This window comes from Marinobacter albus (genome assembly GCF_030238305.1).
GTDB classification, from domain to species: domain Bacteria; phylum Pseudomonadota; class Gammaproteobacteria; order Pseudomonadales; family Oleiphilaceae; genus Marinobacter; species Marinobacter albus.
Map to the genome: position 1 here is coordinate 2,286,220 of NZ_JASSQD010000001.1, position 115,343 is coordinate 2,401,562.

Annotated in this window: 98 protein-coding genes and 3 tRNA genes (2 of these 101 only partly in view); 26 read left to right on the forward strand and 75 right to left on the reverse strand. The window is 57.2% G+C overall.

Translation table 11 applies throughout. From position 1 onward, the window contains the following. The 5 genes from QQF73_RS10640 to QQF73_RS10660 form a co-directional block, all read right to left on the reverse strand. Positions 1–2,335: the 5' portion of a hypothetical protein gene (locus tag QQF73_RS10640; RefSeq protein WP_285368191.1), read on the reverse strand. The gene continues 383 nt to the left of window position 1, outside the view; 2,335 of the gene's 2,718 nt are visible here — the first part of the coding sequence; its start codon is at positions 2,333–2,335; its stop codon lies beyond the left edge, outside the window. A gap of 191 nt (positions 2,336–2,526) precedes the next feature. Then, on the reverse strand, positions 2,527–4,560 hold the full coding sequence (ligA, locus tag QQF73_RS10645; protein ID WP_219865490.1) for an NAD-dependent DNA ligase LigA: 2,034 nt from the start codon (positions 4,558–4,560) through the stop codon (positions 2,527–2,529). A 74-nt stretch (positions 4,561–4,634) separates the two neighbouring features. Further along, a complete protein-coding gene (zipA, locus tag QQF73_RS10650) occupies positions 4,635–5,714 on the reverse strand; it encodes a cell division protein ZipA (protein WP_285368192.1) in 1,080 nt (359 codons plus the stop codon). 129 nt (positions 5,715–5,843) lie between these two features. Continuing rightward, entirely contained in the window at positions 5,844–9,344 is a 3,501-nt protein-coding gene (smc, locus tag QQF73_RS10655; RefSeq protein ID WP_219865488.1) for a chromosome segregation protein SMC, read from the reverse strand. A 1-nt stretch (position 9,345) separates the two neighbouring features. Next, the gene (locus QQF73_RS10660) at positions 9,346–10,029 is read right to left on the reverse strand and encodes a GntR family transcriptional regulator (RefSeq protein ID WP_219865487.1); all 684 of its coding nucleotides are present in this window, start codon (positions 10,027–10,029) and stop codon (positions 9,346–9,348) included. Between the two features lie 295 nt (positions 10,030–10,324). Between QQF73_RS10660 and QQF73_RS10665 the strand changes: the two genes are divergently transcribed. Further along, positions 10,325–11,251, forward strand: coding sequence for a GGDEF domain-containing protein (locus QQF73_RS10665; RefSeq protein WP_285368193.1), 927 nt, complete (start codon positions 10,325–10,327; stop codon positions 11,249–11,251). A 3-nt stretch (positions 11,252–11,254) separates the two neighbouring features. Here the strand turns inward: QQF73_RS10665 and rluB are convergent, their stop codons facing one another. From rluB to sdhC, 13 genes are all read right to left on the reverse strand, one after another. Next, complete coding sequence (gene rluB / locus QQF73_RS10670; protein WP_219865485.1) at positions 11,255–12,226, reverse strand: 23S rRNA pseudouridine(2605) synthase RluB; 972 nt, start codon at positions 12,224–12,226, stop codon at positions 11,255–11,257. Between the two features lie 38 nt (positions 12,227–12,264). After that, positions 12,265–12,894 (reverse strand): SMC-Scp complex subunit ScpB, encoded by a 630-nt coding sequence (gene scpB / locus QQF73_RS10675; protein WP_219865484.1) that lies wholly within the window; start codon positions 12,892–12,894, stop codon positions 12,265–12,267. Positions 12,895–12,944: 50 nt separating this feature from the next. Continuing rightward, positions 12,945–13,778: a segregation and condensation protein A gene (locus QQF73_RS10680; protein WP_285368194.1), complete on the reverse strand. Its 834-nt coding sequence runs from the start codon at positions 13,776–13,778 to the stop codon at positions 12,945–12,947. A 55-nt stretch (positions 13,779–13,833) separates the two neighbouring features. Then, on the reverse strand, positions 13,834–15,048 hold the full coding sequence (locus QQF73_RS10685; protein ID WP_219865482.1) for a tryptophan--tRNA ligase: 1,215 nt from the start codon (positions 15,046–15,048) through the stop codon (positions 13,834–13,836). Positions 15,049–15,166: 118 nt separating this feature from the next. Then, complete coding sequence (gene sucD, locus QQF73_RS10690) at positions 15,167–16,039, reverse strand: succinate--CoA ligase subunit alpha (protein ID WP_219865481.1); 873 nt, start codon at positions 16,037–16,039, stop codon at positions 15,167–15,169. Further along, positions 16,039–17,205, reverse strand: a complete 1,167-nt coding sequence (sucC, locus tag QQF73_RS10695) for an ADP-forming succinate--CoA ligase subunit beta (RefSeq protein WP_219865480.1) — start codon at positions 17,203–17,205, stop codon at positions 16,039–16,041. Before sucC ends, sucD begins: the two co-directional genes overlap by 1 nt. A gap of 194 nt (positions 17,206–17,399) precedes the next feature. Beyond that, entirely contained in the window at positions 17,400–18,842 is a 1,443-nt protein-coding gene (gene lpdA / locus QQF73_RS10700) for a dihydrolipoyl dehydrogenase (RefSeq protein WP_219865479.1), read from the reverse strand. Positions 18,843–18,877: 35 nt separating this feature from the next. Then, entirely contained in the window at positions 18,878–20,098 is a 1,221-nt protein-coding gene (odhB, locus tag QQF73_RS10705) for a 2-oxoglutarate dehydrogenase complex dihydrolipoyllysine-residue succinyltransferase (protein WP_219865478.1), read from the reverse strand. 25 nt (positions 20,099–20,123) lie between these two features. Beyond that, a complete protein-coding gene (locus QQF73_RS10710; protein WP_219865477.1) occupies positions 20,124–22,961 on the reverse strand; it encodes a 2-oxoglutarate dehydrogenase E1 component in 2,838 nt (945 codons plus the stop codon). 312 nt (positions 22,962–23,273) lie between these two features. After that, positions 23,274–23,978: a succinate dehydrogenase iron-sulfur subunit gene (locus QQF73_RS10715; protein WP_219865476.1), complete on the reverse strand. Its 705-nt coding sequence runs from the start codon at positions 23,976–23,978 to the stop codon at positions 23,274–23,276. A 14-nt stretch (positions 23,979–23,992) separates the two neighbouring features. Beyond that, positions 23,993–25,765, reverse strand: coding sequence for a succinate dehydrogenase flavoprotein subunit (gene sdhA / locus QQF73_RS10720; RefSeq protein WP_219865475.1), 1,773 nt, complete (start codon positions 25,763–25,765; stop codon positions 23,993–23,995). Positions 25,766–25,768: 3 nt separating this feature from the next. Then, positions 25,769–26,119 (reverse strand): succinate dehydrogenase, hydrophobic membrane anchor protein, encoded by a 351-nt coding sequence (gene sdhD / locus QQF73_RS10725; protein WP_219865474.1) that lies wholly within the window; start codon positions 26,117–26,119, stop codon positions 25,769–25,771. Beyond that, positions 26,107–26,487, reverse strand: a complete 381-nt coding sequence (sdhC, locus tag QQF73_RS10730) for a succinate dehydrogenase, cytochrome b556 subunit (RefSeq protein ID WP_219865473.1) — start codon at positions 26,485–26,487, stop codon at positions 26,107–26,109. The genes sdhD and sdhC overlap by 13 nt, the downstream gene beginning before the upstream one ends. 477 nt (positions 26,488–26,964) lie before the next feature. Between sdhC and gltA the strand changes: the two genes are divergently transcribed. After that, entirely contained in the window at positions 26,965–28,239 is a 1,275-nt protein-coding gene (gene gltA / locus QQF73_RS10735) for a citrate synthase (protein ID WP_219865472.1), read from the forward strand. Positions 28,240–28,395: 156 nt separating this feature from the next. After that, on the forward strand, positions 28,396–29,271 hold the full coding sequence (locus QQF73_RS10740; RefSeq protein ID WP_285368195.1) for an NAD(P)-dependent oxidoreductase: 876 nt from the start codon (positions 28,396–28,398) through the stop codon (positions 29,269–29,271). A 48-nt stretch (positions 29,272–29,319) separates the two neighbouring features. On the opposite strand, the gene topA is transcribed toward QQF73_RS10740, so the two are convergent. The 3 genes from topA to fadB form a co-directional block, all read right to left on the reverse strand. Continuing rightward, positions 29,320–31,956 (reverse strand): type I DNA topoisomerase, encoded by a 2,637-nt coding sequence (gene topA, locus QQF73_RS10745; RefSeq protein ID WP_285368196.1) that lies wholly within the window; start codon positions 31,954–31,956, stop codon positions 29,320–29,322. A gap of 269 nt (positions 31,957–32,225) precedes the next feature. Further along, positions 32,226–33,401 (reverse strand): acetyl-CoA C-acyltransferase FadA, encoded by a 1,176-nt coding sequence (gene fadA, locus QQF73_RS10750; RefSeq protein WP_219865469.1) that lies wholly within the window; start codon positions 33,399–33,401, stop codon positions 32,226–32,228. A 33-nt stretch (positions 33,402–33,434) separates the two neighbouring features. After that, the gene (gene fadB / locus QQF73_RS10755; protein WP_285368197.1) at positions 33,435–35,582 is read right to left on the reverse strand and encodes a fatty acid oxidation complex subunit alpha FadB; all 2,148 of its coding nucleotides are present in this window, start codon (positions 35,580–35,582) and stop codon (positions 33,435–33,437) included. Between the two features lie 439 nt (positions 35,583–36,021). Here fadB and QQF73_RS10760 point away from each other — a divergent pair, with 439 nt between their 5' ends. After that, complete coding sequence (locus QQF73_RS10760; RefSeq protein WP_219865467.1) at positions 36,022–36,840, forward strand: hypothetical protein; 819 nt, start codon at positions 36,022–36,024, stop codon at positions 36,838–36,840. Between the two features lie 156 nt (positions 36,841–36,996). Then, entirely contained in the window at positions 36,997–37,428 is a 432-nt protein-coding gene (locus QQF73_RS10765; RefSeq protein WP_285368198.1) for a universal stress protein, read from the forward strand. Between the two features lie 64 nt (positions 37,429–37,492). Here QQF73_RS10765 and QQF73_RS10770 read toward each other — a convergent pair whose 3' ends face one another. The 7 genes from QQF73_RS10770 to QQF73_RS10800 form a co-directional block, all read right to left on the reverse strand. Then, entirely contained in the window at positions 37,493–38,161 is a 669-nt protein-coding gene (locus tag QQF73_RS10770) for a DUF6901 family protein (protein WP_219865465.1), read from the reverse strand. Next, positions 38,158–40,089 (reverse strand): ATP-binding cassette domain-containing protein, encoded by a 1,932-nt coding sequence (locus tag QQF73_RS10775; protein ID WP_285368199.1) that lies wholly within the window; start codon positions 40,087–40,089, stop codon positions 38,158–38,160. The genes QQF73_RS10770 and QQF73_RS10775 overlap by 4 nt, the downstream gene beginning before the upstream one ends. A gap of 8 nt (positions 40,090–40,097) precedes the next feature. Continuing rightward, entirely contained in the window at positions 40,098–40,892 is a 795-nt protein-coding gene (locus QQF73_RS10780; RefSeq protein ID WP_219865464.1) for an MOSC domain-containing protein, read from the reverse strand. 134 nt (positions 40,893–41,026) lie between these two features. Then, a tRNA-Gly gene (locus QQF73_RS10785) sits at positions 41,027–41,102 on the reverse strand. A gap of 223 nt (positions 41,103–41,325) precedes the next feature. Beyond that, on the reverse strand, positions 41,326–41,517 hold the full coding sequence (locus tag QQF73_RS10790; protein ID WP_228743153.1) for a murein L,D-transpeptidase catalytic domain-containing protein: 192 nt from the start codon (positions 41,515–41,517) through the stop codon (positions 41,326–41,328). Positions 41,518–41,746: 229 nt separating this feature from the next. Continuing rightward, positions 41,747–42,490: a TetR/AcrR family transcriptional regulator gene (locus QQF73_RS10795; RefSeq protein ID WP_228743151.1), complete on the reverse strand. Its 744-nt coding sequence runs from the start codon at positions 42,488–42,490 to the stop codon at positions 41,747–41,749. Between the two features lie 94 nt (positions 42,491–42,584). Further along, positions 42,585–43,187: a DUF924 family protein gene (locus tag QQF73_RS10800; RefSeq protein WP_219865462.1), complete on the reverse strand. Its 603-nt coding sequence runs from the start codon at positions 43,185–43,187 to the stop codon at positions 42,585–42,587. A 101-nt stretch (positions 43,188–43,288) separates the two neighbouring features. Here QQF73_RS10800 and QQF73_RS10805 point away from each other — a divergent pair, with 101 nt between their 5' ends. The 3 genes from QQF73_RS10805 (at position 43,289) to QQF73_RS10815 (ending at position 44,813) form a co-directional block, all read left to right on the forward strand. Continuing rightward, positions 43,289–43,660 carry a sirohydrochlorin chelatase gene (locus QQF73_RS10805; RefSeq protein ID WP_219865461.1) on the forward strand — a complete coding sequence of 124 codons (372 nt, stop codon included), beginning with the start codon at positions 43,289–43,291 and terminating at the stop codon, positions 43,658–43,660. A 63-nt stretch (positions 43,661–43,723) separates the two neighbouring features. Next, on the forward strand, positions 43,724–44,626 hold the full coding sequence (locus tag QQF73_RS10810; protein WP_285368200.1) for a TIGR01777 family oxidoreductase: 903 nt from the start codon (positions 43,724–43,726) through the stop codon (positions 44,624–44,626). Positions 44,627–44,737: 111 nt separating this feature from the next. Continuing rightward, a tRNA-Glu gene (locus QQF73_RS10815) sits at positions 44,738–44,813 on the forward strand. Between the two features lie 37 nt (positions 44,814–44,850). On the opposite strand, the gene ccoM is transcribed toward QQF73_RS10815, so the two are convergent. Next, entirely contained in the window at positions 44,851–45,003 is a 153-nt protein-coding gene (gene ccoM, locus QQF73_RS10820; protein ID WP_285368201.1) for a cytochrome c oxidase subunit CcoM, read from the reverse strand. A gap of 241 nt (positions 45,004–45,244) precedes the next feature. Here ccoM and QQF73_RS10825 point away from each other — a divergent pair, with 241 nt between their 5' ends. From QQF73_RS10825 to pta, 3 genes are read left to right on the forward strand one after another with little or no spacing between them, the layout of a single operon-like run. Beyond that, positions 45,245–47,662, forward strand: a complete 2,418-nt coding sequence (locus QQF73_RS10825) for a bifunctional diguanylate cyclase/phosphodiesterase (protein ID WP_285368202.1) — start codon at positions 45,245–45,247, stop codon at positions 47,660–47,662. Between the two features lie 20 nt (positions 47,663–47,682). Continuing rightward, a complete protein-coding gene (locus QQF73_RS10830; RefSeq protein ID WP_285368203.1) occupies positions 47,683–48,879 on the forward strand; it encodes an acetate/propionate family kinase in 1,197 nt (398 codons plus the stop codon). Positions 48,880–48,903: 24 nt separating this feature from the next. Continuing rightward, positions 48,904–51,057 carry a phosphate acetyltransferase gene (gene pta, locus QQF73_RS10835; protein WP_285368204.1) on the forward strand — a complete coding sequence of 718 codons (2,154 nt, stop codon included), beginning with the start codon at positions 48,904–48,906 and terminating at the stop codon, positions 51,055–51,057. Positions 51,058–51,083: 26 nt separating this feature from the next. Here pta and der read toward each other — a convergent pair whose 3' ends face one another. The 13 genes from der to trmJ all read right to left on the reverse strand — a co-directional run bounded on the left by der (position 51,084) and on the right by trmJ (position 63,841). Continuing rightward, the gene (gene der, locus QQF73_RS10840; protein ID WP_219865455.1) at positions 51,084–52,505 is read right to left on the reverse strand and encodes a ribosome biogenesis GTPase Der; all 1,422 of its coding nucleotides are present in this window, start codon (positions 52,503–52,505) and stop codon (positions 51,084–51,086) included. Positions 52,506–52,563: 58 nt separating this feature from the next. Beyond that, a complete protein-coding gene (gene bamB / locus QQF73_RS10845; protein WP_285368205.1) occupies positions 52,564–53,736 on the reverse strand; it encodes an outer membrane protein assembly factor BamB in 1,173 nt (390 codons plus the stop codon). After that, a complete protein-coding gene (locus QQF73_RS10850) occupies positions 53,736–54,389 on the reverse strand; it encodes a YfgM family protein (protein ID WP_219865453.1) in 654 nt (217 codons plus the stop codon). Before QQF73_RS10850 ends, bamB begins: the two co-directional genes overlap by 1 nt. 44 nt (positions 54,390–54,433) lie before the next feature. Then, the gene (gene hisS, locus QQF73_RS10855) at positions 54,434–55,714 is read right to left on the reverse strand and encodes a histidine--tRNA ligase (RefSeq protein WP_285368206.1); all 1,281 of its coding nucleotides are present in this window, start codon (positions 55,712–55,714) and stop codon (positions 54,434–54,436) included. Between the two features lie 52 nt (positions 55,715–55,766). Next, positions 55,767–56,885, reverse strand: a complete 1,119-nt coding sequence (gene ispG, locus QQF73_RS10860; RefSeq protein ID WP_285368207.1) for a flavodoxin-dependent (E)-4-hydroxy-3-methylbut-2-enyl-diphosphate synthase — start codon at positions 56,883–56,885, stop codon at positions 55,767–55,769. A gap of 33 nt (positions 56,886–56,918) precedes the next feature. Then, positions 56,919–57,950 carry a RodZ domain-containing protein gene (locus QQF73_RS10865; RefSeq protein WP_285368208.1) on the reverse strand — a complete coding sequence of 344 codons (1,032 nt, stop codon included), beginning with the start codon at positions 57,948–57,950 and terminating at the stop codon, positions 56,919–56,921. Beyond that, positions 57,943–58,701: a type IV pilus biogenesis/stability protein PilW gene (gene pilW / locus QQF73_RS10870; protein ID WP_219865930.1), complete on the reverse strand. Its 759-nt coding sequence runs from the start codon at positions 58,699–58,701 to the stop codon at positions 57,943–57,945. Before pilW ends, QQF73_RS10865 begins: the two co-directional genes overlap by 8 nt. 85 nt (positions 58,702–58,786) lie before the next feature. After that, positions 58,787–59,899 carry a dual-specificity RNA methyltransferase RlmN gene (gene rlmN, locus QQF73_RS10875; protein WP_219865449.1) on the reverse strand — a complete coding sequence of 371 codons (1,113 nt, stop codon included), beginning with the start codon at positions 59,897–59,899 and terminating at the stop codon, positions 58,787–58,789. Between the two features lie 66 nt (positions 59,900–59,965). Continuing rightward, positions 59,966–60,394: a nucleoside-diphosphate kinase gene (ndk, locus tag QQF73_RS10880; RefSeq protein WP_219865448.1), complete on the reverse strand. Its 429-nt coding sequence runs from the start codon at positions 60,392–60,394 to the stop codon at positions 59,966–59,968. A gap of 68 nt (positions 60,395–60,462) precedes the next feature. Next, entirely contained in the window at positions 60,463–61,611 is a 1,149-nt protein-coding gene (locus QQF73_RS10885; protein WP_285368209.1) for an IscS subfamily cysteine desulfurase, read from the reverse strand. Positions 61,612–61,630: 19 nt separating this feature from the next. Continuing rightward, positions 61,631–62,128 (reverse strand): Fe-S cluster assembly transcriptional regulator IscR, encoded by a 498-nt coding sequence (iscR, locus tag QQF73_RS10890; protein ID WP_219865446.1) that lies wholly within the window; start codon positions 62,126–62,128, stop codon positions 61,631–61,633. 77 nt (positions 62,129–62,205) lie between these two features. Further along, a complete protein-coding gene (cysE, locus tag QQF73_RS10895; RefSeq protein ID WP_219865445.1) occupies positions 62,206–62,985 on the reverse strand; it encodes a serine O-acetyltransferase in 780 nt (259 codons plus the stop codon). Beyond that, positions 62,978–63,841 carry a tRNA (cytosine(32)/uridine(32)-2'-O)-methyltransferase TrmJ gene (trmJ, locus tag QQF73_RS10900; protein WP_285368210.1) on the reverse strand — a complete coding sequence of 288 codons (864 nt, stop codon included), beginning with the start codon at positions 63,839–63,841 and terminating at the stop codon, positions 62,978–62,980. The genes cysE and trmJ overlap by 8 nt, the downstream gene beginning before the upstream one ends. Positions 63,842–64,025: 184 nt before the next feature. Between trmJ and QQF73_RS10905 the strand changes: the two genes are divergently transcribed. Further along, positions 64,026–64,826, forward strand: a complete 801-nt coding sequence (locus QQF73_RS10905) for an inositol monophosphatase family protein (RefSeq protein ID WP_219865443.1) — start codon at positions 64,026–64,028, stop codon at positions 64,824–64,826. 72 nt (positions 64,827–64,898) lie between these two features. Here the strand turns inward: QQF73_RS10905 and secF are convergent, their stop codons facing one another. From secF to QQF73_RS11005, 20 genes are all read right to left on the reverse strand, one after another. Continuing rightward, the gene (secF, locus tag QQF73_RS10910) at positions 64,899–65,852 is read right to left on the reverse strand and encodes a protein translocase subunit SecF (RefSeq protein WP_219865442.1); all 954 of its coding nucleotides are present in this window, start codon (positions 65,850–65,852) and stop codon (positions 64,899–64,901) included. Beyond that, a complete protein-coding gene (gene secD / locus QQF73_RS10915; protein ID WP_219865441.1) occupies positions 65,845–67,719 on the reverse strand; it encodes a protein translocase subunit SecD in 1,875 nt (624 codons plus the stop codon). The genes secF and secD overlap by 8 nt, the downstream gene beginning before the upstream one ends. Positions 67,720–67,799: 80 nt before the next feature. Further along, positions 67,800–68,105, reverse strand: a complete 306-nt coding sequence (gene yajC / locus QQF73_RS10920; protein ID WP_228743231.1) for a preprotein translocase subunit YajC — start codon at positions 68,103–68,105, stop codon at positions 67,800–67,802. A gap of 85 nt (positions 68,106–68,190) precedes the next feature. Beyond that, complete coding sequence (gene tgt, locus QQF73_RS10925; protein WP_285368303.1) at positions 68,191–69,312, reverse strand: tRNA guanosine(34) transglycosylase Tgt; 1,122 nt, start codon at positions 69,310–69,312, stop codon at positions 68,191–68,193. Between the two features lie 14 nt (positions 69,313–69,326). After that, positions 69,327–70,430 carry a tRNA preQ1(34) S-adenosylmethionine ribosyltransferase-isomerase QueA gene (gene queA, locus QQF73_RS10930; protein WP_219865439.1) on the reverse strand — a complete coding sequence of 368 codons (1,104 nt, stop codon included), beginning with the start codon at positions 70,428–70,430 and terminating at the stop codon, positions 69,327–69,329. Positions 70,431–70,517: 87 nt separating this feature from the next. Then, positions 70,518–71,057 (reverse strand): hypothetical protein, encoded by a 540-nt coding sequence (locus tag QQF73_RS10935; protein WP_285368211.1) that lies wholly within the window; start codon positions 71,055–71,057, stop codon positions 70,518–70,520. After that, entirely contained in the window at positions 71,054–71,683 is a 630-nt protein-coding gene (locus tag QQF73_RS10940) for a hypothetical protein (protein ID WP_219865437.1), read from the reverse strand. The genes QQF73_RS10935 and QQF73_RS10940 overlap by 4 nt, the downstream gene beginning before the upstream one ends. Positions 71,684–71,897: 214 nt before the next feature. Beyond that, positions 71,898–71,984, reverse strand: a tRNA-Leu gene (locus tag QQF73_RS10945). Positions 71,985–72,066: 82 nt separating this feature from the next. Further along, on the reverse strand, positions 72,067–73,293 hold the full coding sequence (gene flgL / locus QQF73_RS10950; RefSeq protein WP_285368212.1) for a flagellar hook-associated protein FlgL: 1,227 nt from the start codon (positions 73,291–73,293) through the stop codon (positions 72,067–72,069). Between the two features lie 43 nt (positions 73,294–73,336). After that, on the reverse strand, positions 73,337–75,385 hold the full coding sequence (flgK, locus tag QQF73_RS10955) for a flagellar hook-associated protein FlgK (RefSeq protein ID WP_285368213.1): 2,049 nt from the start codon (positions 75,383–75,385) through the stop codon (positions 73,337–73,339). 5 nt (positions 75,386–75,390) lie between these two features. Continuing rightward, the gene (gene flgJ, locus QQF73_RS10960) at positions 75,391–76,377 is read right to left on the reverse strand and encodes a flagellar assembly peptidoglycan hydrolase FlgJ (protein ID WP_285368214.1); all 987 of its coding nucleotides are present in this window, start codon (positions 76,375–76,377) and stop codon (positions 75,391–75,393) included. Between the two features lie 8 nt (positions 76,378–76,385). Then, entirely contained in the window at positions 76,386–77,483 is a 1,098-nt protein-coding gene (locus QQF73_RS10965) for a flagellar basal body P-ring protein FlgI (protein ID WP_219865433.1), read from the reverse strand. After that, entirely contained in the window at positions 77,480–78,181 is a 702-nt protein-coding gene (gene flgH / locus QQF73_RS10970; RefSeq protein ID WP_219865432.1) for a flagellar basal body L-ring protein FlgH, read from the reverse strand. Before flgH ends, QQF73_RS10965 begins: the two co-directional genes overlap by 4 nt. Before the next feature lie 3 nt (positions 78,182–78,184). Beyond that, positions 78,185–78,973 carry a flagellar basal-body rod protein FlgG gene (flgG, locus tag QQF73_RS10975; RefSeq protein ID WP_219865431.1) on the reverse strand — a complete coding sequence of 263 codons (789 nt, stop codon included), beginning with the start codon at positions 78,971–78,973 and terminating at the stop codon, positions 78,185–78,187. Positions 78,974–79,055: 82 nt separating this feature from the next. After that, complete coding sequence (locus QQF73_RS10980; protein ID WP_285368215.1) at positions 79,056–79,808, reverse strand: flagellar basal body rod protein FlgF; 753 nt, start codon at positions 79,806–79,808, stop codon at positions 79,056–79,058. Positions 79,809–79,883: 75 nt separating this feature from the next. Continuing rightward, positions 79,884–81,767 (reverse strand): flagellar hook protein FlgE, encoded by a 1,884-nt coding sequence (locus tag QQF73_RS10985; RefSeq protein ID WP_285368216.1) that lies wholly within the window; start codon positions 81,765–81,767, stop codon positions 79,884–79,886. A gap of 27 nt (positions 81,768–81,794) precedes the next feature. Then, positions 81,795–82,472, reverse strand: coding sequence for a flagellar hook assembly protein FlgD (locus QQF73_RS10990; RefSeq protein WP_285368217.1), 678 nt, complete (start codon positions 82,470–82,472; stop codon positions 81,795–81,797). Positions 82,473–82,490: 18 nt separating this feature from the next. Continuing rightward, entirely contained in the window at positions 82,491–82,940 is a 450-nt protein-coding gene (gene flgC / locus QQF73_RS10995; protein ID WP_285368218.1) for a flagellar basal body rod protein FlgC, read from the reverse strand. A 34-nt stretch (positions 82,941–82,974) separates the two neighbouring features. Beyond that, entirely contained in the window at positions 82,975–83,373 is a 399-nt protein-coding gene (flgB, locus tag QQF73_RS11000; RefSeq protein WP_285368219.1) for a flagellar basal body rod protein FlgB, read from the reverse strand. 242 nt (positions 83,374–83,615) lie between these two features. Next, positions 83,616–84,170, reverse strand: coding sequence for a nitroreductase family protein (locus tag QQF73_RS11005; protein WP_219865425.1), 555 nt, complete (start codon positions 84,168–84,170; stop codon positions 83,616–83,618). 146 nt (positions 84,171–84,316) lie between these two features. Here QQF73_RS11005 and QQF73_RS11010 point away from each other — a divergent pair, with 146 nt between their 5' ends. Together QQF73_RS11010 and QQF73_RS11015 are read left to right on the forward strand one after the other, a co-directional pair. Beyond that, positions 84,317–84,628 carry an Mpo1-like protein gene (locus tag QQF73_RS11010; RefSeq protein WP_219865424.1) on the forward strand — a complete coding sequence of 104 codons (312 nt, stop codon included), beginning with the start codon at positions 84,317–84,319 and terminating at the stop codon, positions 84,626–84,628. A gap of 1 nt (position 84,629) precedes the next feature. Continuing rightward, on the forward strand, positions 84,630–86,069 hold the full coding sequence (locus tag QQF73_RS11015; protein ID WP_285368220.1) for an adenylate/guanylate cyclase domain-containing protein: 1,440 nt from the start codon (positions 84,630–84,632) through the stop codon (positions 86,067–86,069). A 27-nt stretch (positions 86,070–86,096) separates the two neighbouring features. On the opposite strand, the gene queF is transcribed toward QQF73_RS11015, so the two are convergent. The 3 genes from queF to QQF73_RS11030 are packed head-to-tail and all read right to left on the reverse strand — an operon-like array spanning position 86,097 to position 88,650. Then, entirely contained in the window at positions 86,097–86,915 is an 819-nt protein-coding gene (queF, locus tag QQF73_RS11020) for an NADPH-dependent 7-cyano-7-deazaguanine reductase QueF (RefSeq protein ID WP_285368221.1), read from the reverse strand. A 14-nt stretch (positions 86,916–86,929) separates the two neighbouring features. Continuing rightward, on the reverse strand, positions 86,930–87,703 hold the full coding sequence (locus QQF73_RS11025; RefSeq protein WP_219865421.1) for an ABC transporter permease: 774 nt from the start codon (positions 87,701–87,703) through the stop codon (positions 86,930–86,932). After that, positions 87,700–88,650 carry an ABC transporter ATP-binding protein gene (locus QQF73_RS11030; RefSeq protein ID WP_219865420.1) on the reverse strand — a complete coding sequence of 317 codons (951 nt, stop codon included), beginning with the start codon at positions 88,648–88,650 and terminating at the stop codon, positions 87,700–87,702. Before QQF73_RS11030 ends, QQF73_RS11025 begins: the two co-directional genes overlap by 4 nt. A gap of 261 nt (positions 88,651–88,911) precedes the next feature. On the opposite strand from QQF73_RS11030, the gene QQF73_RS11035 reads away from it, so the two are divergent. Then, entirely contained in the window at positions 88,912–90,030 is a 1,119-nt protein-coding gene (locus QQF73_RS11035) for an organic solvent ABC transporter permease (RefSeq protein ID WP_285368222.1), read from the forward strand. Here the strand turns inward: QQF73_RS11035 and QQF73_RS11040 are convergent. Together QQF73_RS11040 and QQF73_RS11045 are read right to left on the reverse strand one after the other, a co-directional pair. Then, positions 90,020–91,327, reverse strand: a complete 1,308-nt coding sequence (locus QQF73_RS11040) for a cyclic di-GMP phosphodiesterase (protein ID WP_219865418.1) — start codon at positions 91,325–91,327, stop codon at positions 90,020–90,022. The two genes, QQF73_RS11035 and QQF73_RS11040, sit on opposite strands and share 11 nt — an antisense overlap. Before the next feature lie 753 nt (positions 91,328–92,080). Then, entirely contained in the window at positions 92,081–92,359 is a 279-nt protein-coding gene (locus QQF73_RS11045) for a PilZ domain-containing protein (protein WP_219865417.1), read from the reverse strand. 187 nt (positions 92,360–92,546) lie between these two features. On the opposite strand from QQF73_RS11045, the gene QQF73_RS11050 reads away from it, so the two are divergent. After that, a complete protein-coding gene (locus tag QQF73_RS11050; protein WP_285368223.1) occupies positions 92,547–93,563 on the forward strand; it encodes a Fe(3+) ABC transporter substrate-binding protein in 1,017 nt (338 codons plus the stop codon). 144 nt (positions 93,564–93,707) lie between these two features. Then, positions 93,708–95,396 (forward strand): ABC transporter permease, encoded by a 1,689-nt coding sequence (locus tag QQF73_RS11055; protein WP_219865415.1) that lies wholly within the window; start codon positions 93,708–93,710, stop codon positions 95,394–95,396. 19 nt (positions 95,397–95,415) lie between these two features. Here QQF73_RS11055 and QQF73_RS11060 read toward each other — a convergent pair whose 3' ends face one another. After that, positions 95,416–95,901 carry a thioesterase domain-containing protein gene (locus tag QQF73_RS11060; protein ID WP_219865414.1) on the reverse strand — a complete coding sequence of 162 codons (486 nt, stop codon included), beginning with the start codon at positions 95,899–95,901 and terminating at the stop codon, positions 95,416–95,418. 130 nt (positions 95,902–96,031) lie between these two features. After that, positions 96,032–97,699 (reverse strand): AMP-binding protein, encoded by a 1,668-nt coding sequence (locus QQF73_RS11065; RefSeq protein WP_219865413.1) that lies wholly within the window; start codon positions 97,697–97,699, stop codon positions 96,032–96,034. A 254-nt stretch (positions 97,700–97,953) separates the two neighbouring features. Here QQF73_RS11065 and QQF73_RS11070 point away from each other — a divergent pair, with 254 nt between their 5' ends. From QQF73_RS11070 to QQF73_RS11080, 3 genes are all read left to right on the forward strand, one after another. After that, entirely contained in the window at positions 97,954–98,928 is a 975-nt protein-coding gene (locus QQF73_RS11070; protein WP_219865412.1) for an ABC transporter substrate-binding protein, read from the forward strand. Between the two features lie 65 nt (positions 98,929–98,993). Continuing rightward, positions 98,994–99,896, forward strand: a complete 903-nt coding sequence (locus QQF73_RS11075; RefSeq protein ID WP_219865411.1) for an ABC transporter permease — start codon at positions 98,994–98,996, stop codon at positions 99,894–99,896. Positions 99,897–99,905: 9 nt separating this feature from the next. Further along, positions 99,906–100,700, forward strand: a complete 795-nt coding sequence (locus QQF73_RS11080) for an ABC transporter ATP-binding protein (RefSeq protein WP_285368224.1) — start codon at positions 99,906–99,908, stop codon at positions 100,698–100,700. 54 nt (positions 100,701–100,754) lie between these two features. Here the strand turns inward: QQF73_RS11080 and QQF73_RS11085 are convergent, their stop codons facing one another. Next, a complete protein-coding gene (locus tag QQF73_RS11085; RefSeq protein WP_285368225.1) occupies positions 100,755–101,567 on the reverse strand; it encodes a DUF6160 family protein in 813 nt (270 codons plus the stop codon). Positions 101,568–102,152: 585 nt separating this feature from the next. Between QQF73_RS11085 and QQF73_RS11090 the strand changes: the two genes are divergently transcribed. From QQF73_RS11090 to QQF73_RS11110, 5 genes are all read left to right on the forward strand, one after another. Further along, positions 102,153–104,291, forward strand: coding sequence for an adenosylcobalamin-dependent ribonucleoside-diphosphate reductase (locus tag QQF73_RS11090; protein WP_219865408.1), 2,139 nt, complete (start codon positions 102,153–102,155; stop codon positions 104,289–104,291). Positions 104,292–104,319: 28 nt separating this feature from the next. Then, a complete protein-coding gene (locus QQF73_RS11095; protein WP_219865407.1) occupies positions 104,320–105,018 on the forward strand; it encodes a TSCPD domain-containing protein in 699 nt (232 codons plus the stop codon). Positions 105,019–105,234: 216 nt separating this feature from the next. Beyond that, the gene (locus tag QQF73_RS11100; RefSeq protein ID WP_285368227.1) at positions 105,235–105,966 is read left to right on the forward strand and encodes an SDR family oxidoreductase; all 732 of its coding nucleotides are present in this window, start codon (positions 105,235–105,237) and stop codon (positions 105,964–105,966) included. 15 nt (positions 105,967–105,981) lie between these two features. Continuing rightward, the gene (locus tag QQF73_RS11105; RefSeq protein WP_285368228.1) at positions 105,982–106,683 is read left to right on the forward strand and encodes an aspartate/glutamate racemase family protein; all 702 of its coding nucleotides are present in this window, start codon (positions 105,982–105,984) and stop codon (positions 106,681–106,683) included. 87 nt (positions 106,684–106,770) lie between these two features. Next, positions 106,771–108,381: an FAD-binding oxidoreductase gene (locus QQF73_RS11110; RefSeq protein ID WP_219865404.1), complete on the forward strand. Its 1,611-nt coding sequence runs from the start codon at positions 106,771–106,773 to the stop codon at positions 108,379–108,381. On the opposite strand, the gene QQF73_RS11115 is transcribed toward QQF73_RS11110, so the two are convergent. Next, the gene (locus QQF73_RS11115) at positions 108,370–110,436 is read right to left on the reverse strand and encodes a dehydrogenase (protein WP_285368229.1); all 2,067 of its coding nucleotides are present in this window, start codon (positions 110,434–110,436) and stop codon (positions 108,370–108,372) included. The two genes, QQF73_RS11110 and QQF73_RS11115, sit on opposite strands and share 12 nt — an antisense overlap. A gap of 164 nt (positions 110,437–110,600) precedes the next feature. On the opposite strand from QQF73_RS11115, the gene QQF73_RS11120 reads away from it, so the two are divergent. Further along, entirely contained in the window at positions 110,601–111,614 is a 1,014-nt protein-coding gene (locus QQF73_RS11120; protein WP_285368230.1) for a class I fructose-bisphosphate aldolase, read from the forward strand. Here the strand turns inward: QQF73_RS11120 and QQF73_RS11125 are convergent, their stop codons facing one another. The 4 genes from QQF73_RS11125 to htpG form a co-directional block, all read right to left on the reverse strand. Further along, positions 111,615–112,607: an MBL fold metallo-hydrolase gene (locus QQF73_RS11125; RefSeq protein WP_425607954.1), complete on the reverse strand. Its 993-nt coding sequence runs from the start codon at positions 112,605–112,607 to the stop codon at positions 111,615–111,617. It lies immediately after the preceding gene. A gap of 127 nt (positions 112,608–112,734) precedes the next feature. Further along, a complete protein-coding gene (locus tag QQF73_RS11130; protein WP_285368231.1) occupies positions 112,735–113,712 on the reverse strand; it encodes a tRNA dihydrouridine synthase in 978 nt (325 codons plus the stop codon). A 285-nt stretch (positions 113,713–113,997) separates the two neighbouring features. Beyond that, on the reverse strand, positions 113,998–114,216 hold the full coding sequence (locus tag QQF73_RS11135) for a DUF2835 domain-containing protein (protein WP_219865399.1): 219 nt from the start codon (positions 114,214–114,216) through the stop codon (positions 113,998–114,000). Positions 114,217–114,221: 5 nt separating this feature from the next. Then, a protein-coding gene (gene htpG, locus QQF73_RS11140) for a molecular chaperone HtpG (protein WP_285368232.1) crosses the window boundary here: on the reverse strand, positions 114,222–115,343 show its 3' portion. It continues 771 nt past the right edge of the window; the window shows 1,122 of its 1,893 coding nt (coding positions 772–1,893); its start codon lies beyond the right edge, outside the window; the stop codon is at positions 114,222–114,224.

Below are 115,343 nucleotides of genomic sequence, written 5' to 3' on the forward strand. Positions count from 1 at the left end.
AGGCAAAAACGAAGCCGGCCCTGCTGTTCAGCGGGTTTCGAGCGAGAAAGCTATCGCCGTCATCGCCCTCCGTCACCGAGTAAGCCCCGCTGCCGGTTCCCACCAACCAGAGCAGATTGTTCTCGAACAGTCCGTCAGACACGGGCTCGTTCGCCTCGGTTCCTACCTGTTTGACGGACACGGCGCTCTCAGCACCGGACGCGCTGAAGAAGAAAGCGTCAACCCCGCCAATCACTGCCTCACCGTTCACGGCTCCCGCAGCTGAACCAAAAAGCAATGGCGCGATGGAAACCGAGCTTCCGCCGGCCACAGAATCATTGGCGGACGAACCGATCTGTCGAGTCCAGGCCAGTACCGGGATCTCGTCAGCACCGTCCGGTTGGGTATCGATCCGCTGCAGGAAGCTGTCCACTGCCCCCGCCCGGTTCTGATCAGGCCAGGTGCCATCGGTTTCGCCAGCGACCGATACATAGCCACCCTCGGCATTGATGCCAACCGCGCGGACAATGTCATCGCCACTGGTGCCGGTCCTGATGGTCCAGCTGTTAACGTATGCGCCACCGTCGGTCGCCGCATCAAACCAATAGCGCGAGACAACCACATCGTCCCCGCCCTTGGCGTCGGTATTCGCTACATCGGTGCTGTAAGCCACCACAAACTCGAAACGGTCTACCTTGCTGGCTCCTTCGGACACCTTACGCAACGCAGTACCGATCACCGGCTGCGGGGAGTCGAGCACGTCTCCTGCGTCTGAAATACCAATATCCTGCAACAAGTTGCCTTTCTGATCGTAAATCTTCACCAGTACCCGATCGTTATTGAGGCGGTCAAAACCCGTTACAAAAATTCTGCCGGAATGGGCAATGGCAAAGTCTGTTGCTACGAAACCATCAGAGTCGTTCCATACCAGTGCCGACGTCAGCTCGTTGAGACTCACCCTGAGCAGACCCTCATCCACAGCACGAGCGTAGTTTTCACGGCCGGCCTGGTACTTCTCATCAACCCCGAGCAAAATAAATCGATCATTCAGCCCGGTGTTTGAGTAGGTGTCCGTCAAAACCCGAATGCGGAAACGAAGCTCATTCACCGCCTCCGGAAAAACCAGTTCATCGTTTTCAACCCAGACACCCTCTGACTGTTCCTGCTCAATCACGAATTCCGAACCCAGTCGTGCAGTAGAGTCCTTCGTATGCTTGAGTCGGGCGTTAAAGGTCCCTTCACGATCCCCTGACAACACGCCGACATATTCGCGCTCACCGTTGATATTCAGGGCGTCACGAGCGCCTCCAGCAACGGTTTCCAGGGTCAGGACCGGTTCATCATCGTCGATCACCAGGTTGATTTCGGTGCCCTCGTTATTCTCCCCCAGACCGGCCAGTCCGCTGCGCACTTCCGTGAGGGTCAGCCGCGCAACCTCCGAAGGCTCAGGGAAAGTATCGTCGATCACTTCCAGCCGGATATAGCATTCGGTAACGCCGGGGTCGAACGTCAGCAGCCCGCCAAGTCCATCCTCCCGGAATGTCAGATACTCAAGGCCCCCAAGCCTGGAGCTACTATTGCTGCCCAGAGCAACAATATCCTGGCCGACATTGGCATCGCCGACGTTGGCCTCACTGTAATCGCAACGCTGATGGGGATCATCGAAGCCCGAATCACACTTGGTCGGGTCGTATTCAGAGCTCAGTTCGAAAGCCACACTGACCCGTGTCACCGAGGGACGATCGAGTATGACCTTCGCGACCACCGGGCGAGTTGGACTGGTCACTTCAGTGGTACCCGTCACATTCCCGTCTTCATCGTACTGGTTGATGGTGTAGCTATGCTCACCGGAAGGCTCGAGATCAGGCTGAACGCAGCTTTCGCGGGCAGTTTCAGCGATTTCAGGGCTTTCGCCTTCGGTGAACGTCTCCACTTCCAGGGACAAGGGGTTGTACTTCACCTCAATATCGAAGGGCTGGACGCCCGACATCCGGCCGTCCGTTGTGACCAGATTAATGTCCTGCTCCTTGCCGAGGTCCAGATCGCCGCGATTACCACCGGTAAGCCCTGGCACACCACGCATGATAATCCCCTGGCGCGCCTTGTTGCTGGTATCTTCCAGGGCGAGCCAGGAAGGTGCGTTAGTCAGGGAATAATCGAGAATTGTTTCGCCGCCGTAGGCACCGAAATTGTAGTAGTACTCCACCCCCAGATACGCGGTAGATGGAGGAATGCCCAGGATTGTAGGCTGGTCGGCGGGCTTCTCGGTTTTGCACGCGACTAGTCCGAGGGCAATCAGCATCACAAGGCTAAGGCGGTTGGCGGAAACAATGCGTGAGGTAAAATCGGCGCGCATGAAAAAGTCCGTTGAAACGTTGTTGTTATGGCAGTGCCTGGGCTTTCGCACAAAAGCCGGATTACACACCGTTACAGAACAACGCCATGGTAGCCAATTTAGAGTAGCTGCGATCTGCGCGAGTTCTCAGATTCATCTGCCAACGGGAGTCCCTCCCCGCCCGACCACGGAATGAACGTTATCAGGACTGACTAGTTTTCCAGCCCGTGATCCTTAAGGAGAGCCAACAAGCCGGGCTCATCAAGAATCGGGACGTCGAGCTGTTCCGCTTTTGCAAGCTTGGAGCCCGCTGCCTCGCCAGCCACCACGCAGGCTGTCTTTTTGGACACGCTGCCGGCCACCTTGGCACCAAGACTTTCCAGCTTTTCCCTGGCTTCGTCCCTGGTCATTTCCGAGAGAGTCCCGGTCAGCACCCAGGTCTGCCCCTCCAACGGCTTGTCGCCTTCCGTCACCTCTTCCTGCTGCCACACGACCCCTGCGTCCTTCAGCGCGGCCAGCGTCTCCTGATTATGGGGCTGATTGAAGAAACTTCGGATGTGGCCGGCAACAATCGGCCCTACATCTGGCACCTGTTGCAGGGAATCCTCGTCTGCGGCAGCAATGGCCTCCAGACTACCGAAATGGGAGGCCAGGGATTTCGCGGTCGCCTCGCCGACCTCCCGTATACCCAGTGCATAGAGAAAACGCCAGAGCACTGGCGTACGGGACTTATCAATCGCGGCAATCAGGTTACTCGCTGATTTGTCGCCCATTCGCTCGAGACCTGTCAGGTCCTGCTTTTTCAACCGGTACAGGTCCGCGACCGTCTCCACAAGCTCGTGACCAACCAGAATGTCGATCCATTTATCCCCGAGGCCTTCAATGTCCAGCGCCTTTCTGGACGCGTAATGGCGGATCGCCTCCTTTCGCTGAGCCGGGCAGTAAAGTCCCCCGGAGCATCGGGCAACGGCTTCACCGTCAATCTGAATGACATCGGAATTACACACCGGACAGTGTTCCGGCAACTCTACTTCCCGAGCGTCGGCCGGTCGCTTCTCCGGGACCACCTTCACCACCTGGGGAATGACATCGCCTGCCCGACGGATGAATACGGTATCGCCGATACGGGCATCCAGCCGTCGGATTTCATCCATATTGTGCAAGGTGGCATTGCTTACGGTAACCCCACCAACGAAAACCGGCTTCAGACGTGCGACAGGGGTGACCGCCCCGGTCCGCCCGACCTGAAACTCCACGTCCTCAATGACGGTCAGCTCTTCCTGGGCAGGAAACTTATGCGCGATCGCCCAACGGGGTGCCCGCGACACAAACCCCAGCCTGTTCTGCTGTTCCAGGCTATTGACCTTGAAGACAATACCGTCGATTTCGTAGGGCAGAGAGTCCCGTTTTTCCATCAGCTCCCGGTAGGCCGCCAGACACTCCTCAACCCCTGAGGCCATGCGCATTTCCGGATTGATGCGGAATCCCCAGCTTTTGACCTGCTGCAGGCCCGCCCAGTGATTGTCGGGCAACAAGGTTTCGTCCGTCACAGCCACACTGTAGGCGCACATCTCCAGCGGGCGCTTGGCAGTAACCGTGGATTTTTTCTGACGCAGGCTTCCCGCGGCCGCATTTCGAGGATTCACGAACGTTTTTTCGCCCCGCTCGGACAACCGCCGATTAAGCTCCTCGAAACCAGCTTTAGGCATATACACTTCGCCTCTCACTTCAACCAGCTCTGGTATGTCATCGCCACGGAGTTTGAGCGGCACGGAAGGAATGGTCCGGATATTGGCTGTTATATCTTCCCCGGCATAGCCGTCGCCGCGGGTGGCCGCCGTCCGCAGAGCCCCATACTCGTAATGCAGGCTGACCGCCAGTCCATCCAGCTTGGGTTCGCAGACATACTGGATGTCCTCATCGGTTCCCAAGCGTTCGCGAACCCGACGGTCAAAGTCACGCAGCTCCTCTTCACTGAATGCATTATCCAGCGACAGCATCGGAATCCGGTGAACCACTTCGTCGAAACTGGTTTCAACGCTGCTGCCAACCCGCCGGGTTGGTGAGTCGTCGGAGGCCAGTCCCGGATAATTGGTTTCCAGTGCCTGGAGTTCCCGAAACAGCCGGTCATATTCCGCGTCGGGGATACGGGGATCATCGAGCACGTAATAGTGGTAGTTGTGATCCTCAATCAAAGACCGGAGTTCTTCGACACGCTGAACAATCTCGGGCGTGGCTTTGCTCATGGATATGCGCTCTCACCTGTCAAAAAAATGCCCGGAACAATCCGGGCATCGTTCGTCGATTTCTCGCTCTGGCGTCACACCCGCTGCGACCGCTGTTTGCGGTCAAATTCCCGGATACGTTGACGGCAATGCTCAATGGTTTGCGGGGTCATCACACTGCGACGCTCGTCTTTCAGTTCACCCCCCAGGTTTCGTACCACACATTGGGCGGTTTCGAGCATGAACTCAAAGGCCTGAAGCGCATTCGACGGGCCCGGCAGACTCATGAAGAAGCTGATACCCGGCGTCGTCAATCGGGGCATATCTGCCGGCTTGAACGTCCCCGGTTCAACAGCATTGGCAACACTGAACTGAACGGGACTGGTGGTATCTGCCGCTTCATGTCGGTGATAAATATCCATATCACCGTACTGAAGGCCGCAGGCTTCAAACAACTTCTTCAGGGCTACTCCGCTGAAATCCTCACCAGTGCGGGCAAGTACGTTGATCACAACCACTTCTCGAGCCTCCGGCCGGTTCGCGCCGGCAAGTGGCTGCCCCCCCTTAGGTTCGAAAGGATCACGGCGCGCCGTGTCTTCCTCAACTTCAGTGGTTACTGTTGGCGGCACCGCGCTCTCAGCAGGATCATCAGGCACCTCGACCGTGTCCTGATAGGTATCCGGAATATCACTGGCAGAAACCGTCCGGCGCTCTCCAAGAATACCGTCACCGGCCCCCTGATCCTCATCGGACGCCGTCCAGCCGGAGTCGGGCTCAGGGTACGCGTCATCGTGGGCCGAGAAACCCGATTCCCAGGGTGCCTCCTCCGATTCTGGCGCCGGCTCAGCAGGCCCTTCCGGCTGCTTCGGGCTGTGGTTGGCTGCCGTAACCGGGCGCGTCGGCTTGGGTTTCGGCGTTCCGAAACGGTCGGACCTTTCCCGCTTTACGTACCCCCGCTCTACCAGAGTGTCACGGGAGATTGTCCGGGCTCCGCCATTCGGCAGCTCCGGGTTGTAGTGGTCATCCAGTGGCGATTCCTTAAGTTCATCCGCCCCCATACCGGATGAGATAGCCATGGATTCCTTACGGGCACGACGGACACGGCGGATCCCGTCAATGACAATACCAATGATAACGAGGGTACCGATGGCGATTAACCATTCCCTAAGTGACATAGTCCTGCTGTCCTGTTTGCGGATCGGGTAACAGTGTTACTCTAAGAAAAGCCCGTAATGAATACAACGCGCAGCCGGGCCAGATGGCGTTATTGTCATCCTTGATGCTTTTATGCGCAGCACAAATACTCAGGCCTCCGCCAGCGCTGCAGCCTCCTCCACATCTACCGATACGAGGCGGGAACAGCCCGGCTCGTGCATAGTAACCCCCATAAGTTGATCGGCCAATTCCATGGCGATCTTGTTGTGGGTAATGTAGATGAATTGAACCTGTTTCGACATTTCCTTGACCATGTTGGCATAACGCCCAACGTTGGCGTCATCCAGCGGCGCATCTACCTCGTCCAGCATACAGAACGGGGCGGGATTGAGCTGGAAAATGGAAAAGACCAGGGCAATGGCGGTCAACGCCTTCTCTCCACCGGAAAGCAGATGGATCGTGCTGTTTTTCTTGCCCGGCGGACGGGCCATGATCGCAACACCCGTTTCCAGCAAATCCTCTCCGGTCAGCTCAAGGTAAGCATTACCGCCTCCGAATACCTTCGGAAAGAGGGCCTGTAGGCCTCCGTTAACCTGGTCGAAGGTTTCCTTGAAGCGCTGACGGGTTTCCCGGTCAATCTTGCGGATCGCATTGTCCAGGGTCTCCAGCGCTTCCATCAGGTCGTCATTCTGACTGTCCAGGTAAGTTTTTCGTTCACTCTGAACCTGGTATTCCTCAATCGCGGCCAGGTTTATAGCGCCAAGCCTCTGAATCCGGCTGCCTATTTTTTCCAGCTCGTCCGCCCAGTCCTTTTCGTTTGCACCTTCCGGCAACTGCTCCAGGACTTCCTGGAGCTTAACGTCCAGCTCCTGGAGCTGCTCGATGTGATTGCCAGATCGAATTTCCAGCGCCTGGGACTCCATTTTGAGCTTTTCCAGTTTTGACCGTACTTCCTGTATCTCGTGGTCAATCCGGCTGCGGCCCTGCTCTTTCTCCCGCACCTCGCGATCAATCTCTTCGAGCGCGTCCCGGGCCGCGCCGAGCTTGTCCTCCTCCGCCAGGCGCCGGTCCAACAGACCTTCGAGCTGCATCTGGAGGTCTTCGATGGGTTCTTCCGCACTTTCCCGGGATTCCCGCAGAATCTCCAGGCGCTCCTCAATCCTTTCTTTCTGCAACTGCATGCGCTCGATAGTCTGTTTTAGACCATCCCGCTGACTGTTCAAGGACTGCAACTGGAGCTGTAACTGGTGGGCATGATCCCGATCATGGCGGGCATCGTGCCTGAGGCGATCAAGGTTTTCCCGCAGGCCGTCCCGCTGTTCCAGCAGCTGTTCCTTCTCCTCATCGCTGTCTTCGGTGGAGGCCAGCGCCTGCTGCCACTCTTCCCGGGCTTCCCGCAAGCTCTCTTCCTGGCTCTCGAGGTTGAGAGAAACGTCCGACAGATCTTCACGAATACTCTGCAAGCGGGCATTAATCTGTTCCGCCCGCGCCCTGAGCCCGCTGATTCTCGAAGACAACCCGCTCAGCTCCCGCTCGGCATCACTGAGACTTGCCTGAGCATCATCGCGGGCCGACTCGGCCCGTTCAACCCGCTCCTGGAGACCGTCCAGCCGTTCGCTGGCCAGGGCCAGGGACTCTTCAGCCCGGGCAAGCTGCGAGTCCAATTCACTCACCTTTTTCTGGCGTTCGATAACACCAACCTGACCAGCATCGGAATCAGGCATCAGCACCCAGTCACGGGACACCCAGACCCCGTCCGGCGTGATAACGCTTTCGCACTCCTCCAGTTCTGAGCGCATGCCCAGCGCATCCGAGAGAGTCTCAACCGCACGGATACCCGCCATGAGAGCCGCCACGGCCGGAACGCCAGATACCTTGGCTGCCAGGCCACTGCTCGTGGAGACGCTGACCGGTTCACCGCCGGCATCAACCAGGGCCAGACCTTTCGGTGCAGAACCCATGGCCCCTGAAAGATGATCGATTCCCGGCAACGACAGACCGTGTGTGAATCGTCCAATCACCTGCTCCACGGCAAATTCCCAGCCGTTCTCAATGCGTAACTGGCTGGCGACACGAGGTGTATCCGTCAACCCATGTTCGGACAACCAGCTCTGTAGCGCATCGTCCTGACCGCCAAGCTGTTCATCCAGCAGGGCCTGCTGCGACTCCAGTGATGCCCGAAGGCTTTGAACCCGCTGGCGCTCCTCACCTGCAGCCTGTTCCGCCTCACGCTGCTCCTGTCTCGCTTCGTACAAGTCTTCCTGGATGCTCGCAATACGCTCCGACGCTTCCTCCCTCTGCAACTCCAGGGTTTCCTGCTGTTCCTGCAGTTCCTCAAGTTCAGCCCGGTCCATCTGGCCATCCAGCAACGCCTGTTCATCCTCCAGCTTTCGATAGCGGCCCCGAAGCTGTTCGATAGCATCTTCCAGCGACCGGATGCGGGATTGGGACAACTCGGCCTGACGCCGCGCATCCGAAGACCGGCTGCTGAAATCTTCCCATTTCTGCTGCCACTCACTCATGGCCTCTTCCGCCATTTGCAGTTTTTCGCCGGATTCCTCCGATCGCAATGCCAGCGCTTCCTGCTCCGGTTCCATCATGTTGAGCTCTTCCTGGATCCCGGACAGCTTGTCCTCGTCCTGCTCAAGTTCCCGGGCCAGTTCGCGTTGATTGGCCATGGCCTGATCAAGCTCGGCGGCAGTCTGGCGACTTCGCTCGCGCTGGTGCTCCAGGCTCTGTTCTATTCGGGCAATGTCCGCGCCCGCTTCGTAGTAACGGGCCTGGGCCTTATTGAAATGCTCGGTCCGGTCAAGGTGATTCTCTCGCAGGGACTCCAGCGAGGTCTCGAGATTCACCCGCTCGGTCAGCCGTTTTTCAAGCTCCAGCTCTGTGTCCCGGATTCTGGCCCGCCACGTTTGCAGGTCATTATCGAGCGATTGCCAGCGCAGAACCGTGAGTTCCGCTTTCTTCTGACGTTCCTCATGCTTGTACGCCTTATATTTCTCAGCGGCGGCTGCCTGGCGCTCAAGGTGCTGAAGTTGCCGGCCCAGCTCATCGCGAAGGTCCGTAAGGCGTTCGAGGTTCTCCTGGGTACGGCGGATCCGGTTTTCGGTTTCCCGGCGGCGCTCCTTGTACTTTGAAATACCGGCCGCTTCTTCAATGTAAATCCGAAGCTCTTCCGGCTTTGCCTCGATCAGCCGGGAAATCATGCCCTGCTCAATGATGGCGTAGCTGCGGGGCCCGAGACCGGTGCCGAGGAAAAGATCCGTGATATCCCGACGGCGGCACTTGGACCCGTTCAGGAAATACTCCGACTGCCCTTCTCGGGAGACCCTACGGCGCACGGAGATCTCGTTAAAACGAACAAATTCGCCGGGCGCGGATCCGTCGCTGTTATCGAAAACCAGCTCGATCGAGGCCTGACCGACCGGTTTCCGAGCGCTGGACCCGTTGAAAATAACGTCAGTCATGGATTCGCCGCGCAGGTATTTTGCGGAGCTTTCGCCCATAACCCAGCGAACGGCGTCAATGATATTGGATTTGCCACAACCGTTGGGACCGACGACCGCAGTCATGTTGGAAGGGAACGGCACGGTTGTCGGATCAACGAACGATTTGAAACCGGATAATTTGATGGACTTCAGGCGCATATCAGGCGCTCGCCTCCTCCCTGAGAATGGTCAAAACCTGTTGCCGCTGATGCTCGCCAAACGCCTGGATCACCGATTGCAGTCGAGCCGAATCGTCACTGACTGCAGCGTCGGCAAGTTGCCTGAAAAACGTCGCGGTTTCAGCAATTTCATCCCGGAAATTTTCGAGAGCAACGAAATAGGTCCGACTGATGGCCGGCCGGAAATTTTCGAGAGTTTCTTCCAGAAACGGGTTATCGACCAGACCGTAGGCATAGCGCATGACTCCGAAGCCTGCATCAATTACCTTTTCGGCGGCATCTGCGCCGGTGGAATTGAGCGCATCAATGACGGCCTGGAGCTCCTTCACCTGGCCCATGACACCCCCGAGATCGGCACCTGACCATCGCTCAAGGACCTTTCGTCCGAGCATGCATAGCAGATCAATGTAGATGTCGTAGAGGCTGTTGACGCTTTCTGGTGTCAGCTTGGAGACAACAGCGCCGCGCCGGGGAAATATCTCAATCAGGTGCCGCCGCTCAAGAATCAGCAGCGCTTCACGAACAGAGCCACGGCTGACATTGAGCTCGCCGGCCACCTTGAGTTCCTGAATTCGTTCACCAGGCTTCAGATCCCGGGTAACGATCCGCTGGCCAAGGTGCTGGGCAATTTGTTCAGACAGACTTTCCGGGGCCTGAAACCTCATAAATCGGGTCGCTCACTTCTGCAGACGGCGTAGGTACAAGCGCAAGAGTTTACCACAGGCATCCGTCAGCCCAATCCCTTTCCCGACATTTGCGCACGCTATCGCAAGTGGGCGGCAAATGCCTGCCGCTAAATTGACAGAGAGCACGCTCGCCCGGCCTTTGTTTTCACGTTATCTACAGACCAAAACGGGAGGCAATTGTTTTTTTTATATCTTTTTATAGGACGGCACGTTTAGTGCTTAATTGCGTGGGGTGCACGGTAACGCCCTAAATCTTAACGACAGAGTGAGCTTAGTGAAACACATTCCTTCCCTTCAACGACCTGTCTCGCAGGCCCGTATACTTGCCGCGCTACGGCAGGCCCGGGAGGATTGGCACAATCCTTCGGATGTTCTCACAAGACTCGCCCGCCGTCTGTCTACAACACTCTCGCTCGAGACCCAGCTTGGCATTCTGGCAGAGGAACTGGCAGATATCGTGCCTTTCGATTCTCTCCACTACCGGCACCGAATTGCCCGTGAGGACTTCGTCTTCGCCACTGGCCTGGGCGGGCAGCACCGGTGCGAATACCGGCTGAATCTGGAGGGCGTTTCCTACGGCGTGCTCACCCTGTATCGCCGGAAGAAGTTCGCTGACGAGGAACTGGAGGGCGTCGAAACCATTCTGGGCACCGCAATCTGCCCTCTGCGCAATGCCTGCCAGTACATCACCATCGAAAAAGCCTCCCTGACTGACGCGCTGACCGGAATCCCCAATAAGCGGGCGCTGGACGAAGCCCTGCTCCGTTCAAGCCAGCTGTCCGACAGGCACAGTGACGAGTACTCGCTCGTCCTCTGCGATCTGGATCACTTCAAGTCGGTCAACGACAACCATGGCCACGTGGTGGGCGATCACCTGTTGCAGATGGCCGCGGAGTGTCTCGAACGGTCAGTTCGAACCTCTGACAGCGTCTACCGTTTCGGCGGGGAGGAGTTTGCGGTCCTGCTCCCCCATACCGGAGAGCAAGGTGCGAAAGATGTGGCAGAGAGGATCAGGGAAGCAATCACCGGGATTGTTGTTGATTGCGGGGATGCGAAGCTTTCCGTAACTACAAGCTGTGGCGTTGCCATGCACCTCAAGGGGGAAGCGCCCGGGCAATGGCTGGCCCGGGCAGATGACGCGCTCTATCAGGCGAAACGTCAGGGTCGAAATTGCACGCGAGTCTTCGCTGCCATCCGTTAGAAACTACTTTCGCGGCCCTCTCTTCTTGCCAGCGGCATCCTTTCCGGATGCTTTCGGCGGGCCAGAATCGCTGACCTGCCAGCGGCTACCACTGCGTTTCTGGCTCCGGCCGGGGCTTTTCCTGCGCTGACGATCCTGCGCAGCCTTCTCGTTTGGTGTCTTCTGGGGAATCTCGACCGGGGCCAGATCCACAGTCCGGCTGAGGATATCGACAGCTTTCTGGTCAAGCTCTTCCCACTTACCCAGGGTCAACCGACTGGGCAGAAAAATCGGGCCGTAACGCACGCGCTTCAGGCGACTGACCCGCACGCCCTGGGACTCCCAAAGTCGGCGAACCTCCCGATTACGCCCTTCAAGAAGAGTCACGTGAAACCAGCGGTTCATGCCGCTACCACCCGCGGGACTGATGTCCGTGAATTTCGCCATGCCGTCTTCAAGGAGAACACCCTCCATCAGGCGCTCAAGCATGGCGTCATCGACTTCCCCGAAAATACGAACCGCGTACTCCCGGTCGATCTGGCGGGATGGATGCATCAGCCGGTTGGCCAGTTCACCGTCGGTGGTGAACATAACGAGTCCGGTGGTGTTGATATCCAGCCGGCCTATGGAAATCCAGCGATGGTCCTTCAGACGAGGCAGGCGGTCGAAAACCGTTGGCCGACCCTCCGGATCCTTACGCGTCGTCACCTCGCCTTCAGGCTTGTTGTATATCAACACCCGGCGAACAACCTCGGCTGCACCGGAGACATCCAGCCGCTTTCCATCCAGCTCAAACCGGTCTTCAGGCGTCGCCTTTTGTCCAGGCGAGACCGCGTGCCCATTAACCGTAAGGCGCCCCGCTTCCATCCAGCCTTCTATTTCACGCCGGGAACCGGCTCCCACGCGGGCCAGGAGTTTCTGTATGCGCTCCGGACCACCTTCGCTGGCTTTCTCCACGACCGGTCTGGCCGCCTTTTTCGGGCGTTCTGAACCCATTGATAAATCCTTAGTAACTGCCTGAGACCTTGATGGTTTCAGTGAAGTGTCTGCTCATCCGAGTCGCCGGAAGCCGGGGACTCGAATTCAATTTCCGCCTGCATATTCTTTTCAATCTCACGGCCGATCTCTTCCAGATCCCGCACTTCCGACAGTGGCGGCAACTGGTCCAGTCCAACGAGGTTGAAATAGTCCAGAAACTGTTTGGTTGTGGCGTACATGGCCGGGCGGCCCGGCACATCCCGATGCCCCACAACGCGCACCCACTCTCGCTCAAGAAGTGTTCGGATGATATTGCTGCTTACCGTGACACCCCGAATGTCCTCGATCTCGCCGCGCGTGATTGGTTGCCGGTACGCAATGAGCGCCAGGGTCTCTAACAGGGCGCGGGAGTAGCGCTGCGGTTTTTCCTCGAACAGCCGGCCGACCCAGGGGGCGTATTCCTCCCTAACCTGGAGGCGATAGCCACTGGCAACTTTTTTCAGCTCGAAGCCCCTGCCCTCGCAGGCGGACTCGAGAAGCATCATCACATGTTCCATAACCTGCCGGGCCGGACGCTCGTCCTCGGCAAACAGTTCGCGCAGCTGTTCGAGGGAAAGCGGCTTTCCGGCAGTCAGCAGCGCCGCTTCGGTGATGGCCTGAATACGTAAAAGATGCTCTTCATTCATAACGGTTATCCGCTTCCCCCACTGCTGTCGTTACCGGCCGGAGGCCACAATCAACTGACCGCCCGGGCCCGAACATGAATCGGCCCCAGAACTTCCGCCTGCACCACCTCTATCAACTGCTCCTTGACCAGCTCCAGGGCTGCCAGGAAGGTCACCACCACGCCCAGCTTGCCCTCCTCCGGCGTGAACAGACTTTCGAACGATACGAAATGATCGTCCTGAAGCACTGACAGGATGGCCGACATCCGCTCACGGGTGGACAACCTCTCCCGCTCCACGTGGTGGCTCGTGAACAGGTCCGCGCGCTGCAAGACCCCCTGCAGCGCCAGCAGCATCTCCCGGAGATCCACATCCGGGTGTGGCTGACTGGAAGGCAGCTTGGGCAACGCCACGGAGGCCAAAAAGTTGTCCCGCTCCAGGCGGGGAATCTCGTCGATATCTTCGGCAGCTTTCTTGAACCGTTCGTACTGCTGCAACCGGCGAATCAATTCAGCCCGCGGATCAATTTCCTCCTCGTCGTCACTCTCCTGGCGCGGCAACAGCATGCGCGATTTGATCTCGGCCAGCGTCGCTGCCATCACCAGGTATTCAGCGGCGAGTTCAAAGCGCATGGCTTCAACCGCCCCGATGTAATCCATGTACTGACGGGTAATTTCACTGACATCAATGTCCAGAATGTTCATATTCTGGCGGCGGATGAGGTAAAGCAACAGATCCAGGGGCCCCTCGAAGGCTTCGAGGAACACCGCCAGCGCATCGGGTGGGATGTAAAGATCCTTCGGCAGATCAACAACCGGTTTCCCCGAGACGCGGGCGAGGGCCGCCGAGTCTGCGGCTCCCTCCTCTGTACCTGGCACGGCCGTGCCGGTCGACTCATCCGTCATACGCTTCTCCTCGGAAACCGATCGCTGGCCTCACATCCACACTCTCTGAGCCAGACTAGCGGTAATGCAGCCCCATCGCAGCGCGCACTTCCTCCAGGGTATCCCGGGCCGCGTCACGCGCATGTTCCCGCCCTTCCTGCAGGATTGAATGGACCAGGTCGGGATTGCCCTCATACTCACGAGCACGCTCATGCAGGGGCCGCTGTTCCTCGACGATGGCATCAATAAGAGGCTTTTTACAGTCAAGGCAGCCAATCCCGGCACTCCGACAGCCGTGCTGCACCCAATCCTGGGTATCGGCGTCGGAGTAGATCTTGTGCATGTCCCAGACCGGACACTTGTCGGGATCACCGGGATCGGTCCGGCGCACCCGCTGTGGATCCGTCTGCATGGTCCGGATTTTCTGGGCCACGCTGTCCGGTTCTTCACGCAGACCTATGTAGTTGTTGTAGGACTTGGACATCTTCTGGCCATCCAGACCCGGCATCTTGGACTCGGGCGTGAGCAGCGGCTGGGGTTCCGGCAGAATGACCTTACCGCCACCCTCGATGTAACCATACAGGCGCTCGCGGTCACCCAGAGAGATGTTTTGCTGCTCTTTCAGCAGCGCCCGGGCCGTCTCGAGAGCCTCAAGATCGCCCTCCTCCTGATATCGCTTCTTGAGGGTCCGGTAGAGCTTCGCGTTCTTCTTGCCCATCTTCACGATGGCGCCTTCGGCCTGCTCTTCGAAGCCGGGCTCACGACCGTAGAGGTGGTTGAAGCGACGGGCAATTTCCCGAGTGATCTCTACGTGGGACACCTGATCGGCGCCAACCGGCACCTTACCGGCGCGATACACCAGGATATCGGCGCTCTGCAGCAACGGATAACCCAGAAAACCGTAGGTCGCGAGGTCTTTTTCGCGGAGCTTCTCCTGCTGGTCCTTGAAGGTGGGCACCCGCTCCAGCCAGCCCAGCGGCGTAATCATCGACAGCAACAGGTGGAGCTCGGCATGCTCGGGCACCTGGGACTGGATAAACATGGTCGATGACCCGGGATTGACGCCGGCAGCAAGCCAGTCGATCACCATATCCCAGACGCTCTGCTCAATCCCGGAGGGATCGTCGTAATCAGTGGTGAGCGCGTGCCAATCGGCGACGAAGAAAAAGCACTCGAACTCGTGCTGGAGTTTCACCCAGTTTTTCAGCACACCGTGGTAGTGACCAAGGTGAAGCTTGCCGGTCGGACGCATGCCGGACAGAACCCTTTGCTGGGAATCTACAGAACTCAAAGCACGAACTCCTTATTTTGAATGGGAACCGCCATCATAGTTCAGGCGACCCGGCATTATAAATAAAAAACCCCCGCTCTGCAGGGCAGAAACGGGGGTTTCCTGAAAGAAGACCGACTTACCAGCCAGTTGCTTCCTTCAAAGCCTTGCCGATTTCGGCCAGGCTGCGCACGGTTTTAACACCGGCATCGTTCAGGGCGGCAAACTTCTCGTCGGCCGTGCCCTTACCACCAGAGATGATGGCGCCGGCGTGACCCATACGCTTGCCTGGAGGCGCAGTTACACCGGCGATGTAGGAAACCACCGGCTTCGTTACGTTCTCCTTGATGAAAGCGGCCGCTTCCTCTTCCGCGGTACCGCCGATCTCACCGATCATGACGATAGCTTCGGTCTGCGGATCGTCCTGCAACAGCTTCAGGATATCGATGAAGTTGGAGCCCGGGATCGGGTCGCCACCGATACCGATGCAGGTGGACTGACCATAACCGAAGTCTGTGGTCTGCTTGACCGCTTCGTAAGTCAGCGTACCGGAACGGGACACGATGCCCACTTTGCCCGGCTTGTGAATGTGACCGGGCATGATGCCGATCTTGCACTCACCCGGAGTGATCACACCCGGACAGTTCGGACCGATCATACGAACGCCTTTACGATCAACGTATTCTTTGGCGTACAGCATGTCGATGGTCGGGATGCCCTCGGTGATGCAGACAATCAGCTGGATGCCAGCGTCAGCAGCTTCGATGATCGCATCCTTACAGAACGGAGCCGGTACATAGATAACGGTAGCTTCTGCGCCGGTCTTCTCGACCGCCTCACGGACCGTGTTGAACACGGGCAAGCCCAAATGCTCGGTACCGCCCTTGCCCGGGCTTACGCCGCCAACCATCTTGGTGCCGTATTCAATCGCCTGCTCGGAGTGGAAGGTACCCTGTGCGCCGGTAAAGCCCTGGCAGATAACCTTGGTGTCTTTGTTGATCAGGATGCTCATTATTTACCCCCTGCGGCTTTAACGACTTGCTCTGCGGCGTTAGCCAGGCTGGTAGCCGCGATGATGTTCAGGCCACTTTCCTGGAGTACCTGCGTGCCCTTCTCGGCGTTGTTGCCTTCAAGACGAACAACAACCGGCACTTTGACACCCACTTCCTTGACCGCACCGATGATGCCCTCTGCGATCATGTCGCAGCGAACGATGCCGCCGAAGATATTAACCAGAACGGCCTGTACGTTGTCGTCAGACAGGATGATCTTGAACGCTTCGGATACGCGCTCTTTGGTCGCACCGCCGCCAACGTCCAGGAAGTTGGCAGGCTGGCCGCCGGACAGCTTGATGATGTCCATGGTACCCATGGCAAGGCCCGCACCGTTGACCATGCAGCCGATGTTACCTTCCAGTGCCACGTAGTTGAGTTCCCACCTGGCGGCTTCGGCTTCCCGGGAATCTTCCTGGGACGGATCGTGCATTTCATGGATTTTCTTCTGACGGTACAGCGCATTGCCGTCTACGCCGATCTTGGCGTCGAGGCAGTGCAAATCACCGGCCGGGGTGATAACCAGCGGGTTGATCTCGAGCAGAGCCAGGTCGCGCTCCTCGAAAAGCTTCGCCAGACCCAGGAAGATCTTGGTGAACTGACCGATCTGCTTGCCTTCGAGCCCCAGTTTGAATGCCAGCTCACGGCCCTGGTACGGCTGTGCGCCAACCAGCGGATCGATTTCGGCCTTGAGGATCTTTTCCGGCGTTTCTTCGGCAACCTGCTCAATCTCGACCCCACCTTCAGTGGAAGCCATGAACACGATGCGACGGGTGCCACGATCGACAACGGCGCCCAGGTAAAGCTCCTGGTCGATGTCAGTGAGGGATTCAACCAGAATCTTGCTGACCGGCTGGCCGTGCTCGTCGGTCTGGTAGGTTACCAGGTTCTTGCCCAGCCACTTCTCGGCAAACTCACGAATCTCGTCTTTGCTTTTGACCAGCTTTACGCCGCCAGCCTTACCACGTCCACCCGCGTGAACCTGTGCTTTGACTACCCATGCGTCACCGCCGATTTCGGTAGCGGCCGCTACGGCCTCTTGAGGGGTATCACAGGCAACGCCCTCGGATACTGGCAGGCCATACTCAGCGAAAAGCTGTTTGCCCTGATATTCATGCAAATTCATAGTTAATGTCCCGCTTATTGATGGAGGATAACCACATACGGAAATGAACCCGCGCAAGTCCCTGTCGGGAGCTGCTGTTGCGAATTCGATTTGGCGGATCGGGGATCACCTCAACCCGCCTTGAGCGCAACCGGAAACCAGCCGTTTTATGGCAGTGGGGCGCCGTCATTGGCGCCCCTGTTTCCTGGCTTGCGTTACTTCTTTTTGCGGCGGTTGGCGACGTGAATCGCGCCACCGGCAACGGCCAGGGCCGCTTCGTGCACGGACTCGGACAGAGTCGGATGCGCAAAGCAGGTCAAGGCCAGATCTTCGGCGCTGGAGCCAAACTCCATGGCAATCACGCCCTGAGCGACAATCTCTGACGCCTGGGGACCGACCACATGAAAACCGAGAATACGGTCTGTTTTCGCATCAGCGATGATCTTGACCAGTCCAGAAGCCGAGTTGGCAGCCATGGCCCGACCGTTCGCAGCAAACGGGAAGGTGCCGACGTTGTAGTCCTCACCTTCGGCCTTGAGCTGTTCTTCGGTCATGCCTACCCAAGCCACTTCCGGCGCAGTGTAGATGACGTTCGGAATGCAATCGTAATTGACCTGAGGCTTGTGCCCGGCAATACGCTCCGCAACCATCACGCCCTCTTCAGAGGCCTTGTGTGCCAGCATCGGGCCACGAACAACGTCACCGACCGCCCAGACGCCCGGCGCTTCGGTCTTGCAGTTGTCATCGACAAAGATGAAACCACGCTCATCCATCTGAACGCCCGCGTCCTCGGACAGCAGGTTGTCGGTGTAGGGACGACGACCAACCGCGACAATCAACTTGTCAAACTTGGCCTCGTGCTTCCCCTTGGAATCTTCGTAGGTCACGTTTACCAGCTTACGCTTGACCTCGGCACCCGTCATCCGGGCACCCATGACGATGTCCAGCCCCTGCTTCTTGAACTGCTTCATCGCGTCCTTGGCGACCTGCTGATCAACGGCAGGCAGGAAGGTGTCCTGGGCTTCCAGGACCGTTACCTCGGAACCCAGGCGCGCCCAGACACTGCCCAGTTCCAAGCCGATCACGCCAGCACCAATCACACCCAGGCGCTTCGGCACTTCGGTAAATTCCAGCGCGCCCTCGGAGTCGACGATGTACTCGCCGTCGAACGGCGCAGGCGGAATCTGGATCGGCTTGGAGCCGGATGCCAGGATGACGTTCTCAGCCTCATAAGTCGTGGCCTTGCCATCCTTGTCGGTAACCTCAACCTTGCGGTTGGCCAGCAGTTTGCCGTGACCGTGGATGGACGTAACGCCATTGGCCTTGAACAGACCGGCAATACCGCCGGTAAGCTGCTTAACGATGCCGCTCTTGCGCTCCATCATCTTCGCGATGTCCATTTTGACATCCTTGGCGATGATGCCCTGCATCTCGTAATCGTGGGTGGTCTCCTCAAACTTGTGAGAAATCTCCAGCAGCGCCTTCGAGGGAATACAGCCCACGTTCAGACAGGTGCCACCAAGCACCTGGCTCTTGCCATCGGTCGATGTCCATGATTCAACACAAGCTGTTTTCAGGCCCAGCTGAGCGGCCTTGATGGCGGCCACATAACCACCCGGGCCCGCGCCAATGACAATTACGTCGTACTTATCAGACATATTTGATCCCGTTTTCTGATTCGTTAAGTGTCAGCTCAGACGTCCAGCAGAATACGCGCCGGGTCCTCAAGCATTTCCTTAATAGCTACAAGGAACTGCACCGCTTCCTTACCATCGATCATCCGGTGGTCATAGGACAGCGCCAGATACATCATCGGCAAGATTTCCACCTTGCCATTGACCGCCATCGGGCGTTCCTGGATCTTGTGCATGCCCAGAATCGCCGTCTGCGGCGGATTCAGGATAGGCGTTGAAATCAGGGAGCCAAAAATACCGCCATTGGTGATCGTGAAGGTACCGCCGGTCATCTCTTCAATGCCCAGCTTGCCCTCTTTCGCCTTGGTGCCGTACTCAACAATCTTCTTCTCGATATCTGCGAGTCCCATGGCGTCGGAGTCGCGGAGAACCGGAACCACCAGCCCTCGGTCCGTGGATACTGCGACACCGATATCCTGGTATCCGTGGTAGACCATATCGTTGCCGTCGATAGAGGCGTTCACGGCCGGGAAACGCTTAAGAGCCTCGGTTGCGGCCTTGGTAAAGAAGGACATGAAGCCAAGCTTGATGCCATGGCGCTTTTCGAAGCTTTCCTTATACTGCTTGCGCAACTCCATGATCGGCGCCATGTTCACCTCGTTAAAGGTGGTCAGCATGGCAGCGCTTTGCTGGGCATTCACCAGACGCTTGGCAATGCTTGCACGCAGACGAGTCATCGGTACGCGCTTCTCAGGACGCTCACCAGAGGCCACGTTTACTTCGGGCATCTGCGCAGCCGGCTGCGGTGCAGCAGAACCGCCAGACGGCTTGTTGTCGACGTGGTTCTGCACGTCTTCCTTGGTGACCCGACCGTCTTTCCCGGTGCCCTTGATGGCATTGGGATCGATATTGTTTTCCTCAGCCAGCTTGCGTGCCGCGGGGCTCAGGATGGCATCACCGGACGCCGCTGCTTCAGCTTTCGGGGCTTCGGCTGCTGGTGCTTCTTCCTTTTTGGTCTCGGCAGGCTTGGACTCGCCCGCAGCCCCTTCCTTGAATTTGCCGATGACTTCACCGCTCTCGACTGTATCGCCTTCGCCCTTGACGATCTCCTCGATCACGCCGTCTGCCGGGGCAACAACTTCCAGTACAACCTTATCGGTTTCAATATCGACAATCAGTTCATCACGTGAACAGGCTTCGCCCGGCTGCTTGTGCCAGGTCGCAACGGTACCTTCTGCGACCGACTCCGGGAAAACGGGGGCTTTAATCTCAGTTGACATTACGGATCCTTAGTTCGGTAGCTCGTCAGATTTCAAACGCGTCGTTTACCAGCTTCTTCTGCTCTTCGATGTGGACAGACATGTGTCCACAAGCGGGAGCAGCCGAGGCATCGCGACCAGCATACTGGAGGTACAGTTTTGGATTCAGGCGCTGAAGCGCATTTCTCATGTGATGCTGGCTTGGATACCAGGCACCCTGGTTCATGGGCTCTTCCTGGCACCACACCACATTTTTGAGTTTGGTGTACTGGCCGATAAGTGCGTCCAGATCGTCCCCGGGGAACGGATACAGCTGCTCGATGCGCAGAATGGCCACATCCTCTCGCTCATCCGTTTTCTTCTTCTCCAGCAGGTCGAAGTACACCTTGCCACTGCACATGATCAGGCGGGTGACCTTCTTGGGATCGGAAGGTTCCTTCTCCGGCAGTACCGTCTGGAATGTGCCCGAGGTCAGGTCATCAAGATCGGACGTCGCCTCTTTGTGACGCAGCAGACTCTTCGGAGTGATCGCCACCAGTGGCTTGCGCAGCGGGCGCTTCACCTGACGACGCAGCATATGGAAAACCTGGGACGGCGTCGTGGGTACGCACACCTGAATATTGTGCTCGGCGCACAATTGCAGGAAACGCTCCAGACGGGCCGAACTGTGCTCCGGTCCCTGCCCTTCGTAGCCGTGAGGCAGCAGCAGAGTCAGACCACACAGACGACCCCACTTATGTTCGCCACTGGTCAGGAACTGATCGATAACGACCTGGGCACCGTTGGCGAAATCACCGAACTGGGCTTCCCAGACAATGAGGCCGCTCGGAGCCGTGGTGGCATACCCGTACTCGAACGCCATTACCGCTTCTTCGGACAGCAGCGAATCGTAGATTTCAAATTTCGGCTGGTCGTCGGACAGTTCCTCAAGAGCAATGTGCGTCGAGCCGCCCTTCTGGTTATGCAGCACCGCGTGGCGATGGGAGAACGTACCCCGCCCTACGTCCTGTCCGGTAATCCGGATCGGATGGCCTTCGTCCAGCAAAGTGGCGTACGCCATGACTTCACCGTAGCCCCAGTTGATCGGCAGAGCCCCGGCCGTCATCTTCTCTCGATCAGAGACGATCTTGGAAACCTGCCGCTGAATGCTGAACCCTTCCGGAACAGAGGTCAGCTTCTTGCCGAGCCTCTGGATCGTTTTCAGGCTGACGCTGGACTTACACTTGGCTGTCCACTCGTGACCCAGGTACGGCGTCCAGTCAACGTAGAGCTCCTTGTTCGGCTCCTTGACCAGGGATTTGACCACGTGCTCGCCGTCATCCAGCGCGTCACGGTAATCGTTTTCCATCTGCTTGCCTTCTTCCTCGGTGATCACACCGGCGGCAACCAGTTGCTCGGCATACAGGTTTCGGGTGGTCTTGAGCTTGCGGATTTTTTCGTACATCACCGGCTGGGTTGCTGCCGGCTCATCCGCCTCGTTGTGGCCGCGGCGGCGGTAGCACACCAGGTCAATAACCACGTCGTTCTTGAATTCGTTGCGATAGTCCATCGCCATCTGGGTGGCGAACATCACCGCGTCCGGATCGTCGGCGTTAACGTGCAGGATCGGCGCCTGGACCATCTTGGCCACGTCGGTGCAATACTCGGTGGAGCGAGCGTCTTCCTGTTTGCTGGTGGTGAAACCAACCTGGTTATTGATGACGATATGGATGGTGCCGCCTACACCGTAGCCCCGGGTCTGGGACATCTGGAAGGTTTCCATCACCACACCCTGCCCGGCGAACGCTGCGTCACCGTGCATGATGATCGGCACGACTTGGGTACCATCGTTGTCATTCCGGCGGGTCTGACGGGCACGAACCGACCCCTCAACCACCGGCGACACGATTTCGAGGTGCGACGGGTTGAATGCCATGGCCAGGTGCACTTCACCGCCCGGCGTCATCACGTTCGAAGAGAAACCCTGATGATATTTCACGTCACCGGACCCGGAATCGGCCAGCTTCTTGCCTTCAAATTCGTCAAACAGTTCTTTGGGGTTCTTGCCGAGCGTATTCACCAGCACGTTGAGGCGACCACGGTGCGCCATACCCAGAACGATTTCCTTGGCGCCATAATAGCCGGCACGCTGAATCAGCTCATCCAGACAGGGGATCAGACTCTCAGCACCCTCGAGACCAAAACGCTTGACGCCCGGATAGCGCGAACCCAGGTACTTCTCCAGACCTTCTGCAGCAGTCAGACGCTCAAGGATATGCTTGCGGGTTTTCGCCTCATAGTCCGGGCGGGAGCGGACGGGCTCCATACGTTGCTGAAACCACCGCTTGATTCGAGTATCGACGACGTGCATGTACTCAGCACCGATGCTCTCGCAATAGGTGCGGCGCAAACCGTCAACGATGTCTCCGAGCTTCATCGCCTCGGAGCCAAAATTCAGGGACCCGGTCTGGAACTCGAGATCATTGTCTGAATCCGAAAGCTCATGAAACGCGGGATCCAGATCTTCTACCTGTGGACGTTGCCAGACACCAAGCGGATCCAGCTTCGCTTCCTGGTGACCACGGAAACGGTAAGCGTTGATCAACTGAAGAACACGAATCTGCTTCTTGTCGGCGTCAGTCGTCACACTGGCGGGAACCCCACCACTGGCCAGAAAACGCTGATTACGGGAGATATGTTCAAACTGTTGGCGGATGGAAGAATGGTCAACATCACGACCATGATAGCCGTCTACACTGGGAAGCTTGTCGAAATAGCTCCGCCACTCTTCGGGGACGGCATTGGGGTCTGTCAGGTAGGTTTCAAAAAGCTGTTCAACATAGGCAAGATTTCCACCCTGCAGGTGGGAAGTCTGCCATAACTGCTCCATGATGCTTTCGTGCATTTTGAATAGCTCACCTTGGGCTGGTGCGGGGGAGCCCGATATGGTCGGCCAGGGGTAATTCTCAGTCAATACGGGTTTTTACGGGATCGACTATGGCCACCACACCCGACGTGGATGTTTTCCTTTCCCCGGTGGTTGTTTACTCAGCAAACCATGAGACAACCTTCTAAGCTCTCGTCACGGCATGCGTAGTGTGCACCCGGGTAAGACTTTTGAATATAAGCCTTTGGTTGAAGGCCCTGCGCCGTTGCAGGGCCTTCGAGGTGCATAACCTGGTCAGAACAGTATAGCGTTTTCGCTCAAACCTGCTGTTTATGTAGCCCGTTGCAGCAGGAGATTCCGAATGTGGCCGATCGCCCTTGTGGGGTTCAGGCCTTTTGGACAGACGCTTACGCAGTTCATTATACCCCGGCAGCGGAATACGCTGAACGGGTCATCCAGGTTTGCCAGACGCTCGGCCTGGGCGGTATCCCGGCTGTCAGCAAGGAAGCGATAGGCCTGCAGCAGGCCGGCAGGACCGATAAACTTGTCCGGATTCCACCAGAAAGACGGGCAGGACGTCGAACAGCAGGCACAGAGAATACACTCGTACAGGCCATCCAGCTTTTCCCGGTCTTCAGGTGATTGCAGCCGCTCGATCGCCGGTGCGGGCTTGTTGTTCACCAGGTAAGGCATGACTTTCTCATACTGCTGGTAGAACAGACTCAAATCCACAACCAGATCCCGAATAACCGGCAAACCCGGCAGCGGACGCAGGACCAGCTTGTCACCCTTGACCACTTGGGACACCGGCGTAATACAGGCCAGGCCATTTTTGCCGTTCATGTTCATGCCGTCAGAGCCACAAACACCCTCACGGCAGGACCGACGGTAGGCAACGGACGGATCCTTCTCCTTCATCAGGTTCAGGACGTCCAGGACCATCAGATCCTTGCCTTCCGGAAGCTCAACATCAACGTCCTGCATGTAAGGGGCGTTATCGGTTTCCGGGTTATAACGATAAAGGCTTACCAACATTGTCTGCGTCCCCCTTAGTAAGTCCGGATCTTCGGCTGGAAGGTGTCAACGGTCTTGGGCGCGAAGTTTACAGCACGCTTGCCAACACGCTTGTCCAGCGGGAAATAGAGAGAGTGCTTGAGCCAGTTTTCGTCATCACGCTCGGTGAAGTCGTTACGGGCGTGGGCACCGCGGCTTTCCTTGCGCTCATACGCGGAAATCGCGGTAGCCAGAGCAACCTCGTACAGGTTATCCAATTCGAGCGCCTCAATACGTGCGGTGTTGAAGGCGCTGCTGGTGTCGGCCAACTTGGTGTTGCGAACGCGCTCTCCAATGGCCTCCAGCTTCTTGAGACCTTCTTCCATGCTGTCGCCATCCCGGAATACACCGAAGTAGAGCTGCATGCAGCTCTGAAGATCCTTCCGGACCTCGGCCACACTCTCGCCCTCAGAGGCACTGTTCAGACGATCCAGACGCGCCATGGCACGCTTGATATCCTCTTCGCTGGCATCGTCCACTTCGAAACCGCCCCGCAGCTGCTCTTCGATGTGCAGGCCGGCCGCGCGGCCGAAGACAACCAGGTCGAGGAGCGAGTTACCGCCCAGACGGTTGGCACCGTGAACGGACACGCAGGCCGCCTCACCACAGGCAAACAGACCCGGGATCGGCTTGTCATTTCCACTCTCGTCCTGGGTCAGCGCCTGACCACCGACGTTGGTCGGAATCCCGCCCATCATGTAGTGGCAGGTCGGAACCACGGGAATCGGCTCTTTTACCGGATCCACGTGCGCAAAGGTGCGCGACAGCTCACAGATGCCCGGCAGACGCAGGTTCAGAGTTTCTTCGCCAAGGTGATCCAGCTTCAGCAGAACGTGATCCTTGTCGGGACCGCAACCACGACCTTCCAGAATCTCGATAACCATGGAGCGAGCCACAACATCACGGCCGGCGAGATCTTTGGCGTTGGGCGCGTAGCGCTCCATGAAACGCTCGCCCTCGGCGTTGATGAGGTAACCGCCCTCACCCCGACAGCCTTCTGTAACCAGCGTACCAGCGCCGTGGATACCGGTGGGATGGAACTGCCACATTTCCATGTCCTGCATCGGGAACCCGGCACGCAGGGCCATACCGATGCCATCACCGGTGTTGATCAGGGCGTTGGTTGTGGATGAATAAATGCGACCAGCACCTCCAGTGGCGAGGACGGTGGCCTTGCACTTGATATAGGCCACTTCGCCGGTCTCAATTTCGATGGCCACGACGCCAACAACTTCGTCCTTGCTGTTTTTGACCAGATCGACGGCATACCATTCATTCAGGAAGGTGGTACCTCCCTTGAGGTTTGCCTGGTAAAGGGTGTGCAGCAGTGCGTGACCGGTGCGGTCAGCAGCAGCGCAGGTACGGGCCGCCTGCGTCGGATTGTCCGGCCCCTTGGACTGACCACCAAACGGGCGCTGGTAGATGCGGCCCTGCTCGGTGCGGGAGAACGGCAGCCCCATGTGCTCGAGCTCAAACACCGCTTGCGGGCCAACGGAACACATGTACTCGATCGCGTCCTGGTCACCAATGTAGTCAGACCCCTTGACGGTGTCGTACATGTGCCAGCGCCAATCATCGTTCGGATCCGCACTGGCGATCGCACAGGTGATGCCACCCTGCGCAGAGACAGTGTGGGAACGAGTCGGAAAAACTTTCGTGATACAAGCAGTATTGACGCCGGATTCGGTCAACTGCAGGGCGGCACGCATACCGGCACCGCCACCACCGATAACAATCGCGTCATAAGACATGGTCTTGATGTTAGCCATCGATTAAAGCCCCCAAAGAATCTGAATACCCCAGACGACATAGACGAACATGGTCACACCACACGCCGCCTGCACGATAAACCTGGGCCCCATGGCCTTGATGTAGTCAGTGGTCACCGTCCAGAGACCCACCCAGGCGTGCGCACCAATTGAAAGAAGCGCCATCAGGGTGAAAATGCGGAACCAGGTCTGACCAAACAGAGCAGACCAGGTTTCATAGTCGACATCAGTGGTCAACATGAACCCGAGTAGAAATATTGTATACAAAGCAAGTACGTAGGCGGTTACCCGCTGGATCAGCCAGTCAAAAACACCGCTGCGACCCAGATTCGTGACGCTGTTTACGCTGCCCATACCCAGACTCCTGCCAGAACGATGAGAATGACGGAAACCACAATCGTGATCTTTGCGGCGAGGCGGCCGCTTTCCAGCTCTTCACCAATGCCCATATCCATGAGCAGGTGCTTGATACCTGCAACCAGGTGGTACAACAGAGCAGACAAGATGCCCCAGATAATCAGCTTGGCAAAGAAGCTGTCCAGCAGTTCATTCACACGGCTGAAGCCCGCTTCCCCGGACAGGGAAAGCTGAAGTCCGTAAAGCATGAACGCAACACCAACAAAAATGATGATGCCACTGATGCGATGCAGAATGGACGTGATGGCTGGCAGCGGAAAATGAAACTTGCCGAGATCGAGATTTACTGGTCGTTTGCTATTCACAGCGCTCTCACACTCTCTCTTGATTCCGCGATACCGGAACACCGGCTGCGGATAGTTGGTATGTAAGGATCAGCGTGCTGATACGAGACCGGCACACGATTGGCTCAGGAGGAAGGACTATACGCTCGAAACCCTGCACACAGGTGGCACAGGAGAAAGGTATATCCCCGATTCCGGGCTACGGATTATAAGGAGTACCCCCGGCAATTACAAACGCGCAACGTGGCTCGACCCACGGAATTCAGGGGCTTGGGACATCTATAAGGACTATTGACAACAGCTATTCCGGCCTGTCTTCACGGTTATTCGGGATATCACTGATTTACAGAGACCCTCAAAAACTGGGTTTTCCGGACTCTTCCATTGACAAAAAAAGCCAACGCCCTATATTTTGCCGCCAGTTTTGCGATAATACGCGCCTTCTAGCGCATCTATAAATGCAGATAAAGCTGACAAGCTGACATATAGGAGAGCACCATGACCGACAGGAAAGCCACGCTCTCGGTGGGTGATAAGTCCATTGAGTTACCTGTATATTCCGGCACCGTCGGCCCTGACGTTATCGACGTACGAGGCCTGGTCCAGGAAGGCGTTTTTACGTACGACCCAGGGTTCGTATCCACAGCAGCCTGCGAATCGGCCATTACCTACATTGATGGTGCAAACGGCGTTCTCCTGCACCGCGGCTACCCGATTGAACAGCTTGCCGAGCACTCCGACTACCTTGAAGTCTGTTACCTGCTGCTGAAAGGCGAGCTGCCGACTCCCGAAGAAAACAAGCAGTTCCACGACACCATCAAGAACCACACGATGCTGCACGACCAGATGCGGAACTTCTTTCAAGGTTTCCGTCGTGACGCACACCCCATGGCCATAATGTGCGGCGTGGTCGGTGCCCTGTCCGCCTTCTACCACGATCAGATGGACGTCACCAGCGAGCATCAAAGGGACATTACTGCACATCGCCTGATTGCCAAGATGCCGACGATCGCAGCCTGGTGCTACAAGTACAGCATTGGCCAGCCGTTTATGTATCCACGGAATGATCTGTCGTACTCTGAAAACTTCCTTCAGATGATGTTTGGCGTGCCCTGCGAGGAATACAAGCCAAACCCGATCCTGGCCAAGGCCATGGACAAGATCTTCATCCTTCACGCTGACCACGAGCAGAACGCATCGACGTCCACAGTTCGCCTGGCCGGCTCTACCGGCGCCAATCCGTACGCATGCATTGCATCCGGCATTGCCGCACTCTGGGGCCCGGCACACGGCGGTGCAAACGAAGCGGTTCTGGATATGCTCGCGGAGATTGGCGACGAATCCAACATTGAAAAGTTCATTGCCAAGGCCAAGGACAAGGACGATCCGTTCCGCCTGATGGGCTTCGGCCACAGGGTTTACAAGAACTTCGACCCGCGCGCCAAGGTGATGGCCGAGACGGCTCACGAGGTTCTGACCGAGCTAGGCCTGGAAAACGATCCGCTTCTGAGGATCGCCCAGCGTCTTGAGAAGATTGCCCTCGAAGACGAGTACTTCGTGCAGCGCAAACTGTACCCGAACGTGGACTTCTATTCCGGCCTGATTCTTAAAGCCATTGGAATCCCGACCTCCATGTTCACCGTAATCTTCGCCCTGTCTCGCACCATCGGCTGGTTCTCCCACTGGAACGAGATGGTTAGCGGCAATTACCGCATTGGCCGTCCGCGCCAGCTTTACACCGGCTCCGACGCACGGGACTACCCGAAGAAGTAAGCCCGGTGCACGATCGACAGAGCAATCTCAAAAAGGCCGCTGAATTCAGCGGCCTTTTTTCGTGGTACCCCCTACACTAAAGTTCTACCCGAGCAGACAGCGCGGCTGTGATAACTTCGAATCACAATAACCGAATCACGACTTCAGGAGTCCACTATGACAACCACTGCAACTTTTATTGGCCTTGGGGTAATGGGTTACCCGATGGCCGGGCACCTCGCCAGAGCCGGCATCACTGTCAAAGTCTGGAACCGGACACATGCCAAGGCCGAGCAATGGGCACAGGAATACCCCGGTACAGCCTACAAGACAATTGCCGAAGCAGTGGAAGACGCAGATTTTGTCATGACCTGCGTGGGCGCTGACAAGGATCTGATTGAGGTCTTTGAAGGGGATGGGGGCATCATTGCCAACGCGCCGCAGGGTGCCATCCTGGTTGATCACACCACTGCATCGGCCGGCATTGCGGAACGACTGGCGGAGGCTGCCGGACACAGGAAGCAAGGGTTCATTGATGCCCCGGTATCCGGCGGCCAACAGGGTGCGGAGAACGGCAAGCTGACGGTAATGTGCGGTGGCACCGAGACCGATTTCGAAAAGGCCCTGCCGCTGATCGATCATTACGCCCGTGCCGTCAATCTGCTGGGCCCTGCGGGCAGCGGCCAGAAAACCAAGATGGTCAATCAGATTGCTATTGCCGGGCTGGTTCAGGGCCTCTCAGAAGCGCTGCATTTTGCCGAGCAGGCAAAGCTGGATGTCCGCAAAGTGGTGGATGTAATTTCAAAAGGAGCGGCACAATCCTGGCAGATGGAAAACCGCTCAGGCACGATGATCGACGGAGAGTTTAATCATGGCTTTGCGGTCGACTGGATGCGCAAGGATCTCGGCATCTGCCTGGAAGAAGCCCGAAAGGTCAACGCCTCATTGCCCGTCACAGCCCTTGTTGACCAGTTTTACGGCGATGTTCAGGAAATGGGCGGACGCCGCTGGGACACGTCGTCGCTGATTCAAAGACTGCGAAAATTCCGCTAATATCGACAAAAAAGGGGGCAAATGCCCCCTTTTCCCGACAATTGCACCCTATTTCTCTTTGGGCTGCCACTTGCCGTTAACGTACCATGCCGACCACCCTGTCGCCTTGCCATCCTTTTCCGACATGACGTACTGCTCTTTGGTTTTGCGGCTGTAGCGAATAACCGTCGGATTGCCCTCCGGATCCGCCTCCGGCGCATCCATAAGAAAATCATATTTCGGATCGATTTCCTTCCGGTGCGGCTTTATCTCTTTTACCAGCGGCGGGCGAGTCTCCCGGTTCTTCGGGAATTTGCTGGCCGCCAGGAACAGACCGGACGCCCCATCACGCAACACGTACGTGTCGTCGACTTTCTGGCACTGCAACTCAGGCATCGGGACCGGATCCATTTTGGGCGGTGCCGGCTCGCCATTCTTGAGCAACTTGCGGGTATTCTTGCACTCAGTGTTGATGCATCCGAAATACTTGCCGAAACGCCCGGTTTTGAGCTGCATCTCGGAACCGCACTTATCACACTCAAGCGTGGGACCATCATAGCCCTTGATACGGAACGTGCCCTGCTCCACTTCGTAGCCCGAACAGTCCGGATTATTACCGCAGACATGCAGTTTCCGCTTCTCATCAATCAGATAGCTGTCCATTGCCGTCCCACACTTGGGGCAACGACGCTTCTTCCGCAACAGCCGGGTTTCACCCTCGCCTTCGACGTCGTCGTCAGCACTGACGACTTCATCTCCCGAGACCAGATTGATTGTAGTCTTGCATCGCTCCTTCGGCGGCAACGAATACCCCGAGCACCCCAGGAAAACGCCGGTACTGGCCACCCGAATCTGCATGTTTCGACCGCAGCTTGGGCACGGAATGTCCGTTTCCGTTGGCGTATTGGCACGCATGCCATCGCCCTCGGAACCTTCGGCTGTTTCGAGCTGCTGGCGGAATCGACCGTAGAAATCATTGAGGACTTTTTTCCACTCAACATCGCCCTCGGCAATTTCGTCCAGTTCATCTTCCATTCTGGCCGTGAAATCAAAATCCATAAGATTCGGAAACGACTCGGACAAGCGCTCCGTGACGATCTCACCCATTTTCTCGGCGTAGAAACGTCGGTTCTGGAGCCTCACATAGCCACGGTCCTGAATGGTGGAAATGATCGACGCATAGGTCGACGGCCGGCCAATACCCTGTTTTTCAAGCTCCTTGACCAAGCTTGCCTCAGTGTAGCGCGGTGCCGGCTTGGTGAAATGCTGACTGGGATCCAGCTGCTTCATCTCCAGCACTTCGTCGACCTGAATGTCGGGCAAAGCCACGTCTTCGTCTTTCTTGGCCGCCTGCGGGGCTGCCTTCAGGAAACCATCGAACTTGATGATCCGGCCACGCGTGCGCAGCTCGTAATCGCCATTGGCCACCACAATCGAGGTGCTCAGGAACTCTGCATCGGACATCTGGCAGGCAATGAACTGCCGCCATATCAGGTCATAGAGCTTCTCAGCGTCTTTCTCAAGCCCCCCAATGTCAGAGGGGCGGCGACTAACTTCTGTCGGGCGGATGGCCTCGTGGGCCTCCTGAGCGCCCTCCTTGCTGCCATACACCCGTGGCTTCTCGGGCAGATAACGCTCCCCGAACTGCTTTTTGATGTAATCCCGGCAACCGGCAACGGCGTCCTGGCTCAGATTCGTGGAATCCGTACGCATGTAGGTAATGAAACCGGCTTCGTACAGGCGCTGCGCCAGCATCATGGTCTTTTTGACGCTGAACCCCATACGGTTGCTCGCTGCCTGCTGGAGCGTAGAGGTAATAAAGGGTGCGGAAGGCCTTGATTTGGTCGGCTTGTCCTCGCGCTTGGCAACCTTGAAGGTGCCACCTTTGAGGCGCTCAACGTGCTCGTTGCTCTGCTTTTCGTTAACCGGCCGATAGGGTTTGTCGGCATGCCGGGTAACTTCGAACCGTACCGGCTGCTCAGCCTGCTTTGATGCGAGGCTCGCGTGCAGCTGCCAGAATTCTTCCGGTACAAACTTCCGGATCTCGCGTTCCCGCTCAACGATCAGACGCACTGCGACTGACTGAACCCGGCCGGCCGACAGGCCTCGGGCAATTTTGGCCCAGAGCAACGGCGAGACCATATAGCCGACAACGCGATCAAGGAATCGACGCGCCTGCTGAGCATTCACCCGATTGTTATCCAGCGAGCCCGGATCATTGAACGCTTCCTGGATGGCGCGCTTGGTAATCTCGTTGAAGACCACCCGACGGTACTTCTCCGGTTCGCCTCCAATCGTTTGCTGGAGGTGCCAGGCAATCGCCTCCCCTTCGCGGTCCAAATCCGTCGCGAGATAGATGTGATCGGCGGATTTCGCCAAGCGCTTGAGTTCGCTGACGACCTTTTCCTTACCGGGGAGTATCTCGTATCGGGCGTCCCAGTTCTTGTCGGGATCGACCCCCATTCGCGCCACCAGTTGCTCTCTGGCCTTGCGTTTTTTATGGGCGGCTTTTTCTTCCGGATTCATCTTGCGGGTGAGTGCCGCCTGTCTGGCACGTTCTTTGGGATCGGACTGGGACCCGCTGCCACTGACTGGAAGATCACGGATGTGCCCTACACTGGACTTTACGATGAAATCGGAGCCCAGGTATTTGTTGATGGTCTTCGCTTTCGCTGGTGACTCGACAATTACGAGACTTTTACCCATATCGGAGATCTGTATCCTTGGCGATAAATCGGTCAATAAATCAGCAAACCGTAAACTCGCTGTAAAATCAGTCGGCTAGAAAACAAACACATGCCGCCATTTTGTATAGGCTCACTGTTTTACAGGGTCAAGAATAGCAAGACAACCCATTCTTTGGTTTCTGCCCTGCTTTTTTATAAAACCGGAACTGCCGTAAGCCCACCGGAAACAGAAAGGCCCGGCGTGCTGCCGGGCCTTCTGCGAGTGCGTTACCAATCCTCCTCAGAGAATCAGAGACGCTCCCATACGGTCGCAATACCCTGACCAAGACCGATACACATGGTGGAAACACCAAGCTTACCGCCTTTGGCCTGCATTACGTTCAGCAGGGTTGTGGAAATACGTGCGCCAGAACAGCCCAGTGGATGGCCCAGGGCAATAGCGCCGCCGTTCAGGTTCACTTTCTCTTCCATCACACCCAGCAGTTTCAGGTCCTTCAGAACCGGAAGCGACTGGCCAGCGAACGCTTCGTTCAGTTCCCAGAAGTCGATGTCTTCGACTTTCAGGCCTGCGCGCTTCAGCGCCTTCTTCGTCGCCGGTACCGGGCCGTAACCCATGATCGCGGGATCACAACCGGCAACCGCCATGCTGCGAATCTTCGCGATTGGCTTGAGCCCGAGGGCCTCGGCACGCTCTGCCGACATCAGCACCATCGCAGCGGCGCCGTCAGTCAGCTGGGACGAAGTACCCGCAGTTACGGTACCGTTCTTCGGATCGAAGGCCGGACGCAACTGACCCAGGGACTCAACGGTGGTTTCCGGGCGAATGGTTTCGTCCTGTTCGATCAGCACCTTGAAGCCATTTTCGTCGTGGCCCTCGATGGGGACGATTTCGTTCTTGAAGCGGCCTTCAACAGTCGCTTCGTGGGCCAGGCGATGAGAACGGGCGCCAAATTCGTCCTGCTGCTCACGGGTAATGCCATGCATCTTGGCCAGCATTTCTGCAGTCAGGCCCATCATGTTGGATGCCTTGGCAGAGTACTTTGATGCTGCCGGGTTGTGGTCAAAGCCTTCGGTCATAGGTACGTGCCCCATGTGCTCGACGCCACCCACCAGGAACATGTCACCGTTGCCGGTCTGAATTGCCTGGGCCGCGGTATGGATGGCCGACATGGCGGAACCACACAGACGGTTAACGGTCTGGGCTGCAGACTCGTGAGGGATACGGGTCAGCAGGGAAATCTGCCGGGCCACGTTAAAGCCCTGCTCCTTGGTCTGGTTCACACAGCCCCAGATCACATCTTCAACTTCTTTCGGGTCGAGCTTCGGGTTGCGCTCGAACAGTGCTTCAATCAGCGCAGCCGACAGGGTCTCTGCGCGCACGTTCCGGAAGCAACCATTCTTGGCACGACCCATCGGAGTCCGCACGCAATCGACGACGACAACGTCTCTCGGATTAAGGCTCATAGATCTTTCTCCGTTCGGAAATCTCGTTCAGGGTTAGCCAAAGAACTTTTTGCCAGTCTTGGCCATTTCACGCAGCTTGTCGGTCGGGTGGTACAGAGGACCGAGGTCTGCATACTTGTCTGCCAGCTCGACGAACTTGTCTACACCCATGTCGTCGATATAGCGCAGGGCACCACCACGGAACGGCGGGAAGCCGATACCGAAGATCAGGCCCATATCCGCGTCCGCCGGATCCTCAACGATGCCGTCTTCCAGGCAGCGCACGGTTTCCAGGCACAGCGGAATCATCATCCGGGCAATGATGTCTTCCTCATCAAAGTCCTTCTGACCCTGAACCACAGGCTCAATCAGCTTGTAGGTTTCTTCGTCTACAACCTTCTTGGGCTTGCCTTTCTTGTCGGTTTCGTACTTGTAGAAACCCTTGTCGTTCTTCTGGCCATAACGCTCGTTCTCGTACATCACATCAATTGCGGACTTGTTCTCGTCCTTCATGCGATCCGGGAAGCCTTCAGCCATTACTTCGTTAGCATGCTTGGCAGTGTCCATGCCGACCACGTCCAGCAGGTATGCCGGCCCCATCGGCCAGCCAAACTTTTCCATAACCCTGTCGACTTTCTGGAAGTCGGCACCGTCACGAACCAGGCCGGCAAAACCACCGAAGTACGGGAACAGTACACGGTTTACCAGGAAGCCCGGGCAGTCGTTGACGACGATCGGAGTCTTGCCCATGGCCTTGGCATAGGCGACGGTGGTCGCAATGGCACGATCACTGGTCTTCTTGCCGCGAATAACCTCAACCAGCGGCATCATATGCACCGGGTTAAAGAAGTGCATGCCACAGAAGTTTTCCGGACGCTTCAGGTTCTTGGCCAGCAGGTCGATGGAAATGGTGGAGGTGTTGGAGGTCAGGATCGCGTCCTCGCGAACCGCATCTTCGGTCTCGCGCAGAACCGCATCCTTTACCTTCGGGTTCTCGACAACGGCCTCAACCACCAGGTCAACGTTCTTGAAGTCGCCATAGTTCAGAGTTGGCGTGATGCTGTTCAGCACGTCCGCCATCTTGCTGGCATCCATCTTACCCTTGGATACTCGCTTGGCGAGAAGCTTCTTGGCCTCTTCCAGGCCAAGCTTGATGCCGTCCTGGTTGATGTCCTTCATGATGATCGGGGTGCCCTTGAGCGCCGACTGGAAAGCGACGCCGCCGCCCATGATGCCTGCACCCAGTACTGCCGCCAGGTTGACATCATTGGCTTCTTTTTCCCACGCCTTGGCTTTCTTCTTGAGTTCCTGATCATTCAGGAACAGGCCAACCAGGCATGCAGCCACGTTGGTCTTGGCCATCTTGGCAAAGCCTTTGGCTTCGACCTCGATGGCCTTGTCGCGAGTCAGGCCCGCATGCTTCTGCATGACCTTGATGGCCTCAACCGGAGCCGGGTAGTTCTTACCGGCCTTGCCAGCGACAAACGCCTTGGAGATCTCGAACGCCATCATACTTTCCATAGCGTTCAGCTTGATCTTGCCTTTCTTTTCGTCCCGACGGGCCTGGTTGTCGAGCTTGCCTTCGTTGCACTGATTAATGATCGCAACGGCAGCGTCGACCAGCTTGTCGGATTCAACAACCGCGTCAACTGCGCCAACTTTGAGGGCCGCGTCAGCGCGGTTTTCGGTGCCACCGCTGATCCATTCAACCGCATTATCAACGCCAACCAGACGGGACAGACGGACGGTACCACCAAAGCCAGGGAAAATGCCCAGCTTGACTTCCGGCAGTCCAACTTTCGCCTTCTTGTCCATGACGCGGTAATCGGTGGCCAGGCACATTTCAAAACCGCCGCCCAGTGCCATGCCGTTAATGGCCGTCACGGTCGGGAACGGAAGGTCTTCGACCTGATTGAAAACTTCGTTGGCCTTCAGGTTGTTGGCTACCAGATCCTCTTCCGAGCCGGCAAACAGCTCGGTGAATTCGGTAATGTCGGCGCCAACAATAAAGCTGTCCTTAGAGCTGGTGATTACCAGTCCCTTGAGGTTCTTCTGCGCTTTGATTGCGTCAGTAGCGGCACCCAGCTCTTCGATAGTGAGACGGTTGAACTTGTTTACTGACTCGCCCTGCAAGTCAAAGTTCAACTGAGCGATCCCGCCTTCGATCTCTTTAACCGTGATGGCTTTACCTTCGTAAATCATCAACTGATCTCCAGTCTGTGTTTGGAACTGCTTCCAGCCACCCGACCGTCCCTCAACCCGGCGATCGTAATGGCTGTTTGTGCAGCGAGATTTCGGTCACTGCCCGATCATTCGATCCAAAATTCATACAGTCGTTTGAATCGTGAGGGCACACGATGAAAAAAAAACGGACGTTTGTCAATTTGTTTCTTGTTGGAGAGGCAGAAAAGTCTCTGCGACACGGGCAGACCCGGGTACACGCTTACACTTTTCTGTTAGTTTACGCGTGTAGGAAACACGGCCAAGAGGATTCAGGAACCCTATCTATGAAATTTCATACTTGTTTACAGTCGTCGCCCGCAAGGCGGCCAAAACCGCTTGATTGGCCAGCAAACTTACTTTAACTTCGATCTACGACTTTGGTCCACAATAATAAAACAGCATTACGGAGACTCATCCGATGAAAGACTCTCGCCTGCGGGTTCGCTCCCTGGTAACCGCCCTGATTCTGCTCGCAATTACCTCACTGGGAGTCCGCGCCCAGGAAACTGCCGGCGGATTTCTCTCGGACTTGCACGAATTCCGCGTCAACAATTATATGGCCCTTGACGCCTACTACCGGTTCAGCGCAAACGGAGACACCGAGACGTTGAACGAAATCGTTGTCGGCATTAATTCTGCCAACGACGCCATGAACACGATCATCGAGAGTACCACCGGTGTGTTGTCGGCCGAGCAGATCGAAGGGTTGAACCAGGAATTTGACAAGTTCAAGAGCCTGATGCGCAGCAACATCAATGACGTGCGCAAAACCGGATACCCGGACCTCCGACTCGTTTCCGACATGGCCAACCAGGCATTGACCATGAACAACATGGCCACGGACCTCTACCAGGTTGCCCAGGAAAGCGGGCAGACCGAAACCAGTCCACGTATCGAAGCAGCCCGCTCAGCCGCCGTCAAGATGGCCCAGATGATGGCGAAATATTCGGTTCGGACAAACTCGTCGGTATCCCAGACCTTTCAGGGCTCCGCCACCGAAAAGCCGTTGGACGAGCAGGCCCGCGAGTTTGATCAACTGCTTGCGACCGTCATGCGCGGAGATTCAGGGGCGGAACTAAAGGACGTGATGAATGACGTGTCCTCGAAGTGGGAGTTTATTCGCGGGTCCTACATAAACTACAACGAGAAGAACGTCGGGTTCGTAATCGATCGATACTCCAAGGGTATTCTCAAAGGCCTTTCCACCACGATTGAATTGCTGCAAAGCAACGCTTGACCGTAGCCTTTCTGCTCCTCTGGCGGGCGTAATTGCCCGTCAGAATTCAATTTTCTCCCCCATATATTGATGCGCATCAGTTACCCGCTACACTTTTCGGAATAGATTCGACGTACTATTCTGAACTTATGCCCGCGCACGAAAAGGAGTGATGCGATGTCCGCCTACAAGAAAATGCTTGTTGCCATTGATCTGACCGAAGAAGCTCCACAGGTGTTGAACAAAGCCAAGGCCGTATGTGAGGCCCATGGTGCCGAATTGATGCTTATTCACGTGGTGGAGCCGGTCGGTTACGCGTACGGCGGCGACATCCCTATGGATCTGACGGAACTCCAGGACCAGCTTGATAAAGCGGCGCACGAGCAGCTCGCAAGCTATGGCGACCAACATGGCATCCCCAAGAGCAACCAAATCGTCACCGTAGGCCGGCCGGAATCCGAAATTCACCGACTCGCGAAGGAACAACAGGTGGACCTGGTGATTGTTGGGAGTCACGGCCGAAAGGGCTTTCAACTTCTGCTGGGATCGACCGCTAACGGGGTTTTGCACGGCACTGAATGCGACGTTCTTGCGGTACGAATCAACTAATTCCTGCCAGAGCCCGGGAGAAACGTCCCGGGCTCCAGCTCGTTATCGATCAAAGCCGTAATCGCTACTGCACTTCCCCACCCATCTTGGCTTCAAGTTTTCGTAGCTGACTCTCCAGCGAAAAACTCACACTCGACGCCATCGAGAAGAAGTTCAGCAGTGCCTTCAGATTGCTGTCGCCTTTGCAGACCGAGTGAATTCTCTGCCACAAGGCCTGATTGACCAATTGAAGGCGCTGGTTTCGCTCAACCAACCCTTTGAGCTCCCAATCTGGCTCCTGGTGGTTGCGCTTGGCGAAATATTGCTGCAACAGGTAATGGGATACGCTGCGCATGATAAATTCGTCGCTGTTGGCAAACGGCAGGTGGTGGACCGCCATCGGCTTCAGCTCGGCCAGGACCGGGCAGCCACTGGTTGCCATTTTGAGCCCCAGGAGCGATCTGAGTGCCTCCTCCAGAGCGGTCTGTTTTACGTAGCTGCGACGCTCGTCCTCAACGGTTACCTCAACTTTCTGATAGGCATCGTCAGCCTGAAACGCCTCCACAACCGGTAGAATTTCCGTCGCCGCGGGACAATGCTCCGTTTCACTGGCCTTCAAAGGACAGTTAGAACACTGGCAGTGCTCCAGCTTGACCCAAGAGGGCTGCTTTCCCGACGCCGTAGCCGGCTGGTCGGTCACTTTGAATTCAACGTTACGGCCGCCCTGAAACCTGAAACTGTAATTTACATTCATTGACTCGCCTGTTCCTCCAGCTCCATCCACCGCTCAATCACCTGCTCCAGACGGGCTTCCGTGTCCGTCAACTCTTCAAGAGTGGCCGAGACTTCGTTCGGTGGGCCTGAATAAAAGTCCGAATCCGCAATTGTACTCTGCAGCCTGGCAATTTCCTGTTCCAATGCCTCAATTTTTCCAGGCAATTCATCCAGTTCAAGTTTTAGCTTGTAACTGAGTTTTGCCGATTTGGTTTTTGTCGATTGCCCCTCAGGCTTGGCGGTCGACTTCGCGGCCTTACCCCCAGACCCGGACTGTTTATCCTGTTTGTCCGGCCGATTGCCACTGGCCTCGGACGGAAATCGGCCACCCTGTCGGCGCCAGTCACTGTAGCCACCAACGTACTCCCGAACTTGGCCGGTGCCATCCAGAAATACGGTTTCCGTCACCACATTGTCCAGGAATTCGCGGTCATGACTGATGACAATGACCGTTCCCTTGAACTCCGCCAACTGCTCTTCCAGCAACTCCAGGGTTTCCACATCGAGATCGTTGGTCGGCTCATCCAGAACCAGGATGTTCGCGGGCTTGCTGAACAGCTTGGCCAACAGGAGCCGCGCCCTCTCGCCACCGGAGAAAACCCTCACCGGCGAGCGTGCGCGCTCAGGGGTAAACAGGAATTCCTGTAGATAACCCAGAACGTGCTTGCTCTGGCCATTGATCTCTATGAACTCGCGGCCCTCCGACAGATTATCGAGGGCATTTTTAGACAGGTCCAATTCGCCTCGAAGCTGGTCGAAGTATGCCACCTCGAGGTTGGTTCCGAGGCGCACCGAACCTTCCGTTGGCTCCAGATCCCCGAGCAGCAGGCGCACGAGCGTGGTTTTTCCGGTTCCGTTTTCACCAACCAGTCCGATCTTGTCGCCACGGAACACCGTGAGGTTCAGCCCCCGGATAATGTCGGCGCGATCTGCGTAGCCGAACCCTGCATCCCGGGTTTCGACCACCAGCTTGCCTGATCGCGCCGCATCCTCAACAGCGAAGCTGGCTGTACCGCCGCGAACCCTGCGCTGGCGATGCTCCTCACGCATTGCCTTGAGGGCCCGAACACGCCCCATGTTACGGGTCCTCCGGGCCTTGATGCCCTGGCGGATCCAGGCCTCTTCCTGTTTCAGCCGCTTATCGAAGAGAGCATTCTGCCTTTCCTCCTCTTCGAGTGCCTTTTCCTTCAACTGAAGGTACTTGTCGTAGGTTGCCGCAAAGCTGACAAGCCGCCCCCGGTCCAGCTCAACGATGCGGGTAGCCATGCGGCGGATGAATGCCCGGTCGTGGCTGACGAACAGCATGGCGCCTCGAAACTGCCCAAGGGCCTCCTCAAGCCAGGCAATTGCCGGGACATCAAGATGGTTGGTGGGCTCATCCAACAGAAGGATATCGGGATCACCGACCAGCGCCCGAGCCAACAGCACGCGACGTTGCCAGCCGCCGGAGAGCGTATCGAGCCGGCGCTCCGGGTCAATGCCGTACTGAGCCAGAATGGTGGTAACTTTCTGATCCAGGCGCCATCCATCCAGCGACTCCAATCGCTCCTGTACCTTCATCATCCGGTCGAGGCTGGCTTCATCGCCCTGCTGCGACAGACGGTGGAACTCTGCCAGCAGATCCCCGGTTTCAGGGAAGGCACCGGCAACGACGTCATAAGCTGTTCGCGCGTCCTCAGTCGGAAGGTTCTGGGGAAGAACGGCCAGTACCGCTCCGTCCTCCAGGCGCACCACGCCGCCGTCAGGAACAACCTCGCCACTGACGATCTTCAGCAGGGTCGACTTGCCCTCCCCGTTCCGTCCCAGCAGACACACCCGCTCACCGGCTTCAACAACAAGCGATGCCTGATCAAGCAATGGCTGCATGCCATAGGCCAGGGACACTGAATCCAACGTTAACAATGGCACGTTCGGTTTTACTCCGTTTTGGTGATTTTGACCGGATCGCCCACCCTGATGCGGCCTATCGACTCATGAATTGCGTTCATTCCAAAGATGACGCCGTCTTCGGTGCGCCTGTATCTCGACAGGGTTCGTAGCGGCTGAACAGACGCATCCTTGGTGCCCGCATCCGGATCAACGGTCGTCATTACACAGCGTGAACAAGGCTTGACGAGATCGAACGCGTTATCACCCACGTTCAGGGCGCGCCAATGATCTTCAGCCCAGGGCCCGGCACCTTCAACGACAATGTTTGGCCGGAACCGTCGCATCTCAACCGGCTCATCTAGACGGCCGTTCAGTTCTTCTAGGGAGGCGAGATTGGTAATCAACAGCGGAAAGCCGTCGGCGAAACTGACACGACGCAAGTCCTGTAAACGGGCGGCATCGACCCTCCGAAAAGATTCGTCAGGCATGTAAACAAATCTCAGGGATTTGCCACAAAAGCGACTGAGTGCTTCACTGGCTTCTGCCTGTCCGACCAGCGCCTGAGTCCAGTCCCGCCAGACCAGCGCTCTCAGGGTTTCCTCCGAGACCCTCAGCGCATACCTGCCCTGCTCCGGGATCTCCACTTCGACGTTCCCCTGAACAAGGTAGACTCGAATTCGTGCGAGTTCGGGATGATTGCGCTGAGTCACGAAATGCCGATCATCATCGATGATCATCCATCTTCGGTCCCCGACCGGACCAAAATCGTCCAGCGCGAATTCCCCAACTGCAATCCCTGCAAGGGACTTGACCGGATAAATCCACAGCGAATGGACATTCATGTAGGTACGCCTCCGGTTCTGTCGCAGCTCAGAGATAGAGCTGCCGATTATACCTGAGCAGGCCGGGCCACGCCGAGTTTGAGAGTACCAGAAACGAAAAAACCCGGTTTCTTTCGAAACCGGGTTTTGAAATCTGGAGCGGGAAACGAGATTCGAACTCGCGACCCCAACCTTGGCAAGGTTGTGCTCTACCAACTGAGCTATTCCCGCAATGCTGAACGGTTGATACCGACAACGGAGGCGTATTCTACGGATCAGGCGGCGGCCGTCAACCTCTTTTTCCCAACTTTTTTATTGTTCTTTTCGTCTCGCCAACTAACTGTTTATAAGGTAACCAGTATTGCCCTGATGGACCGTTGGGTCAGCCCTGATTTCCGGCATCCTCTGCCTGCCCCGCGACTTTACCATCGGAACAGTTCAGGAATTCAGAGCTTTAAAGCCACACCTTGTCGGGATAGTACTTGAACACCAATTGCCCGCCTTTGAGGCTATCGACTACCCGCTCGATTACCTGATTATCAGCGGCCGGACACCCATGGCTCCGGCCAATTCTGCCGTACCTGCTCAGCCAGGTTTCATTCACGTATTCAGCACCATGGATAATGATAGCCAGTCGATCGGGCATCGCGACGCCTGCCGACACAGCACAACGGGAGGCACTCAAGGCCGTTTGAAGCACTATTCCGTCCAGCATGGGCGCGGCCGCGGCTAAACGTCCCAGAAGACCATGGTCCAGAGAACCGGCATGTGAGGCGAATGAAAGACCGGCGCAAAGTGCCATCGCAAGAACAGGGCGTAGACATCGTCCCAAAAAGAGCAGCAGTTTCCTCAAGTAAGACGCGGGAGCAAAGGCGTCAGACCCCGACACCCAAGGCCAGATCGACGATCCTGTCGACGGCCTTTTGAAGCGAATCCTCTTCACCCTCCGGTAGACCAAGAAGGATGTCGTATCCCATACCCAGGGCTACGTTGACGATCAGGGCGGCATCTCGTTGAGGCAGGGGCGAATCCAGCCGCGCAAGCAGGCGCTCCAGCCCGGCCATCCATGCCTGCCGATAGCTGCGCGCGAGCTTTGCAAGTCGCTCATCCCGAAGGGCCTCAAGCAGAAAAACCTGTTCGGCGAGAATACGCTCACGGCCTTCCGAAAACTGACTTTCAAGGTAGGCCGACGCAATGGCCGAGAGACGCCGAGCAAGGTGCCAGCGATCCGGACTTGTTCGTAACAGCTGCTCGGGCGGCAGGCTATCAAGAACCAGATTGATCGTATCGTAAAAGGCCTGAAGGTCACCGCTGGCCTTTTCCGCAAAGAACAGAAAGGCATCGCTGATGAGCTCACCGATGTCCCGGAAATAATACGTGGTCGCTGCCAGGGGGACATTGGCCTCCTTCGCAACGGAGCGATGCTTGATGCCACGGATACCATCCCGGGCCGCAATCCTCAACGTCGCCTCAAGGATTTCCCGCCTGCGTACTTCGCTTTTTGCCCGGGTAACCCGACGCCCCCGATAGCCCGGAGACTGCTCACTGACATTCTGACCTGACCCGATATCACAAACTCCTGCAAGGCTCGACTGTTCCTCTGCCATTTGCTGTTCCATCAATCCCTTTTCCCGGTTTATCACCAAGTATGACCGAAGCAAAGGGGCCAAACATTGATAGGTTCTGCACTTTTTGATTAGTCGAAGGGCTGGCTCATTGGCCAAATCTGCGCCCGCCAGCAAGATACGCTTCTTCTTCATCCGTGGAGTTTCGGCCCAAGGCCTTATTTCGGTGAGGAAAACGCGCGAAACGCTTGATAATGTCGTGGTGGTCCCGAGCCGACTGTGCAAAGCTTTCCAGGAAATCACCCAGGATGCCCGACTCTGACGCCGCCAGCTGTTCATAGCACTCCACAGACGTCCGCTGATCCTCAAGGCGCTCAGAATGCTGCAGAGGCATGTACAGAAAGGCTCTCTGAACCGGAGCAAGGGCGACATCCTGCCCTTTTCTCATCGCCTGCCTGCACAATTTCCGCGCCTGGACGTCCTGGTCAAACGCCATGGCCGCGCCCCTGAAAATATTCCGGGAGAACTGATCGAGCAGAATTATCTCAGCCAGAATTCCACCCGGTTCACGCCGCCAGTGATCGAGACCCTGCTCCGAGGCAAACAGGACCATGGATAGAAACCGCCTTCGAATTTCCTGGTCGAATCTTCGATCAGACCTGAACCACCGGTTACGATGATCGCGGTCGGGCAGCCCCTCGCCATCAAGTTCTCCAAACCAGAAATCCAGAATCTCTTTCCAATCGAACATTACCCGGTACCCTGCTATTTTAAAGGTCTGTGCACGCCGCTCGCGGGTGAGCGGTGAAGGTGTACGACAGGCCGCTTAACCACGATGACTCAGGAGAGCTGATGAGCAACCGCATTATTCTGTTAGCACACGGAAGCAGTGACAAGCGCTGGTGTGAGACCTTTGAACATCTTGCCACGCCGACCCTGGAAGCGGTATCAGACTCACGCATCGCCTACATGGAACTGGCCGAACCCTCGCTGGATGACATTGTGGCAGAGGGTGTGGCAGAGGGTGCATACCGCTTCACTATCGTGCCGCTCTTTCTCGCGGCCGGCCGGCACCTTCGCAAAGACGTGCCGGCCATGATCAAAACTCTTGAGGAAAGGTATCAGGTCCGTATTGAACTGGCTCCACCGGTTGGTGAGAACCCGCAGCTGGGTGAAGCCATCAAAGGCGTGGTTCTGCACCAGTTGGCCGAAACAGACGAGTGAGGCGGGTGACACCCAGGGAGCGCCCACCAGCACCAGCGGCAACCAGCAAGGAGGACGAGACCGATGAATAAACGCATTCTGATTACCGGAGGCACAGGCTTCATAGGCAGGGTTCTGTGTCAGGAGCTGCTCGGGCGCGGTTACGAACTGACCGTGTTCAGCCGCCAGACCCCGGAAGATGTATTGGCCACCTGCGGTCGCGTTGAAGCAACGCGGGATCTCAATCAGCTCCGGTCGCACCCGGGCTTCGATGCCGTGATCAATCTCGCTGGCGAGGGGATTGCGGATAAGCGATGGTCAGAACAGCGAAAACGGCAATTGAGGGACAGCCGGATTGGCGTTACGGAAGTTCTTGTGGACGTAATCCGCAGCTGGGAAACGCTACCCGATGTCCTGGTCTCGGGTTCGGCTGTGGGTTTTTACGGGGATCAGGGGGCTTCGGTGGTTACCGAAGAAACGTCTCCCCATGACGAATTCACCCATCGGCTGTGTCGGGACTGGGAAAACGCCGCACTGGCCTTGAATGGCCAGAAGGTCCGGATCTGTTTATCCAGAACCGGTGTCGTGGCAGGACCGGGCGGCGGCTTCCTCGCCCGAATGGTTCCGCCTTTCCGGCTTGGCCTTGGTGGCAGGCTGGGAAGCGGGCAACAATTCATGCCCTGGGTACACCGACAGGATGTTGTCGGCGCTTTGATCTGGATGCTTGAAAACGAGGAGGCCGCCGGGCCTTATAATGTTGTCAGTCCGGAGCCGGTTACTAACGCCGAATTTACCCGGTGTCTTGGTAGGGTTCTACATCGACCGACGCTCTTCCCCGCCCCAGCCCCGGTTTTACGCGTGGCTCTGGGCGAAATGGCCCGCCTCTTACTGACAGGCCAACAGGCGATCCCGGCCAAGCTGACCGGACAGGGTTTTCAATTCCGCTACCCGGAACTTGAACCGGCCCTGTCAAATTGCGTGCAATAATCCGGACAGGACATTTCACCTCGAAATTTTCTAAAAAAAGGCGTTGACACTATCGGGAGGCTTACTTAATATACGCGCCACCTCGACGAGGCAAGGTTTTGAAAACGTTGCGTCCCCTTCGTCTAGTGGCCTAGGACTCCGCCCTTTCACGGCGGCAACAGGGGTTCGAACCCCCTAGGGGACGCCATTTCTTCTCCTTGGCAGGAAGGCTTTTCCGTCTACCGTCAGACCGGTTTACCACCCTGCTTTCCCTTTTCTTCTGGCCCTCGGCCATGTGCTTTCTGGTCCTTCATCACGAAGAGCCCAACACCTACGAAAAAACCCAGAACCAGCAGCACCGCAACAATACCCGCGATAACGACAGCATCCATATACATTTTGCGTTCTCCAACTAATCAGTTACTTGACTAGGTTCAGATTACGCCCGCTTGGAATCAGGGGTATTGATCCACATCAACCGAAAGGTTTCGTCGAGCCGTTTTAAAATACTGAACCCGGACACATTTCTCTCGATTTTTCCTGTATTTGCAGAGCAACGGAGAGGAACTGCTGCTATAGTCGGAAAGGTAAACATACCTCCGTTCCCCTAAACCAGACTGGGTGGCAGAAGTTCACGGCATGCCAAAACTGTCGACGCGGCTCCAACGTTTCCGAAAAGGCTCCCCCCTATCCTTCAGGCTGCTAGCGTGGATAATTCTGTTCAGCTCAGTTTTTACCCTGATCGCCTCGGGCATCCAGATATACTCCGACTACCGCAAAGACCTTTCCCAGATCGATAACCGCATGAAGGTTGTTGAGTCAGGCTACGCCTCCAGCCTGGCCAGAAGCCTCTGGGCCCTGGACCAGAAACTGCTGCAAACACAGATGGAAGGAATACTCAGCCTCCCGGACATCGTGCACCTGAGGCTAAAGATAGAACCGGACTCAGAGCTGGTGATGGGCGATATAGACCGTGGTGCGCAAACCAGATCCCACAGCTTCAGCCTGGTCCATCAGGGCGACGAAATGTTCAAGCTGGGCGAGCTCACTGTGACAGCGGACCTCGGTCGGGTCTATGAAGAGATGGAACGGAAGGTCGGCATCATTCTGGCGACCCAGTTTCTGAAGACCTTTTTTGTATCGATCCTGATTATCCTGATTTTCCAGCACTTCGTTACGCGACACTTGTCTTCAATGGCGGATTACGCCCGTGATTTTTCGCTGACCAACCTCTCACGCCCCCTGGTCCTAGATCGCCCGGACACTCCGTCAAACCGGAACGACGAGCTCGGACGGGTAACTGAGGCCATCAATCAGATGCGGGAACGGCTGAATGACGATCTCGAGCGCCAGGAGCGGGACGCCGCTGAGATCCACAAGTTTTCCAAGGCGATTGAACAGAGCCCCTCCTCGGTGCTGATCTGTGATCGCCAGTGGCGAATCGAATTCGCCAACCAGAAATTCACGCAACTGACCGGCTATGACGCCAAGTCGATCCTCGGCAATCACCCCGGGTCACTGGGCGAGGGAAATGTCGAGAACCGCGAGAGTCGGCACCTGTGGCAATCGATCCGGCTCCAGGTGCAGCGCGTCGGCGTTTGGCAGGGGGAAGTAAACAGTGTCAGGAAAAACGGCGAGCGGTTCTGGGAGCAGTTGATTGTCACTCCCATCAAGGATGCCTCCGGCCAGGCCACCGGCTACCTGATTCTGGGTGAGGACATCAGTATCCGTAAACGCTATGAGCAACAACTTTTGCGTCAGGCGAACTACGACATCCTGACGGGCCTCCCCAATCGAATGCTTGCCCTGGACCGACTCAAGCTCGCGTTGGCCCAGGCACGACGTGAGAATACCCTGGTGGGGGTAATGTTCCTGGATCTGGACAATTTCAAGCACATCAACGACACCCTGGGCCACGATGCCGGCGACAATCTGCTGGTTGAGGCCGCGCGCCGGATTTCAAGCTGTCTGCGGGGTACCAGCACGGTTGCCCGGTTGGGTGGCGACGAGTTCCTGGTTATCCTGCCCGGTCTGAACGGGGCTGATGCCTCCTATCAGGTCGCCGATCGAATCCTGAAAACTTTCTCGCCTCCTTACATCCTGAATGGCCAGGAGGTGTTCGTCACCACCAGTATCGGCATCGCCATCTTCCCAACTGACTCCGACAACAGCGGGACCCTCCTCCAGCACGCGGACGCGGCCATGTATCAGGCCAAGCACAAGGGCAAGAGTTCATACGCCCATTTTGCCCCCGAAATGACCGAGGTATCCCACGAACGGCTGCAAATGGAATCTCGCATGAGACGGGCCCTGGAGCTTAACGAGTTCGAACTGAACTTCCAGCCCATTGTCCACACAGATTCCGGTAATTTGTGTTCTGTCGAAGCCCTGCTGCGCTGGAACAATCCAACCATGGGCACGGTCATGCCTGACCGGTTCATTCCATTGGCTGAGGAAACCGGGCTTATCATTCCCATCGGCGAATGGGTTTTGGAAGAGGCGTGTAAAACGGCTGTTTCCTGGAAGGAAATCACAGGCCGGGATGTGGGAATTTCCGTCAACGTTTCGCCCCGCCAATTCCGGGATCCGGGCTTCACCGATATTGTCATGAGGGCCTTGTCCAACAGTGGGCTTGCCGCCAACCAGCTCGAGCTGGAAATAACCGAGCGCCTGATCCTCGACAACTCCATTGAGACCGCTGAAATACTACGCCAGCTTGACCGGGCCGGCATTCGTCTGTCTGTGGATGATTTCGGCACCGGTTATTCGGCGCTCAGTTACCTGAAGAGTTACCCTTTTGACACCCTGAAAATCGACAAATCCTTCGTGCAGGATGTCATGAAGGAACCCGAGGATGCCTCGCTGGTTCGCGCTATTATAAACATGGCCCACAGCCTCGGGCTGCGCGTGATAGCCGAAGGTGTCGAGGAAGAAGCCCAAACGCACTTCCTTAAACAGGAAGGCTGTGACTTTTCCCAAGGCTACTTCTACAGTCGCCCCCTGCCCGCGCGTGACTTTGAAAGCTGGCTCAAAACCAACCAGCGCGTACAGATCTGAACAGCAGGACCACCGGAACCATGGAAGCCAATATACTCGTCGTCAATTGCGGCAGTTCCTCACTGAAGCTTGCGGTGTTCGACCGCCTCCACAACAAGCTGGTTTCAGCTCTGGCCGAACGACTGAACACGGACGATGCCTTCGTAAACATCGCCCATGCCGACGAGCCAATCTCGTTGCCGGCAGGCGCCTCACATGAAACCGCTCTGCGGGCATTGATTGACGCTCTGAGGGATCGAGGAATTCTGGCTCAGGATCCGGCGGCAATTGGTCACCGTGTCGTTCACGGTGGCGAAACCTTTCGAGGAGCGGCACTACTGGATGACGACGCCATTGCGGCCATCGGGGAATGCGCAGGCCTGGCCCCCCTGCACAACCCGGTTAACCTGGCTGGTATCGCAGCGACGCGCACCCTTTATCCGAACGTTCCCCAGGTCGCCGTCTTCGATACCGCGTTTCATCAAACCCTGCCGCCCCGGGCTTTCCTCTATGCTTTGCCGGAAGCCTACTACCGTGACTGGGCGGTTCGCCGATACGGTTTCCATGGCACCAGTCACTATTTTATGTCCCGGGAAGCCGCTCGACTCCTGGGACTTACTCCCGCGACCACATCAATCATCTCTGCACACCTTGGCAATGGCTGCAGTATCAGCGCCATCCGGGACGGCATCAGTGTTGATACCAGTATGGGTCTGACGCCGCTGGAGGGCCTCGTCATGGGCACGCGTAGCGGGGACGTCGATCCCGGATTGTTTGATTACCTGGCAGGAAAAGGCGTCTCTGCGGCCGAACTTCACGAGGTCCTGAATAAACAGAGCGGTCTGCTCGGGTTGTCAGGTCAATCAAACGACATGAGATCCCTTTGCGAACTTGCCGAGCACGGACACAAGCCCTCGGAACTGGCGATCGACGTTTTCTGTTTCCGGCTAGCCAAATACATAGGCGCCATGATGGCCTCATTGACAGCGCTTGATGCCTTGGTATTTACCGGTGGTATTGGCGAAAACAGCTCGCAGGTAAGGCAACAGACGTTGAGCCACCTTCGGCTTCTGGGATTCGAGCTCGACCCGGAACTGAATCAATCCAACGGCCTTTACAGCGACGGTCGGATCGACAGTGCGGATTCCCGCTTCCCGGTACTGGTCATCCCCACCAACGAAGAGTTGGTGATCGCCCGAGAAGCACTTCGCCTCGCTGAAAAGTCTCAACCGGTGTGACGCCCCACCGATCAGGAATCTGATATGGCAAAAAGTCTCTTTATCGCACCAACCACCATGAACTCGGGCCTAACCTCTGTCTGTCTGGGCTTGCTCCGCGCCCTGGAACGGGTCGGCGTCAGTGTTGGTTTTTACAAACCTTTCCATCAATCAGTCCACCACGGGGAATCCATCCATAACGACGGCAAGGACACCTCGGTTGAATTTGTCAGGGCTCGCAGCAATCTCGAACCACCGGAACCCATCAATCTGAAACAGGCCCAGCACCTGATCAACCGGGGCAAATCTGACCAATTGATGGAAACCATCGTGGGTGAATACCAGAAAGTCGCCAGAGACTTTGATGTCGTAGTCATTGAGGGCCTGGTCCCGGACCGCAGCGAAGCCTACATTGCCCGGCTGAACGTCGAGGTTGCACGAAATCTGGGCTCCGAGGTGATCCTGGTGAGCACACCAGAGGATAGCGATGCCGAGGCGCTGGACGAAGAACTCGACTTTTCGGCAAGACTCTTTGCCGCCCCCTCCGACCCAGACGTCATCGCGGTAATCCTCAACAAGGTAGGCGAGCCCGAGCAGTCGGGGCTTTCGCTGCAACGTTCATCCACGCCGACGACCGGGATGGCGGACTACCGTAAGGAGTGCAAGGTGTTCAGTGAGAATCGCTTCCGGCTTCTGGCGGAGATTCCCTGGCAGCCCGAACTGTTGGCGCCCCGGGTATCTGATATAGCGCGCGAACTGGACATCCAGGTCCTCAACGAGGGGCAGATGCAGAGCCGTCGTGTCCAGAACGTCTCGGTCTGCGCCAGGACAATCCGAAACATGACTGAGACACTCAGACCAGGGACACTTCTAGTCACCCCCGGAGACCGCGAGGACATTGTTGTTACCACGGCCGTTGCGGCCCTGAATGGTGTCCCGCTGGCAGGCCTCATGTTGACGGGCGGTCTTATGCCGGACTCGCGAGTTATCGAACTGTGCCGGCGGGCTCTGGACACCGGATTGCCGGTTCTGGGTTCGGTTAACAACACCTATGAAACCGCACATATGCTGGCGAATCTCTCGGCAGCCATCCCGGTCGACGACCCGGACCGCATCGAGAAAGCCATGGAGATGGTCGCCACTCGAATCGATACCGACTGGCTCCAGAATCACCTGAAGGTCCAGCGTCAGAGCCGGCTATCACCCCCGGCATTCCGCCATCATTTGTCCGAACGCGCTCGCGCTGCCAACAAACGAATCGTTCTGCCGGAAGGCAGCGAACCGCGCACCATTCAGGCGGCGATCATATGCCACCAACGCGGGCTGGCCCGTTGCGTCCTGATTGGCGAAGCCTCCGAGATTCGCAACGTCGCAGTGTCCCACGGCTTAACACTGCCAGAGGACATGGAGATCATTGACCCGGCCGAGGTACGCAGTGCGTATGTCGCCCCCATGGTGGAGCTCCGCAAGCATAAGGGACTGGCTCCAGACATGGCCGAAGCCATGCTCGAGGACAACGTGGTGCTCGGTACGATGATGGTGGCCCAGGACGAGGCTGACGGCCTGGTCTCCGGTGCGATCCATACCACCGCCAACACCGTCAGACCTGCCCTGCAGCTGATCAAGACCCATGAACACGCCCGGGTGGTGTCTTCGGTCTTCTTTATGCTGTTGCCGGACCAGGTTGTCGTCTATGGCGACTGCGCCATCAACCCCGATCCCAATGCCGAGGAGCTGGCGGATATTGCCATTCAGAGTGCGGAATCGGCGGAAGCCTTCGGCATCGAACCGGTGGTGGCCATGATCAGCTACAGTACAGGCGAGTCCGGAACCGGACAGGATGTCGACAAGGTACGCGAAGCGACCCGTATTGCCCGGGAGCGCCGCCCGGACCTGCTCATCGACGGGCCACTGCAATACGATGCCGCTGCCATCGAGAGCGTTGCCAAAAGCAAGGCCCCGGACAGCGAGGTGGCGGGAAAAGCGACGGTCTTTGTATTTCCGGACCTGAATACTGGCAACACGACTTACAAAGCGGTTCAGCGCAGCGCCAATGTCGTCAGCATTGGCCCCATGCTTCAGGGCCTCAGGAAACCCGTTAACGATTTGTCCCGCGGTGCCCTGGTGGAGGATATCGTATTCACCATCGCACTGACCGCAGTCCAGGCACAGCAGGTCGCCGCTGTGAAATCGAAATGAACAGGGCCGGGTAATCCGGCCCTGAATTACCGCTTGAGGCTCTTCTGGCGGGTTTTCTTGATCCGCCGCCCCTTCTTGAGGTCGTTATCTTTCTTGACCTTCTGCCGGGGCGTAAGCCTGTCGACCTTGCCCGCGAACGGGTTCTCGCCCGATTTGAACTCGAACCGGATGGGGGAGCCCGTTACGTTGAGAACCTTGCGAAAGGTATTTTCCAGATAGCGTTTGTAAGCCCCTGGCAGGGCATCAACCTGGTTACCATGCACAACGATGACCGGCGGATTTGAGCCGCCCTGGTGCGCAAAACGAAGCTTGATTCTGCGCCCGTGAACCATGGGTGGTTGATGCTGGGCCACGGCGTCCTGAAGAATTGCCGTCAGTCGGTTGGTCGGCCATTTGGCCATGGCGGACTCGAAACAGGCCTGCACAGAGTCGTACATAACCCCGACCCCGGAGCCATGAAGCGCTGAAATGTAGTGTTTGTCGGCGTAATCCAGAAAGTCCAGGCGGCGCTGGACCTGCTCCTTGACCCGGGCACGGTCTTCCGGATCCATCCCATCCCATTTATTGACAGCGATGACCAGCGAGCGGCCGGCGTCCAGAACAAAACCGATGAGGTGAAGGTCCTGGTCCACCAACCCTTCCCGGGCATCTATGACCAGGATAACAACATGCGCATCGTCTATGGCCTGCAGGGTTTTGATGATCGAAAATTTCTCGACCGTTTCCCGAACATTTTTCCGCCTACGGACGCCGGCGGTGTCAATCAGGGTATATTCGTGCCCCTGTCGCTCATAGGGAATGTAGACGCTGTCCCGGGTAGTACCCGGCATGTCATACACCACGACCCGGTCCTCGCCCAGCATGCGATTGACCAGGGTCGATTTACCCACATTAGGACGACCTACGACGCCAATCCGGATGCCGGGGTACCGATCCGCCCGATCCGCCTCCTCTCGCTCTTCCTCTGACGGCAGCAGCAGTTCGAGCATGGAACGGATCCCCCGATTGTGGGAGGCCGCAATCAGAAAGGTGGAGTCGAAGCCAAGGCTGTAGAAATCCGCTGCCGCGATGTCGGGGTCCTGGCCGTCTGTTTTGTTAACCACCAGGTGAGCCTGTTTGCCCGAGCGCCGGAGGTGATTCGCTATGGATTCATCACCCGCCGTCAGGCCGGAGCGGCCATCCACCAGGAACAGCACAATGTCGGCTTCTTCCACCGCCTGCAGAGACTGTCTGGCCATCTCTGCATCCAGCCCCTGTTCGTCGCCGGTCAAACCACCGGTATCGATAACAATAAACCGCTGGCCCTCGTAGTTGCCCTCGCCATACTTCCGGTCACGGGTCAGTCCCGGAAAATCCGCGACCAGGGCGTCCCGGGACCGGGTCATCTGGTTAAACAGGGTTGACTTGCCAACATTCGGGCGGCCGACAAGGGCAATTACTGGGGTCATAATAAATCGCTATGCAAAAAGGAAAACAGCCCGGCATCTGTACCGGGCTGAAAGGTATTCATTCGATGGGCCGGATCCTGAGAACCGCCATGTCTCCGCTGTTACCGAAGACGAGCAGGTTACCATTGCTCAGCCGCTGTGCCGGTACGCGTATACCCTCATCATCGAATTCGAACTGCCCCTGGAAGCTGCCATCTTCCCGGGAGAGGATGTGCAGGTAACCCTCGAAATCGGCAGTAACAAGGTAATCTTCCACCACCATGGGCTGGGTCAGCTGCCGCCAGGATAACCGATCCTGAACCCAGAGTTCCCTGCGGTCAGAGCCTCGCAACGCCACGATATCGCCGTTGGCGGATGCCAGATAGATTTCACCATCGCCAATCATCGGCGAATACAGGCTGGACGCCTTGCGGCTCCAGATCTCCTGCCCGGTGCGGATGTCCACCAGCGCCAGCTTGCCCTGGTAACCCACAACCAGCACTGCAGAATCGAGGACCAGAGGCTGGCCGGTAATATCGACCAGACGCTCCAGTTCCGTTCGTCCCTGGGGCTGCCCTACTTCGTATTGCCACAGCGGCTGGCCGGCCTCTGCACTCAGCGCAATGAGCTTACCATTGGCGAAGGATGCAAGGACCACGTCTCCCCCCACCAGAGGCGCAGCCGCAGCGCGAATCGAGAGGACCGGAACGACGCCGTCGTATTGCCAGAGTTTCTCACCGCTCTCGGCGTCAAATCCCAGCACCCGCCCATCGGTGGTCTGCGCAACCACCAGTTGGCCATTGGACTGGGGGGCAGCCAGGACTTCAGTTGGCAAGGCCGCACGCCACAGTTCTGTGCCGTCTTCCCGCGACAGTGCCAACAAATCGGCCTCTCGTGTCGCAAGGTAAAGCCGTTGACCGTCTCCGCCGACGCCGGCGAAGATCCGATCACTGAGTTCGGTCTGCCAGATCACCTTGCCATTTTCAGACTGGACCGCATAAACCTCACCATCCGCGGAGGCCGCATAGAGAAGATCACCGGCATTCAGAGGCGCGAGGTAGAGGAAGTCTTCGTCATGACCGTCTCCCACAGACATGCTCCAGACCTGCTTGAACTCTACCGAGCTTTCAATTTCCGGCAACGGAGCGGGTTGTTCAAAGGTGTCAGTGGAACTGCAACCGGCGAGCCCCATGACCGCGAGCAAGCCGCTCACAAGTCCGGCACGCACAAATCTGTTGCGATGGCGTCGCATCAGGCGTCCTCCCCGACACCGAGATCAGACAACTTGAGCTGCAAGACGCCGCTTCGACCCTGCTGACTTTGCTCTCGCGCTGTCAGATAAGCTTCACGTGCGCCCTCTTTATCGCCCTGGGCCAACAGGATATCTCCCCGAAGCTCCGAAAGAATTGCATCGAAAGCATCCGAATTTGATGCAGAGTCGATGGTGGCGAGCGCGTCCTCGTATTTTTTGGCATCGAACTGAGCGCGCGCCAGGCGGCTTCGAACGACCAGCGCCAAAGCCTCGTGCTCCCCGCTCTGCTCCAGCGCCCAAGAGAGGGAGTCAATCGCCGCCGCCGCATCGTCATCCATTAACTGCTGCTTGGCCAGGATCAGGTTACCGTACACTGCGTAGGCACTGCCGGCATAATCTTCCCGCAGTGTTTTCGCCACAAAGGCAACGGTGTCTCCGCTGTTTTCATCTGCCTGTTCACTGAAGGCATTCAGGAGGTTGGCGAACTGGTTCGCGGCTTCGGTGCGCTGCTGCGCTTGGTGGTTTTGCCAGGCCTGCCAGCCAAAAACGATGGCCAGGGCAGCACCGATACCGATTAGCAGAGAGCTGCCATTTTTCTTCCACCAGTCCTTAATCGCCTGGACCTGTTCTTCCTCGGTGCGCAGTTCAGCCATGTTGACTCCTGTAGTCGGATGCTTTGCTTTTGTTAAAGTTAGATTCAGTTCTTAAGCGCTTCAGCCAGTGCCGGTGCAAGCTCCTTCCAGGTGAGCTCTCGCTGAGGCTCATCTGAGCGCAGGGGTTTGAGGCCGGCGGTGCCGTTTGCCACCTCATTCTCACCGAGAATAACGGCGTAGCGGGCTCCGCTCTTATCGGCCTTTTTCATCTGGCTTTTAAAACTGCCGCCGCCGCAATGGGACACCACCACGGCTTCCGGCAACGCGACACGCAGCTCCTCCGCCAGAGCCAATGCGGGTGCCATGGCGCCCTCACCCATCGCCGTTACGTAGACGTCAGCATCGCTGTTTACATGCGCCGGAACGAGATCCAGGGTCTCGAGCAGCAGAATAAGCCGCTCCAGCCCCATGGCAAAGCCAACGGCCCGGGTTGGCTTGCCGCCGAGCTGCTCCACCAGTCCATCGTAACGCCCGCCGGCACAGACAGTACCCTGGGCGCCCAGGCTGTCGGTGATCCACTCGAACACGGTTTTGCCATAGTAATCAAGGCCGCGTACCAGCGCCGGGTTCACCGTATAGGCAATACCAGCGGCATCCAGCAGTTTACGCAACCTGTCGAAGTGAGCGCGGGATTCCTCGTCCAGATAGCTGTCAAGTTTCGGGGCGCCAGCCAGAATCTCCCGGGTCGACGGATCCTTGCTATCGAGGATGCGCAGCGGATTGCTCTGCAACCGGCGCTGGCTGTCCGCATCCAGATCAGACTTGTACTGATTAAGGTACTCAACCAGAGCCTGACGGTAGACCTTGCGGGCTTCCGACGTGCCAATGGAATTGATCTCCAGACGGGTATGCCCGGCAAGGCCCAGCTCTTTCCAGAGCCGGGCGGTAAGGACCAGCAGCTCCGCATCAATATCCGGCCCCGCCATGCCAAAACATTCCACGCCTATCTGGTGAAACTGGCGATAACGGCCCTTCTGCGGACGCTCATGGCGAAACATCGGGCCGGTGTACCATAAACGGCGGGTCTGATTGAACAGCAGACCGTGCTCTTCTGCAGCACGAACACATCCGGCCGTCCCCTCGGGTCTCAGGGTCAGGCTGTCGCCGTTACGGTCGTCGAAGGTATACATTTCCTTTTCGACGATGTCCGTAACCTCGCCGATGGAGCGCTTGAACAGTTCGGTCTGCTCGACGATAGGCATCCGGATTTCCTGGTACCCGTATTGGGAGAGCACCTTTCGTACGGTGTCTTCAACAAACTGCCAGACGGGCGTCTGTTCGGGCAGGATATCGTTCATCCCGCGAATTGCCTGAATCTTAGCCAAGTTAAACCCTTAAACGTATTTCGGAGTAATGATGTCGGAAAATCAGACGGGATCAGCTGCCCGAGCGGGCGATGATGGCGTCTTCCTCTTCCTTGCGCCGAGCAACTTCATCGCGAATCAGGCGTTCGAGGTCGTCGGTCAGCGTCGCGTTATCAAGCTTCTGGTTCGGTTTCCCTGCCATATAGAACAGGTTCTTCGGGCTTCCACCGGTCAGACCAATATCCGCTTCTTTGGCCTCACCCGGCCCGTTCACTATGCAACCAATGATGGCAACATCCATCGCCGTATTCACATCTTCCAGGCGAGCCTCGAGGTCATTCATGGTCTGGATGACATCGAAGTTCTGGCGGGAGCAGCTCGGACACGCGATGAAGTTAATGCCGCGGCTGCGCAGGCGAAGACTTTTCAGGATGTCATAACCAACCTTGATTTCCTGGACCGGGTCAGCCGCCAGGGAAACACGAATGGTGTCGCCGATACCGTCCATGAGCAGCATCCCCAGACCAATGGACGACTTCACGGTTCCGGAACGGAAGCCGCCGGCCTCAGTGATGCCCAGATGTAATGGCTGCTCAATCTGGGCCGCTATCTTACGGTAGGCCGCAACGGTCATGAACACTTCCGAAGCCTTCAGGCTTACCTTGAAGTCCTGGAAATCATGGCGGTCAAGAATGTCGATGTGACGCATCGCGGACTCGACCAGCGCATCCGGTGTTGGCTCTCCGTATTTCCGCTGGAGTTCCTTTTCCAGGGAACCGGCATTCACACCAATCCGGATCGGAATATTCCGGTCGCGGGCGGCACTGATGACCGCACTGACCCGATCTTCCCGGCCAATATTCCCGGGATTGATCCGAAGGCAGTCAACCCCGAGTTCTGCCACTCGTAGCGCAATTTTGTGGTCGAAATGAATATCCGCGACCAGGGGAACGGAAACCTGATCCCGGATTTTTCCGAAGGCTTCCGCGGCATCCATGCTCGGGACCGACACTCGAACGATATCGGCGCCAGCGTCCTGGAGCGCCCGAATCTGTCCGACGGTGGCATCCACATCACAGGTGTTGGTGTTGGTCATGCTTTGAACCGCAATCGGCGCATCGCCACCAACAGGTACGTTGCCCACCATGATCTGGCGGGATTTGCGTCTAACGATTGGGGACTCGTGTTTCATGCGTTACTGACCGATTTCAATTGGTTTCAAGTTTCAGATCGTCAGGGTAAATTCTGACCGATTATTTACGACAGGATAACCGCCCATGTCCACCGGCTCGCCCTGGAAACTGATCGAGCCAACGGCATCGACTGCGCCGATTACGACCCTGAGCGGCACCTCACCGGACACATCAATCTGGTCGCCACTCCGCTGCAATGAATTGACCAGGCGATTTCCGGCAGCATCGCTGACCTGTACCCAGCAATCACCGGTGAAGGTAATCTGCAACCTTCCGGTATCGGTCACTACCACCGGCTCAGCCGGATCCTCCAGTAGGGGGTCCGTCGTTTGGGTGACCACGGGGGCGGACTCAATCGGGTCCACCGTCCGGTCACTGGTCACTGAATCCTCGGCCATTGGCTCGAGCGGTTCGGTGGCCTGGGTCCCAGCCACCTCGTCCGTAACCTGCGCCGCGCCGTTCGAATCATCCGTCGCATTCTCCGGCTCGGGCTCGGAAGCAGGCTCTGCCGTCTCCTCTGTCTCCATGCCGGCGGCACCATCAATCTCGGGAGCAGCTGACTCCGTCCCGTTCCCGGATCCATTGTCTGCAGGCTCTTCCTGACCGGCCTTTTCCGCTACTCCGGATGGTGACACGGTTTCAGGCTGCGGCAATACGAAGGCGAAAACCAGATAGCCGGCAAGCCCCGCAACACACAACAACAGAGCCAGTTTGGCAACTCGACGTTTTCTCCGGCGCCGCCGCTCAATATCGACCAGTGGATGGGCCTCGAACTCCTGCTCACGCTCCTGGCGCATTGGCTCGAGTTCCCGGTCAAGATCGGCTATTACGTCGCTGGCTTCCAGCCCGACTTGCTTGGCATAAGCCCTGACGTACCCTTTCAGGAAGAGTTCACTGTCAATCTTCTTGTAGTCCCCTGCCTCGATTGCCTGAATAACAGCCGGCCTCAGATGCTGGGCCTTGGCAACGTCGTCGGCACTCAGGCCTCTCTGTTCACGTGCACGCTGCAGTTGCTGCCCTACAGGATCACTGCTCGTTGGCTGGGAGGTTTCTTCACTAGTCATTAGAAATCAGCACCTTATATTGTTGGTATTCGACTGACTCCGGGAAATTATTCTTAAGCTGCAGTGCCAGGCTGGCTTCCTGGTTGCGGTTATCCAGATGACGGGCGATCCGGATGCCCGTCAACAAACTTTCAGGTGAGTGACGAAGACGGTCGTTTCTCTGCATCATTGAGGCAAGTCGGGTATAATAGCGCGCGGCTGCATCGTAATCTCCCTGATCTGCCAACACGCGCGATAGCGCTAGCAAGGAGCGGGCGTCGCCCCTGGACAACTCCACAGCGCGGCGATATGAGTTCGCTGCATTATCGAGTTCGTCCAGGCGTTCCTGGGTCATCCCCAGGTTGAAAAAGACTGAGCCCCTCTCCTTGTATTCGGTGTCCCGTGACGCTGCCCGAAACTGGTCCCGTGCCTCCTCGATACGACCCTGTCCGTAAAGAAACGCGCCATAGTAAACGCGGGCACGGGTGTACCCCTGATCTGTCGCGATGGCCTGTTTAAAACTGGACTCGGCAAGCTCGGCTTCGCCCTCGGCGTTGTATACGAGGCCCATTGCGGCCTTCGCTGCAGGGCTGTCGGCGTCCAGATCGAGTGCACGGTCAAGATGATGACGGGCGCGGTCGAGGTTACCCTGACCAATATAGGCAGTGGCCAGCTGAACGTAATCCTCCACCGCTTCCTGGCGGTCCGCCTCACGGGAGAAGCGACTGTCGGTGGTCGTGACGCAACCTGTGACAAACAACGCGGCTAACATCAGCGCCGCGACAGAAAAACGCCAGCTCGTCGATCTATAGGTCACAGTTTCGCATTCCTCGCTTCAACTCGTTGTCGGTGCCTTATCAGGGATTAACCTGCTGGACCTCGATGTATCGTTTGCTTCGACGGGTACGATCCTCAACCCTGCCCACCAACTGGCCGCATGCCGCATCGATGTCATCGCCACGGGTCGTTCTGATGGTAGCTATGTATCCGGCTTCATTAAGAACCGCCTGGAACCGGCGGGTTGCATTCATGCTCGGCCGACGGAAATCGCTTTCCGGAAAAGGATTGAAGGGTATCAGATTGATCTTGCAGGGAAGATCCCGAAGCAGCACCGCAAGTTCACGGGCGTGTTCCGGTTGATCGTTCATTCCCTCAATCACGGTGTATTCGATGGTGGCCTTGCGCTTGTCTGGTAACCGGGCGAAGTATCGCTTGGTGGCCGCAAGCAGCTCCGAAATCGGATACTTTTTATTGAGCGGTACCAACTTGTTACGGAGTTCATCATTCGGGGCATGCAGGGAAATAGCCAGTGAAACATCGGTAACTTCCGCCAGACGATCAAGTGCCGGAACGACCCCGGATGTGCTCAGGGTGACCCTGCGCTTCGAGATGCCGTAAGCCAGATCCTCCATCATGAGATTCATGGCATCGACAACGTTGTCAAAATTCAGGAGGGGCTCACCCATCCCCATCATGACCACATTGGTAATGGGACGATCCGGGCCCGGCTCAAATGGCATGAAGGCCTTGCGCGCAACCCACACCTGGCCGATTACCTCGGCTGCGGTCAGATTACGGTTGAAGCCCCGTTTACCGGTCGAGCAGAACGTACAGTCCAGGCTGCACCCGATCTGCGAGGAGACACAGAGCGTTCCACGCTCGCCATCGGGAATCAGTACTGTCTCAACACTGTTGCCGTTGTCCATGCGCATTACCCACTTGCGGGTACCGTCCTTGGACGTCTCGTCATAGACCACTTCAGGGCCACGAATTTCAGCAACCTGCTTGAGTTTTTCCCGGAGCGCCTTGCTCATATTGGTCATTTGATCGAAGTCATCAGCCCCACGCTGATGAATCCACTGCAAAACCTGAGTGGCACGAAAACGCTTTTCCCCCAGGGTCTCGAAGAAAGCCTCAAGCTTGGCTTTCGGCATCCCCAGAAGATTGGTTTTTTCAGCGGCCGCTGTCATTTTATAACCTCGATCAGATAACCAATTCGGGGGCAGGCCAACAACGACCGCCCCCGATCAACAGGATCAACCGCGCGGGCAGATCTCGTTGTCATTGAAAAAGTACGCGATTTCACGCTCAGCTGACGCCGCAGAGTCAGAGCCGTGAACGGCATTTGCGTCGATAGAGGAGGCAAAGTCCGCGCGAATGGTGCCCGCGTCTGCTTCCTTCGGGTTAGTTGCACCCATCAGATCACGGTTCTTGAGGATTGCGCCCTCGCCTTCCAATACCTGAACAACCACGGGACCGGAAGTCATGAACGCCACCAGGTCATTGAAGAAGGGGCGTTCTTTGTGTTCGGCATAAAAACCTTCAGCCTGTTGCTGGGTCAGGTGCATCATCTTGGCAGCGACGATGTTCAATCCAGCCTTTTCAAAACGGCTGTAAATTTCGCCGATCACGTTCTTGGCAACTGCGTCGGGCTTGATAATTGAGAGCGTGCGCTCATTCGCCATGGTGTTTCTCCACTAGGGTTCAGGTTAAAATTCCGGCCTGCGATTATACGCAGTCCAAGGGCAACTGCCTACCGCACTGCACGCAGTCGGCTAACAACATCAACTATTTGCGAACTGGCAAAAGCCACTTCCTCGGCCGTGGTAAACCGGCCGAAAGAAAAACGCAGCGCCCTGTGGGCCTGCTCGTCGCTCAAACCAATTCCACGCAGGACAAACGATGGTTCGATCGTGGCCGAAGCACAGGCTGATCCCGACGAGACGGCCAGATCCCTTAGACCCAGCATCAGGGACTCCGCCTCGACTCCGTCAAAGGAAAGATTCACGATGCCTGGCACGCGAAACTCGGCGCTACCGTTCAGACTGACACCATCCAGACCTTCGAGGCCGCCAAGGAAAGAGGTCCGCAGGCGTTCCAGCTCTTCCACATCCGACTCAAGGTACTCCTGGGCAATGGAGAATGCCTTACCCATGCCCACTATCTGATGCGTCGGCAAAGTCCCGGAGCGCATGCCTCGCTCGTGTCCACCGCCATGAATCTGAGCTTCGATACGCACATCCGGTGAACGTCTCACATAAAGCGCCCCGACACCCTTTGGACCGTAGACTTTGTGCCCGGACAACGACATCAGATCGACCGGCATTGCCGTAACATCGACTGGCATTTTGCCGACTGCCTGGGCTGCATCGACGTGAAAGAGCACACCTCGCTCACGAAGTTCGCGACCAATGGCGGCAACATCGGTCACACATCCCAGCTCGTTGTTGACCAGCATGAGACTGACCAGAACCGTATTGTCCCGTAAGGCATCGGTCACCTGATCCGGATGAATTCGACCATCCCGGTCCGGTGTCAGCCAGGTCACGTCCGCGCCATGCTGTTCAAGCCATTTACAGGTATCCAGCACGGCTTTGTGCTCGATGGATGAGGTCACGATGTGGACGTCAGTTCGTCCGGCAACCGCACCCTTGATGGCAAGATTGTCCGACTCAGTGGCGCCGGAGGTCCAGACAATCTCTCTGGGATCAGCGTGGATCAGTTGGGCAACTTCACGACGCGCCGCCTCAACGGCAGCCTCCGCCCTCCAGCCAAAGGCGTGTGATCGTGATGCCGGGTTCCCAAAGATCCCATCGGGCGTCAGGTATTTAACCATTTCTTCGGCGACAGACGGATCAACGGGCGTCGTCGCCGCATAATCCAGATATACGGGCTTTTTCATGGTATCAAGGAGTATTATTTCAGGCCGGCGCCTGGTCAGACAGGCGTTCGGTATTAATCGTTTCAGAGCCGTTGTCAGACTGACGGCGGTTCTGCCGGTCCGCAACCTGGCGGATTTCATGCTTCTTCATCAGGTCGCCGAGGCTGATTTCACTCAGGAACTGATGAATCTGGTCACTCAGATCAGACCAAAGGTGGTGGGTCAGACACTTCTCGCCTTTCTGACAGTCCCCTTTGTTGCCACATCTCGTGGTGTCCAGAGACTCGCTAACGGCATCCACAACTTCCGCTATGAACACCTGCCCGGCCTCGCGGCTCAGACGATAACCACCGCCGGGACCACGAATACTGACCACCAGATTCTGTCGGCGCAGACGGGAGAAGAGCTGTTCCAGGTAGGAAAGTGAGATTTCCTGACGGGCTGAAATATCGGCAAGACTCACCGGCCCCTGGTCTCCGTGCAGAGCCAGGTCCAGCATTGCCGTGACGGCATAGCGGCCTTTGGTGGTCAGCTTCATGGCATCAGCCCCGTGATGGGATTGAATCTCGAAATACAGCAGCGAGTATGAATTGACCCACTAATTCAGTCAAGTATTCACCCCCGGGGCTCCTCGCTCTCATCACGAACGCAATCAAAATCTTCTTCCTGCAGCGGCGGCAATTCACCGTTCTGGTATTCGATGTTTACCTTGCGCAGGGCCTTGCACATGTTCTCAATGCGGTCGTCCACTGCGTGCATGTGGTCCAGGAGGGAGCGCACGGCGCGCGCAACGGGATCGGGCATCTCTTCCGTAACACCATAGGCATCGAAGCCCATGCGCTCTTCCATTTCCTTGCGGCGCACATCATCATCTTCACTCGGGCGCTTGACGATGATTCGCCCGGGAATGCCGACAACAGTGGCCCCGGCCGGTACCGCCTTGGTTACCACCGAATTGGAACCGACCTTGGCGCCCGCTCCCACTTCAAATGGTCCGAGAATCTTGGCGCCGGCACCCACGACCACTCCGTCGCAAATGGTCGGGTGCCGTTTACCCTTATTCCAGCTCGTGCCACCCAGAGTAACCCCCTGGTACAGGGTCACATCGTCTCCGATAACGGTCGTCTCACCAATAACGACCCCCATGCCGTGATCAATAAAGAACCTTCTGCCAATGGTCGCCCCCGGATGGATTTCGACTCCGGTCAGCCAGCGGGCGATCGTGGAAATTGTGCGGGCAATCCACTTGAGACCGAATCGCCAGAGTCTGTGAGCAAGCCGGTGAAACAGGAGGGCATGAAGGCCTGGATAGTTGGTCAGCACCTCGAAAGTGTTCCGGGCCGCCGGGTCCCGATGAAAAACGCTGTTGATGTCTTCCCTTAAACGCTCAAACATGGCCATTATCCTGCCCCGTCGCCTTCGAATCGGCCTCGGTTATTTTACTGTCAGCCTTGGCGCCAGCAGCTTTCTGCACTGACGTCAGTATGCCTCTGAGTATATTGATTTCCATCTGGTCCAGTCTCGCGCGCTGGAACAGTCGCCGCAAGCGCGTCATAAGCTGGCGTGGATTTTCCCTTCGGTGAAAATCCACATCCACCAGTACCTGCTCAAGATGGCCAAAAAAGCCTTCCACGTCGTTGACGGGTGCGGGAGGAACATCCCATCCCGGATCGCCAGGCGCCGTCATGGGTTTTAAGTATGGGCTTCCCTCACCACCTTCAAGGCTACGCAGAAAATGCATCCTTAATTCGTAGCACATGACCTGGACGGCCATCGCCAGATTCAGAGAGCTGTAATCCGGATTGGACGGTATATGAATGTGGTAATGACAGCGTTGCAGTTCCTCGTTACTCAGGCCATGATTCTCCCGACCAAATACCAGCGCGACTGGGCCGTTGGTCGCATTTTCCGAGGCCGCCACAGCTGCTTCCGGAGGCGCAATAACCGGCCAGGGCACTTTCCGCCCCCGGGCACTGGTTCCCATTACCAGAACGCAGTCCGCAAGCGCCTCGTCCAGGGACGAAACAACGTTTGCCCGATCCAGCACATCAGAAGCGCCCGAGGAACGGGCGTAAGACGCCTCGTCCGGGAAAGAGTTCGGGTTGACCAGCCACAGATTCCCGAGGCCCATATTTTTCATGGCACGAGCCACCGCACCAATGTTGCCTGAGTGAGAGGTCTCGACCAGAACGATTCGGATCTGATCCTGAAATGAGTCAGTGCCCTCCAGGGGAAGTGCCGGCTTGTGCATTGAGTATGGGTCCAGACTGATTTAATTGAGGCGGGCATGATAGCAGAAAACCAACGCGTCCCGCCCGTCCGGAGATGCCGTAATCCTTTGGTATCCGTGCTATTGCTAAGTCAAAAAACATACAAGCGCCCTGATCTTTTGCTATGATACCCGGCCTTCACACACCCGGATAATGAACACTCAGATGCAACCAGCTATTAAAATGGCCCTGCGCGTCGCGCGTCAGGGGTCCGATTATCTGAAAGCCCATTTCGAGCGCCAGGAGCCCGCCGGTAAGGACGACGAAGAACGCCGCCGTCAGCTGGATCGGGTCGAGGAGTCAATTTACGACAACTTTGCGGAGCAACTCGAAAAGGCCTACAAGGACCATAGCATCGCCCCTCTGAACGAAGCGAATGCAGGAACCAGCGAGAGAAGCTGGCACGTTTTCCCGGTTCTTGGTCGCGAAAACTTCCTGAGGGGCATCCCGGAGTTTGCCCTCGCCCTGGCCCAGAAAAAGAACAACCGCACCGAAAACCTTCTGGTGATCAACCCGGTAACCGGCGAAGAATACTCCGCCAGCCGCGGACACGGGGCGGCACTGAATAGCCGTCGGGTTCGGACGTCCGACATCAAGCACGCCAACAAGGCTGCAATTGCCACTAACCTGCTGGATCAGGCGCGCAGAAGCGAAGACACTCAACTGTGGGGCGAAATGGCCTCCGTCCTTGCCCGTGAATCTGCGATGTTCCGCACTTCTGGCTGTGTGGTTCTGGATATTGCCCGCGTATCTGCCGGCAACCTGGACGCAGCCGTCATCTTCCGCCCGGAGATGGTAGATCTGGATCTAGGCGTAACGATGGCCATGGAATCAGGCGCCCTGACCGGCGACTTCTCCGGCAACCCCTCAACTGGCAGTGCCCGCCAATTGGTAGTGGCCAATCCCAAGCTGTTCCGGGAAGTCCTGAAATCACTTCACCCGTTCCGGGGGCGTCTGCCCCGCTGATCGACCAGCAAGCAGCCATAAAAAAACCGCCTTCCCAAGGGAATGGCGGTTTTTTTGTTTCCGGTGATCCAGTTACATCCGGTTCAGCCACTCTGGGGGTTGTTCCTCTTCTTCTGCATCAGCGGCTCCCTCTTTCGCCGGGAGCATCAGGTCTTCCCGTGATACACCAAACGCAATCAGCAGGTTCGCAGACACATAAATGGAGGAGTAGGTACCAACAATCACACCGATAATCAACGCCAGCGCGAAGTTATTGATGGCCTCACCGCCAAACAGGTACAACGCAAACAGAACGACGAGAGTCGTACCGGAGGTATTGATTGTTCTGCTGATGGTCTGGTGGATCGAGGTATTGATCACGTGCCAGGAATCACCCACCCGCATTTTTCGGAAGTTTTCCCGAATCCTGTCGGCCACAACAATGGTGTCGTTCAGGGAGTAACCGATCACCGCCAGCAACGCCGCCAGTACCGTCAGATCGAAGGTCCACTGGAACAGGGCAAACACACCCAGAACAATGATCACGTCGTGCGCCAGTGGCAGGACAGAGGCAATACCGAACTTGAACTGGAAGCGCATACCGACGTAGATCAGCACTACCGCCAGCGCAAGCAGAAGCCCGAGACCACTGTCTTCCCTCAACTCCTCGCCAACCTGAGAGCCGATGAACTCGGAGCTGATAAGCTCGAGATTTGCGCCTCCAGCGGTCAGCGCGTCAGTCACCTCGCCCCCCAGTTCGTCATTACCAGCCTCGGCGAGTCGAACCAGAACCGTAGTGTCGGCACCAAAGTTCTGTACTACGAACTGCTCGTAGCCTGCCTCATTCAGCGTGGAACGAATTTCATCCAGTTGCGGCGCCTCGGCATACTCGAATTCCACTGACGTGCCGCCGGTGAAATCCATACCCAGGTTCAGGCCCCGAACTGCCAGCAACACGACGGAGGCAACCAGCAGCGTGATCGAGAGAACGGAAGCGAGCTTCCGGAACCCCATGAAATCAAATGGTTTATTCTCTTGCTCAGACATTTGCCAGCTTTCCTCCGATCGACAACTTCTCGATCTTTCGACCGCCATATACAAAATTCACGATGCTGCGACTGACCATAAGGCCGGAGAACATCGAGGTCAGGATACCCAGACACAGGGTAACGGCGAACCCTTTTACCGGGCCGGAACCCATGGCAAACAGGATTACCGCGACGAGCAGGGTCGTAATATTGGCATCGAAAATGGACACGAAGGCCCGGGAATACCCGGCACTGATGGCCGACTGGGGCGGAACCCCTGCCTTGAGCTCCTCCCGTATGCGTTCAAATATCAGGACGTTGGCATCGACCGCCATACCCACCGTGAGTACGATACCAGCGATGCCCGGAAGCGTGAGCGTTGCCGACAGGATGGACATGCAGGCAATGAGCAGCATCAGGTTGAGGGTGAGCGCCACGTTGGCGACCAGACCGAACCCCCGGTAGTAAACCAGCATGTATAGGAGCACCAGCCCGAAGCCGAGTGCTACGGACATCACGCCGGCATCAATGTTTTTCTGGCCGAGGCTCGGCCCAATTGTGCGTTCCTGCACAAAATACATCGGTGCGGCCAGCGCGCCTGCGCGCAGCAATAGGGCCAGCTCTGCGGCTTCCGGAATGGAATCCAGGCCGGTGATACGGAAACTGCTTCCGAGTGCTGACTGGATCGTGGCCAGGCTGATGATGCCCTTCTCCACAACCCGTTTGTCGACAGACGTCATTTCACCGTCGACCATCCGGTTTTCCGTTTCCGTGCGGAATTCAATGAATAGCACAGCCATGCGGCGCCCGATCGCGTTCCGGGTCGCACGGTTCATCTGGTCTCCACCGACAGAATCCATCGTGATGTTGACCTGAGGCTGACCATTCTCGTCAAACGCCTGCTGGGCGTTCGCGACATTATTACCGGTTGTGATGACGTCACGCTCAAGACGCGCGGTGCGCCGGGGGTTGTCGCGGAAGCCAAATTCCTCGACCTCACTGGCCGATGCGTCCTGACGCGCCTCCAGGCGAAACTCGAGATTTGCAGTCGCGCCCAACACTCGCTTGGCCTGGGCTGTATCCTGAACCCCTGGCAACTCAACGATAATCCGGTCGGCGCCCTGGCGCTGAACAAGCGGCTCGGCAACGCCAAGCTCATTGACGCGGTTGCGGATCGTGGTGAGGTTCTGCTCGAGGGCATATTCCTGGATGGATTTCACCTCGGCCTCTGACAGCGACAATACGATCTGACGCTCGCCGTCCACGGTTCTCTCATCCATCAGAAACTGGTTGTACTGGTCACGGATCAGGTCAAATGCCTCGGCACGGGGTTGTTCGTCGCGGAAGGTAAGAACGATCTGCCGCTGACCCTCTACGTCACCGCCGCGATAGCGGATCCGCTCTTCCCGAAGATCACCCTTGATCTGGCTGGAAAGGGCTTCCAATCGCGTGTTCAAAGCCGTTTCCATATCCACCTCCAGCAGGAAGTGGACGCCACCGCGCAAATCGAGGCCCAGTTTCATCGGACCGGCGCCAAGACTTTTCAGCCACTCCGGGGTCGAAGGTGCCATGTTCAGTGCAACCAGATAGTCGTTGCTCAGTGCCGACTGAACAATCGGACGGGCCTGAAGCTGATCCTCGCCACTGGTAAGACGAATCAATGCATCCCGGTCCTGAAGCGTACTGCTTTTTACCTCAATGCCCTCCGATTCCAGCGCTTTGACCGCGCGATCGAGAACGGTTGAGTTGACCTCGGTACTGCTGCGAGCACCGGTGATCTGGATGGCGTAATCGTCAGGAAAAAGGTTGGGCAAGGCGTAGATAAATCCGATCACGAGCGCGACCAGGATGACCAGGTTTTTCCAAAGCGGATACTTGTTCAGCATGGGATCCCTTTTAGCCGACCCGAAGGTCGGCATGGTGTTTCAGCCAGAAAAAATCAGTCCGTCAGGTTACGGACTCCGGCTCAGATGTCCTTCAAGGTGCCTTTCGGCAGAGCAGCGGCAACGGCTACTTTCTGCACCTTGATTTCTACGTTGTCGGCGATCTCTACCACGATGAAATCGTCGGTTACCTTGGTGATTTTGCCGGCAACACCACCGGACGTAACAATTTCATCACCCTTGTTCAGGCCGGACATCAGTGCCTTGTGCTCTTTGGCACGCTTTGACTGCGGACGCCAGATCAGGAAATAGAAAATCAGGATGAAGCCGGCGAAGAAAATCACCTGACCCATGACACCCATACCCTGCGCTCCCGGGTCCTGGGCCATGGCCAGTGCAGGCATAAGTGCCAGAAGGCCGGCTACGAGCAATTTGATTGATTTCATTGAGTATCTCCGTTGGTTTTTAAGAAATTCAGTCGGCACCGAGCGGCGGCACTGTTTCGCCGCGCAGTGCATAGAAGTCGGTTACAAAGTCGGACAATGTACCTGCTTCAATGGCCCCACGCAATCCAGCCATGAGGTTCTGATAGAACCTCAGGTTATGAATCGTATTCAACTGCGATCCGAGCATTTCTCCACACTTATCCAAATGATAGAGATAACTCCTCGAAAAGTTCTTACAGGTATAGCAGTCACAGCGCTCGTCCAACGGGGCCGTGTCGTGACGATGCCGGGCATTGCGGATCTTGACGATCCCAGTGGAGGTGAACAGGTAACCGTTCCGGGCGTTCCGGGTCGGCATGACGCAATCGAACATGTCCACGCCCCGACGAACCGCTTCGACCAGGTCTTCCGGCCGTCCAACACCCATCAGGTAGCGAGGTTTGTCCTCTGGCATTTTCGGCGGAAGATGATCCAGAATCCGGATCATGTCTTCTTTCGGCTCCCCGACAGACAGACCACCAATGGCATAACCGTCAAAGCCGATATTGGTCAACCCCTCCAGGGACTGGTCGCGCAGGCCCTCGTACATGCCACCCTGGACAATACCAAACAACGCCGCCGGGTTCCCCTCATGGGCCAGCTTGCTGCGCTCGGCCCAGCGCAGGGAAAGCTCCATCGAGTCCTTGGCCTGGCGTTCGGTCGCCGGGTAAGGCGTGCATTCGTCGAAGATCATCACGATGTCGGAGCCAAGGTCACGCTGGACCTGAATGGCAATTTCCGGTGACAGCTTTACCGGCGAACCATCAACCGGTGACCGGAAAGTCACCCCTTCTTCCGTAATTTTCCGCATGTCGCCAAGACTGAACACCTGGAAACCACCGGAATCGGTGAGGATGGGACCGTTCCATTGGGTAAAATCGTGAAGGTCACCGTGGGCCTTGATTACCTCTGTCCCGGGACGCAGCATCAGGTGAAACGTGTTACCGAGAATGATTTCGGCGCCGATTTCGTGGATGTCCCGGGGCAGCATGCCCTTCACCGTGCCATAGGTGCCTACCGGCATAAACGCTGGAGTCTCGACCGTGCCACGGGGAAAAGTAAGCCGGCCACGACGCGCCCGGCCATCTTCTCCAAGCTTTTCAAAGGACATGAAACAGGACTGGCTCAAAGTGACTCCCCGGTGTTATCTGAGGTTGAATTGTAGGTGGTGTCGGAAGCACCGAGCAGCATACCCCGGCTTGGCTCCTGACAGGTGATAAACATGGCATCGCCATAGCTGAAGAAACGGTACCGCTCCCCGACAGCCTCTGCATAGGCATCCATAACATTACGGAAACCGGCAAAGGCACTGACCAGCATGATCAGGGTCGATTCGGGCAAATGGAAATTGGTCACGAGGACATCCACGGTCTGGAACCGGTAACCCGGACTGATGAAGATATCGGTTTCACCCTGGAACGCCCGCAGACGACCTCCCCGGCTGGCCGACTCAAGGGAGCGGACGGACGTTGTTCCCACCGCAACGACCCGGCCACCCCGGGCCCTCGTCCGCTCTACAGCGTTCACAGTTGCCTGGGGAACCTGGACCACTTCGCTGTGCATCACATGATCATCAATCCGGTCCACACGCACGGGCTGAAAGGTACCTGCACCCACATGCAGCGTGACAAACGCAGTCTCAATCCCCTTGGCGCGAATCGTTTCAAGCAGCGCGTCATCGAAATGCAGGCCGGCCGTGGGTGCCGCAACGGCGCCTGCCTCCCGGGCATAGACGGTCTGGTAGCGTTCACGATCCGTGGATTCGTCCGGACGATCGACGTACGGCGGCAGCGGCATGTGACCGATGCGTTCGAGGACCTCAAGCACGGACTCCGACGTCTCGCAGACGAGCTGGAACAGTGCCTCGTTACGACCGACCATACGCATGAAGGTGCCGTCCTCAAGGATCACCGCCTGGCCTTCCTTCAGCGCCTTGGAAGCGCGCACATGCGCAATGATCTCGTGGTCGCCGGTGACCCGTTCGACGAGTATTTCGACCTGCCCGCCGGTTTCTTTCTTTCCGAACAGGCGCGCCGGGATCACCCGGGTGTCGTTGAACACCAGCAGGTCACCCGGTTGAAGCAGCTCGGGCAGGTCGGTGAACTGCCTGTGTGCAGTCTCACCGGACAATCCGTCCAAGCATAACAGGCGTGACGCAGTGCGCTCCCTGAGCGGATACCGGGCGATCAGCTCGTCCGGCAAATCAAAGTGGAAATCAGAGACGTTCATAGAAAGGAATGTCGAGGCGCGACAGCAGTTGTGAAAAAGAATGCGGAATTTACCACGGAATGCGTCTCGCCTGAACAACCAGAACGTTTATTCTGGTTTCGGACTGCGTCCCGCGGTGCCGATATACAGGTAATTGCTGCGCAAATTCCGGTACGAGCCCGGCGGCGTGATGTTCTGCACGGAGATCACCAACCCGGGCTTGCTGGCGGAAGTGAACCGGGTTGCCAGCCCGAGGTAGTTACCATCTCGTTCCCGGGTAACGGTTTCCTTCTGCCAGTCACTTCCCACACATTCCTCAACAAAAGCCAGGCTGTTCTGATACCTTTGCTCGGCAACCTCCTCCACGGGCGTATTGGCGGAACAGACGTACGCACTGTCGCCACCCGCCCACAACCAGACCTCGCAATGCCCTTTCACCAACTCCTCCCTGGCCCTGAACAGCGTGAACGAGTCAAAATCATTGCGCGCCCCCCGATAACTCGCAAAGCCGTTATCAAAATCCGCAATGATTGATTGCAGGCTTTCACACGGATCGGAAACCCCCAGAGATAAACGCGAATCGCTTGCACAACCGGTCATACCCAATGACACGGCAACGTATAGCCATCTTGGGAGAATCGCGTTCATTTTTGCTCCGCCGCATGGGGCAGGGTTTTCCTCAGCGCTTTCACGACAACCTTGCCAAAATCCCTGGCCGCCGCATCGAGGGAATCGGGATTAACCGTGTTTGAATAAAGCTGCCAGACGGGATTGCCGGAAACCGAATCGAAGAGCGTGGATTTCAGTACGTAGTTTGTGGTTTCTTCAAAGGACGGTGGCACCACCGTGGTGTCCATGTAAGTGGTGGATGCCAGCGGACCGATTGAAGTGACGATCGGCTGATAAACCACCTGCTCAGGCACGTAACGGGATTCACGGTTCTTCCGGATCAGCGAAACCACCAGAACACCGTCGTACCCACCCTCTCTCGCATCCTCCGCGACCAGTTTCTGAAGTTCGCTGGGGTTCTCCCAGGGGACGGCGGCATTCGGCTCCTGGAACCGGCTGGCCTCAAACTCACTCTTATTCATCTCTGCCACCAACTCGGACTCGACCGCGGCTCGAACCCGCTCCTTTTGGGTGACCGCAAACACAAGAATCCGCTTGTAGGTCTTATCGACTTCGGGGACGGCTTCTATGCGCTGAACCTCGGTGATTGAACCGGCGCACCCCGCCAAAAGCGCGACAATAAAAAGGTAGGCAATTTTCAACATGTCGGTCCCTCTCAAGTGTTCGCTGCTTTCCCTACAACACACGTCTGTTAAAGATAGATCAATTCAAAAGCTACGCAATTGATTTTACGATCCAAAACCGACGACGAGAGTGCTGACAGAGGAAAAATCGGGGCAGAGGCAACCCATTCGAAGAGCACAACAATACTGGGACTGGAGCACAACAGGCTCGAGAGGTCCGGGGGTTCCCGGAGAATGGTAGCGGCGGGCGGACTCGAACCGCCACGGGTTTTACCCCAACGGATTTTGAATCCGTCGTGTCTACCAATTTCACCACGCCGCCATCAAAGAGAGAGGCGATTATACTGAGCTCGCTCGCGAAATCAATAACGCCAGCGGACAGATCCGCCCACTGGTTCAATTATTTACAGTCTGTCGAACAGGGACAGCCGGGAAACCTGAGCGAAGGACTGCTGGGCCGCTTGCAGGACAAAGCTCTGGAAGCTCAGGTTGCTGATGGCCTCAGCGTAGTCCACATCCTGCAGCTCTGACCGGATCTGGTTGGTGTACACCGACGAATCCTCAAGAAAATTCTTGGTCGACTCCACCGCATTCATCCGCCCACCGAGTTCCGTTTGCTTGAGGACGATACTTTCCTGCGCGTTATCAAGATTGTTCAGGGAATCGGCAATTAATGTATCAAACTGGGCGGCGCTCTTGGCCGTGTCCTTGCCCAGCGAGTCCAGGCCGGCAATCAGGTTCTCAATGGTCTTGAAGACCGATTGTTTGTCACTGATGGCAAGCGTGAATTCATCACCGGGAGCCGCATCGCTCACCGTAACGCTGATACCGGCCACCTCGAATTCCTCACCGATGACGGCGGGCGACGGAGTTGTTGCCAACACGGTTGCAGGCACAGTATTCCGGTTTTCGGCGATGACTTCCCCCGCCCCGTTGACCGTCAGCTGGATGTCATTGGGGACGGCCCCACCGAACGCGTTCTGCAGGGCATCGCCGTCCGCCAACTCAACACCCGAAATGTATGAGCCCGGGCTATTGCCAGCCGCCTCTACGCCGGTGATGGCCTTCGGCACGGTTACGAAAATCCCCTTACCGTGATCGCTGATCGGCACCGTGACACCGTCGTCAATTTCCAGAACACGCTGACCCTCATCACCCTGATACTGCCAGCTGCCATCCGCAGCCTGGACAAATGCCTGCTTTGTGCCCTGAAAACCACTGAAAATGTACTCGCCGGAAGGGTCGCGGGTGTTCGCGACATCGGCCAACTGATCCAGACGCTCCTTGAGTTCAGAGGAAATGGACTGACGGTCATTTGCAGAGAGCGAGCCATTGCCCGCCTGGACGGTCAGCTCCCGCACCCGCTGAATGATATCGATGGAACTTTCCAGCGCGCTCTCTTCCTGGTTCAACCGGTTGTCCGCGAGGTTTACGTTGCGCTGATAGGTTTCTACCCGCGACAGCTCCTGATCAAGCTTCAGAATCCTGGCTGCCGCCACAGGATCATCCGACGGTTGGTTGACCCGTTTTCCGGTGGAGATCTGCTGTTGAGTGTTGTTCAGGCTGCTGTTCAGCTCCTGAAGGCGACTGATCCCGCCGGAAAAAATCTGCTGTGATGAAATTCGCATCATCTCACGTCACCTCACGCTGCCTTAAAGACCGTTACCCGTTCCATTACCGGAAACTCTGTAACAGCGTATTGAACAAATCCTGCGCCACCGACATCACCTGTGCGGACGCGTTGTAGGCGGCCTGGTACTGGATCAGCCTGCCCGCTTCTTCGTCCAGATTGACGCCAGACACGGATTCCCGCTGATTGGTCGACTGCTCCAGGAGAGTCTTGCCGGCATCCATGTCGAGCTGGCTCTGGCGCGTTTTAACGCCAATATCCTCCACCAGGCCCGCATAACCTTCGGCAAAACTCTGGCTGCCGTTGTTCAGGGTGTTGGCGGTTCCAAGGGCCGCCAGAAACTCAGCATTTCGGTTGTCGGATACACCATTGCTGTTATACCCGATCACGAAGCTGTCACCGGGCGCGGGTTCACCGTTGACCTCAAACTGGAAACCCCGGTACCCGGGATCGGACGGGTCCTCCGGGAAGAGTTTGTTCGACACACCGGGGGTAAAAGTGTTCACCGGAGGAACGGCGCTCGCATCGCCCGCTTCCAGAATGGCGCCACTGGAGGCGTCGTAGACGTCATAAACCAGGGTTCCGGCGTCATCCCGAAACCGGATTTCCAGCGGGGGCGACAACTGGCCTTGCTGGGAAAACGCCGGCAACACCGAACTGGTGAAAGGGTTCCGCACGTTGAGCATGGTGCCCTGATCAATCGCACCGGTGCCTATGTTCTGGTCGCCGGCCTCGGCCCGGATCGGACTCGCGAAGGCCAGATCCTCCTCCCGGGCAACTTCAAGGCCAATGCTTTCTGCCGCGTTCCTGGTGGGCAGGATCAGGTACTTGTCACCGGGATTGAACGTGCCCCCTTCGACGCGGATATTAAAGCCAGGCATGGAGATCTCGGATTGCACCGGGTCCGGCAAGCGGCCCTGATTGACGGTCTCCCCGGTGGCCTTGTCGATCAATTCAAAACTGCGACCATCACCACTGAACTGCAGCGTGTAGGTTCCGGCTGCCAGCGCCGCGCTGTCAGTGATCTCCACCGCCAACCGTCCGGTCTGGGGAGACTGATTGTTGGCATTGGCGACGACCCGGCTGCGCTGGGCCTCCAGCGAGTTGATGTCGGTGAAGAACAGGCCACCGAGATCGCCCTCCAGATCCATGCCGATTTCATGCTGATGGTTCATCGTGGCCGACAGGGCGATGGCAATTCGCCCCAGCTCGTCGAACGCCGGTTTCAGCGCTTCATTATCGAACCGGCGCAGGCCGCCAAGTTTGCCGCCGGTGATCTGCTCATCAATATTGAGGGTGCGACCACCGTTGGAGAGCGTGAATGACAGCCTTGTCGGGTCCTCGGCACTTTCCTCGGTCCCGAACTGGGCGGCGTTGCTGCCGACCACCAAAGACAGGCCATTAGTCAGCGAAACATTGACCTGACTGCCCTCACCCTCGGTGACTTTGATGTTTACCAGCTCCGAAAGCTGCCTGAGTTTCTCGTCGCGCTTATCGAGCAGTTCATTGGGCATCTGGCCCTGTGCGATGCCGGGTGATTCCGAAATGGCGAGGTTCAGTTCGGCAATGCTTTTGAGCAGGGTGTTGGCATCCTTGACCCCCTGTTCCATCTGGGTTTTGACCGATTCCCGCTGCTGAATAAACTCCTGATTCAGTGCCTGGAACCGATTGACGATTTGCTGGGCCTCGCTGAGCACCAACTGGCGTTGCGGGAGCGAAGTCGGATCTTCCGCGGCGTTCTGAAGGGCGGCAAAAAAGTTGTTCAGTGCATTGCTCAGACCCGTGGACTCGCCACCGAGCAGGTTGTCCAGCCTTGTCAGCTCAGAGTTCAGGGTTTCCTGCTCACTGAACAGGGTACTGTCCTCCCTGACCTGCTGGACCAGGTATTCATCCGCCAAACGACGGATATCAGAGATACTGACGCCGCTGCCAATGGTGCCTGCTCCGGTTCGCTGGCCTTCCAGGGTCTCAAAAAGTACTTCCTGGCGGCTATAGCCCGGCGTATTCGCGTTGGTGATGTTGTTGCCGGTAGTATTCAGAGCCGACTGATGGCTCAGGATGCCGGTCAGGCCAATGCCGATAAGTCCCGCCATATCAGTTACTCCTTCATCCCTTCACTGCCCATGGACAGCGTCATCAGTGAATCACGGCTCATAATCCGTCGGATCTTTTCACCGTAGTTGGGGTCGGTTGCGTAACCGGCTTCCTGAAGCTTGTCTGCAAACAGATCAGGCTGATCCGCGACCGAGAGCACGTCCCGGTAGCGGGGGTTGGACTCAAGGAAAGACACGTAGTCACGGAAACTCGCTTCGTAATCCGCGTACGCCCTGAAATCCGCCTGCTCTTTCAGCGGCAGCCCCTCACGATATTCCGTGGTGGTGATCGTTACCGCATCGCCCTGCCAGCGGCTGTCGGCCTTGATGCCAAACAGGTTGAAACTCGGCCTGCTGTTCTCGCCCCTGATCATGTGTCGCCCCCACCCGGTTTCCAGCGCGGCCTGGGCGACCATCAGCTTCGGATCGATTCCGGAATCACGGGCGATGCGCTCGGCCACCGGGAGGAGTTCACGGACAAAGTGCTCCGGAGAATCGAACCGCTCGGGCAACGCCCCGGCATCGGTCGCCGATTCCGGTTTGGCATTCCGGACAACCGTCTCAACCTTCTCGAGCTGCTCCGGCAGGCGTGTGGACAGAGCCGGCAGACTGCGATCGTAATCGGCGAGACTCGCCCTGTGTCCGGCAAGCTTGCCGCCCCGATTATCCAGACCCGGAACCTGCTGACCCAGTTGACGCACCAGTGCTTCGGCAAGTCCGGTTCCCTGCCCCTTCGCCATGGTCAGGCTCAACTGGCTGTCAAACATGTCCCGGTAAAATTCGGATTGGCTGCTATTGAGGTAATTCCCCTCGGCAAAGACGTCTCCGGCCTTGCGCATGGATTTCAGCATTTCGGACAGAAACAGGCTTTCAAACTGGCGCGCCACTTCCTCAAGTGCGGCCTGCTTGTCGGTACGGGCCTGGGATTTCAGGGCATTCAATCCACTGAAATCGGTATAAACCTGAGCCTGTTTAACCTGATAGTCCTGCATCACGACACCTAGATCACAATCAGCTCGGCGCGCAGGGCGCCGGCCTGTTTGAGCGCTTCGAGCACCGCCATGACGTCACCCGGTGCCGCCCCGACCTGGTTTACTGCCTGGACGATGTCGTTCAGCGTGACCGCCGGTCCGAACTTGAACATCCGCGCCGGCTCCTCGGTAATGGCAATCTGGCTATCCTGCTCAAGCGCCGTTTCGCCCTCGGCAAACGGATTGGGCTGGACGACGTTCGGATTCTCCTGAATGGTGACCGTCAGGTTGCCATGGGTTACTGCGGCCGGGCTGACCTGAACGTTCTGGCCGACAACAATGGTGCCGGTCCGGCTGTTGATAACAACCTTGGCCGCATCCTGTGCCGGATCGACGTTAATGTTCTCGAGGATCGAGAGGAAGCTCACGCGCTGGGACGGGTCCCTCGGGGCACGGACCGAAATGGACGTGGCGTCATGGGCATACGCCATGTCCGGACCAAGGTGGCCATTGACGGCCTCCACCACCCGACGGGCCGTGGTGAAGTCCGGACGCAGCAGATGGAACGTGATGGTATCGCCCTTGGAGAACGGTGAGACCACCTCTCGCTCGATGGTCGCACCGTTTGGAATACGGCCCACGCTGGGAACATTCACGGTGATACGTGAACCGTCCTGTCCCTGGGCACCAAAACCACCAACCACAAGGCTACCCTGGGCGATGGCGTAGATATTGTCGTCGGCGCCTTTCAGCGGTGTCATCAGCAGTGTGCCACCGCGCAGGCTATCGGCGTTGCCGATGGACGAGACGGTAATGTCCAGCTCCTGCCCGGGCTTGGCGAAGGGCGGCAGAGTCGCACTGACGGTAACCGCAGCCACGTTTGCCAGATTGGGATTCACGCCCTCGGGGAGAGTAACGCCAAACTGGTTCATCATGTTCCGGAAGGTCTGATTGGTGAAGGGTGCTTTGTCACCGGTACCATCAAGCCCCACCACCAGGCCATAACCCACCAGCTGGTTGTTACGCACACCCTTGATGCGGGCCAGATCCTTCAGGCGATCCGCCAGTACCGGCCCGGCAAAGAGGGACAGCATCAACGTGGCAGCCAGGACTTTTTTCAGGTTCATAAGGGCCACCACTCACTGTTGAAGAAGCGGGCCAGCCAGCCCATCTGGTTCGCCTGGTCGAAATCGCCGGTGCCGCCATAGGCGATTCGCGCGTCCGCGATCCGCGTTGACGCAACCGTGTTGTCCGGCTGGATGTCTTCCGGCCGCACCAGCCCGGTCAGGCGGATGTATTCGTCTCCGTTGGTCAGGGACAGCCACTTTTCACCGCGGATACGAAGCACACCGTTCGGCAGAACCTCGGTAACGGTAACGGTGATGTTACCCGCCAGGCTGTTGCTCTGGTCGGCTTCTGCCGCGCCCTCGAAGTCCCGCTCGTGATTCAGTGCGGTGTCCAGCCCGATATTGCTCTTACCGAAGATGGTCGGCTCCGGTAGGCGAATCTCGTTTTCCTTGCTGATGCTGGTTTCGGCGTTCTTGCTCGCCCGGGTCGATTCCTCAAGCGTGATCGTCAGCACGTCGCCGACGTTCAGCGCCGTGGTATCGCCATAGAAATTGTAGTTCCGGGAGCTCTGGAAAATTGCGCCGGACTCCGGATCCCGCTGCATCATTGCCTGCGCACGAACCGGCGCGAACTCGGGATCGTCCGGCACTGCCCGGGGCCGGCTCATGGCCGTACACCCCTGCAGCACAATCAGCGCACCGACCAGGGTCAGTGTCGGTGCCCCTTTGAACATGCGGGTTGGAATGATGCGTTTCATGGCTTAACCGATATTGTTGGTAATGAACTGCAGCATCTGGTCCGTGGTGGACACCACCTTCGAGTTCATCTCGTAGGCGCGCTGGGTCGTGATCATATTCACCAGCTCTTCCACCACTTCCACGTTGGAGGCCTCTATGGAGCCCTGCTCGATGGTGCCAAGCCCGGCGAGTCCCGGCTCACCCTCGGCGGGATCGCCGCTGGCATTGGTCGCCTTGAACAGGTTGTTGCCGATCGCCTGGAGCCCTTGCGGGTTTATGAAGTCCACCAACGTGATCTGCCCAAGGTTGACGGGAGTAGACTGGTCGTCGGTCACGGCGGTTACCGTACCGTCCTTGCCGATCGTAATGTTGGTGGCGTTCTCCGGGACCGTTATGGCAGGCTCCAGCGCGTAGCCGTCCGGGTTCACGACATCGCCGTTGGCATTGAGCTGGAACTGGCCGTCCCGAGTGTAGGCGACCTGTCCGTCCGGCAACTGCACCTGCAGAAAGCCACGCCCATTCACCGCCATGTCCAGGGGCTGCTCGGTGACCTGAAGGTTGCCCTGTGAAAACTGTTTTGCCGTTCCGACGACCCGAACACCGGTGCCTAACTGAAGACCGGAGGGCAACTCGGAATTCTGAGAGCTCAGGCCGCCGGGTTGGCGATTGATCTGGTACAGCAGATCCTGGAAGACCGCCCGGTCCCGTTTGAAGCCAGTGGTGTTCACGTTTGCCAGGTTGTTGGAAATGGTGGACATGTTGGTGTCCTGTGCGCTCAACCCGGTTTTGCTGACCCAAAGTGCTGGATGCATGACTCTTACTCCTTGCCGGGGGCTGATTGGGCGGCCATTTTTTGCCGCTTTCAGCCCGTCAGGCCAATGTATTCAGTTGTTATCAGAGGTTCTGCAACAGGCGTGCCGCCGCTTCGGAATTTTCATTGGCCGTGGTCATGACCTTCACCTGCATCTCGTACTGCCTTGACAGCTGCAGGTTGGAAATCATTTCCTCAACGGCGTTCACATTGGAGCTTTCCAGGAAGCCGGTTGCGACCCGGAGGTTGCCATCCGGCGGTTCCACGCCGTCTATGGCCTGGTCCGGCTTGCGACGCATGAAGCCGTCAAGCCCCTTCTCCAGGGAATCGGAGGGCGGATTAACCAGTTTCAGTCGGTCCACTTCAACAAGCTCATCCGGGGCGCCACCTACCGGCACCACCGAAACGGTGCCATCGGCACCGATCTGGACATTGTCGAAGGGCGGCAACGCCACGGGGCCACCGTTACCCAGAACGAGTTCGCCGCCGGGCAGGCGCATGAGGCCATTCACATCAATCTGGAGGCTTCCGGTACGGGTAAACACCTCTTCGCCGCGATCATTCTGGATAGCCAGCCAGCCGTCCCCTTCCATTGCCACGTCGAGTTTCCGACCGGTTTCCATGAGCGCACCGGCCGACAGGTCACTACCCGGGCGCTCGGTCATGGCGTACGCCCGGGTAGGATGATGTTCCCCGAAGACGGCCATGCTGCGGGCCTGAGCGAAGTCTTTCTTGAAGCCGGTAGTGCTGACGTTAGCCAGGTTGTTGGCATGGGCACGCTGGGCCAGCATATTCTGCTTGGCGCCTGACATACCGATGTAGAGGGCTTTGTCCATGGGAAAACTCCTGCCGGAATTTTGACTGTTTCCAGTATTCCTGCAGGAGTTGTGCCATGTTTATTGCGCTAGCGGTTAGCGGAGATTGATGATGGTCTGGGTGACCGCATCGGAGGTCTCAATTGTCTTGGCGTTGGCCTGGTAATTACGCTGGGCAATGATCAGACTGACCAGTTCCGCCGAAAGATCCACGTTCGATTCTTCCACCGAGCTTGCGGTGATGGAACCGAGAGTACCCGTGTCCGGAGCACCGATAATCGGCTGGCCCGATTCAAAGGTTTCTACCCAGGTGGTTTCCCCAACCGGCGACAATCCATTCGTGTTATTGAAGGCTGCGAGGGCAACCTGGCCCAGAGCCTTGGATTGGCCATTGGTATAGCGGGCAAAGAGAACCCCCTGATCGGAGACATCCAGTCCCGATAACCGGCCGGTGGTATAACCGTTCTGCTGCTGGTCGTTCACACCGAAGGCGGCGCCGTACTGGGTGGTACCTCCCAGATTAACCACAAACGCGGACGAAGTCGGTGGCTCCGGAATGGGGGTGACCACCTGGGTGCCCGGCCCCGGAGGACCATCGGCACCATTGGGCTGGCCGTTCTGGTCTTTCGGGATCCAGTCGCTCACCACGATCTCACCGGCCGGGTCGCCATTCACGGATTGCAGATTGCCATCCTGATCAAAGCGCGCGGTGTAAGGTGTGGTATCGGTACCGGCAATCATTTCACCGTCAATCTGCAGATAAACAGACCACTCACTGATACCCACGCCGCTGCCCGGTGCCGGCTCCTTAACGAAAAACTGGGTAATCTCGTGAGAGTTACCGAGGCTGTCGTAGATCGTCGCGGACGTTGCATGGTTGTATGTGCGCTGATCCAGCGGATTGAACTCGTTAGTTATCCGGATCGGCGAGCCATTGAACGCCGTCTCGAAGCTGCCATCTGCCGGATCATCAACGCTGGCAACCATTCGGTCCGCGGTCACGTTCACGTCGCCGAGTACCTGGGTCGGTCCGACTGTCGTGATGCCATCGCTGTAGGTGTAGTCGAGCGTCTCTCCCTGGTTGTGAATGACACGCAGCACATCGGTGCCGGAGCCATCGTCCACGACCGAGGCAGAGATCGCGGTTTCACTGGAGTTGTTGATCGCGTCGGCCAGATCCTGCAGGGAAGAAATGCTGCTGGTGTCGAGGGTCAGCGGGCTGCCGTTGATGTTCAGATTGAACGAGAAGGTGCCACCCGTGATAAAGGCGTCGGTCAGGCCGTTAAGCTGCGCGGTGGTTGTTGCCGACGCATTGAAACCCGGTACGCCATTGAGCGTTTGGGCAGCCTCACGCGCCGATGCAGCCGGGTCGATTGTCACGGCATAGTCTGGCGAGCCATCGGTGTACTGAACCGAGAAACTCTCGCCCTGGATGCCCGCAACGCTCAGTGGTCCGATATCCCGCACCCGGTTTTCCAGCACCGGCTCTCGAGAATCCAGGTTCAGGTCCGTCGTCAGGTTGGTGGTTCGTCTGGGCGCCAGGTTGTCCGTCTCAATCTGAAGGTCGCTCCGGATGCCCGACAGGTTGCCATCACCATCTGCGGTGTAACCCTGAACACGCATGTTCTGGTTATTGGTCACGTAACCGTTCTTGTCGATACCAAACTGGCCCGCCCGGGAGTAGCGGATCTCACCGCCATTGTTGAGGATGAAGAAACCATCGCCACTGATGGCCATGTCCAGCCCGTTGTCGGTGAAGCTGATATTGCCCTGCCCGAACGACTGCTTGACGTCTTGAACCCGAACACCGTCGCCAATCGGGTTGGTGCCTGCACTCAGAAAGCCGCTGGCGTAGAGATCACCAAATTGAACACTGCTGCTCTTGAAGCCAACCGTACTGGCGTTCGCGATGTTGTTGCCGGTGACATCCAGATCCACCGATGCCGCCCGAAGACCACTAAGCCCTGTATTAAATGCCATAAATCACCTCTTGGTCTGACACCGGTATCAGTTGATTTGTTTTACATCCGACAGGGCGATGGAGCCCATGCCGGCCAGATTCAATGTAATCGAACCGTTCTGGCCCAGTGAAACACTGTCCACATTAGCGCTGACCATAGTGCCCAGCTGTTGCGTGCCCTCCGGGTACGAAGCCTCCGCGACAATGCGGTACGGGCCCGGCGGCAATGGATTGCCGTTGCCATCCTGACCATCCCAGCTGAAGGACTTCACGCCGGCCGGGCTGCTGCCCAGATCAATCTGACGGACCAGTTCGCCGGCCTGATTCTGCACCGACAGCCGGAGCCCGCCCGTGGAAGCCGGAACGGCAATTGTGCCCCTGATTTCACCATCTGCTCCCAGAATGCCGACGCTGGACGGCGCCAGAACGGTCTTTCCGACCATGGCAGATGCCTGAAGGGCCTGGGTCGAGCGAAATTGACCAACGACGTCGTCGACGGTGCTCGACAATTTCTGCATCTCTTCGAGTGAGCTGAACTGGGCGAGCTGGGATATAAATTCGCCATTATCCTGAGGTTCCAGCGGATTTTGATTCTTCAACTGGGCCAGCATCAGTTCCATGAACTCGTTCCGACCCAATTCGCTGTTGCCTTCAGCGCCACGCTGCTGTTTCAGCTGGTACTGGCTCAGAACATCCGAAGCGTCGGTTGCATTAATTGCGCTCATTGCGTGCTCCTCTCCGGATTACTGCTGACCAAGGGTCAGGATTCGCTGCATCATGGATTTAGCGGTATTCATGATGTCCACGTTCATCTGGTAACTGCGGGAAGAGGACATCATGTCGGCCATCTCTTCCACCACGTTCACGTTCGGATAGAACACGTAGCCATCTTCATTCGCTGCCGGGTGCTCCGGCTGATACCGCATCTGGAGGTCAGCCTGGCTCTCGACAATGCCCTCAACGCGAACCCCTGCCCCGGCACCCTGCTCGCTGGTAAAGGCAAGGCCCTGACTGGCCGGATTGAGCAGGGACTGCTGAATGGCGGCAAACACCGGCTTTCTGGCCCGATAGGTCGTCTCAGTACTGGAACTGGCCGTTTCTGCGTTGGCGATATTGGATGCCGTGGTATTCAGCCGCAGGGATTGCGCGGTCATGCCGGAACCGGCGATGTCAAAAATGCTGCCCAATGACATGGAAACTCTCCTTTGCTACTCGCGTCGCTGCGGCTTATTCGCCCTTGAGGGCCTTGGTCAGGCCGGAAAATTTACTGCTCAGAAACTGGAAGCTCGCCTGGTAATCCATGGCATTGCGCATGAACCGGGTCTGCTCCTGCTGTGCGTCCACTGTATTTCCGTCCACAGACGGCTGATGTGGTGTTTGATACAGCAATTCACTGTCGGACGCACCGCTTGATGTATCCATGTGGCCAGCGTCGGTTTTCGCCATCTCGAATCCGGAGGCGGCCTGCTGGGCCCGCTGCATCACCGCCCGGAAGTCGACATCACGAGCCTTGAATCCCGGGGTATCAGCGTTTGCCATGTTGTTCGCCAGTACTTCCGCCCGCTTGACCCGGGCCTCCAGTGCGTACTGGTGGATCCCAAGCGCTTTATCAAACGAAATCGACATATTGCCTCCCAAAACTGCACCCGCATGCCGGCGCTCTTTGCCGGATTTGCTCTCTAACGGGATTAAAGCAAGGCCAATGCCAAAGTTCTTGAATCTCTCTGAATCGCGCTCTGTGGGGGCTTCGGGAGTATTGCGAAAGGTGTTAAAAAGGGGGCGGAATCCGTGGAACAGGTAAAAAGCGGCAAGCGGTTTCCCCTCCCCCGAGCCGGTAGTAAGGCCCGCGGGAAGGGGAACCGTGGCATTCAGGAAGGCCAGTTCTGGACATAGTCGTGCATTTCCGGACGGGGCACCCGCGGCTTTTCCGACGACACCGTTCCGACATAGAGAAAGCCAACGATCGACTCTTCTTCTGTTAGTCCAAGGCCGTCATGTACCGCCGTATGATAGGCAACACTGCCAGTGCGCCACATCACACCGAATCCGGCGTCCTGCAGAGCCAGCTCCAGAAAGCTCATCCCGGCTGCCGCCGACATGATCTGTTCGACTTCCGGAACCTTGGGGTGCACCTTCGGAGACGCAATGCCGACAATGACCATCGGCGCCCGGAGCGGTGCCCGACGCAACTTGTCGATCTCCTGCTCGTCGCTGTTGTTGGCGCAGGTGGAAGCGAACAGGTCACCCAATGCGTTCAGGCCCTCCCCTTGTATGATAAGGTAGCGCCAGGGGCGCAGCAGGGCATGATCCGGGGCGCGAGCGGCACAGGCAAAGGCGCGGGCCAGAGTGTCGGAGTCCGGGGCCGGCGACTCAAGCCTGGGTTCTGATGCCCGGTTGAGCAGAAACTCACTGACTGCAGTCATATCTTCTCGCTATCAGATGGATGGTCGACGGGAGGATCTATGGACGTTTACGTCGATTCAGTTAATTGTGGGTTATACGTAATACTGTTAACCTTTAGTCGTAGTCCGGTCTACCTAACAATTATAAACGACTTGGTAGCAGCACCATGAGTGACCAACGAACTTTTAGCAACTTTTCAGAATTCTACCCTTACTATCTCGAAGAGCACAGCGATGCCACCTGCCGTCGGCTGCACTTCGCGGGCAGCCTGCTGGTGCTGATTGTCGCAGCCTGGGCCATTACCTCCGGCAAACTGGCCTGGCTACTGCTGCTCCCCGTCATCGGGTACGGATTCGCCTGGGTGGGCCATTTCCAATTCGAAAAGAACCGGCCGGCAACCTTTAAATACCCAGTCTACAGCCTGATGGGCGACTGGGTCATGTTCCGAGATATGCTCATTGGCCGGATCCGTTTCTAATATGATGAGTGCACCGGCAGATCTGCGTAATGCCAGCACTAGCGCTGGCAAGGCATTGTCCGTTGATCACCCCAACAGCCCCATTGCCATTCCACCAATGCCGGATTACAGCGGCCGTATACTGGCGTACACCACAACCGCGGCCATAATTGTGGCCGGCGTCCTCCAGGGTACCTTCCATCAGTGGCTGCTTTGGCTTGTGGCCGGCGCACTCACCTGGCCCCACATTGCCCACGCACTAACCCGGCGCACCTTCCTCCGTAATTCGCCCCGTATCCGTCAAAAGATGCTGATCTTTGACTGCATGGTTGGCGGAGGGTTTATCGGTTGCATCGGTCTGGTCGCTATTCCATCGGTCTCTGTGGTGCTGATGCTGATGTTCAGCTGCCTGATCGTTGGAGGTATCCGACAATGGCTGTTGGGAACCGTTTTCATGGCTGCTACCGTCGCCGCGTCTGTCGCTGTCGTAGGTCCCGCGGAAACGCTCCGCGCGCCCTTGCTGACCAGCATCCTGTCTGTCTCGGCGACTGGTCTCTACATCTGCGTTACCGCCTACTACTCCCATCAGCAGGCTCAAGCCCTCATGCTCGCGAAAACGCAGATCCAGAACCAGCGGGAACAGTCCATCGCACTCTCCCACAAGCTCTCCAAGTATCTGTCACCGCAGGTCTGGCAATCGATCTTTACCGGCGAACGGGATGTGCGCCTTGAAACCCAACGCAAGAAACTGGCGGTGTTCTTCTCCGACATCAAGGGCTTCACCGAGCTGTCGGAGGAAATGGAACCTGAGGCGCTGACCGAGCTGCTTAATCACTACTTCAACGAGATGTCGGAAGTCGCGCTGAAATACGGCGGCACCATCGACAAATTTGTGGGCGATTCAATCATGGTGTTCTTCGGCGACCCCACCAGCCGGGGCCAGCGCGAGGACGCGTTTGCCTGTGTCTCGATGGCGATCGAGATGCGCAAACACATGAAGATCATGCGCCAGAAATGGCGCAGCCAGGGTATTAAAACCCCGCTGGAAATCCGAATGGGCATCAGCACCGGCTACACAACCGTGGGCAACTTCGGGGCCGAGAACCGCATGGACTATACAATCATCGGCAAGGAAGTGAACCTTGCCAGCCGACTGGAGTCTCTGGCCGAGGCCGGCGAGATTCTCGTGTCCTACGAGACTTTCTCGCTGATCAAGGACAAGATCATGTGCCGGGACAAGGGCGAAATCACCGTCAAGGGTTTCGGCAAGCCGGTGCCCATCTACGAAGTGGTTGATTTCCGTCGGGACATGGGCCCCAACCGCAGTTTTCTCGAACACGAACACAGCGGTTTTGCCATGTACCTCGACTCTGACAAGATCACCGAGAAAGAGCGTGAGTCCATCCTCGCCGCTCTTGAAGACGCAGCGGATCGCCTCCGGCAGGAAGAGGACGCCTCCTGAAGCGGAGGCGATTCTGCCCAGGGCTGCCTACTGACGAACCAGCCTGGGAGTGGGCGTGCAGTCCGGTTCAGTACTGCGCCACGGGTTGATGTCGAGCCCGCCACGTCGCGTGTAGCGTGCGCAGACCGTTAACTTTTCAGGCTGACACCTCGCCATCAGGTCGGTAAATACGGTCTCCACGCAATGTTCGTGAAAATCCTGTTTCTGGCGGAATCCCACCACGTATTTCAGCAGCGCCCCGCGATCAATCCGTGGTCCCGTATAGGTCACCAGGAGCGTGGCCCAGTCAGGTTGGCCAGTGACCGGACAATTACTCTTCAGCAAATGCGAACACAGACTCTCTGTAACTACCTCCACCCCGGCGGCAAGCACCTCGGACGAATACTCGTAGGTAGGATCAGTAACCGGCTCGTCATCAATCAGTTCATGGCCGACTGGACGCCCGACCGCTTCTGCGGATGCATCGACGCTTTTCATTTCCACCTGAACCGCGGCGCCACAGGCACTGGACAAGTCCTCGGCCATGGTTTCGGCGACCTGCTCCATTGACGAGAAAACGGCCTGATTGAACGAATTCAGGTACAGCTTGAGAGACTTGGACTCCACAATCGACGGCGATGCTGCTGGAAATCGTATCTCGGCCCACGCCACCGCTGGCACCCCACTGTGGCGCAACCAGGAAACCTCCCAGGCCTGCCACAGGTCTTCACCGAACCAGGGCCACCGGCCGTCACTCAAACCCAGCCTGCGGCGGTTTTCATCCCGGGCGACCGGAAAAAGCAGGGCCGGATCGTAGTGGTCGGGGTACTCGCTGGCTTTGCCCAGCGGTGCATCATGTAACGCCATAAGGAGTCCTGAAGTCAGTGCCGTATGCCCTTTCCGCGTGACAGCATTTTCAAGGCAATGAGTGCGAGCACGGAAATGAAAACCAGAATCATACCAAGAGACACGAACGGATTAACGTCTGAAACGCCCAGAATGCCAAACCGGAAACCGTTCACCATGTACAGGATAGGGTTCGCCATGGACACCGCTTGCCAGAAATCCGGCAAGAGATCGATGCTGTAGAATACCCCGCCCAGATAAGTGAGTGGCGTCAGCACGAACGTCGGGACGATGGAGATGTCGTCAAACTTGGTTGCCAGCATGGCATTGATGAACCCGCCCAGGGCGAACAGTGCGGATGTCAGGAACACAGTCACAACCATCATGGGCAGACTGTGAATCGACAGATTCGTAAAGGCCAGGGACAATAATGTGACGATCAGCCCGATTCCCAAACCTCGCGCCATGCCGCCACAAACGTATCCCGCGAGGATGACCCAGTTGGGAACGGGCGACACCAGCAATTCCTCGATACTGCGCTGGAACTTCATCGAGAAAAACGACGACACCACGTTGGCGTAGGAGTTGGTGATAACGGCCATCATGATCAGGCCCGGGACAATAAAGGCCATGTAGTCAAAGCCTCCCATCTGGCCAATCCGGGAGCCGATCAGATTCCCGAAAATTATGAAATAGAGCGTCATGGTGACCGCGGGCGGAAGCAGTGTCTGCGCCCAGATCCGGGTGAATCGCCGAATCTCACGAACCACGATGGTGTTAAACGCGGTTATCAGAGCCTGAGTCCTCATGCCACGCCCTCCAGGCCTTTTCGGGACTCCACGGCGTTCTCTTCCACCATGCGAATAAACAGCTCTTCAAGCCGATTGGCCTTGGTTCTCATGCTTACCACCTTGATACCACGCTGCTCGAGCTGTACGAACACCTGATTCAGGCCCTGACCTTTTTCAACGTCCACCTCCAGGGCACCCTCACCATCAAGTCGGGTGGCAAATCCATCCAGCTCCGGTGCCGCTGGCAGCGCCAGCTCGGTGTCCAGCACGAACGTCTCCACGCTCAATTCCTGGAGCAGGTCACGTTTGCTGGTGTTCTTGAGTATCTTGCCATGGTCGATAATCGCAATATTCCGGCAGAGCGCTTCTGCTTCTTCCAGATAATGGGTGGTCAGGATAATGGTCGTGCCCTGACGGTTCATTTCCTCAAGGAACGTCCACATCGAGCGCCGGAGTTCAATATCCACCCCCGCCGTCGGTTCGTCCAGAATCAGGAGTCTGGGCTCATGGACAAGCGCACGGGCAATCATCAGCCGCCGCTTCATGCCTCCGGATAGCATCCTTGCGGGTGTGTCACGCTTGTCCCAGAGGCCCAGCTTCTTGAGGTACTTCTCAGCAGACACCGACGCCTGTTTAAGAGGAATGCCATAGTAACCAGCCTGGGTGGTCACTATGTCGAAGACCTTTTCAAACTGGTTAAAATTGAATTCCTGGGGCACCACACCAAGGTTGAGCTTGGCATCGGAAAGCTGGGTATCAATGTCATTGCCGAACACCCTCACCTTTCCTGCCGTCTTGTTGACCAGCGAGCAAACGATGCCCAACGTCGTTGATTTGCCAGCGCCGTTGGGGCCCAGCAACGCGAAAAAATCGCCTTCTGCAACGTGAAGGTCTATCCCCTTGAGCGCCTCGAAGCCGTCACCATAGGTTTTGACCAGACCTTCGATTTCCAGAGCATGGGTCATAAACGATCCTGAATTCTTGGCAAGCCCGGGCTAACCGGGGGGCTCGCCGGGGCTGAAATTTAGATTGCTATTGATTGTGGCAACTGACGGTTTTTCAAGGTTCAAAGGGAGAATCGGAAGCCCGAAACAAAACCGGAAACTGCGACAGGTATCCCGATAACGGCGGGCTCTCGCCCCTATAATGCGGTTACAACAACTTACAAACATACCGCCGATCCTCGAACAAGGAGCGGCTGAAGCGAAGGGAATGTACGACAAACCATGAGATCCGTTCACCCGATCCGACTGTCACTCACCCTGATAGCCTCTCTTGCCGCCGCCGGCTGCCTCCATGACAGCAGCTCCGGCGGCAATGACACCAGCGCGGGCCGACTCAATTACAACGGTTTTAGCGGCATGACTTACCAGACTGCCAGCCAGAGCGGGACCACCAACGCTCAAGGTGAATTCCGCTACTACCCCGGTGAAACCCTGAGCCTGCGTGTGGGTGATCTGCCGATAGTCGAAGGTGTCCCGGCAAGGAAATACGTAACGCCCCTGGAATTCTTCCCGGATCTTCGGGCGGAACTGGCCAATCCCGCCTTCGATGATGAGGGGCTGAGCACCCATACCATCACGGAGCAGCAACTGATCGACGACATTTCCCTGAACAACATTACACGCTTCCTGATTGCTCTTAACTGGACCGAAAACGTTCGGGAAGGCGAAGGCATAGAAATTCGGGATCGTGTCATCGAACAGCTGAATGCAGCCCTCCCCGGACTCACGGCGCCCATTGACTTTACCGTGAGCGAGGCAGAATTCACCGCACGCGGCACGACGCCGTCTCCCGCCAATCAGCTACTTGCCGCTATCTGCTTCTACCCGGAGGATGACGAGCTGTGCCAGGAGCCCCCCACGCCTGCAGAAATTGCCGCGGCACCGGCACGCCCCGACAATGAAGCCGACAGAGACCCGGACACCGAGTACCGGGAAGACCTCCAGGCCAAGAGAGATCGCATTCTAGGAGCGGTTCGCTCTCTTGAGGACATAGACGCAAACGATGCCCAGACCTATCTGACCCGGGAGTTGAAAGCCATCACAACGGCAGTTTCAAACCGGTTCTACCTTGACGAAGACGTAGCCAGTCACCCCGCCAGTGATACCGGGATAAAAACGGTGAGCATTAAGAAGATCGGAGCTGCGCCGGAATTTGCCGATATTGATGCCATCAGCACGCGTCCGGCCGATGTAATGATCAACGCCACCAGTTGGCAGGAGGCCGAAGTCGAGTATTTTGTTGCGGGCGAAACCGGAGGCGAAGCCGAGTTGGTCATGAGCTTTCGCCCGAGCGACACTTACCGGTGGGTGCGCAAGCAATTAAGGGTGATTATCCGCTGATCAGTCGCGAAAGGTTCCAGCGGGATTCGCCGCCGGTCACATCGTAACCAGTGGGGTCCAAACCTGCCGTGCCGTGGGGCAGACACTCCCGGACATTAATGGCTTCGTCCGCCTCCCGGGACTCGTTGAACCGCGCAAGATCGATCACCTTCGCCGACTTCAGGGGCTGATGATCAGCGTCGGTCATTACCATGACACGGGGCCATAGACGACGCTCGGGTGAATGGGACATGACAATGCCCCGCTGGCCATCAGTCAACTCAACCAGGCTTCCAGTGGGGTATATCCCGATGGCCTGGATAAAGGATTCGACCAGATCTTCCTGAAACTCGATGTTTCTCATGTCATAGAGAAGCGCTACGGCCTTATCAGGCGTCATCGGAGACGACGCGTCCCTCGGACCAATCAGCGACTCGAAGAACTCCGCAATACCTGCAACCTTGGCTAGCAGAGGAATCCGGTCACCCCGGATGCCCTCCGGAAAACCAGAACCATTGTGTCGTTCGCGATGCCCTTGCACCACACTCAGGACCGCTCGGGAGAGCCCGCTGTCGGAAAGCATTTCAACGCCCTTGGAGACGTATTCACGGTACTGACTGTATTCTTCGGAACTCAACTGCCCTTCACGGTTCAGCAATTCTCTCGGTATTGCACATTTACCGACCTGGGAAAGCAGACAACCCAACCCGAGATGATTCAGCAGGCCTTCGTTCAATCCAAGGTGACGACCGCAGACCAGCGCCCACACGGAAGTATTCAGGGCATGGCGGTAAATGTAATCGTCATGCTGGCGGGTCCGGCTCAGCCACAGCAGGGCGTCAGGTTGGCGAATAACACTGCTGACCATCCGGCTCGTGATCTCGGCAATGGGCTTGAGATCCACAACGCTTTCGTGACGCACAGTCTCAAACAGGCGATGAAGCGCCATCTCTGCATCGTCCAGCAGATGACGCGAAACCTTAATTTCTTTTTTCAGGGTGGTTTCCGTCTCGTAGGAAACCGGCTCTCGGATGTTGATCGGAGGCAGTTGCAGAACTTCCCGACCGTTGCCACGTCTGGTGGAGCTACGATTGAAGGTCGGCTTCATGCTTTCGGTGAGGTCACCGGAAATTCGAACTTCGGCAACATCAATCATCACCCACTTGCAGTGGGACGTCAGCGCACGAACATCATCTTGAGAGCGGATGTGGAATCCCTGGATGGGAAAGGGGGTCTGGTGCCACGGCCGATCCAGATCGGACACAAACATGCCCACCTCCAGATCGTGCACTGCAATTTTTCGCTGCTGGACGCCCACAAGCCACCTCTACAAATAAACTTATCGATGAATACCATTCTGCCGGAGTCGCGAAAAGAGTCCATAACAGTTTGGTAGCGCAAAGTAACCTGAGGGCAACAAATGGTAACGCTAATATTCAGGAGGAAACAAAGTGTAGCAACGTGAAAACGATCACACTAAAACGTCAAAACGTGTCACTGCACGTCACATACGGAATCGTCAAATTCCGGCATTTTTGCCCGAAGCGAGCCCCGGGGCGCCTTCCGGGCATACACCGTGTAAGGCACCGTAGAGGCACGCAAGTAATCCACATTACGTGAATTGTCACCCTCCCCCTGCGTGGGCGACACAGGCCTGCAGGAAACAAGAAGCTGCAGCTTTTCTCCAACCGTCGCGATACGTGCCCCTGGATTTGACGGATCCACTGTCATGCAAGGGTGCTCACCCGCCACTGGAGCTCCCTCTGGAGCGCGTACGTCCCTGCCCTGCTCACCGCAGGCTCTGATACCTCTACCACAACCAGTTGCCTCCGGGTCGGAGTCGTCCCGCAAGCGCCAAACGCGATCGCTGCATTGCGTTTCCACGCGTACCGGAGTCGCCTTATCACTGACCAACCACCAATCCGGGTAATCGGCTGTTTGCCAGGAAACTCGTATCTGGCGAGGTTCCCCCGCTGAATTTTCGGCTGGAAACATTGCGTAATGTGAGTAGTAGGATGCACAGCCGTGCAGAATCAAGGGCAAAAACAGAAGAAGGAAGAAGCGCTTCATATCAGTGTTGGTTATGCTCAAATTGAAGTCCGAATCCATCGCGGGTCCTGCGAACGACGATCATATCAAGAACGGGGGCAGGCACCGGCAACCCCTGAACCTGCACCGTCACGGTGTCACCAAGCTCGGGTTCGAAGGGAGTCGCGTCCACTACAATGAACACGCCTCCATCGGATATGTCCCGGGTCGAGAAGACAAACTCTCCCAATTCCGGGTGCATGACCTTTACCTTTGCGCTCATCGCGGTGCGAATGTGTTCTCTTCGATCGTTCCCTGCCATCACGCGGTTTCCACTACTTTTTACATAGTTTTTATAGTCTTCCGAAGGATACCACCATTTTCACCCAAATATGCCAAAGGTGATATTGACTCGCCGCTTAATACAAATGAGAATGGTTGGCGTTTTTAAATGCCTGTGACTAGCATCACGGGATCTGACATCGAAACTTGGTGAAAAGGATAACGATATGCGACTGAAACTGGCCGCAACCGCAACGATTGCCCTGGCTCTGCTTCCGATGAGTGCATCCGCAGACGAAGAGGTCAACATTTACTCCTACCGGCAGGCCTATTTGCTCAAGCCCTTGCTGAATGCCTTTAAACAGGAGACCGGAATCGATACCAACGTCGTTTTCGCCAAGAAAGGCCTGGCTGAGCGACTGGAACGGGAGGGTCGTAACAGCCCGGCAGACATCGTTATGACCGTCGACATCTCCCGCATCAACGAACTGGTGGAGCGCGACCTGGTTCAGACCGTCGACAGCGAGGTGCTAAACAAGAACGTTCCTGAAAATCTCCGCCATCCCGAAGGCAAATGGTTTGCACTGACCACCCGGGGCCGACTGATCTTTACGTCAAAGGACCGGGTCGAGGAAGGTGAAATCACCACCTATGAAGAGCTGGCAGACGACAAATGGGACGACCGCATCTGTACCCGCAGCGGCAAACACCCGTACAACATCGCCCTGATTTCCTCCATGATTGCCCATCACGGGGAAGCAGAGACTGAAGCTTGGCTCGAAGGCGTCAAGGACAACCTGGCCCGCAAGCCCCAGGGTGGCGACCGTGACCAGATCAAGGCCATTGCGGAAGGTGTTTGCGACGTATCCATTGGTAACAGCTACTACTACGGCAACATGCTCCAGGACGAAAACCAGCGCGCGATTGCAGAGCAGGTTCGCCTGGTATTCCCCAATGCTGATGGTCGTGGGACGCACATCAACATCAGCGGCATTTCCCTGACCAAGAGCGCCCCGAACCGTGACAACGCCATCAAACTGATGGAATTCCTGTCCTCGGCCGAGGCGCAGCGCATCTATGCCGAGGCGAACACCGAATATCCGGCAAACCCCGACGTTGATCCTTCCGGTCTGGTTGCCGAATGGGGTGCGATCAATCCGGACAAACTGTCCCTGCAGGAAATCGCAAATCACCGGAATGCGGCAGTCAAGCTGGTTGACCGCGTCGATTACGACGGCGAGTAATGCCCGAGGGCCGAGGTGACACCCACCTTCGGCCCGACTTTCGCTCGCCAACGTCTGTTGAAGATGACCGGGGCAATTGCAGGCGGGCGATGAGCTGTCTACAATCGGCATCCTTTCTCATTTCGATTCAACGACAGGAACGCTATGACCGAGGCCGTTACCAGCGTTGCCCCAGGGCTTGCCGAGCCCTTGCTGGCGAAACGAACCTCAAGGCGGTGGCTGGTAACCGCTGCCCTCACCACAGCCATAGTGGTGCTTCCGGTACTCTCCGTTGTCTTTCTCGCTTTTTTCCCAGAAGAGAACATCTGGCCTCACCTGCTCGAGACGACACTTCCCCGGTACCTGACCACCACACTCCAACTGATGCTTGGAGTAGGCGCGCTGACACTGGTCATCGGACTTTCGACCGCCTGGGCTGTCACCATGTGCGAATTTCCGGGCAGGCGTTTTTTCGAGTGGGCAATGCTGCTCCCGTTCGCCGTCCCTGCTTACGTGATCGCCTATGTCTACACCAGCCTTCTTGATTATGCCGGGCCGGTGCAAAGAGCTCTGAGGGGATGGTTTGGCTGGGAAAATGCCAGCGATTACTGGTTCCCCGAAATCCGCAGCCTGGAAGGTGCCACGCTGATGATCGGGCTGGTGCTCTACCCCTACGTTTATTTGCTTGCCCGAGCCGCTTTTCTGGAGCAGTCGCCCTCGCTGTTTGCAGTCAGCCGCAGCCTCGGCCATTCGGCTCTGAGCACTTTTTTTCGCGTGGTTTTGCCCATCGCCCGGCCTGCGGTTGCAGTTGGCCTCTCGCTGGTGCTGATGGAAACCCTCAACGACTTCGGGACCGTCGACTTTTTTGCCGTACAGACACTCACAGCAGGTCTGTTTGACACCTGGATGAACCTGGGGAATCTGGGCGGGGCTGCCCAGATTGCGACCACGATGCTCATATTCGTCGTTATCCTCGTTACCCTCGAACGCTATTCACGGCGCCGGCAACAACAGTTTGCAGCCCGGGACAACCGGGACCCGATCCGCAGATTCAGCATGTCATTCCCCAGACAGTTGGTGTGCGTGGCGGTGTGTGCCGTTCCAGTGACCTTCGGCTTCCTCATCCCCGGATTCACACTGGGTCTCTACGCATGGGAGTACTTCGGCGAAAGCTGGAATCCGGATTTTATACAGAACACCTTTAACAGCCTTTTTCTATCCAGCACCGCAGCACTGACTACTTTGCTGATCGGTATCACCCTGGCCTACAGCCGCAGACTCCACAACACCCGCGGAATGCAGATCCTCATGAGGCTATCAAGCCTTGGCTATGCCATGCCCGGGGCAGTCCTGGCCGTGGGTGTTATCGTTCCACTCGCCGGTTTCGACAACTGGTTCGATAGCCTGATGCGGGAGGTTTTCGGTCTCAGCACGGGTCTGCTTCTCAGCGGCTCCGCCTTTGCCCTGGTGTTTGCCTATACGGTGCGGTTCCTTGCGGTTTCCGCAGGCAGCGTGGAGAGTGCGCTTCAGAAGATCACGCCGAGCATGGATATGGCATCGCGCTCTCTTGGGCATACGCCGGGTGGAACCCTGGTCCGCGTGCACCTGCCGATGCTGCGCGGAACCCTGCTGACCGCCGCGCTGGTGGTGTTCGTCGACTGCATGAAGGAGCTGCCGGCAACACTCATTCTGAGGCCGTTCAATTTTGAAACCCTGGCGACCTACGTCTACCAGTTTGCTTCAGACGAACGTCTCTATCACAGCGCCCTACCGGCACTGATCATTGTTCTGGCGGGGATCGTTCCGATTATTCTGATGAGCCGCTCAATCTCCAACACCCGGACGATAGGTTGAACAGACTCCGTCTTCCGGATTACAGGCTCACCCGAGAGTGGGCGTCCTTGACGACAAACCGCCCCTGGAACACGGCCACGGGTTGATTGTTTGGCTCCGTGGTGGGAACGCCGCAAAACACCTCGGCGGTGAGGTCCAGACGCCCTTTGCCATGTCGCGCCAGACTCTTCCGGAATTTGGCCGGAATCTCGCCCCCGGGTAACCGGCAAATCACATAGAAGTCCTGCTCAACCGGCTCCAGATAATCAATCGTGCCGCTCTGCACGACCACGGCACCCCTGAGCCCAAGGTCCGCCAGCGCCAGCTCTGTGAGCCCCCAGGCTGCGGTAACCGCCGCAGAGTAGACACTGCCCCCGAAGCCGGTTCCCTGGTGATTGCGATTCTGTTCCAGGGGCGCGCTAAGAAGCAGCGCGTGACCGTCCCAGGATATCAACTGGATTCCCAACGCTTTGGACAGCGGAATTTCTTCATTGATGCGTTTCTGGAAAAGCGCCAACTGGGTCATATCATCCTCCTGATTACCCTCCAGTTTAGGCCTCTCCCTTGTGTTTCCCTATGCGACTTATGTCGGCTTCAGACAGCAACAGGCCCGGCGGTGCCGGGCCTGTTTATCATCTGCGAATCGACGGCCAGTTTTACTGCCAGATAACCGCCTGACGCTGCGCGTACCAGTTATCCACCTTCTCCTGATAGGCGTCTTCCACCACATTGCGCTTGAGCTTGAGGGTCGGCGTCAGGAAGCTGTTCTCGATGGACCACTCATCGCTCACTACCGTGATAAAGGCAAGCTGCTCGTGAGGATCGACTGTCTTGTTTACCTCCTGGATCAGGTTCTTGAAGCTGGCTTCAAGCTCCTTGCGGAAGGTTTCATCGGCAGTCTTCGGACGAATTTCCTCGCCGAGCATGACCAGCGCGTGAGGCTGGGTCTGGTTGGCACCCGACACGCAAACCATCTCAATGGCGTCGTGGGACATGAGGCGATTCTCAATCGGCGCCGGCGCAATGTACTTGCCCTTGCTGGTCTTGAAGATCTCCTTGATTCGGCCTGTCAGCTTGAGGCGACCCATCTCGTCAATCTCACCCTTATCGCCAGTTTTCAGGAAACCGTCTTCGGTAAAGGCCTCGCGGGTTTTCTCCTCGTCCTTGTAATACCCCATCATGGTCGCGGGACTCTTGACCAGGACCTCGCCCTGCTCGCTGATCCTCACCTCCACGCCCGGGAGCGCTTCACCAACATAACCGGTCCGTGAACGACCCGGCTTGTTCATGTGGGAGTATGCAAAGTTCTCGGACATGCCGTACCCCTCCAGCAGTTCCAGCCCGAGGTTGCGATACCAGTCCAGAACATCGCTCGATAGCGGCGCAGAGCCACTGCCTGCGAGCTTGACCTTGCTCAGACCCAGGCCCTTCAGAATCTTCTTCTTGATCAGCTTGTTGACCACCGGAATCTTCATCAACCGTTCCAGCTTCTGCTTCGGCAGTTTCTGAAGCACACCATGCTGGAATTTCACCCACAGGCGCGGAACAGAAAGGAACAGGGTCGGCTGCGCCCGCTGCAGGTCCTGGACAAAGGTGTCCAGAGACTCGGCAAAATACAGCTCGAAGCCGGTATAAAGCGAGCCCAGCTCGACAAACGTACGCTCGAATACATGGGCCAGCGGCAGGTACGACAGCATACGCTCTTCCGAACCGACGCCCAGCACCTGGGTTCCGCCAGCGGCGGCGAAGGCCATGTTACGGAAGCTCAGCATCACGCCTTTCGGCCGACCGGTACTCCCGGAGGTATACACAATGGTCGCCAGTTCGTCAGGATCCCGCTGCACCTGCCCTTCCAGCGGCGGGTACTTGGCCACGATGTCATCCCAGGTTTCGAAATCGTTGGGCGGACTGAGGGGATAGGATATGCATCGGACAGACTCCGGCACACCGCCTTTCATCATGTCCCAGTCGTCGAGTTTACCCACGAACAGGACGTCGCATTCGGCATGATTGAGGATGTAATTAACGGTATCTGAATTCAGGGTTGGATAGAGCGGGACGGAAATGTGACCGGCCATCCAGATGGCCCAGTCGGTCATGATCCATTGCGCACAGTTTTTGGAAATCAGGCCAATCCGGCTTTTTTCCGGCAGGTTAAGCGATTTGAGATAGGCAGCCACGCGCCGTGCCTCGTCAACCGCCCTGCCCCACGTGTATTCCACGACCTTGCCATCGCCGATGGGCTGGGTCATGTAAAGGGAGTTCGCCTTGGTGGTTTCCCAATGGTAAACCATGTCCAGCGGAAGCTTGTTAGTTGTGTCCATGAATCTTCCTTGCATTCGTTATTCGAATTATTCGGTCTTATTATTAGACTTTCGTATGGTATTTCAACACACTATCGGCAGTCAAAATGTGACACAAGCAAAACTATTCCACTTCTCAACTTTCCCGGGCGACGAACGCGTCCCAGCCAACAATCCTACCCCGAATCCCCCGGGCCTGTGGTAAACTTGCGCCCCTTCGTATTTCTGAACGTCGAATACTCATCAAAACCAGACACTGACTCGGAGACAGGCACATGGCCAAGAGAACTCTGCGCACCCTGATTGGTGCAACACTGCTGGCAGCGGCGGGCCTGGGACAGGCTCAGGAAGTACGCACGGTTGCTATCACGCAGATCGTCGAACATCCGGCACTGGATGCGGTTTACCAGGGCGTGAAAGACGAACTTGCCGAGCAGGGCTACACGGAAGGTGAGAACCTGACCGTCATGCACGAAAGCGCTCAGGGAAATTCCGCCATTGCCTCTCAGATCGCCCGGAAATTTGTCGGCGAAAGCCCCGACGTGATCGTAGCCATTGCAACGCCATCTGCCCAGACCGTTGCGGCCGCTGCCCGAAACATCCCGGTCATTTTCTCAGCCGTGACTGACCCGGTTGGCGCAAAGCTGGTATCCAGTCTCGAGGCGCCGGGTGCGAACATTTCCGGCGTCAGCGACATGCTGCCCATCAAGAAACACCTCGACATGCTTCAGCGGGTCATGCCCGATGCCAAACGCATCGGCACGGTGTACAACCCCGGCGAAGCCAATGCCGTATCCCTCGTCAATCTGCTTGAGGAGCAACTGGCAGCCCGCGATATGAAGCTGGTCAAGGCCGCGGCCACCAAGACTTCCGAAGTGCTGGGCGCCTCCCGCTCACTGGTGGGGGAAGTAGACGCGATCTACCTGACCACGGACAACACCGTAATCAGTGCCGCAGAGGCTGTTATTTCAGTGGGTGAGCGCGCCGGTATACCTGTTTTTGCAGCGGACACCGCCACCGTTGGGCGCGGGGCCGTCGCAGCGCTCGGTTTCGACTACTACAATCACGGCCGCCAGACCGGCGCGATGGTTGCCAGGGTATTGAGCGGAACCAATCCCGGCGACATGCCCGTGGAAACCATGGACACTCTGGATCTGTTTGTGAACCCGGCCGCAGCCAAGCGCATGGGCATCACCCTCTCTGAGGACCTGATCGAAGACGCCAAAGAAGTCGTCAAAAGCGACAAGTAACGCCTGACCAAGACGGGCGGACCCCACAAGGGCCCGCCCGTTTTCTTTCACAGTGAATATTACCCATGCTCAGTGAAATCGCATTTTATGGCGCCATTGAAACTGGCCTGATCTACGGCCTGGTTGCCTTTGGCATTTACATCTCTTTCAGGGTGCTGGACTTCCCGGATCTGACCGTTGACGGCAGCTTCCCGCTGGGTGCGGCCGTCGCTGCCGTGCTGATCATTGGCGGCTGGAACCCCTGGATTGCGACCGGTGCTGCCGTTCTTGCCGGCATGGCCGCAGGCGCGGTCACTGCGCTGCTCAACGTGAAGCTGAAGATTCTCAATCTGCTGGCCTCAATTCTCACCATGATCGCGCTCTACTCCGTGAACCTGCGCATCATGGGCCGGCCAAATGTCGCGCTGCTCACCGAAGAGACGGTGCTCACTCCCTGGTACAATCTGGATCTGGCGTACCATCAGGTACCGGTCCTGCTGTTCATTGTTGTCGCCGTCGTGGCCCTGATCCTGCTGTGGCGCTTCATGAAATCTGAAACCGGTCTAGCCATGCGGGCCACCGGCGCCAACCCCCGAATGGCAAGAGCCCAGGGCATTGCGACGGGAGCCATGATCGTGCTCGGCGTCGCCCTGTCCAACGGCCTTGTTGGCCTGGCCGGCGCGCTGTTTGCCCAGAGCCAGGGTGCAGCCGACGTGACCATGGGTGTTGGCGTCATCGTGATTGGCCTCGCCTCCCTGATCGGGGGCGAGGCCGTGATCACGCCGTCGACCGTGGTGCGCGCCCTGCTCGCCTGCGTATTTGGCGCCATCATTTATCGGCTTGCCATTGCATTCGCCCTGAACGCCGATGTTCTGGGGCTCCAGGCACAGGACCTGAACCTGATCACCGCGGTATTGGTGACCCTGGCAATTGTCCTTCCCGGCGTTCGCAGTTCCGTGATCGGCAAGTTCACCCGCAGCAAGGCCTGAGGAGGCGACATGATCAGTGCAAGCGATCTTCGACTGACCTTTGGCAAGGGAACGCCTCTGGAGAACCCCGCACTCCGGGGCATGAGCCTGACGGTTAACCAGGGTGAATTCGTTACCGTCATTGGCAGTAATGGTGCCGGCAAGTCTACCTTCCTGAACGCCCTCTCGGGTGAGGTTCTGGTGGACAGTGGTGAGATCATCGTCGACAACGTCGATGTCACCAAACTACCGACCCACAAACGCGCGGGCCGTGTCGCCAGGGTATTCCAGGACCCTCTGGCCGGAACCTGCGAGGCCCTGTCCATTGAGGAAAACCTGGCACTGGCCATCAAACGAGGCCAGCGCCGCGGCCTGAGTGCGGCGGTCAAGCGGCAGTACCTGGACCAGTTTCGCGAGAGCCTGGCCTCACTGAAGCTGGGTCTGGAAAGCCGTCTGGGTGACAAGATGGGGCTACTTTCCGGCGGCCAACGCCAGGCCGTCAGCCTACTGATGGCGAGCCTGACGCCATCGAGCATCCTGCTCCTGGATGAACATACTGCCGCGCTCGACCCGAAAACTGCGGCATTTGTACTGGAATTGACTACCCAGATCATCGAAGAACAGAAACTGACGGCGCTGATGGTTACCCACAGCATGAAACAGGCTCTGGAAGTCGGTAGCCGCACCGTCATGCTCCATCAGGGTCAGGTGGTGTTCGACATAGCCGGCGAAGAACGGAAAGGGCTGGAAGTGAAGGACCTGCTGGGCCTGTTTGAGAAGCAGCGCGGCCTGTCGGTGGATGACGACAGCCTGTTACTGGGCTGAGAAAAGAAAAGGCGGGAGCATTTCCCGCCTTTTCTTGCTCAACATCAAACGCCGTTAATGGCCGTAGATGAGCATCGAGGTGTTGGTAATTGCCAGGTTATCCATGGCGATTGAACCGATGGACGTGCCCCCGACAATTACGCCACCAATGCGGATATCCGCGGCGAAGGTCTGGAGATCGATTGCCAGGCTGTCGACATTCTGTGAATTCGGCGCCTTGTAGATGTCCATCTCGACTCCGGCGAACAGACGCAACGGCTGGGGCGCCGAGAGATCATAATCGGCGCCGGTCAGCTGGAAGTCCTGAATGCCCAACGCCAGGAACGGCACATCAAAGTCCATGTCGTCGATGGCGAAGTCGGTTCGGAAGTTCAGCTTGTCAGTCGCGGTATCAACCCTGATGGTACCCGAGCCGATCAGCGCATCCATCCGGAAATTGTCCAGAACGGTCGTTGAACCGCCGGTTCCCGTCAGGTTCCAGGCCCCCGTTGCGACAGTCAGATCGACCGCACCAAACGCCATGGGCAAAATGTTGATGATGGCATCACCGTCATTGGCAATGTCGATGTTGATCCTGACATTATCCAGCAGATCACTGGGAGCCTGACCAGTCAGGTTAAAGCCCAGCTCGGGGAAATAGTCGTTCCGGCCTCCGCCGCCAACGAAAATCTCATTGATTTCCAACGAGCCTTCATCAGTATAGATGAAGCGATCGATATTCAGTTTGGTTTCAAGTTCGATGGTGACACCGGCCTGACCGGTGATATTTCCCATCACGGAATCATCCAGCATCTGGATCTCGGCCATGGCTGCAGGTTGGACACCTGCAACGCACAGCGCTAGCAAGGTAGGTTTCAGGCCTTTCATCGTTCGTTCCTTTTATATTAGTTATCACTTCCTGTGGGCCACTGCATTGTTCGACACCACCCCCATACTCTAGCGACACGTTGTCTCGGGGTACGTGCAGGTGTCACAAATTGGTTGCTGTTTACAACCATATGAGGGCTAATCCGGATATTTTTTGAACACAACATGTAGTGTTCATGAATAGTCACGGGCAAGCTCTCGATTTACAGAGATTTTCAGACTTGCAACCAGCAGTCGATTGATTTTCTTTGCGCCATCCCTTCAATCAATAGTTGCGTTCTTGTTCACATACCACTATATCCTGTTATACTTTCGAAAAATAAGCCTATATATAGGGTCAAAGACTTCCAAGGTTACTCGCCGGCAGGCGAAGCCCAAAACGGCTTCAAGCCAGGCCGACAACAACGATCCAAAGAAAGAACCGGAATATCCGGGTGCGTTAAAGCTTCCCAAGCTGCCACCACATGTAGTGGTCATCAACGCGCCGGGAGTCAAGACCGGGCATTAGGAAATTCAAGGGGTGCAGCGCTGTCATAAGGGATGGCGCTGTCAAAAGAAGACATACTGGGAATACCGAGGGTGGCAATGAACGCGAAGGCACAGGCAGTGGTTACTACAATTCCGATGCAGGAAGCTTCGCTCGACATCTGGAACAGCAAATATCAGCTGAAAACCAAGACTGGCGAGCCCGTCGACAAGGACATCAACGCTACGTACGAACGCGTAGCCAAGGCCCTGTCTGAAGTCGAAAACAAGTCCGTGCGCAACAAGCACATGAAGGACTTTATCTGGGCTTTGCAGCACGGCGCAATCCCCGCCGGCCGCATTACCTCGAATGCTGGAGCCGAAGCGCACAAGCCGGCAACCTCCACCATTAACTGCACCGTTTCCGGCACCGTTCAAGACTCCATGAACGACATCCTGGAAAAGAACCACGAAGCCGGTCTGACCCTCAAAGCCGGTTGCGGCATTGGTTATGAATTCTCCACCCTGCGCCCGAAGGGAGCCTACGTCGCCGGCGCCGGTGCCACCACCTCGGGCCCGCTGTCGTTCATGGATATCTTCGACCGAATGTGCTTCACCGTGTCCTCTGCCGGTGGTCGCCGCGGTGCCCAGATGGCCACCTTCGACGTGCACCATCCCGACGTAATTGACTTCATCCAGGCCAAGCGTGAAGACGGTCGCCTGCGCCAGTTCAACCTGTCGCTGCTGATCACCGAAGACTTCATCGAAGCCGTACGCAACGGGGACGACTGGCACCTGTCTTTCCCTGTTACCCAGAAGGAAGTTGAAGACGAAGAGCTTGACCTGAGCGATGAAAGCCAGTTCGTCTACCGTGACTTCCCGGTGCAGAAGGGCTACGTAATTAACGATGAGGGCAAAGTGGCCTGCCGCATCTACCGTACCCTGAAAGCCCAGTTCATCTGGGACACCATCATGACCAGCACCTATGACTACGCAGAGCCGGGCTTCATCCTGATCGACAAGGTCAACCAGATGAACAATAACTGGTTCTGTGAGGACATCCGCGCCACCAACCCCTGCGGCGAGCAACCCCTGCCCCCTTACGGCAGCTGTCTGCTGGGTTCCGTGAACCTGACCATGTTCGTGGATTACCCGTTCACCGACAAGGCCAGCTTCAACTACGAGAAGTACCGCAAAGTCGTGGCCATCTTCACCCGCATGCTCGATAACGTAGTGGAGATTAATGGCCTGCCCCTCGAAGAACAGCGCCATGAAATCACCTACAAGCGCCGACACGGCATGGGTATCCTGGGCCTGGGATCTACCCTCGCGATGCTGCGCATGCCTTATGGTTCTGAACAATCCGTTCAGTTTACCGAGGATGTCGTTCGCGAAATGGCGGTTGAAGGCTGGCGTCAGTCCCTGGCTCTCGCCGAAGAAAAAGGCGTAGCACCGATCATGGACGACGAGTTCGAGGTCACCCCGAAGATGCTGGGCAAATGCCCGCAGCTGTCCAAAGATGGCTACAAACTCGGCGACAAGCTCAAGGGCCGCGTACTGCACGCCAAGTACAGCAAGTACATGCAGCAGATTGCCGCCGTGGATCCGAAACTGGTAGAAGAGCTGGCGGAGAAAGGTGGACGCTTCACCCACCATACTTCCATTGCGCCAACCGGCACCATCAGCCTGTCACTGGCCAATAACGCCAGCAACGGCATCGAGCCGAGTTTCTCGCACCACTACGCCCGCAACATTATCCGGGAAGGCCGGAAGACCAAGGAAAAAGTTGACGTCTTCTCATTCGAGCTGCTGGCCTACCGCCATCTGGTCAATCCGGGCGCCATGCCGTTCTCCGATGATGAAGACAAGAAACTGCCGTCCTACTTCACCACATCGGACGATGTGACACCGGCACAGCATGTAGACATCCAGGCAGCCGCCCAGAAATGGGTAGATTCCTCGATTTCCAAAACGGCCAATGTTCCTACAGACTTTGATTACCGCGATTTCAAGGGTATTTACCTGTACGCCTACGACAAGGGGCTGAAGGGGTGCACCACGTTCCGCTTCAACCCGGAGGCGTTCCAGGGTGTACTGGTGAAGGAAAAAGATCTGGAGAACACGTTGTACGAGTTCACTCTGGACGACGGCAGCAAGGTGACGCTGAAGGGTAACGAACAGGTCGAGTACGATGGCGAAATCCACAACGCTGCCAACCTGTTTGACGCGCTCAAAGAAGGCACTTACGGCAAGTATTGATCCGGGAACCCGACACAGGACAACGAACATGACAGTCAAGATCAGCAACAAAATCGTCGGCTACCGCGTAAAGAAAGCCGACCCGGAAGCCACCTCGGAAGCAGCAGTGGCACCGAAGCCGGAAAACACACCCGTTCAGATGAACGAATACATCGAACGGCCCGATTTCCTGCTGGGCACCACCTACAAAATCAAGCCGCCGGTGGCCGAGCACGCGATGTACATCACCATCAACGACATCCTGCTCAATGAAGGTACCGACCACGAAAGTCGGCAACCGTATGAAGTGTTCATCAATTCCAAATCGATGGAACACTTCCAGTGGGTGATCGCCCTCACCCGCGTCATCTCCGCCGTTTTCCGCAAGGGTGGCGACGTTACTTTTCTGGTGGAAGAGCTTCGCTCGGTCTATGACCCGAATGGCGGCTACTTCAAGAAAGGTGGCGTGTTCATGCCCTCGCTGGTTGCCGAAATTGGCGCGGTGATTGAGAAGCACCTGAAGGCCATCGGTCTGTTGGAAAGTGAGGAAATGAGCGAAACCACCAAGCGCATCCTCGCCGAAAAGCGTGCCGAGTTCGAAGCCAGCCACACCACGGCGACGAATGACGACAAGGCCAGCGATTACCCGGCCAATGCCACCATGTGCGGCAAGTGCAGCACCAAGGCGGTGATCGTGATGGACGGCTGCGCAACCTGTCTCTCCTGCGGCGACAGTAAGTGCGGCTGAACCTGATCGACGACTGAATCAAGAGCCCGGAGTGAGAACTCCGGGCTTTTTTGTTTGTGGCGATAACTCGGATTCCGCAGTTTCATTGGTGTCCGGTTAATCAATTAGTCCCGCTCTGAAGGACCAGTTTGTCGGCTGACCTTCTTCGCCGCTCAGGTGCGCGACCAAACGTCTACAATGATTGCAATGGGTTATCCCGTGAAGGAAAAGGACTGCATGGTCAAAGTCGCGATTGTCACAGGTGCCAGCCGCGGCATCGGTGCTGCCACCGCAAGGCAGTTGTCGGCCCGGGGCTACGCGCTTTGTATCAACTACCTTTCCAGCCAGACACTGGCCGAGGCTCTGGTGTCCGAGATCATTGGCGCTGGCGGTCAGGCCTTCGCCTGCCGGGGCGATGTCAGCAACGAGCAGGATGTGATCGCCCTCTTTGATGCCACTGAACAGGCCTACGGGCCGGTAACCGCGCTGGTGAACAACGTTGGCATCCTGTTTACCCAGTCCACGCTGGCCGATATGGAGGTAGAACGATTCAGCAAAGTGATGGCGACGAATGTAACCGGCTGCTTTCTGTGTTCCAGGGAGGCCATGCGACGGATGACCGACGGTGGCTCCATTGTGAACGTCTCCTCCCTGGCCTCGAAAACCGGCTCGCCTTTTGAATATATTGATTACGCAGCTTCGAAAGGCGCCGTGGATACCCTGACCAAGGGGTTGTCCGTGGAAGCGGCCACCCGTGGCATTCGGGTGAATGCCGTGCGGCCGGGGTTCATTCACACCGATATTCACGCCGCGGGCGGCGAACCTGGTCGCGTGGAACGACTGGCACCGGGCATTCCCCTGAAACGTGGAGGCACTTCGGAAGAGGTCGCCAACGCAATTTGCTGGCTTTTATCGGATGAAGCATCCTATGTGACCGGATCATTTATCGATGTAGCCGGGGGACGATAAAGGGAACCGAATCGGATGAAAACCATTGGCCTGCTGGGCGGTATGAGCTGGGAATCTTCCCAGAGCTATTACCGAAGTATCAATCAACAAGTAAGAGCGCGACTTGGCGGCCTGCACTCCGCAAAAGTCATTTTATACAGCGTCGATTTCGCAGAGATCGAGGCACTTCAGCACCAGGGAAACTGGGATAGGATGGCAGAGATCCTCTCCGCGGCCGCCGGTTCACTTGAATGCGCAGGCGCGGATTTTCTGGTCATTGGCACGAACACCATGCACAAGGTGGCTCCGCAGATCGAAGGGTCGATACACATGCCGCTTCTCCATATCGCGGATGCAACAGCCAGGGTTTTACAGCGGGACGGAGTTACCCGGGTCGGCCTCCTCGGCACCCGGTTTACGATGGAGCAGGAATTTTACCGGGAACGCCTGGAAAAGGCGGACATTGAGGTTCTGATACCGGATGAGGTCCAGCGCGAAAGGGTTCACCAGGTCATTTACCAGGAGTTATGCCAGGGCACGATCCGTTCCTCCTCCAGGACAAGTTACATGGAAATCGTGGAATCCCTGTCCGCACGGGGCGCCCAAGCCGTCATTCTTGGATGTACCGAGATCGGCCTGCTGATTCAGCAATCGGATACGCCCGTTCCGCTTTACGACACCACGGTCATCCACGCCGAACAGGCGGTGGAGGAGGCCCTTCGGGCGTCACCAAATTAGGCCAGCCGGACGCCATTGAATGCACGCTCAGAGGTTCTGTTCCATACTGCCCTGCAACCGATTCTTTGCCGAGGGGCAGCACCGCCAATGAGAACAATCGAGGACTTTCTGAAGCGCAGGTACTGGGGTTGGGGAAACCAGGCCAGCCCGGTTCCCACCCCAATGGTCGATGCTTTCACCACGTTCCTGGAGCAATATAGTGGAATCTGTGCCAGCCCTCCTCTGGAATTGCCAGACACTCAAGCCATTGAGCTTCCTGAGCCAAGATTTGTGCTTCCAGCGGCATTCGCCGAATGGCTGACCAGCGACAAGGAAATTCGTCTTCACCATTGCTTTGGCAAATCTTTCCGGGATTCCTGGCGAGCGACACACCTGCAGTTTGACAACCCTCCGGATTACGTTGCCTTTCCTGGCACCGACGGGCAACTGGCCGAGCTGTTCCGGTTCGCCAAACAGGAAGGGATTCATGTAATTCCCTATGGGGGCGGATCAAGTGTGGTAGGTGGAATTGAGCCTCCACCGAGGGATCAGAGCAACGGCGTGATCTCCGTAAACATGCTGAACTTCAACCAGGTACTGGAGGTAGACGAGGTTTCTCGATGTGCCCGCATCCAGGCCGGCACCTATGGCCCCGACCTCGAACGGCAGCTGAAGCCTTTTGGCCTGACCCTGAGGCATTTTCCCCAAAGCTTTGAATTCTCGACACTCGGGGGATGGATCGCCACCCGCGCGGGCGGGCACTACGCGACGCAATACACTCACATCGACGAGTTTGTTGAATCGATCCGCCTGGTCACTCCCGAAGGTACCATGCAAACCCGCCGCCTACCCGGCAGTGGTGCCGGCCCCAGCGAGGAACGACTAATCCTCGGCTCCGAGGGAACCCTGGGAATCATTACGGAAGCCTGGGTGCGCTTGCAGGCCATTCCACAGTACAAGGCCGCGACCACCATCGGATTCACCGACTACTCCCAGGGCGTGGAAGCCTGTCGACAGATAAGTCAGTCAGGCCTGCAGCCCAGCAATGCGCGCTACATCGGCAGGCAGGAAGCCATGTTCATGGGACTGGGTGATGGCAGCAAGGACATCCTGATCCTCGGATTTGAATCCAATGCATTTCCGGTGACAGACAGGCTGAAACAGGCAATATCACTGGCTCTTGAGTGTGGCGGTACTGACCTGTCACCACAGACCGGGAACCCCGATGCGAAGCAACGTGACACGGGCGCCGATAACTGGAAACAGGCGTTCATCACCGTGCCTTACCTGCGTGACGAACTGGTTCGCCGGGGCCTGATCGTCGAGACGTTGGAAACGGCAATCACCTGGGATAGGTTTGACCGGTTCCACCAGCGACTCCTTACCACTGCCAATGCGGCCATCCGGGACCAGTGCGGTAAAGGGTTTATTACCTGCCGCTTCACGCACCTTTATCCCGACGGACCCGCGCCCTACTACACCATCATGGCCCAGGGGAACGGCAAGGACGACCTGAAACGCTGGGATGCCATCAAGCGCGCGGTATCCGACGCTTTGATCGAGGAAGGCGGGACCATCACCCACCATCACGCCGTCGGACGGGACCACAAAATGCATTATCTCAGGCAGGCATCGCCTCTGTTTGTTTCGATGCTACGTAGCGCAAAAGGCTCCGTGGATCCCGACCATCTCCTCAACCCGGGCATTTTATTTGACTGATCGGGCGGGCAGTTCAGGTTCTGCCGCAAGTGCCCTGACCCGCTCAAAGTCCTCCTCACTGAACACGCCGTTCACGCCCGAGATGGCCGCGAGTTTCATACCGTGCCGAAGACCCAGCTTGTAGATTTCACGGACTTTTTCCCATTCGATGTCCCGGCCCAGGGTAAAATTCTCGAACCGACCTTCGAGGGCCAGTACGATCGTCTCCGCAAGGCACGCGTACGCAATGCCTCGTGGTAAGCCAATATCTTTCATATGAACATCGCCGGGAAGCTGGATCTCGCCGGATTCAATCACCAGGACATCCGGACGCTTCGCCACATCTTCAGCCGGGATGTCCAGCGGGCGCGCCACATCCGTAATTACGCATCCGGGTTTTACTTTCATGATATCCAGAATCCGTTTTCCGGCCCCGGAGGTGGCGGTAACAATCATGTCCATATCCGCCACATCCCGATCCGCAGAGCCCGCTACGTGTACCACGGCTCCCGGCGTCTCCTGCTCAATGCTCTCCTTCAATGCCAGCAACTTGGCTGGCTCAGGCGCAGCCAGATAGATTTCATCCACGGCCTTGGCCAACAGCCGGGCGCAAACAGAGCCAATGGCCCCCGTTGCTCCTACCACCATCGCTTTACCCGCCATTTTCCCACTCGGGCCAATGTGCACCCGGCCAATCCGTTTAACGGCGTCATGGGCGGCCCAGAGAGCCCCCGAGGCGCTGTAGCTGTTACCCGTGGTTATCGGTAACGGCGCGCGCTTGGCCACGGTAATTCCGGCATCACCCACGACCTTGGTGAAGGCCCCCAGCCCCATCACCTGAGCACCGAGTTTTTTCGCGAGCCGGGCGGCTGCGAGCAGTCGACTGTAGGTAAACTCCGGACCATGAGCCATGATTTCCCGGGGCGTCCCGCCAACCGTGATCAACCAGCCCTCAACTTCGTCACCGGTTGGCGAGTGGATCCCGGAGACCTTGGAGTAAAGGAACGGCGGCGCATAGGCCACGGCTTTTTCAACCAGATTCATCACCAGGGGTGGCGAAACGTTTGCAATCCAGTCCAGCGGCGGAGTTTTCGTCAGATACTGCTGCGACAACGGGTGAATAACAAAGGCAAACCGGTTTACCCGTCGATAACCGTTCGGGTAAAGAATCCTGGGTTCGATTCCCAGGTTCTGGATGACATCGAGGTAGTCGTCGGGCCCCAACTGCTCAGGTGTTCGCGCCAGCGCCGCACTGATCATGGCTTCCATGACGTTCATCCCCACGGGCCGGCCCTCCAGCCAGGGGCTGTAATCCACCACCATCGCCACCCGGCGGGCGCGCAGCCAGTCCAGGGCAGTCTCCGTCACCCGGGAGGTGATAACGGTTTTGCCATCCAGCTGCTTCTGACTGAAATGTTCAAGATCGCCGATGGCGGCTACGATGACGTGCGCACTTTCAACCGCCTGATGGAGAGAGCCCTTAACCAGGCCTTCTCCCAGACGGTAAAGTGGATTACGCATTATTGTCTCCACGGCCTTGACCGCCGTGGGCCGAAACATCAACGGCGCGGTAATCGAGGTATAGGTCTCGAGCTGCTTCAGGGACGTGAGCATGCGGGGCACGCCAAAATCGTTATACGGATCGGCAAAAAAGAGATTGTCCGTATGTTCTGACAATGATTTGGCTATTCGATAACTGGCCTGGCCGTTCATGAATAGCACCCGGGCATTGTCGAAGAAATGCCCTAGCTCAGACTGCGTGTGGCGAACAGCCCATTCCTGCAGGATGCCCCTGAGCCCTGCACCGGTCGTTACCGGCCGATCCGGTACCCAAGCTTCAAGCCTCGCTGTGTCCGGGTGCTGAAGTTTTTCCCGCCCAACCTCATAGTGATCATGAACCATGCTCAAACCGATCGCATCGGCTTGTTCACGAACCGATTCAAGTATCGATTCCGCCCGGGAGAGATTACCGTCGGCCCCCAGCCGGATAATACGGAAAGACTGTCCGAGAAACTCCGTTTCCAGATCGTAATCGTATTCGGAGGATCCCTGGCTGACGCTCACAACCGTCTTCATGGCTCATCCCTGTTCGGTGAGTGTTGTTATCCTTTTCAGCGTAAATCACACAAACCTTTTCCGCCTTAGCACAGGTCAAAGTTCAGCCATTCATTCAGGGTCTACACTGTACAGAGCCATCTTCCACAAGCCGTCAAACCGAAACCCGATATGGAGGAGCCAACATGAGCATTCAGGGTGAACTCGCTGCAACCATTGAGGATCTTATCCAGCCGGGTCAGGGAATTCTTGCCGCCGATGAGAGCCACCCCACCATTGCCAAACGGTTTACCGCAGTGGGCGTTGAATCCAGCGAAGAAAAACGCCGGGAATATCGAAGCCTGATCCTGTCCGCGCCCGGGCTCGGGGAATTCATCAGCGGCGTCATACTGTTCGAAGAAACTCTGGGCCAGAACAGCCTGGACGACATCCCGATCCCGCAATTACTGGAGAACCAGCGTATTGTCCCGGGCATCAAAGTGGATAAGGGCAAGAAACCGTTGATCAATGCACCGGGTGATGAAATCACCTTCGGACTGGATGGTCTGGATGATCGGCTGGAAATCTTCAAGAACCGGGGTGCGCGGTTCGCCAAGTGGCGGGATGTTTTCCATATCTCGGACACGCTACCTTCCCGGCAAGCTGTGGAAGCCAACGCTGAGGTGCTGGCACGCTATGCCGCGCTCTGCCAGTCCATGGGAATTGTTCCGATTGTCGAGCCGGAAGTGCTGATCGACGGCGGCCACAGCATCGACCGGTGCGCAGATGTCAGCAAAACGGTACTGAGGGAGGTCTTTATTGCACTCGCCCGGCACAGAGTCCAGTTGGAGCACATGATCCTGAAACCCAGCATGGTGACACCCGGGAAAGAGTCCGCCAAGGCAACGCCCGAAGAGGTTGCTGAAGCGACAATTTCGGTGTTCAGACAGGTGGTCCCGGCGGCGGTGCCGGGAATCAATTTCCTGTCTGGTGGCCAGACTCCGGAGGAGGCAACGCTGAATCTGAATGCAATGAACTGTCTAGGTAACCAACCCTGGGCGCTGAGCTTTTCCTACGGTCGGGCGCTACAGGAACCGGCCCAGAAAGCCTGGGCCGGTAGACTGGAGAACGGTCCTGCGGCCCAGGAGGCAATCCTGAAACGGGCGCGACTCAACGGCGCCGCCCGCGCTGGCACCTACAGTCCCGAGATGGAAGCGTGACTAGTCACAGCCCTCTGTGCAGTTTGCATCACTGTCAAACGACATGGTTTGGCCGCTCAGTGGCACGTGCACAGGTACTTTGACCAAATCCCGGAACAGTGAGGTGCGCGTACCCTGTTTCAGCTCTCCCCCCGCCGTCGCTGGCTCGTTGGCGTGAGAGGCAATGACCGCCTTTGGTTCGATCAGATCGTTAATGACATAGGCGGCCTCTTTGGGACCCGTGGTGTAGGTGTCGCCGATATTCATGACCACCAGTTGAGCACCGTAGTGGTCTTTGACCACCAGTTCCTGCTCGGCGGTGATGCCGGTGTCCCCAGACAGGTAAACCACCAGGCCATTGGAAAAGGTCAGGACATAACCGGTGGGCGGTCCAACGCTGGCGCCCACACCCGCCTGCTTCAAATGCTCTGCCAGCGGCCCGGTAAGGAAACCGGGGGATACGCCATTGCTGTGCACCGCAGGCACCGTGGTAATCGCCACGCCGCCCAGTTCACGTTCGGCACCAAAACGCACCAGCATGGAATTGGCAGCGTCACCGCCAGCCGCCTTCAATTTGGCCGCGAAGAACGCGGGCATTTCACTCCCGGTGACAATCTTGGCCTGCTTCTTCACCGCAATATCAACGCTGTTGGATTGTGGCAGAGTCGACACCGAGGTATCCGGTGAGGCGCAGGTTCCCGCGTTGGTCTTGGCGATGCGCTGATCACCGACATGATCCCCGTGCATGTGCGAGACCAGGATCACGTTGATATTACCGAGCCGCGGATCGTCCGGTCCGGCTACGGTGCGCCCGGCATCGTACAAAATCCGGGTGCCGTTGGGATCTTCAAAGACCAGTGCCCGGTCGCGGCTGCAGAATTCGCCATCGTGACTACCGAGCGGCGTTACCTTGACGTTACCCTCTGCGGCACCGGCACTTGAGACCAGTCCCATCGCCAGCAAATACCCACCGGCGACCCATGCAGGTGCCCATTGTTTCGTTCGTTCGAACATCGCTCGTTCCTCCCGGATGATTTCGCCTTCATAACGTACTTCGTTACGAATACATCGACATTCTGTACCAGTGTAGTTGGTAATCAGGGAGCACCAGCGGAAGGGATTGCGGGCGAAAATGGATGCGTCAGGCCGCCCGCTCCTGACCGTTTGCGACGGGTGGCACTTCCTCGAGACTGGCCAGCATGGGGGCCACTTCGCGGATCTTGCGGGCCTTCGGCCAGACCCCTTCCGCTTCCGGAAAACCCTGACGAAGGAAATTCATCCACTGCTTGATGCGGCCGGTCACATAACGGTCCTCGAGCCAGCCCTGCAGCACTTCGGCGTATTCCCGGACCAGAGCTACCGCTTCCGGCCAGGTCATATCGGCAATCTCCTCACCCCGCTGACTGGCTTTGATCTTGCGGGCCAGGTCCGGGCGCGCGATCAGGCCACGCCCGATCATCACATCGGCGCAGCCGGAGACCTCGCGGCAGCGCCAGTAATCGGCCACCGTCCATATCTCGCCATTGGCAATAACATGGGCGGAGACCGCCTCGCGCACCTTGGCAATTTCCTCCCAGTATGCCGGCGGCTTGTATCCGTCTACCTTGCTACGGGCATGTATCACAATCTCCGACGCTCCGGCCGCCTCAAGAGCCTGGCCACAGGCAACCCCCATGGACCGATCGTCGTAGCCCAGGCGCATCTTGGCTGTCACCGGAATATGGTCCGGCACAGCCTTGCGCACTGCAGCAGTGATGCCGTGCATCAGTTCCGGCTCACGCATCAGCACGCAGCCACCCTTGTGCCGATTGACCGTCTTGGCCGGACAGCCAAAGTTGATATCCACCTGGGTCGCACCCAATTCCACTGCCCGGGCCCCATGCCGCCCCATCTGCTCCGGGTCAGACCCCAGAAGCTGAACGGCCACAGGCGTGCCCACTTCGGTCAGTGACCGGTTGTGTAGCTCTGGTGCGTACTTGTAGAAAACACGGGGGGGCAACATGCCATGAGTCACGCGAACAAACTCAGTGACACACCGGTCGATGCCGCCGACTTTCGTCAGGGTTTCGCGTATGGGTGCGTCAACCAGCCCTTCCATCGGGGCAAGGATTATTCGCATGTCGGCTCCGGAAGTGGTTAAAGATTAAGCGGGCCGGCATTGTAGTCAGTTTCTGAGGCAGATTGAAGCGCAAGGTTTCGGCCTTGCGGCGAAGTTACTGAGAGATGGCGTAGTTCACGCAATAATCCGCCAGCACCTTGCTCTGTTTTTTCCACTGCTCAGACCAGGATCTCATCCACGGGGACATCACACAACTCCTTCGCTGAAGTGCATATCCCTAAGATAGTTGAGAAAACGGGTTGATGATAAATCAAAGAAAGAAAATACGTTTTAAGCTATTGGCTATCACAACCGTTCAATGGAGGCGAACTTGCCCTGATTGTCGAAAACAATGCGGAAGGAGCCGCGCACACCGTCGCGGAGATAGAAGCGGGACAGAATACGGGCCGGGAAACGGACTGAGCGTCCGTCCCGGGCCGTGGTGTGAACATCTCTGGCAACGCCCTGATAGAGTTTGAGCCACTCATCAGGGCTGATGCTCAGATCCACGATGATCTGCTGCATAGAGCTTAGTTGGCCAGCTCCAGCAACAGACGGTTCAGACGGGTCACATAGGCACCCGGATCCTGCAGTTGCTCGCCACTGGCCAGGGTGGCCTGATCAAGCAGTACTGCAGAGAGCTCGCCGAAGCGCTCTTCGCCCTTTTCGTTTTCCAGGCGCTGGACCAACGGGTGGTCCACGTTGATTTCAAAGATCGGCTTGCTGTCGGGAACCTTCTGGCCAGCCGCTTCCATGATCTTCTTCATCTGGGCACCCATGTCAAAGTCCCCGACAACCAGACAGGCTGGCGAATCGGTCAGACGGTTGGTAACCCGAACCTCCTGAACGCGATCATCCAGGGCGGTCTTGATACGCTCCAGCAGTTCCTTGTGCTCCTCGGCCGCCTCTTCCTTGTGCTTCTTGTCCTCTTCAGTTTCCACTTCGCCGAGATCCAGGTCACCGCGCGCGACGTCTTGGAACTGCTTGCCGTCGTACTCGTTCAGGTACCCCATCATCCACTCGTCGATACGATCCGAGAGAATCAGGACCTCAATACCCTTCTTGCGGAAAACTTCCAGGTGCGGGCTGCTCTTGGCCGCCATGAAGTTATCGGCCGTAATGTAGTAGATCTTCTTCTGACCGTCTTGCATCCGCTCGATGTACTGGTCCAGCGATACGTTCTGGGTGCTTTCCCCAGTGTGGGTGGACGCAAACCGCAGCAAGCCGGCAATCTTTTCGCGATTGCTGAAGTCTTCAGCCGGGCCTTCTTTCAGCACGGTTCCGAACTCGCCCCAGAACTTCTGGTACTGGTCCGGGTCTTTCTTGGCCAGTTTGGACAGCATGTCCAGCACCCGCTTGGTCAGCGCGGAGCGAATACTTTCCACCGTGCTGTCATTCTGGAGAATTTCACGGGAGACGTTCAGGGACAGATCGTTTGAATCGATCACACCCTTGGCAAACCGCAGGTACAGCGGCAGGAACTGCTCGGCATCGTCCATAATGAAAACCCGCTGCACATAGAGCTTCAGACCACGCGGTGCTTCCCGGTTGTAAAGATCGAACGGAGCACGGGCCGGAATGTACAGCAGACTGGTGTAATCAAGCTTGCCTTCCACCTTGTTGTGGGACCAGGTCAGCGGATCCTCAAAGTC

Coding starts and splice junctions, on each gene's coding strand:
- secF (WP_219865442.1), bottom strand. CDS start 65,852: ATGTCTGAGCAAGAGAATAAACCATTTGATTTCATGGGGTTCCGGAAG.
- sdhD (WP_219865474.1), bottom strand. CDS start 26,119: ATGGGCAGCGTAAACAGCGTCACGAATCTGGGTCGCAGCGGTGTTTTT.
- cysE (WP_219865445.1), bottom strand. CDS start 62,985: ATGTTTGAGCGTTTAAGGGAAGACATCAACAGCGTTTTTCATCGGGAC.
- QQF73_RS11060 (WP_219865414.1), bottom strand. CDS start 95,901: ATGACCCAGTTGGCGCTTTTCCAGAAACGCATCAATGAAGAAATTCCG.
- zipA (WP_285368192.1), bottom strand. CDS start 5,714: ATGTCACTTAGGGAATGGTTAATCGCCATCGGTACCCTCGTTATCATT.
- QQF73_RS11090 (WP_219865408.1), top strand. CDS start 102,153: ATGAACGCGAAGGCACAGGCAGTGGTTACTACAATTCCGATGCAGGAA.
- QQF73_RS11070 (WP_219865412.1), top strand. CDS start 97,954: ATGGCCAAGAGAACTCTGCGCACCCTGATTGGTGCAACACTGCTGGCA.
- QQF73_RS10980 (WP_285368215.1), bottom strand. CDS start 79,808: ATGGACAAAGCCCTCTACATCGGTATGTCAGGCGCCAAGCAGAATATG.
- queF (WP_285368221.1), bottom strand. CDS start 86,915: ATGGCGTTACATGATGCACCGCTGGGCAAAGCCAGCGAGTACCCCGAC.
- trmJ (WP_285368210.1), bottom strand. CDS start 63,841: ATGCACAAGCCGGCACTTCCCCTGGAGGGCACTGACTCATTTCAGGAT.
- QQF73_RS11100 (WP_285368227.1), top strand. CDS start 105,235: ATGGTCAAAGTCGCGATTGTCACAGGTGCCAGCCGCGGCATCGGTGCT.
- flgC (WP_285368218.1), bottom strand. CDS start 82,940: ATGTCATTGGGCAGCATTTTTGACATCGCCGGTTCCGGCATGACCGCG.
- QQF73_RS11120 (WP_285368230.1), top strand. CDS start 110,601: ATGAGCATTCAGGGTGAACTCGCTGCAACCATTGAGGATCTTATCCAG.
- fadB (WP_285368197.1), bottom strand. CDS start 35,582: ATGATTTACGAAGGTAAAGCCATCACGGTTAAAGAGATCGAAGGCGGG.
- QQF73_RS10905 (WP_219865443.1), top strand. CDS start 64,026: ATGCAACCAGCTATTAAAATGGCCCTGCGCGTCGCGCGTCAGGGGTCC.
- smc (WP_219865488.1), bottom strand. CDS start 9,344: ATGCGCCTGAAGTCCATCAAATTATCCGGTTTCAAATCGTTCGTTGAT.
- ndk (WP_219865448.1), bottom strand. CDS start 60,394: ATGGCGAATGAGCGCACGCTCTCAATTATCAAGCCCGACGCAGTTGCC.
- flgG (WP_219865431.1), bottom strand. CDS start 78,973: ATGCATCCAGCACTTTGGGTCAGCAAAACCGGGTTGAGCGCACAGGAC.
- QQF73_RS11075 (WP_219865411.1), top strand. CDS start 98,994: ATGCTCAGTGAAATCGCATTTTATGGCGCCATTGAAACTGGCCTGATC.
- QQF73_RS10715 (WP_219865476.1), bottom strand. CDS start 23,978: ATGTTGGTAAGCCTTTATCGTTATAACCCGGAAACCGATAACGCCCCT.
- QQF73_RS11010 (WP_219865424.1), top strand. CDS start 84,317: ATGAGTGACCAACGAACTTTTAGCAACTTTTCAGAATTCTACCCTTAC.
- QQF73_RS10830 (WP_285368203.1), top strand. CDS start 47,683: ATGGAAGCCAATATACTCGTCGTCAATTGCGGCAGTTCCTCACTGAAG.
- odhB (WP_219865478.1), bottom strand. CDS start 20,098: ATGTCAACTGAGATTAAAGCCCCCGTTTTCCCGGAGTCGGTCGCAGAA.
- QQF73_RS10770 (WP_219865465.1), bottom strand. CDS start 38,161: ATGAATGTAAATTACAGTTTCAGGTTTCAGGGCGGCCGTAACGTTGAA.
- iscR (WP_219865446.1), bottom strand. CDS start 62,128: ATGAAGCTGACCACCAAAGGCCGCTATGCCGTCACGGCAATGCTGGAC.
- QQF73_RS10850 (WP_219865453.1), bottom strand. CDS start 54,389: ATGGCTGAACTGCGCACCGAGGAAGAACAGGTCCAGGCGATTAAGGAC.
- ispG (WP_285368207.1), bottom strand. CDS start 56,885: ATGAAACACGAGTCCCCAATCGTTAGACGCAAATCCCGCCAGATCATG.
- topA (WP_285368196.1), bottom strand. CDS start 31,956: ATGGGTAAAAGTCTCGTAATTGTCGAGTCACCAGCGAAAGCGAAGACC.
- QQF73_RS11110 (WP_219865404.1), top strand. CDS start 106,771: ATGAGAACAATCGAGGACTTTCTGAAGCGCAGGTACTGGGGTTGGGGA.
- pilW (WP_219865930.1), bottom strand. CDS start 58,701: ATGTTAGCCGCGTTGTTTGTCACAGGTTGCGTCACGACCACCGACAGT.
- scpB (WP_219865484.1), bottom strand. CDS start 12,894: ATGAATGAAGAGCATCTTTTACGTATTCAGGCCATCACCGAAGCGGCG.
- QQF73_RS11135 (WP_219865399.1), bottom strand. CDS start 114,216: ATGCAGCAGATCATCGTGGATCTGAGCATCAGCCCTGATGAGTGGCTC.
- QQF73_RS10940 (WP_219865437.1), bottom strand. CDS start 71,683: ATGTTGAAAATTGCCTACCTTTTTATTGTCGCGCTTTTGGCGGGGTGC.
- QQF73_RS10805 (WP_219865461.1), top strand. CDS start 43,289: ATGAGCAACCGCATTATTCTGTTAGCACACGGAAGCAGTGACAAGCGC.
- sucC (WP_219865480.1), bottom strand. CDS start 17,205: ATGAATTTGCATGAATATCAGGGCAAACAGCTTTTCGCTGAGTATGGC.
- QQF73_RS11095 (WP_219865407.1), top strand. CDS start 104,320: ATGACAGTCAAGATCAGCAACAAAATCGTCGGCTACCGCGTAAAGAAA.
- flgL (WP_285368212.1), bottom strand. CDS start 73,293: ATGATGCGAATTTCATCACAGCAGATTTTTTCCGGCGGGATCAGTCGC.
- QQF73_RS10795 (WP_228743151.1), bottom strand. CDS start 42,490: ATGGAACAGCAAATGGCAGAGGAACAGTCGAGCCTTGCAGGAGTTTGT.
- QQF73_RS10760 (WP_219865467.1), top strand. CDS start 36,022: ATGAAAGACTCTCGCCTGCGGGTTCGCTCCCTGGTAACCGCCCTGATT.
- rlmN (WP_219865449.1), bottom strand. CDS start 59,899: ATGACAGCGGCCGCTGAAAAAACCAATCTTCTGGGGATGCCGAAAGCC.
- QQF73_RS10680 (WP_285368194.1), bottom strand. CDS start 13,778: ATGACGGATGAGTCGACCGGCACGGCCGTGCCAGGTACAGAGGAGGGA.
- der (WP_219865455.1), bottom strand. CDS start 52,505: ATGACCCCAGTAATTGCCCTTGTCGGCCGCCCGAATGTTGGCAAGTCA.
- QQF73_RS11085 (WP_285368225.1), bottom strand. CDS start 101,567: ATGAAAGGCCTGAAACCTACCTTGCTAGCGCTGTGCGTTGCAGGTGTC.
- QQF73_RS11025 (WP_219865421.1), bottom strand. CDS start 87,703: ATGAGGACTCAGGCTCTGATAACCGCGTTTAACACCATCGTGGTTCGT.
- ligA (WP_219865490.1), bottom strand. CDS start 4,560: ATGAGCAAAGCCACGCCCGAGATTGTTCAGCGTGTCGAAGAACTCCGG.
- QQF73_RS11005 (WP_219865425.1), bottom strand. CDS start 84,170: ATGACTGCAGTCAGTGAGTTTCTGCTCAACCGGGCATCAGAACCCAGG.
- lpdA (WP_219865479.1), bottom strand. CDS start 18,842: ATGTCTGATAAGTACGACGTAATTGTCATTGGCGCGGGCCCGGGTGGT.
- QQF73_RS11080 (WP_285368224.1), top strand. CDS start 99,906: ATGATCAGTGCAAGCGATCTTCGACTGACCTTTGGCAAGGGAACGCCT.
- secD (WP_219865441.1), bottom strand. CDS start 67,719: ATGCTGAACAAGTATCCGCTTTGGAAAAACCTGGTCATCCTGGTCGCG.
- QQF73_RS10985 (WP_285368216.1), bottom strand. CDS start 81,767: ATGGCATTTAATACAGGGCTTAGTGGTCTTCGGGCGGCATCGGTGGAT.
- QQF73_RS10790 (WP_228743153.1), bottom strand. CDS start 41,517: ATGCCCGATCGACTGGCTATCATTATCCATGGTGCTGAATACGTGAAT.
- QQF73_RS11015 (WP_285368220.1), top strand. CDS start 84,630: ATGATGAGTGCACCGGCAGATCTGCGTAATGCCAGCACTAGCGCTGGC.
- yajC (WP_228743231.1), bottom strand. CDS start 68,105: ATGGCCCAGGACCCGGGAGCGCAGGGTATGGGTGTCATGGGTCAGGTG.
- ccoM (WP_285368201.1), bottom strand. CDS start 45,003: ATGTATATGGATGCTGTCGTTATCGCGGGTATTGTTGCGGTGCTGCTG.
- QQF73_RS10935 (WP_285368211.1), bottom strand. CDS start 71,057: ATGAACGCGATTCTCCCAAGATGGCTATACGTTGCCGTGTCATTGGGT.
- QQF73_RS10800 (WP_219865462.1), bottom strand. CDS start 43,187: ATGTTCGATTGGAAAGAGATTCTGGATTTCTGGTTTGGAGAACTTGAT.
- QQF73_RS10965 (WP_219865433.1), bottom strand. CDS start 77,483: ATGAACCTGAAAAAAGTCCTGGCTGCCACGTTGATGCTGTCCCTCTTT.
- QQF73_RS10990 (WP_285368217.1), bottom strand. CDS start 82,472: ATGAGCGCAATTAATGCAACCGACGCTTCGGATGTTCTGAGCCAGTAC.
- QQF73_RS11030 (WP_219865420.1), bottom strand. CDS start 88,650: ATGACCCATGCTCTGGAAATCGAAGGTCTGGTCAAAACCTATGGTGAC.
- bamB (WP_285368205.1), bottom strand. CDS start 53,736: ATGCGACGCCATCGCAACAGATTTGTGCGTGCCGGACTTGTGAGCGGC.
- QQF73_RS11125 (WP_425607954.1), bottom strand. CDS start 112,607: ATGTTCGAACGAACGAAACAATGGGCACCTGCATGGGTCGCCGGTGGG.
- QQF73_RS10885 (WP_285368209.1), bottom strand. CDS start 61,611: ATGAAAAAGCCCGTATATCTGGATTATGCGGCGACGACGCCCGTTGAT.
- QQF73_RS10740 (WP_285368195.1), top strand. CDS start 28,396: ATGACAACCACTGCAACTTTTATTGGCCTTGGGGTAATGGGTTACCCG.
- rluB (WP_219865485.1), bottom strand. CDS start 12,226: ATGGGTTCAGAACGCCCGAAAAAGGCGGCCAGACCGGTCGTGGAGAAA.
- queA (WP_219865439.1), bottom strand. CDS start 70,430: ATGAACGTCTCTGATTTCCACTTTGATTTGCCGGACGAGCTGATCGCC.
- QQF73_RS11035 (WP_285368222.1), top strand. CDS start 88,912: ATGAGATCCGTTCACCCGATCCGACTGTCACTCACCCTGATAGCCTCT.
- QQF73_RS10765 (WP_285368198.1), top strand. CDS start 36,997: ATGTCCGCCTACAAGAAAATGCTTGTTGCCATTGATCTGACCGAAGAA.
- flgK (WP_285368213.1), bottom strand. CDS start 75,385: ATGGCGGGACTTATCGGCATTGGCCTGACCGGCATCCTGAGCCATCAG.
- QQF73_RS11105 (WP_285368228.1), top strand. CDS start 105,982: ATGAAAACCATTGGCCTGCTGGGCGGTATGAGCTGGGAATCTTCCCAG.
- flgJ (WP_285368214.1), bottom strand. CDS start 76,377: ATGCAGGACTATCAGGTTAAACAGGCTCAGGTTTATACCGATTTCAGT.
- tgt (WP_285368303.1), bottom strand. CDS start 69,312: ATGTCCTTTGAAAAGCTTGGAGAAGATGGCCGGGCGCGTCGTGGCCGG.
- pta (WP_285368204.1), top strand. CDS start 48,904: ATGGCAAAAAGTCTCTTTATCGCACCAACCACCATGAACTCGGGCCTA.
- QQF73_RS11130 (WP_285368231.1), bottom strand. CDS start 113,712: ATGCGAATAATCCTTGCCCCGATGGAAGGGCTGGTTGACGCACCCATA.
- QQF73_RS11050 (WP_285368223.1), top strand. CDS start 92,547: ATGCGACTGAAACTGGCCGCAACCGCAACGATTGCCCTGGCTCTGCTT.
- flgB (WP_285368219.1), bottom strand. CDS start 83,373: ATGTCGATTTCGTTTGATAAAGCGCTTGGGATCCACCAGTACGCACTG.
- flgH (WP_219865432.1), bottom strand. CDS start 78,181: ATGAAACGCATCATTCCAACCCGCATGTTCAAAGGGGCACCGACACTG.
- QQF73_RS11065 (WP_219865413.1), bottom strand. CDS start 97,699: ATGGACACAACTAACAAGCTTCCGCTGGACATGGTTTACCATTGGGAA.
- sdhA (WP_219865475.1), bottom strand. CDS start 25,765: ATGGCTAACATCAAGACCATGTCTTATGACGCGATTGTTATCGGTGGT.
- QQF73_RS10780 (WP_219865464.1), bottom strand. CDS start 40,892: ATGAATGTCCATTCGCTGTGGATTTATCCGGTCAAGTCCCTTGCAGGG.
- QQF73_RS10825 (WP_285368202.1), top strand. CDS start 45,245: ATGCCAAAACTGTCGACGCGGCTCCAACGTTTCCGAAAAGGCTCCCCC.
- QQF73_RS10660 (WP_219865487.1), bottom strand. CDS start 10,029: ATGAGGTTTCAGGCCCCGGAAAGTCTGTCTGAACAAATTGCCCAGCAC.
- gltA (WP_219865472.1), top strand. CDS start 26,965: ATGACCGACAGGAAAGCCACGCTCTCGGTGGGTGATAAGTCCATTGAG.
- QQF73_RS10865 (WP_285368208.1), bottom strand. CDS start 57,950: ATGACTAGTGAAGAAACCTCCCAGCCAACGAGCAGTGATCCTGTAGGG.
- QQF73_RS11115 (WP_285368229.1), bottom strand. CDS start 110,436: ATGAAGACGGTTGTGAGCGTCAGCCAGGGATCCTCCGAATACGATTAC.
- QQF73_RS11045 (WP_219865417.1), bottom strand. CDS start 92,359: ATGGCAGGGAACGATCGAAGAGAACACATTCGCACCGCGATGAGCGCA.
- fadA (WP_219865469.1), bottom strand. CDS start 33,401: ATGAGCCTTAATCCGAGAGACGTTGTCGTCGTCGATTGCGTGCGGACT.
- sucD (WP_219865481.1), bottom strand. CDS start 16,039: ATGAGCATCCTGATCAACAAAGACACCAAGGTTATCTGCCAGGGCTTT.
- QQF73_RS10710 (WP_219865477.1), bottom strand. CDS start 22,961: ATGCACGAAAGCATCATGGAGCAGTTATGGCAGACTTCCCACCTGCAG.
- QQF73_RS11055 (WP_219865415.1), top strand. CDS start 93,708: ATGACCGAGGCCGTTACCAGCGTTGCCCCAGGGCTTGCCGAGCCCTTG.
- QQF73_RS10810 (WP_285368200.1), top strand. CDS start 43,724: ATGAATAAACGCATTCTGATTACCGGAGGCACAGGCTTCATAGGCAGG.